Genomic DNA, 115343 nt, shown 5'->3' with positions numbered 1-115343 from the left:
GGACGGTGGTTCTGCCCCTCGTCGTGAGGGTGGTTACAACCGCGACAGCAACTCTGCGCCTCGTCGTGAGGGCGGGTACAACCGCGACAGCAACTCTGCGCCTCGTCGTGAGGGTGGTTACAACCGCGACAGCAACTCTGCGCCTCGTCGTGAGGGTGGCTACAACCGCGATGGTGGGTCGGCCCCTCGTCGCGAGGGCGGCTACAACCGCGACAACAACTCGGCCCCGCGTCGAGAGGGCGGCTACAGCCGCGATGGTGGCTCTGCTCCCCGTCGCGACAGCAACGATCGGGAGCGCGGTCGTTCCGCATACCCGCAGCGCGGGGGAGCCGGACGCGAGCGTCCGGTGCAGGCGGCGGACGAGCGTCCGCGTCACAATGACCCCGTCATTCCGGACGATGTCACGCCGCAGGATCTCCACTCGTCCGCTCGCAATGAGCTCAAGACGCTGAGCAAAGAGAACGCCGAAGTCGTAGCCCTGCACCTGGCCATGGCGTCGCGCTTGATCGATGAGGATCCGGCTCTGGCGCACCAGCATGCGCTGGCCGCGTCTCGCCGTGCCGGCCGCATCGCGATCGTGCGCGAGACGCTCGGCATCACGGCATATGCGACGGAGGATTTCGCGCTCGCGCTTCGCGAGCTGCGCACCTTCCGCCGGATCTCCGGCAAGGATGACCAGATCGCACTGATGGTCGACAGCGAACGCGGTATCGGACGTCCCGATCGCGCGCTCGAGACGGGCCGCGCCGTCGATCGTGCCGCGCTGCCCACCCCTGTTCGCGTGGCTCTCGCCATCGCGATGTCCGGTGCTCGTCTGGATCAGGGCGATCTGGAGCTGGCTCTCGGCGAGCTCGAGATCCCCGAGCTCGATCCTGACCGTGCCTTCGAGTGGAGCCCCGCTCTCTTCGCCGCGCGTGCAGCGGTTCTCGAAGACCTCGGACGCACGGAAGAGGCTGAGTTCTGGGCCCATCGCGCCGATGTCGCCGCCGAAGCCCTCGGTGTGGACGCGGCCGGTGACGAAGAGATCATCATCGAGGACGGCCTGATCGAGGGCGAGTTCATCGACGACGACGAGTCCGTCTCCGTGTCGGACGAGGATGCCGAGTCTGTCGACGATGCCGAGGACGACGAGGCTGTCGCCGATGTCGAGCCGGAGCCCGCCCCGGAACCGACGGTCGAGGACGAGGTGCGCGAGCTTCTCGGCGAGACCGAGGACGAGGCCGAGGAGTCGGAGCGGGACGCGTAGTGGCCCTGTTCTCGCGGAAGCGCGATGTGTCGACGCCGCTGGACGGCGTCGACACGGTGCTCGCTGACCTGGACGGTGTCGTGTACGCCGGTCCGGGCGCCCTGCCGTTCGCGGTGGAGAGCCTGAACGAGGCAGCCAAGGCGGCGCGGATCGGCTACATCACCAACAACGCCTCGCGCACGGATGCTTCGGTCGCCGAGCATCTGCGAAGCCTCGGGCTTGACGTCGCTGCCAGCGATGTGGTCACCAGTCCGCAGGCGGCGATGCGTCTGCTGGCGGACATCGTGCCGGCGCCGGCTGTGATCATGGTCGTCGGCGGCGACGGGCTGGTCGACGAGGTGCAGAAGGCCGGTTACACGGTCACGCGGAGCGCCGAAGACGCGCCCCGCGCCGTGGTGCAGGGATTCGCGCCCGAGGTGGCATGGACCGACCTGGCTGAGGCGGCGTTCGCCCTCAAGGTGCCCGAAGATGAAGGCGGCATCCCGTGGATCGCCACCAACACCGACTGGACCATCCCGCGGGAACGCGGCGTCGCTCCCGGCAACGGCACCCTCGTCTCGGCGGTGCACACGGCGATCGGCCGACTCGCGACCGTGGCGGGCAAGCCGGAAGCCCCCATCTTCGCAGAGGCCGTGGACCGCTTCGCCGCACGCAAGGCCCTCTTCATCGGGGATCGGCTGGACACCGACATCCTCGGCGCCAGCCGCGTCGGAATCGACTCCGCTCTCGTGCTCACCGGCATCGACCGCCCCAAGCACGTGCTGGCCGCTCCGGAGGGCTCACGCCCGACCTACATCCTCGCCGACCTCCGCGATCTCCACGCGCCGTACCCCCGTGCCGTCGAGAAGGACGGTGTCTTCTCCGTCAACGGTGCGGCCGTGCGCGTCCGAGGCGCCGATGTCGAGATCGTGGCGGAATCCGGAGATCAGATCGATCTGCTCCGTGCCGGAGCTGCCGCGATCTGGGCATCGGGGACGCCCGTCTTCGTGCTGCGCGTGCCGGAGCGGCTCTACGACGATCCGTTCCACCGTCCCTGACGCGGGGCCCGAGCGATCCGACCATCACGGTGGCCCGGTCTGCGCGGGGCGTCGTCGTGCCTCCGGCGCGTGTCCGGCGCGCCGCGTACAGTGGAAGCGTGAGCGATGTGACGACGAATGAGCCGACCGATGGCCTGTGGAGTCGCCTGCGCCTGATCGAGGGGCAGCCTCTTCCTGCGCGTGCCGATGCCTACTCGGCGCTGCACGACGAGCTGTCCCGTCGCCTCGACAGCGGAGCGAAGCTCGATCAGCGGGAGACCTCCGGTACCCGATGACGCGACTCGACGCCGCCCTCGCCTCTCGCGGTCTCGCCCGCTCCCGCACGCACGCCGCCACGCTGATCGCCGACGGTCTCGTCAGTGTGAACGGTCGTCCGGTCGTGAAGGCCTCGGCCCCGGTGAGCGACGAGGCCGAGATCACCATCGCGTCGTCCGACCACTACGTCGGGCGGGCCGCGCACAAGCTGATCGCCGCCCTCGACGGATTCGGAGTCCCCGTGACCGGGCGGCTGGCGCTCGACATGGGCGCGTCGACCGGGGGCTTCACCCAGGTGCTGCGTGAGCGCGGAGCGCGGCGCGTGCTGGCCGTCGATGTCGGACACGGACAGCTCGCCCCCGTGATCGCGGCCGATCCCGGCGTGATCGTGGTCGAAGGGTACAACGTCCGCTACATGACACCCGAGAACCTGGCCGAGTCGACCGGGGAAGACGACGCTCCCACACTGATCGTCGGCGATCTGGCCTTCATCTCGCTCGAGCACGTGCTGCCGGCGGTGGCCGCGGTGGCCGCGCCCGACGCCGACATCGTGCTCCTCGTGAAGCCGCAGTTCGAGGTCGGCCGGACCGCAGTGCGGGGTGGGATCGTGACCGATCCCGCGACGCGTGCGGATGCGGTCGCGCGCATCGTGTGGAACGCCTGGGACGCGGGCCTGGGCATGCTCGGCATCTTGCCGTCCCCGATCCTCGGCACCCACGGCAACGCGGAGTACCTGGTGCATCTCGCATCGGGCCGAGGCAGCAATCCGACAGAATGGTTGGACCGCATCAACGCTTTGGCAGGAGGACGATGAACGAGCGCAGCATCCTGGTCGTCGCCCACGCCGGGCGTGCCGACACGGTGACGGCCGCCCGTCGGGTGGTGGAGGAGCTGCGGGGAGCGGGAGCGCGCCCGGTGCTCGCCGCCGACGACCGTGTCGAGCTCGCCGCGGTCGACAGCATCTTCGCCGATGTCGATGTGCTCGGCGCCTCCGTCGACCCGAACGACCTCGAGCTCGCGATCGTCCTCGGCGGCGACGGGACGATCCTGCGTGCCGCCGAGCTCGTGCGGAGCAGCAACGCCCCGGTGCTCGGCATCAACATGGGCCATGTGGGCTTCCTCGCCGAGACGGAACGCGACGAGATGGACGATGCGGTGCGCCGTGTCATCGCTCGCGACTACGACGTCGAGGACCGCCTCGCCTTGTCGGTCCGGGTCAAGGACAACGAGGGCGTGGTGATCTACGAGACCTGGGCGCTGAACGAGGCGACGGTCGAGAAGGCCAGTCGCGAGCGCATGATCGAGGTCGTCCTCGAGATCGACGGCCGTCCGCTGTCCAGCTTCGGATGCGACGGCATGGTCGTGTCGACACCGACGGGCTCGACCGCCTACAACTTCTCGGCCGGCGGACCGGTCATCTGGCCGACCGTCGAGGCCATCGCCGTGGTTCCGCTGTCGGCGCACGCGCTGTTCGCCAAACCACTCGTCGTCAGTCCCGATGCCTCCGTCGCGATCGAGATGCTCGAGCGCACCAGCGGCTCCGGCATCCTGTGGTGCGACGGTCGACGCTCACACGAGCTGCCCCCGGGCGCTCGCGTGGTGGTGCGGCGTTCGTCGCGCCCCGTCCGCCTGGCGCGCCTGCATCCGACCGCCTTCACCGATCGTCTGGTGCGCAAGTTCCAGCTGCCGGTCGAGGGATGGCGCGGGCAGGAACCGGGGAAGCCGTCATGATCGAAGAGATGCGCCTCCAGGGGCTCGGCGTCATCGCCGACGCGGTGCTGCCGCTCGGGCCGGGCTTCACAGCCATCACGGGCGAGACCGGCGCCGGCAAGACCATGGTGGTCACCGGCCTCGGTCTGCTGCTCGGCCAACGGGCCGATTCCGGCGCCGTCCGTGCGGGCTCGGGGCAGGCATCGGTCGCCGGCGTCTGGATCGTTCCGGAACAGGGCGACGTGGCCGACATCGTCTCGGATGCCGGCGGCGAACTCGAACCGGTAGGATCCGGGACCGCCGAGCTGTACGTCTCGCGCACCCTCAGCGCGGAAGGTCGCAGCCGGGCGAGTGTCGGCGGGCGCGCAGCACCGGCCGGCGTGCTGTCCTCCCTCGCCGAGGAACTCGTCGTCGTCCACGGACAGTCGGAGCAGCTCCGACTGCGGTCGGCCGCCGCGCAGCGGGATGCCCTCGACCGTTTCGGAGGAGAGCCGATCGCCTCAGCCCTCACCGCCTATGCGACGACCTTCGCACGCTGGCGCGATCTCGACGTCGAGATCGCCGACATCACCCAGAATCAGGATCGCCGGTCCGAAGAGGCCACGCGGCTGCGAGACGCTCTCGCACTGATCGAGGCCACCGCGCCTCAGGCGGGGGAGGACGAGGAGCTCACCGCACGGGCGGAACGTCTCGCCAACGCCGAAGAGCTCCGGGCCGCCGCCGCCCTGGCGCACGGTGCGCTGTCGAACGAGGACGGCGAGCCCGATGCGACGATGCTGGTCGCCGAGGCACGTCGCGCCCTGGAACGCGCTGCGGATGCGCAGCTCACGGAGATCGCCGAGACGGTGGCCGACATCGGCTACCGCATCGCGGATGTCGCCGGTCAGATCTCCGCCTACCTCGCCGACCTCGACGAGACCGGACCGCACGAGCTCGCGACCGTGGAGGAGCGCCGCGCCGCGCTCGGTGTGCTGATCCGCGCCCACGGTTCTCTTGACGAGGCGCTCGAGGTGTGGCAGACCGGATCCGCCCGCCTGGCCGAACTCGACGACGACGGCGATCGCGTCGAGCGGCTGACCGCTGAGCGCGATGCGGTGCGGGCGGAGCTCGACGCGCGAGCCGAGACGCTCACGGCAGCCCGCACCGCCGCCGCAGAGCGCCTCGGGACCGCCGTCAGCGAGGAGCTCAGCGCCCTCGCGATGCCGGATGCGCGGCTCGTCGTGGCCGTCGCCGCCGGTGCCGAGACCACGCACGGGCGCGACGACGTGTCGATCCTGCTCGCCCCGCATCCGGGCGCCGAACCCCGCTCGGTCGCCAAGGGTGCCTCGGGTGGCGAGCTCTCCCGGGTGATGCTCGCGATCGAGGTCGTGATCGCCGCCACGGACCCGGTGCCGACGTTCGTGTTCGACGAGGTCGACGCCGGTATCGGCGGGGCTGCCGCGATCGAAGTCGGGCGACGACTCGCCCGGCTCGCGGAGAAGTCGCAGGTCATCGCCGTCACGCACCTCGCGCAGGTCGCCGCCTTCGCGACCAACCATCTCTCCGTCGTGAAAGCCAATGACGGAGCGGTCACCGCGTCGAGCGTCCGCCGCCTGGACGGCGCCGAACGCGAGGCCGAGATGGCCCGGCTGCTGTCCGGATTGACCGATTCGGATGCCGCACTCACCCATGCCCGAGAGCTTCTCAGCCTCGGGGCCCCGACGGCCTGATAGGATCGAAGCCCGTGATGAACTCTTCTCAAGCGGGACCCAAGAACGACACCACGCAGCGCTCTTTCACCACGAAGCACATCTTCGTGACGGGCGGTGTCGTCTCGTCTCTGGGCAAGGGGCTCACCGCCGCCAGCCTCGGAAACCTTCTCACCGCTCGCGGTCTCCGCGTCGTGATGCAGAAGCTCGATCCGTATCTGAACGTCGACCCGGGCACGATGAATCCGTTCCAGCACGGCGAGGTCTTCGTCACGGATGACGGAGCCGAGACCGACCTCGACATCGGCCACTACGAGCGCTTCCTCGACATCAACCTGTCCGAGGCGGCGAACGTCACGACCGGCCAGATCTACTCCCAGGTCATCGCGCGCGAGCGCCGCGGCGAGTACCTCGGCGACACGGTGCAGGTGATCCCGCACATCACGGACGAGATCAAGCGGCGCATGCGTCTGCAGGCGAGCGAAGAGCCGCGCCCGGACGTCATCATCACCGAGGTCGGCGGAACGGTCGGCGACATCGAGTCGCAGCCCTTCCTCGAATCCGCGCGCCAGCTCCGTCACGAGCTCGGCCGCGACAGCGTGTTCTTCGTACACGTCTCCCTCGTCCCGTTCATGGGCGCTTCCGGTGAGCAGAAGACCAAGCCGACGCAGCACTCCGTGGCGGCTCTGCGTCAGGTGGGTATCCAGCCCGACGCCCTGGTGCTGCGCAGCGACCGGCCGGTCAGCGCGAGCAACCGCAACAAGATCGCCCTGATGTGTGACGTCGATGCCGAAGGCGTCATCAACACGGTCGATCTGCCGAGCATCTACGACATCCCGTCGACGCTGAACGATCAGGGTCTCGACTCCTACATCGTCCGCCGTCTCGGCCTGGACGAGAAGGCCGCCGACGAGGTCGACTGGACCCGCTGGAGCAAGGTGCTGCACGCGGTCCACAACCCGAAGCACGAGGTCACGATCGGTCTCGTGGGCAAGTACATCGATCTTCCCGACGCCTACCTCTCGGTCACCGAGGCGCTCAAGGCCGGCGGCTTCGCTCAGGAGACCAAGGTCAACATCCGCTGGATCCCCTCGGATCGGTGCGAGACGCCTGAGGGCGCCCAGGAGCAGCTGTCCGAGCTCGACGGCATCTGCGTGCCGGGTGGCTTCGGCATCCGCGGGATCGAGGGCAAGCTCGGCGCGTTGAAGTTCGCGCGCGAGCAGGGCATCCCCACGCTCGGACTCTGCCTCGGGCTGCAGTGCATGGTGATCGAGTACGCACGCGACGTGGCGGGCATCGCCGGCGCGTCGTCGAGCGAGTTCGATCCCGACACCGCAGAACCCGTGATCGCGACGATGGCCGAGCAGGTCTCGATCCTCGACGGCGGGGACCTGGGCGGCACGATGCGTCTGGGGCTCTACCAGGCGGCTCTCGCGGAGGGTTCCCTCGCGCGTGAGCTCTACGGGTCCGCTGAGGCGTCCGAGCGTCATCGTCACCGCTACGAGGTCAACAACGCCTATCGGGACCGCCTCTCGGAGGCCGGGCTGGTGTTCTCCGGTCTGAACCCCGAACTCGATCTCGTCGAGTACGTGGAACTCCCGCGCGACGTGCACCCGTACTACATCGCGACCCAGGCGCATCCCGAGCTGCGCTCGCGTCCGACCGCACCGCACCCGCTGTTCCGCGGTCTCATCGGTGCCGCGATCGACCGGCACCGCTCGAGCGAGCTGTTCGATGTCAGCGCCGATGCCTGAGACGAATCCGGGAAGCCGGGTCGACCTGCGGGACGAGCCCTTCGACCCCGAGGTGCTCCACAGCGATCTGGCGTACCGGGGCGCGGTGTGGGACGTCCGTGATGACCGTGTGCGCTACGGCGACGGGGAGATCCGTCGCCAGTACGTGGTGCACACCGGGGCCGTGGCGATCGTGGCCCTCGACGACGACGGCCGGGTGTTGCTGATCCAGCAGTACCGGCATCCGATCCGCCACCGCGACTGGGAGCTCCCGGCCGGACTCCTCGATGTCGCGGGGGAGGAGCCCCTGGAGGCCGCCCGTCGTGAGCTCGCGGAGGAGGCGGACCTCGTGGCCGCGCACTGGGAGCCGCTGGTCTCCTCGTGGACGACCCCCGGCGGCAACGACGAGATCATCCACTTGTTCCTGGCGACCGGGATCTCGCCCGCCGCGGCGGCACACGCCCGGGAGGACGAGGAAGCCGACATCCGCGTGGAGTGGGTGCCGCTGGATGACGCGGTGGAGGCGGTGCTCGACGGACGCATGCGCAACGGCATCCTCAGCATCGGAGTGCTGGCGACGGCCCAGAGGCGTCGCGACCGGGGCTGAGCATGGAGCTCGAACGCGCGCTCGACGCCTACCTGCGACATGTCACGATCGAGCGCGGTCTGAGCGTGCACACCGTCTCGGCATATCGACGCGATCTCGAGGTCTATCTGCGCTGGCTGGAGAACGACGGGATCGTCGACACGGCGGACGTGACCCCGGCCGTGATCGGCCGCTTCGTCGCCGAGCGAGCGGAAACCGTGCCGCCGCCGGCCGCGTCGAGTCTGGCGCGCCTGCAGTCCTCCGTCCGCAGCTGGCACCGGTTCCTCGTGCGGGAGGGGATCGAGGTCGATGACCCGAGCGGCCGACTGCGCCCGCCGAAGGCCGGTCGTCGGCTGCCCAAAGCACTCACGATCGATCAGGTCGAGCGCCTGCTTGCCGCCCCGTCAGCGGAGGAGCCGCTCGGCATCCGCGATCGTGCACTGCTGGAGCTGCTGTACGCGACCGGTGCCCGGGTGTCGGAGGCGGTGGGCCTCGACGTCGACGATCTCGCCCACGGCGACGTGCTCCGGCTGCGCGGCAAGGGGTCGAAGGAGCGCATCGTGCCGATCGGGTCGTACGCCCGCACCGCGGTGGACGCATACCTGACCCGCGTTCGTCCGCAGCTGGCCGCCCACGGCCGCGCCTCCGCCCGTCTGTTCTTGGGGCTGCGCGGCGCCCCGCTCTCGCGTCAGAGCGCCTGGCTGGTGATCCGTTCGGCCGCGGAACGGGCGCAGATCACCGCGGATGTCTCGCCGCACACCCTGCGTCATTCGTTCGCCACCCACCTGCTGCAGGGCGGCGCCGATGTCCGCGTCGTGCAGGAGCTGCTGGGGCATGCGTCGGTGGCCACGACGCAGATCTACACGCACGTGTCCGTCGACGCGCTGCGTGACATCTACGCCACATCGCACCCGCGCGCGCGCTGAGCCGGCCGCGGACTCCGCCACCCGGTCCGATCCGATCGACGCGGTGGAGGTCATCCTTTAGGGGGACGCGGAAAATCCAGACGATTGTCTAATCTGGGGACTTCCGACTTCCGTCGGCCGCACAAAGGAGTCCTCACATGCGTTCCACCGGTCCTCTTGCCGCGCTCGCGGCGACCGCCATGGTGTTCGTCCTCGCCGGATGCTCCGGCGCTCCCGGAGACGACGGACTCACCTACGAGGACTCCCCGCTGAACCAGTACGTGGCGGCGGCGTGGGGCGGTGACCTCTCCCCGGAGGAGCAGCAGAAGCAGGCCGAGGAGAACCAGCGTCAGGTCGAGGAGCTCGTCGCGGAATGCATGACCGAGGAGGGCTTCGAGTACTCGCCGAACGTCAGCAGCACCGGCATGATGGTGTCGGACTCCGACGGGCAGTGGGAGCCCGAGAAGCGCGAATGGGTGGAGAAGTACGGCTACGGCATGGTGACCAGCCCGTTCAGCGAGGAGCAGGGGGACCCCACCGAGGATGAGTACGTGGATCCGAACCAGGACTACGTCGAGTCGCTGTCGGAGTCGGAGCAGACCGCGTTCTACGAGGTGCTCTACGGCCCGTCTCCCACGGAGGAGGAGATGAGCGAGGACGGCAGCTACGAGTACAACTGGGAGACCGCCGGCTGCCAGGGGTGGGCGCAGCACGAAGTGGATGGCGACGACGTCTGGCAGAGCGATGAGTTCGCGGACCTGCGCACGAAGATGGAGGAGCTGTGGACGTCGTCCCAGGAGTCCCCGGAGCTCGCCGAGCTGAATGCCGAGTGGGCCACGTGCATGGCGGACGCCGGCGAGCCGGGCTTCACGATGCAGACGGAGGCGATGCAGTCGATCGCCGATGAGCAGACCGCTCTGTACGAGAGCGCCTACGGCGACGGCTCGGAAGCGATCGATCCGGAATCGACGGACTTCGTGGACCCGAGCGAGAGCCCGGAGATGAAGGCGCTGGGCGAGCGTGAGATCGAACTCGCGCTGGTTGATCTCGAGTGCCGGGAGAAGACCTCATACCTCGAGGAGTCGCTGAAGATCCAATTCGCGAACGAGGAGAAGTTCATCGCCGACAACAAGGCGGAGCTCGACGCGTTCAAGGCTGCTGCCGAGCAGAGCAAGTGATGCGTGAGGAAGACGCACCGACCACGGAGTTGCCCGCCGAGCTGACCGATGGCCCCGCCGTCGACGACGAGATCGTCGAGACCGAGGCCGTCGAGGATGCTGACATGTCCCGGGTGAGTGGCTGGAGGCGCGTCGTCAGCGGCAATCGCACGCTGTGGATCGTCGCTCTCGCCGCCGTCGTGTGCCTGGTGGCGGGGCTGCTGGTGGGACGCTTCCTGTTCACCCCGGACGCCTCCAGCGCCGACGCGCCCGACGCCGGGTTGGTGACCGTGCCCGTCGAGTTCGGCCCCCTCAGCAACGACGTCACGCTGCGTGCCGATGTCGGCTACGCGGATGCGGTGGAGGTCACGCTCGACAGCTCCGCGATCTCCGGCGCCGCCGTGGTCACCGGACAGGTCCCCGAGGTCGGGGCGACCTTGAATCCGCTCTCCGTCGCACTCGAGGTGGTCGGGCGCCCGGTCATCGTGCTGCCCGGCGAGCTTCCGGCATACCGGACGCTGCGTTACGGAGTCTCGGGGCCGGACGTGATCCAGTTGAAGCAGGCGCTGGTCGGTCTCGGCATCGACGCGGGGGATGTGAACTCGAACGTGTTCGACCGCGCGACGGCGGACGCGGTCGGACAGCTGTACGCGCAGGTCGGCTATCCCGCGCCGGCGCCGGAGGAAGGAGCATCCGACGCGGTCCGGAGCGCGGAGGAGGGCGTGCGCTCTGCGGAAAGCGGCGTGACGCAGGCGCAGCAGGCCGTGAACGCTGCCGGGGCCGGGCCGAGCGCGGTGGACGCCTGGCAGGCGGACGTGAAGGTCGCTCAGGCCGAGCAGGCGCTCGCGGCGGCGAAGGCCGCCGGGGAGGGCGTGCAACAGGCGGAGTGGGATCTCAAGACCGCACGCCTGGAGCGCGATCAGCTCCATGCCGCGAAGGACACCGGAGCCGAGAGGTCGGCTCTCGATGCGGCTCGGGCGCAGGTGACCTCCGCCCAGGAAGCGCTCGAGGACGCCCGACGGAGTGTGCTGCCCTACCTGCCCTCCAGCGAGGTGCTCTACCTGACCGAACTGCCTCGGCGCGTGGACGCGGTGACCGTGGAGCGCGGATCGATCCTGTCGGGGGCCGCCATGACGGTCTCCGGTGCCACTGTGCGTCTCACGGGTGCGGCCGCGGATGCCGACGCGCGTCTGCTCGCGGTCGGCGCCGAGGCCGTGTTCGACCTGCCGGACGGCGCGGAGCACCGGGCGGTGATCTCCGAGCTGAAGCCCGGCAAGGACGACGCGGCGCGGTGGGAGGTGCTGCTGGAACCGGATGCCCTCACCGCCGAGCAGATCACTCAGCTGCAGGGCAGCAATGTACGCGTGCGGATCGCGGTCGGGGCGACGGAGGGCGATGTGCTCTCGGTGCCGCTGGCGGCCCTCACCGCCGGCCCCGGAGGCGAATCGCGGATCGAGGTCGTCGACTCCGATCCCCGCGACGGGAAGGATGCCGAGACCCGCATCGTGGTCGTCGAGACGGGTCTCGCCGCGAAGGGCGCCGTGGAAGTGACGCCCGTGGATGAGGATCTCGACGAGGGCGATCTGGTGGTGGTGGGCCGGTGACGCCGGCACCGCCGCTCGTCGAGCTCCGCGACGTCACGAGGTCGTTCCCCGGCCCTCCCGAAGTGCAGGCGTTGAAGGCGGCGTCGCTCTCGGTCGCACCCGGGGACTACATCTCGATCGTGGGCCCGAGCGGGTCGGGGAAATCGACGATGCTCAATCTGCTGGGTCTGCTGGATCGCCCGAGTGTGGGGGAGTACCGGCTGGCCGGCTCGCTGACCGGCGACCTGAGCGACGATGAGCGTGCCGCGGTGCGCGCCCGCTTCATCGGCTTCGTCTTCCAGTCGTTCCATCTGCTCCCGCGGCGCACCGTGCTCGACAACGTGCTGATGCCGATGCTGTACAGCGGCGTCCCACGACGAGAGCGGGAGGCGAGGGCGAGGGCCGCGCTCACCCGCGTCGGTCTGGGGCATCGGATCGACTTCTTCCCGAGCTCCCTGTCCGGTGGAGAACGGCAGCGCGTCGCGGTGGCGCGCGCCGTCGTCAGCGGCCCGCAGCTGCTGCTCGCCGACGAACCGACCGGCAACCTCGACCAGCGCACATCCGGCGAGGTCATGGAGCTCTTCGAAGAGCTCAACGATGACGGGCTCACCCTCATCGTCATCACGCACGACGACGCGGTCGCCCAGCGCGCCCGCCGCAGCATCCGGATCACCGACGGCAGATTGAGCGAACTGTGACGCGCAGGCCCTGGCGGCGCAGGTCCTCGTCGCCCGCCGACGCCCTGCCGCCCGACGACGAGGTCACGGTATCGGAGGCCGATCCCGCGCCGGCCGGATCGACCACGGTGCTGCTGCCCGCGGTGGCGCATGCCGACCGCTTCACGTTCCAGGATCTCGTGGCCGAGGCGACCGCGGACATCGGCTCGCGCCCTGCTCGACTGGTGATGACCATCCTGGGCACCGTGCTCGGCATCGCCTCACTCGTCGCGACGCTCGGCTTCGCCCAGACCGCGGCCGCGCAGATCGCACGCCAGTTCGACGGCGTCGCGGCGACCCAGGTCGTGGTGACCGCGGCGAAGGCGCAGTCCGGGGCGCAGAACACCACGGTGGCTGCCGGACGGCTGCCCTGGGATGCGCCCGAGCGTGTGCGGCTGCTGGCGGGCGTCGACGGCGCGGCGCTGATCGGCGAGGTCGCCCTGGCGGATGGCGAGACGATCACGGCGGTGCCGGTGAACGACCCGTCCGCCCCCATCGCGGCCTCTCCGCGCCTGTTCGCGACCACCGCCGACCTGCTCGATGCGGCGGAGGGCACGCTCGTGACCGGCCGCTTCTTCGACGAAGGGCACGACTCCCGGGGAGATCGCGTGGCGGTCCTGGGGCAGCGGGCGGCCGAGCGGATGGGCATCAACCGGATCGACTCGCAGCCCTCGGTCTTCATCGCGGGGGTCGCCTACGCCGTCATCGGGATCGTGGACGGCATGGACCGGCGCTCCGATCTCGTGGACTCGGTGATCATCCCGCAGGGCACCGCGCGGGCGGACTTCGCGCTCGCGGCGCCGTCCGAGCTCGCGATCCACATCGTCGTCGGGGCCGGACCGCAGGTCGCCGAGCAGTCGGTGCTCGCCCTGCAGCCCGACGATCCGGAGTCTCTCGAGGCGCGCGCGCCGGCGGCATCCTCGGATCTGAGCCGGAACGTGCAGGCGGACGTGAACGTGGTCTTCCTGATCCTCGGGGTGATCGCCCTGCTCGCGGGTGGGCTGGGGATCGCGAACGTGACCCTGCTCTCGGTCATGGAGCGGATCGGGGAGATCGGCCTGCGCCGCGCCCTCGGGGCGACGCGCCGTCAGATCGGCGCGCAGTTCATGGTGGAGTCCATCGTGATCGGGTTCATCGGCGGCATCATCGGCGCCGCCGTCGGCGTGATCGCGGTGATCATCGTGGCCGCTGTGCAGGGGTGGGCTCCGGTGACCGACCCCCTCGTCGCCATCGCCGGAGCCGTCCTCGGCGCGGGTGTCGGGTGGGCCTCGGGCTGGTATCCGGCGCGACGCGCCGCACGCATCGAGCCGGTCGCTGCGCTGCGCGGCGCGTGACGCTGGCGCGCCGGGACGACGGGGAAGGGGCTGGCCGCTACAATCGATCAAGCACGAAGGAGCAGGAGAATCGGTGGCTGAAAGAGCGAAGTCCAGGGCGAAGGCACAGAAAGCCGACGACACTCCCATGGGACCCACCGGCCGCCCGTATCACGGGTTCGCGACTCCGGAGCCGCTGAAATCCCACGGCCCCGCGCGCATCATCGCCCTGTGCAATCAGAAGGGCGGCGTCGGCAAGACGACGACCACCATCAACCTCGCGGCGTCGCTCGCGGAGTACGGACGCAAGGTGCTGGCGGTCGACTTCGACCCGCAGGGCGCGCTGTCGGCCGGGCTCGGCATCCAGACGCACGACGTGCCGACCGTCTACGACCTCCTTCTCGACACCAAGCGCGACGCGCACGACGCGATCGTCGCCTCGGGTGTCGAGGGTCTCGATGTGATGCCGGCGAACATCGACCTCTCTGCCGCCGAGGTGCACCTCGTCAACGAGGTCGCCCGTGAGACGATCCTCGCCCGTGTCCTGCGCCAGGTCACGGGGGAGTACGACGTCATCCTGATCGACTGCCAGCCCTCGCTCGGGCTGCTCACCGTCAACGCGCTGACGGCGGCGCACGGCGTCATCATCCCGCTGGAGTGCGAGTTCTTCGCGTTGCGCGGCGTCGCGCTGCTCATCGAGACGATCGACAAGGTGCGCGACCGTCTGAACCCGTCGATCACCATGGACGGTCTGCTCGCCACGATGTACGACCCGCGCACCCTGCACTCGCGCGAGGTGCTCGAGCGCGTCGTCGAGGCGTTCGGCGACGATGTGCTGGAGACCGTGATCGGCCGCACCGTGAAGTTCCCGGATGCATCGGTCTCGGGTGTGCCCATCACGGAGTTCGCACCGGAGCACGCTGCCGCGCAGGCGTACCTGCGGCTGGCGCGGGAGCTGGTCGCCCGTGGCGCCGTCGCCTGACGAGAGCATCGTCGAGAGCTCCGTCGAAGCGGCCGCTGAGCCGGTCGAGTCGGTTCAGGAACCGGCCGCCGAGGGATTCCGTGTCGCGCTGTCGAACTTCGACGGCCCGTTCGACCTCTTGCTGACCCTCATCTCGAAGCACGAGATGGACATCACCGAGGTGTCTCTCAGCGCGGTCACGAACGAATTCATCACCTACCTGCGCGGCCTCGGCGACGAGGAGGAGCTCGATCAGGCATCGGAGTTCCTGGTGGTCGCGGCGACGCTGCTCGACATGAAGGTCGCGGGTCTGCTGCCCCAGGGTGAGCTCGTCGATGCCGAATCCGTGGCTCTCCTGGAAGCACGCGACCTGCTGTTCGCCCGTCTGCTGCAGTACCGCGCCTTCAAGGAGGTCTCGGCGTGGTTCGCCCGGTGCCTCCGGCGGGAGGATCGTCGACACGTCCGTGCGGTCCGGCTCGACGAGAAGCATCGACGCAAGACACCCGAGCTGGTGTGGTCTCTCACCGCCGACGACTTCGCCGCTCTCGCGCTGCTGGCCTTCGCGCCCAAGGAGATCCCGCACGTCGGTCTCGACCACCTGCACGCTCCGCTGGTCAGCATCCGCGAGCAGGCCGCGATCGTCGTCACGCTGCTGCGAGGCACCGAATCGCTGAGCTTCCGCGAGCTCGTCTCGGGCGTGCGGGAACCGGGCATCGTGGTGGCCCGCTTCATCTCGGTGCTGGAGCTGTACCGGCACGCGGCACTGTCCTTCGAACAACTGGAACCGCTCGGCGAGCTCACGCTGCGCTGGGCAGCCGACTCCTGGTCGGACGAGACACTGGCGACGCTGGGAGCCGACTATGACCGATGATGCGACGGCCGCGACGGACGAGATCGTGCGCGACACCCCTCTCTCGGAGCGCATCGAGGCGATCCTGATGATCATCGACGAGCCGCTCGGACTCGTCGCCCTCGCCGCGGCAGTGGGAGCGCCGGTCGCGGCGGTGCGTCAGACCATCGAGACCCTGGTCGACGACTACGACGGCCGGGGGCAGGGTCCGCGTCGCGGATTCGAGCTGCGCGAGGTCGGCGGCGGGTGGCGACTGTACGTGCGCGAGGACCACGACGACCTCGTCGCGGAGTTCGTCGGCGGGCAGGCTCCGGCCCGGCTCTCGCAGGCCGCGCTCGAGACCCTCGCGGTGATCGCCTACAAGCAGCCGGTGACGCGCAGCCAGGTCGCGTCCATCCGCGCGGTGAACGTCGACTCGGTCGTGCGCACGCTGCTCGCGCGCGGTCTGATCACGGAGCTCTTCGCCGATGCCGAGACCGGCGCCATCAACTACGGGACGACGGATGCCCTCCTGCAGCACCTCGGCATCAACTCCCTCGACGATCTTCCCCCGATCTCGCCGCTGCTCGACGACGGCGCCGACGGCTTCGATGAGGGCGTGATCCGATGACCTCGGCACCCGCCCGACAACTATCCAGTTTCAACGAAGGGACCATCCGATGAGCGGCTTCGACGCCTCCACCGACTCCACCGACGCCCCCCAGGGCGTCCGCCTGCAGAAGGTGCTCGCCGCTGCCGGCGTCGCCTCCCGCCGCGTGGTCGAGGACTACATCGTGGAGGGGCGCATCCGGGTGAACGGGATCACGGTCACCGAGCTCGGTCGTCGTGTGGACCCCGCGACCGATCTCGTGGACGTGGACGGGATGGCGGTGCAGCTCGACGTCTCGAAGCGCTACATCATGCTCAACAAGCCCGCCGGCATCGTCAGCAGCATGAAGGACGAGAACGGTCGGCCGGATCTTCGACGCTTCACCGACAAGTACGAGGAGCGTCTGTACAACGTCGGCCGCCTCGACGCCGAGACCAGCGGACTGCTGCTGCTGACGAACGACGGCGAACTCGCGCACGTGCTCGCGCACCCCTCCTTCGGCGTGACGAAGGTGTACATCGCCAAGGTCGAGGGCAACGTCACCGCGCAGACGATCGGCACCCTGACGAAGGGCGTCGAGCTCGAGGACGGCGTGATCGCAGCAGACAAGGCGCGCCTGCTGGACAGCTCCCGGGGATCGAGCCTCGTGGAGCTCACGCTGCACTCCGGACGCAACCGGATCGTCCGCCGTATGCTCGCCGCGGTCGGCCACCCGGTGACCGAACTGGTGCGCCGCCAGTTCGGCCCACTCCACCTGGGAACGCTCCCGGCGGGAAAGACGCGCGAACTGGGTAAAATCGAACTCGGCGCGCTTCTCACCTTGTCGCGCCGTGATTCCGGTGCCGCTGAGGCATCAGGCGACCATCAGGAGAATGCGTGACGGATACGAGTGTGCCCACGGGCCGCCAGCCGTCGTCCGCTGCGCCCCGCGGGTCCGTGGAGCCGCGTCTCTCCGGCACGGTGCGCGTGGTCGGGGCCGGTCTTCTGGGCTCCAGCATCGGGCATGCGCTGCGCACGAAGGGCACGGACGTGGTGCTCACGGACGCTTCTCCCGCCCAGCTCCGCCTCGCGATCGACTACGGCGCGGGACGCGCGGCGACCGACGACGATCGTCCCGCACTGATCGTCGTCGCCGTCCCGCCGGACGTCACGGCCGATGTCATCCAGGCCGAGCTCGAGCGCTATCCCGACGCGGTCGTGACCGACGTCGCGAGCGTGAAGCTCGAGCCCTTCCGCGAGCTGCGGGCGCGCGGCGTCGACCTGACGCGCTACATCGGCTCGCACCCGCTCGCCGGCCGTGAGCGCGGGGGCGCGATCTCCGCGCGTGCCGACCTGTTCATGGGACGCCCCTGGGTCGTCTGCCGGGACGAGGAGACCAGGGCGTCGGATCTGGCCCTCGTGGAGGCGCTGGCGCTCGACGTCGGCGCCATGCCGCTGGAGATGACGCCCGAGGAGCACGACCGCTCCGTCGCGCTCACCTCGCACGTGCCGCAGGTCGTCGCCAGCCTCCTCGCCGGGCGTCTCGCCGAGGCCGAGGAGGGAGCGCTGCGTCTCTCCGGTCAGGGTGTCCGCGACACCACCCGCATCGCGGCGTCCGCGCCCGAGCTCTGGGTCCAGATCCTGGGCGCCAACGCCGGACCCGTCGTGGAGATCCTCGACTCCCTCGCCGCAGACCTTCGACAGGTCGCGGATGCCCTGCGCGATCCCGGCGCTCCCGGTGCTCGGCGCGTGGTCGCCGAGACGATCCGCCACGGCAACGACGGCGTCGATCGGCTGCCGGGCAAGCACGGACAGAACCAGCGCTTCGAGTCGCTCGTGGTGATGATCGACGACACCCCGGGGCAGCTCGGACGGCTCTTCGGAGAGCTCGGAGAACTCGGCGTCAACGTCGAAGACCTGCGACTCGAGCACTCGCCCGGGGCGCAGTTCGGCCTCGCGGAGATCAGCGTCGAGCCGGCGGCGCTGCACGGCGCGGTCACGGGGCTGCAGGAGCGCGGCTGGCGGATTGCGGGGAACACGAATGACTGATGCGACGAAGTTCATCGCGATCGACGGGCCGGCGGGTTCCGGGAAGTCGAGCGTCTCGAAGGAGATCGCTCGTCGTCTCGGATTCGGGTATCTCGACACCGGATCGGCCTATCGTGCGCTGGCCTGGCACGTGCTCGAGCAGGGCGCCGACACGGAGGACGCCGCATCCGTGCGCGCCGCGGCCTCCGAGTTCCCCGTGCACCTCGGTCTCGACCCCGATGATCGGGGGGTGCGCGTCGGCGATACCGACGTCACGGACGCGATCCGCGAACCCCGGGTGTCCGGCGCCGTGAGCGGCGTCGCCCGGGTGCCCGAGGTGCGCGCGCAGGTGAACGAGCTGTTCCGCTCGCTCGTCGCCGAGGCGTCATACCCCGCTGTCGTCGTCGAGGGCCGTGACATCACGACCGTCGTCGCCCCTGATGCGCCCGTGCGCATCCTGCTCACCGCGGCGCCCGAAGTGCGCGCCGCTCGACGCGCCGGCGAACTCGCCGGCGAGAACGCGGATGCCGTCGCTGCCGCCCTGCACAAGCGCGACGCCTCCGACAGCGCCGTCGTCGACTTCTTGAACGCCGCGGACGGCGTCGAGATCGTCGACTCGACGGAGCTCGATTTCCCCCAGACCATCGACGCCGTGCTTTCGGTGATCGAACGAATCCGAGGAGTACACCATGGCTGATGACGAATACGAAGGCGGCCCCGACCGTCTCGCGGAGAAGATGGAGTCGCTCGACGAGCAGCTCGCCGAAGCCCGCGCGGAGACCCTGCGCGCCGGTCTCGCGGACTACGACCTCGACGATGAGGATGCCGCCCTCCTGGCCGGCATCACCCTCGGCGAGGACGGCATCCAGTTCTTCCCCGCTCTGCCCGTCGTCGCGATCGTCGGACGACCGAACGTCGGCAAGTCGGCGCTCGTGAACCGCATCCTCGGCCGCCGCGAGGCCGTCGTCGAGGACACCCCAGGGGTGACCCGCGACCGCGTGACGTACAAGGCCGAATGGGCCGACCGCCGGTTCTCGCTCGTCGACACCGGAGGCTGGGAACCCGACGCCCGCGGCATCGACCGTTCCGTCGCGATGCAGGCCGAGGTCGCCATCGATCTCGCCGATGTCGTGCTGTTCGTGGTCGACGCGATGGTCGGCGCCACGTCGACCGACGAGCACGTGGTCAAGCTGCTGCGCAAGAGCGGCAAGCCCGTGTTCCTCGTCGCGAACAAGATCGACGACGCCCGCCAGGAGCCCGAAGCCGCGGCTCTCTGGAACCTGGGGCTCGGCGAGCCGCACCCGGTGTCCGCGATCCACGGTCGTGGTGTCGCCGACCTGCTCGACGCGCTCCTCAAGACGCTCCCCACGGTGTCCGCCGTGGCCAAGGCCGAGATCGGCGGCCCCCGCCGGGTCGCGATCCTGGGCCGCCCGAACGTCGGCAAGTCCTCGCTGCTCAACAAGGCGGCGGGCGAAGAGCGCGTGGTCGTGAACGAACTCGCCGGCACCACGCGTGACCCGGTCGATGAGATCGTCGAGCTCGGCGGCAAGCTGTGGCGCCTGGTCGACACGGCCGGTATCCGCCGCCGCGTGCACATGGCGCAGGGCGCCGACTTCTACGCCTCGCTGCGCACCTCGGCCGCGCTGGAGAAGGCCGAGGTCGCCGTGGTCGTCCTCGATGTGTCGGAGACGATCAGCGAGCAGGACGTGCGCATCATCGATCTCGTCCTCGAATCGGGCCGTGCTCTCGTGCTCGCCTTCAACAAGTGGGACCGTCTGACGGACAACGACCTGGAGAACCAGGACCGCCGTCACTACCTCGAGCGCGAGATCGAGCAGGACCTCGCGCACGTCGCGTGGGCACCCCGCGTGAACATCTCGGCGAAGACCGGACGTCACCTGGACAAGCTCGTCCCGGCGCTCGAGACCGCGCTGGAGAACTGGGACCGCCGCATCCCGACAGGGAAGTTCAACGCGTTCCTCGCGGAACTGGTGGCCGAGCACCCGCACCCGCTGCGTGGTGGCAAGCAGCCGCGCATCCTGTTCGGCACCCAGGCGTCGACGCGTCCGCCGACGTTCGTGCTGTTCACGACCGGGTTCCTCGACCCCGGTTACCGCCGATTCATCCAGCGTCGTCTGCGCGAGCTGTACGAATTCGACGGCACCCCCATCGTCATCAACATGCGAGTCCGGGAGAAGCGCCAGCGCTGATCCCGACGGCCGTTCGGTGTCCGCTTTGCTTCGGATCGGATGCCGAACGGCTGAGCCTGTGAAAGGCTGGGGGCGTGACGATCGTTCCTCCTGCTGCCGGTGAACCGCGTCGCCCTGACGGGCCCCGTAATCCCGGCGATGCGTGGGTGGTGGCCCCGTCGGGTGAGCGGTATTGGGGCCGCTTCGGCGCCGCGGGACTCCTGCTCGTCGACGCGGCTCGTGGTGTGCTGCTGCAGCATCGTGTGGCGTGGAGTCACTTCGGCGGCACCTGGGGGCTCCCGGGCGGCGCGCTGCATGAGGGGGAGAGCGCCCTCGTCGGTGCCCTGCGCGAGGCGCAGGAAGAAGCCGGCGTTCCCGACGACTCCACGCGCGCCCGGTTCACCAGCGTGCTGGATCTCGGCATCTGGTCATACACGACGGTCGTCGCCGACGTCCTCGTGCCCTTCGAGCCCGTGATCAGCGACCCGGAGAGCGTCGCGCTCGAGTGGGTACCGCTCGACGAGGTCGCCGAACGTCCGCTGCATCCGGGATTCGGTGACTCCTGGCCCCTGCTCCGCGAACTGCTCGCTGTCCGGTCGGCCGTGGTCGTGGACGGCGCGAACGTCGTGGGATCCGAGCCGGACGGCTGGTGGAAGGATCGCGCCGGAGCGGCCGACAGACTGCGCACGAAGCTCGTCGATCTGGCGGTGCCGGCGGAGGCCCTCGGCGTGGGCGGTACGCTCTGGTTCCCCGAGGTCGCGCTCGTGGTCGAGGGGCAGGCACGAGCCCTGGCGGATGGCGCGGGTGCTGGTGCGGGTTCTGCTGCGGGCGACGCTGTCGAGATCGTGCGCGCCCCGGGTGAGGGCGACGACGCGATCGTCGAGGAGGCCCGGCGGCGTGTGGCGGACGGGCGGCGAGTCGTCGTGGTCACCAGCGACCGGGAGCTCCGCGATCGGGTTCAGCACGTCGGCGCGCGCGTCGAATCCGTGCGGTGGTTGCGCAGTCTCCTGGATCACTGATTCCGGGTCGCCCCGCGGGTGCATGTCTCGGGATGGTTCAGCCCGTGGAGACGTCGTCGTCGCGACCGCGGAGACGATCGATGTCGCGGCGCTCGCGTTTCGTCGGCCTCCCGGCTCCTCGGTCCCGCAGACCGAGAGCGGCCTGCGGCTCGCGTGCCGGCGTCTGATCCTCATATGCCGCGACGGCGACCGGGGCGCCGACCCGCTTCACGAGCAGCTGCCGGATGATGAGGATCCGGTCGAATCCCGCGATGCGGATGCGCACCTCGTCGCCGATGCGCACCGCCTGTGCGGCCTTCACCTTGTCGCCGTTCACCCGTATATGTCCTGCACGGCATGCGGTGGTCGCTGCGGATCGGGTCTTGTAGATCCGGATCGCCCACAGCCAGCTGTCGACGCGGACGGAATCAGGCATCCTCGCTCCTCCTCTGCAGCGCGAGCAGTGCTCCCGCCACGATCAGTCCCTGCCCGAGCGTATAGGTCGACATGATGGCCGGGTCGCTCCACTCCGGGAGCCCGCCCGGGAGGAAGAGGCGGAGGGCGAGGAGAGTGTCGCTGGCGAGGAAGAAGGCGCCGCCGGTCGCGATCAGACGTGAGCAGCGCGCAGACAGTATCGCCGTGGCGGCCAGGACGAGGCCGTACGCCGCGACTGCGAGGAAGAGGTCTCCCGTGTGCGGCCCCAGCAGGATGATCAGCGTGATCCACCAGACCGCGTAGGTCAGGGCCCACCACGGGAGGCGTCGCCGCGCCAGACGGCGGGCGAACAGCGCGATGTACGCGATGTGTGCGAGGCCGAAGAAACCCAGCATGACGGGCAGTTCGGCACCGGCGGGTAGGAAGACGCCGGCGCTGTCTCCTATCCAGGAGAAGAGCAGCGCAGCGAGCAGGAGAGCGATGGCAGTCGCGGGCCGCAGGCGGCGCGCGGCCCCGATCACCGGCACGGCGAGCAGCGGCATCAGTGCGACCTTCGTCACATCGGCGACGTCGCTCTCGGCGGCGAGGAGGACCACATGCACAGCCGAAACGAGCGCGTAGGGCACGAACGACCAGGTAAGGGCCGTGATCGAGCGGCGTCGTCGCATCGCCCCATCGTACGGTCGCGCCCGAGCAGGCCGGGAAGCGCTCAGGACTCGACCGTCACAGAGACGACGGCGTCGTCCGGGGCGAGGTGCACCGCCGGCCAATAGCCGTCGGGGAAGTGCTCGCCGCAGGTGTCGATCAGATGAAGGACGATCGTGCCGTCCGCCGACGCCTCCATGGTCTCGAGGACGAGATCGGATGCCGCGTCGTCGAGCTCGTGCTGCTCGGGGTCCCCCTGGCTGAACGAGGCGACGACGGCGTCCGAGGCTCGACGGCGGAGAGGATCGATGCCGGCGACGACCTCGCGTGCGCGGGGGAGGAGGCGGGAGACCTCGTCGACCGTGGTGCCCTCGATCATGATCTCCAGGTCGCCGTGTGCTGTGGAGACGGTGCCGACGAACCAGTCGTGCGTCAGGATCTCGCCGTCGGTCAGCTCCGTCGTCGCCCGGACGAGGGGGCCGAGCGTGGGATCGTCGATTCTCGGGTGTTCGTCGGTCATGTGTCCACGCTAGTCGGCTCGGTCTCCGACACGTCCGACACCCCGCGACGGGCCGGTTCGCGGACGCGGCCCTGTGCGGCTAAGATAGTGGAGTTGCCTGCGCGAGAGCGCAGAACAACGGGCTGTGGCGCAGCTTGGTAGCGCACTTGACTGGGGGTCAAGGGGTCGCAGGTTCAAATCCTGTCAGCCCGACCAGATGAGGCCCGGAAACTCGCGAGAGTCTCCGGGCCTTCTGCATGTCCGGAGAACGCCGACCTGTTCCTGTCGAACGGACTCTCGGCACGATCGCAGGGCTGGGGAACGGGGCCGAGATGCTCGTCGGACTGATTCTGGTGTTCTGCATCCGTGGCCGTGTATCTCAGAAGGCGGACCACCCCTTCGCCTGCTACTGGCCGGCGGTGCCTGAGCCGTCCCCTATGCTGACGTGGGCACAGAAGCGATGGGGGATGTCCTGCACACGACGGGAAAGCGCGGCAGTGTGATCGGGGATCTCGGTGACTCTCGTATCCACTGGATCGATGTCGCGAAGGTTCTCGCCGTCACCCTCGTGGTGCTGTACCACGCGGCGGCGTGCATGGGCTTCCTGTTCCCGAATCCCTCCGGGCCGGCATCGACCTTCTGGGACGGGGTCAGCGAGGTCGCTCTGCCCCTGCGCATGCCGCTGTTCTTCGTCACCGCCGGCCTCCTCGCCCACCCCTCCCTCACCCGACGGTGGAGAGAGGTGCTGCGGCCCCGCGTTCTCGCACTGCTCTGGCCGTACGTGCTCTGGTCGATCGCCTTCGCATTCATCGCGGGATTCGCCTATCGGCCCCTGAACCCGCTCGGTTACACGATCGGACGGCTTCAAGGGCTGCCGTTCGCCACATCGGCGTACTGGTTCCTGCTGATGCTGCCCGTGTTCTTCGTGCTGGCGAAGCTGCTGCGACGCGGCGCCTGGGTCGTGCTCGCCGTGGCTCTGGCTCTCGCTGTCGCCGCTCCGTGGCTCGAAGTCCATGTGTTCGCCGACCTGCATTGGAGCTTCATCTACGGAGCCACTCGTGTCGCGCGGTATGCGTTCTGGTACCTGCTCGGCTGCTATGCGTCAGACCTCGTCTCCCGCGCGGCGTCGCTGAAGCCCCTGTACCTGGTTCTCGGTGGTGGTGCGGCGTTCGTGTTCGTGAGCTGGCTGGGGTCGGCTGCCGACAGCTCGGCCGACCTGAGCTTCGTGCTCTCCCTCGCGGGGGTGACCGCCATGATCGGTGTGGCCGTCTGGGCTTCCGGTTTCCGCGGCATCCGCCCCGTCGCCCGGTACTTCGCCGCCCGGACTCTGCCGATCTACCTCATCCACCCGATGCTGATCGTGCTGATCGTCCTCGCGGCGCAGCGTCTCGGATGGGTGACCGGCCCGCATGATGCCCTCACGACGGTGCTGACACCGATCGTCGCCGCGTTCAGCATCGCCGTCGCGGTCCTCGCCTATGACCGGATGCAGGGCCCCCGCACGTCCTGGCTCTTCTCGCCGCCGACCCGGAAGCGAGTGGATCGCCTCGAGCGGGCGTCGACTCCCGTGCGGTGACCGGGAGCGGTCGCCGAGAGAGGTCCGGTGCACCCGCATCCCTCCGCCGGCCGCGCGCGTCGCTTATCCTGGCGTGTGCATCTCATCCCGCCCGCACCGGCACCCCCGCCGTCGATCCACCGCAGAGGAGCCCGTTCCGTGCCCGACAGCAGCCCTCGCCTCCGTGCGCGCACGTCGGCCCTGCGCCGGTCGCTGCGAGAGGCGACGACACCCGCCCGACTGCTGCTGGTCGCCAAGACCGCGCTGGCCGTCGGGCTCGCGTGGTGGATCGCCCCGCATATGCCGGGAGTCGTCGACGAGTATCCGTACTACGCGCCGCTGGGTGCTCTCGTCAGCATGTACCCGACCCTCATGGGGTCATTGCGCTCGGGACTCCAGACGGTCTTGGGTCTCGCGGCCGGTGTCGGCCTCGCGACGCTCGTGATCCTGACGGTCGGACCGACATGGTGGACGATCCCGATCGTGGTCGGTCTGGGAGTGCTGCTGTCCGGGACGGGCTGGTTCGGGTCGGGCAAGGAGTACGTACCCATCGCTGCGCTGTTCGTGCTGATCGTCGGCGGGCAGGATGCCGACGACTATTCGCTCGGCTACCTGGTCCAGACCGCGGTGGGCGTCACGATCGGTCTCCTCGTCAACGTGCTGATCGCACCCGCCCCGCTCACCGCCGCCGCCGCGCTGCGCGTCGATGCGTTCCGCGAACAGCTCGCGGCACATCTGCATGAGATCGCAGACGCGGTGTCCTCGTCCTGGCCACCGGAGCGCGACGAGTGGGCGCGTGATGCGGACTCCCTCGCCGACACCACCCGCGAACTCCGCGCCGCGCTCGCCGACGCCGACGACAGCCGCCGGGGCAATCCCCGCGCGCTGCTGGCCCGCGGCGCGCAGCCGCGGGACGTCCGGGGGGAGCTCGACGCGCTCGACGCGATCGCCCACCACCTCCGCGACATGTCGGATGCGATCGCCGACGCCATCTGGGACCGACCCGCGGCCCTCACGCTCGACCCCGCCCTCCCGGAGCCGCTGACGGCAGCCTGTCACGCGGTGGCGGATGCCGTCGCCCTCGGGGCGGTCGAGAGTGCTGAAGCGCATCGTGCCCGCGCCGAGGCGGCCGGTGCTGTGCGACGCCTGCTCGAGACCGTCGATGACCGCACCATGGAGGTGCGACAGACGATGGGTCCGGGAGTTCTCGCCGTGATGCACCTGCGCCGCATCCTGATCCTCACCACGCCCCACCCGGAAGACGATCCGGACCACGCCGACTGAGTCCTCGGCCTCGCTCCCGAGCCGACCTCGCCCGCCGACGACCGGTCGCGGTGGCCTGCGGGTCGGGTGTCAGCCCCGCTCCAGCAGCCCCCGGGCCAGCTCCCGCGCCACGGTGAACGGCTGGGCGAACGTCTCCATGCCGACCGTGACGATCGCGCCTTCGTAGAGCAGCATCATCGCCTGGGCCATCGCCTGCGGCTCGCGAATGCCCGCCTCGGTGCAGAGGCGCTCGAAGACCGCCAGCAGCCAGGCCTTCTGACGCGCGACCTCCGGGAACACGGGGTGACCGTCGTGACCGTCACCGATCTCGGCACGCGCATTGATCGCGCTGCAGCCCTTGGGACTGTTCGCGTCGGACCAGGTGATCGCCGCATCGAAGACGCCCAGCACGCGGTCGACACCCGACGGCGGCGCGGGGGTCAGCTGCTCCTCCAGATGAGCACGCCACCGCGCGTCGCGGTGCTGGAGGTATGCCACGACCAGCGCTTCCTTCGAGCCGAATCGGTCGTAGAGGGTCTTCTTGGTGACGCCCGCTGCTTCCGCGATCGTGTCGACGCCCACGGCGTGGATGCCGCGCTCGTAGAACAGCCGCGATGCCGCCTCGAGCACCCGGGAGGCGCCCGGGGTGAGGGGGGCGAGCTCAGGAGGGGGAAGGGACATGCGTCGACTATACCAACCTGTATAGTCAGCGTCATGAGTAAACAGATCGGTATACTTCGTATGGGGGTGACGGCGGCGGGGGCGGCGGCCTTCGTGGTGTCGTGGAGCTCGGGCTTCCTCGTGCCTGCGCTCGCGGCGACCGACGTCTCGCCGGTGACGCTGCTCGTCTGGCGCTTCCTGCCGCTCGCCGGAGTGCTGATCGTGATCGTGATCGCCACCGGTGCCGCCGAGGGCGTCGCGCCGCCTGCGTTTCGTCGTCAGGCGTTGATCGGAGCGTTCGCGCAGCTGGGCTACTGCACCTTCGTCTACGCGGCGGTCGCTTCGGGCGTCGCGACCGGCACCACTGCGCTCATCGACGCTGTTCAGCCGCTCGTCGTCGCGATGCTCGTCGGACCTCTGCTGGGGCTGCGCGTGCGCGGCGCGCAGTGGGCGGGGCTCCTGGCGGGGGCCGTCGGGGTCTTCCTGGTCGTCATCTCGCAACTCGACGGCTCCGGTGCCCAGCCGACCGCGTACGCCTGGCCCCTGCTCGCCATGGCGTGTCTGATCACGGCGACGTTCCTCCAGCGCCGCGCGGATCCGGGGACCGGTGTGCTGCTCACCCTGACGGTCCACGTGTGCATCACGGCGGTGGGTCTCGTCGTCCTCGCTGCCATCGCCGGAGCGCTTCTGCCGCCGTCGACCGCCTCCTTCTGGTTCGCTGCGTTGTTCTCCGCCGCGTTGCCGACACTGGCGGCCTACGGGCTGTACTGGTGGTTGCTGCGGCGCGTGGGCATCACGGCATTGAACGCGCTGCTCTTCCTGATCGCCCCGACGACCGCCGCCGCGGGGGCGGTGCTGTTGGGCGAGCCGCTCACGGTCGTGACGCTCGTCGGATTCGCGCTGTGCGGAGCGGGCGTGGCCGTCGTGCTGGCGAGCGAGGCGCGCGCGTCGTGACTCGCGGGAGAGCGGGGTTTGCCCTCTCGAGAATTCCGCCCCAAACGGATCTCGAGAGGGCCACCGTCCATCCCGGACGGCAGGGGAGGCGGCGAAGAAGTCGCTGCTCTCGATGGCTGTCTACCCCAGTATTCAGCCGGTAGCCCCCGCTACCTTCAGCAGAGTATCGTCATTCTGTCTTGTCCGCCATTTGGGGGACAAAGTTTCTCGAAATATTTCTTCACGATGAAGGCTCTTGCTTCAGGGGTGACTGTTCGTAGGGTGGACGCATGGACAGAACGCTCGTCGTGACAGCCCAGATCGCCGTCCCTCCCGGACACCGCATCGAGGTGACCGAACATGTGGATGCGCTCACGGGGGAGCCTGTCGTGTCCGCCCTCCTCGATCTCGACACCGGCGTGCGCTACCGCCAGGCTGATGACCCGCACGCGGAGGTCACGCGCTGGCTGGGGCGGGTGCTCGACTGCACGGTGACCATCGGCGGGCACCGTCCGCGCACGACCCTCACGGTCGACCCTCTCGGCTCCGGCGGCACGGGAGCCTCGGTCGCCCTGCGGGATGCGGATGCCGCCGCGGATGCCGCGAAGGCGGAAGCCGACCGCTGGGGCGGCAGCGATCGCCCACCGGCCGAGGAGACCGAGCGCTTCTGGTGACGGGGGTCACCGGAAGTCCCGAGAGCGGTGTGAGACTCCGGTCCGCAGATCCTCGAAGGCATCGGCGAGCACATTGATCACGCCCTCGGTCGAGCGTTCCAGGATGCCGCGGATGATGAGCGCGGGAGACTCGCGCGCGATGCGTCGATAACGGTTCCATACCCCGGCTGAGCAGACGATGTTCACCAGTCCGCTCTCGTCTTCGAGGTTCAGGAAGGTGATTCCCGATGCGGTCGCCGGACGCTGCCGGTGGGTGACGAGGCCGGCGACCTCGATGCGTCGACCGGATTCGTGATTCTGCAGATCGACGGAAGTCAGCACTCCGCGCTCGCGCAGGGCACTGCGGAAGTGCGACAGGGGGTGGTCGTCGGTGGACACCCCGGTCGACCACAGATCTGCGGACAGGCGCTCATAGCTGGTCTGATCCGCGAAAAGCGGTGGCTGCACGGACACAGTGGTGCCCGGGAGGAAGCGCGCGCGGTCATCGGCGGCTGCCCCGGCGAGCCAGATCGCCTCTCGTCGCTCGAGTCCGAGGCAGGTGAGCGCTCCTGCCGTGGCGAGCGCCTCGAGCTGGGCCGCGGTGGCATCCGTCCGCCGGACCAGGTCGTGCATGTCGCGGTAGAGCCCGTGCGCCTCCCGTTCGGCGACGATCCGCTCCGCCAGGGAGGTGCCGATTCCCCGGATGCCGGCCAGCCCGAGCCGCACGGCGAACGCCCCGTCCCGGCGATGCGCCGCCGATTCATCCGGAGCATCCCGATCGAAGCGGAGCACAGGCGGCTGGGGATCGCTGAGGCAGGAGTCCCTGCCGGTCGCGGCCTGCCGGGACGACGTGGTATCGACAGGCGTCTCCGAGAAGGAGACGGTGTTCGGTGAGGCTGCAGGGGGCTGCGGGGAGGCGAGGTTCTGCGGGGAAGCAGGGTTCTGCGGCTCCAGGATCTCGGTCGCGGCCGAGGCGTGCAGGTCGGGCCGGCGCACCTCCACCCCGTGCCGCCGCGCATCCGCGGTGAGGGTCGCAGCCGAGTAGAAGCCCATCGGCTGCGACCGCAGGAGCCCGGCGAGGAACGCCGCGGGATAGTGCAGCTTCACCCAGGAGCTCGCATAGACGAGCAGCGCGAAGGACAGGGAGTGTGACTCCGCGAAACCGAAGTTCGCGAATGCCTGGATCTGCGCGTAGATGCGGTCGGCGACGTCGCCCACGAGCCCGCGTCTCGCCATGCCGGCATACAGCTTCGCCTTGACCTTGTCGATCTTCTCGAGGCCGCGTTTGGAGCCCATGGCCCGCCGTAGCAGGTCCCCTTCATCCGCTGTGCAGTCGCCGACGGCCATCGCCATCTGGATGAGCTGCTCCTGGAAGATCGGAACACCCAGCGTGCGTTTCAGGATGTCTTCCAGATCGGGGTGCGGATAGGGGATGGTGAACGACACCGGCGCCTCGCCCCGCGCCACGCGATCGCGGTTCTCCTCATCGACCCTGTCCTTCGCGATCTTGCGACGGACGAACGGGTGCACGGCCCCGCCCTGGATCGGACCGGGCCGGATCAGGGCGATCTGGATGGTGAGGTCGTAGAAACTGCGCGGCTGCAGCCGGGGGAGCAGGCCGATCTGCGCGCGGGACTCCACCTGGAACACCCCGATCGAGTCGGCGCGGCAGAGCATGTCGTACACCGCGGGTTCTTCCTTCGGGAGGCTCTCCAGCGTCCACTCCTCCCCGGTCGATGCGCGGATGATGTCGAAGCAGTGCTGCAGTGCGGCGAGCATCCCGAGGCCCAGCAGGTCGAACTTCACCAGCCCCATGAAGGCGGCGTCGTCTTTGTCCCACTGGATGACGGTGCGGTCCTCCATACGGGCGTGCTCCACCGGAACGACCTCGCCGACCGGGCGCGCGGTCAGCACCATGCCCCCCGAGTGGATGCCGAGATGCCGAGGAGCCTTCAACAGCTCACCCGCATACTCGAGCACGTTCTCGGGGATGTCATGCTCGTCGGCGACCTCGAGGCCCGTGCTCCACCCGTCGACCTGCCGTGACCAGGCGTCCTGTTGACCCGGGGAGTAGCCGAGCGCTCTGGCCATGTCGCGCACGGCGTTCTTCGGGCGGTACTGGATGACGTTCGCCACCTGTGCCGCCCGCTGCCGTCCGTACGTCTCGTAGACCCACTGGATGATCTCCTCGCGGCGGCGTGAATCGAAGTCGACGTCGATGTCGGGCTCCTCCTGGCGTGTGGTGGCGAGGAACCTCTCGAAGGGGAGCCGATAGAGGATCGGATCGACCGCCGTGATGCTCAGGAGATAGCAGACCGCGCTCGCCGCGGCCGATCCGCGGCCCTGGCAGAGGATGCCGCGTCGGCGCGCCTCGGCGACGATGCCGTGCACGATCAGGAAGTACCCGGGGAAGTCCTTCTCCTCGATCACGTCGAGCTCCCGGGCGATGCGGCGCCGTCCATCGTCGTCCAGTCGCGGATACTTCGTCGGGACGGCCTCCCAGACGAGCGCGCGCAACCAGCTCATGGGGGTGTGTCCCTCGGGGACCTCCTGTCGGGGGAGATCCGGTCGAGCCATCCGCAGTGGGAAGGCCGAGGCGGAGGCCAGCTCGAGCCCGTAGGAGATGGCGCCGGGGTACCGGTGGAAGCGTGCGGTCATCTCGGCGCCGCTGCGCAGATGCGCCCCGCCGTGCGCCGGCAGCCACCCGTCGAGGTCGTCCATGCTGCGCACCGCGCGCACGGCCGCCACGGCTTCGGCCAGGGGAGCGCGCGCCGGTGTCGCGTAGTGCACGTTGTTGGTGGCCACGACGGGGAGTCGCAGGTGCGCGGCGAGCTCGGCGAGGGAGTCGTTGCGACGGGTGTCCTGCGGATCGCCGTGGTCGAAGAGCTCGACCGCGACGTGCTCGGAGCCGAACAGGTCGACGAGCCGCCGCAACGGCGTCTCGGCATCGCCGCGTTCCAGTCCGCGCCGGACACTGCCCTTCCGGCATCCGGTGAGGATCGTCCACTGGTCACCGGCGCTCGCCGCCAGCTCATCGAGATCGTAGAGCGGCCGGCCCTTCTCCGCACCGCGCAACTGGGCGGTCGTGATGGCGCCGGAGAGGCGGTGGTACCCCTCCATGCCCCCGGCGAGCACGAGCAGATGATCTCCCTGCGGATCGGGGTTCCCCCGCTGCGGGCCGGGGAGGTCCAGCGACAGCTCCGCGCCGTAGACGGTCTGCAGCTTCACCTCCATGATCTCGGCGAGTTCGGCGAAACGCGCGGCACCGTAGAAGCCGTCGTGATCCGTGAGGGCGAGAGCGGAGAGTCCGAGTCGCTCCGCCTCGGACAGCAGCTCTTCCGGCGAGGAGGCGCCGTCGAGGAAGGAGTACGACGAATGCGCGTGCAGCTCGGCGTACGGGACCGGGTCCTCCGGACGCTCGGTCGGGACCGGCGGGGTGCGCGGGCGCCGCCTGCTCACCGGCCCTTCATCGATCCGGGGCACTCGGGGTTCCTGGACGGTCGGTCGAGGCCGCTCATCGCCGCTCAGCGTGCGCTCGAGCTCTTTCCAGGTCTGCGGAGGATTGTGCCATCCCATCAGCGGTATCTCCCCTCGGCCCACCAGCGCTCGCCGGCGCAGAAGACCAGCCAGGCCCGATCACGGTCGTCGACGATCTGGAGCCGATGGCCCTTCTTGCCCCCGCCCGACGTCCACCGCTGCTCGTGGACCGGCCAGGGCCCCGCCCACCCCCGCACCACGCTGCCCTCGATGCGGGCGGGGTCCGCGGAGAGCGCTCCGCGGTCGTCCACTCGGATCTCCGAGCCGTCCCCGGCCTGGACCGCGATGCGTCGCGGCGGGCGGAACACCTCGGCGGGCAGCGGATCGGGCAGGCTTCCCGGCCAGGGACGGGCGGGATCGCGCGGCGGAACGATGCGCTCACCCCAGGGTGTGAGCACCTGCCGATCGGCGAGCCAGCGCCCTCCGGAGACGGCAGCGGTGACCACTCCCTGATGGCCGAGCATGGTCTGCACCCGCGAGACGGCATGATGCAGTCGCTCATCGGTGCCGGAGCCGAACAGACCCGGCTGATGGTGTGCGGCGTCGTCGACCGCCACCGGGACGATGTGCACCGCGTCGATGCCTCCGAAGGTACGGGCCTCGTCGACCGGATCCTTCGCGTTCTGCGCGGCCAGGGCCTCCAACTGCCAGCGCACCCGGTCGACGAGCTCGGCGGCGTCGAAACAGGTCGGATGCAACCAGGTGCGGGAGAAGACCTGACCGTTGTCGTCGATCAGATCGATCCGCGCCTCCGTGCAGACGAGCGAAGCGTCGCCCAATGCCAGCAGAACGTCATCAGCGGTCTGTCGCACGGCGAAGGCCACCTGATCGGCGCCCCCCAGAGATGTCTCGAACTCCACCCGCCTCATCAGTTCGGGGTCGGGCGGGCGGGGGATCAACGGGCGAGAGTCCGCGCCTGCGGCCAGGGCATGCAATCGTGCCCCGCGCTCGCCGAAGCGGTCGCGCACCTCCAGTGCGGGGAGCGCTGCGAACTCGCCCAGGGTGTGCACGCCGAGCCGGACCAGCAGGTCGGGGAGCTGGTCGTCGCGCAGCACCTGCACCGGATAGGGCGCCAGGAACTCTCGAGCTCCGCCCGGGGCGACCACGGTGCGGGGGCGAGGAGCACGCGCGGCGATCTCTGCCGTGAACGGACCGTCGGCGACGCCGATCCGGACCTCGGGGTATCCGCTCTCCGCCAGGATCGCGGCGAGAGCGTCGGCGGCCTCGGCCTCCCCGCCGTGATACCGGGAGATCCCCCGAGCCCGCAGCACGGCCAGTCCCGGGCGCAGCAGCGTGACGCCGGGGGCGTGTTTCTCGATGAGCTGCAGGACCGGCAGGAAGGAGCGTTCGTCGCGGGCGGCATCATGGGCGCGCACCTCGAGTGACGAGAGATGCCCCTGGGCGACGCGGCGCCGTTGTCCGACGCGTACACCGTGCGCTCGTGCTGACGCCGTGCATGCGACGACCGTGTTCGCCTGCACCAGTGCGGTCGGCGGGTGGGGAGGGGGGCCGCCGAGCGCGGCACGCAGCGGCCAGTCGGGGAACCAGAGGACGAGCACGCGAAGAGGGGTGTTCATCCGGCCTCCGCCCAGAACGTGAGGGCGGCGTCGGGTGCGGCGACGTGCCGTGGTGAGCCGGTGCGGGCGGGCAGCGCCGTGATCCTGCGGGGTTCCACGGTGGGGGACACGGCTTCGATGAACCCTCGGGGCCCGGGGAGTCGCACGCGCACGCTGGAGGGCAGGGGGCGATGACGCGTGCGGGAGGTCACGGTGACGGTGCAGTCGGACAGCAGTCCCCAGCCGGCCCCCACGCCGTGCCACTGCGGATCGTGGATGCGGATCGATCCCTCGCTCTGCGGCCAGGCGTCGCCGGGCTTCTCGGCGATGAGCAGGGTGCAGCCGCGGTCGCGCAGTCGCGCACTGAGCCGAGAGACATCGGCGTCTCGAGCGCGCTCCCCGGGGTGCACGACGATCAGGGGCACGACCTCGGCCAGGGCGGAGGTCGCTGCGAGCCAGCGCTCCGCAGGATCCGGTACGAGGATCAGTCGGCTGAGATCGATCCCGAACGCGGCGGCGGCCTCCACGCCCAGCGTCGGCATGCCGATCACCGCGCACCAGTGCCCCTTGCGGGAGGCGGCGCTGAGCAGGGCGAGCACGAGGCCGGGAGAGGGGGAGACCGTGTAGGCGGTACCGGTCTGCAGCCCCTCCTCGGGCAGCAGGGCGGACAGTGCGGGGTCGAGGGGAAGCAGCGTGTGCTCGCTGCGTCGACGCTGCATCCTGCTGATCTCACGGCGCAGCCGCAGCACCTCTCCGGCGCGGGTGTCGCCCGCCGGAGAGAGCGTGGCAGCCGCCTCGAGTCCGATCCCCATACTTCCATCCTCGAAGATATGTTCTACTAAAGCAAGTGGAGATGCTCACGATAATTCGTACATCCGACATCGGGTGCCAGGTGGTCTCCGGGAAAGTTATCCACAGGCTGATCCGCCCCTGGCAGCCGATCTCCTAGCCTGCGGGGATGGATCTCCGGGGCTGGCTCGTCGTCGCCGCACATGCCGCCCTGCTGGGCATCGGCGGCTGGCTCACGGTCATCGACGCCCGAACGCACCGGCTGCCGAATCGGATCGTGTTGCCGACACTCGGGGCCGTGCTCGCCCTCGCGGGCATCGATGCCGCCGCGACCGGGCAGGCGTCCGCCATCATTCGGTCGCTGCTGGGCATGGTCGTCCTCGGTGGTTTCTACGCCGCACTGCGCCTGCTCGGACGCGAGGGCATGGGAGGAGGGGACGTGAAGCTCGCCGCCGCGATCGGGGCCGTCCTCGGATGGCACGGCTGGCAGCAACTGGCGGTCGGTGCGGCGTCGGCCTTCGTCCTCGGCGCGCTCTACGCGACGGTGCTGATGATGCTGCGCCGGGCGAGCGGATCCACTCGGATCGCGTTCGGCCCCTGGATGATCATCGGCGCGGTCCTCGGCATCGTCGTCGGCTGAACACCGCTCGCCCTCCGCCGATGTCGGAGGCGCGGCGCTATTGTGGGGTCATGGCACTCGCACGACTTCACGGCGGCCCGCTCGACGGGCAGATCATTCCTCTGGACGACGCAGACGACAAGCTGATCGTCCCCTACAGCGAGACGCAGGTGGTGTATCACCGCCGCGGCGAGCCCCAGAACACCGGCGAGTCCGACGGACCCACCGAGATCGACTACTGGTTCGAGGAGTCGCTCGACGACATCTCTCCGACGGATGCTCAGGAAAACAACTCCGACAGATGACCGAACCTTCGCGAACGGTCGAGGTCGAGCGCAAGTACGACGTCGAAGACGCGACCTCGCTGCCGGATTGGCAGGGGATCCCCGGGGTCGATGCCGTCTCCGCCGGTGAGGCTCGCGTCCTCGACGCCCGTTACTTCGACACCGACCAGCGGACCCTCTCCCGATCCGGCGTCGCGCTGCGACGACGGACCGGCGGCCCCGATGAGGGCTGGCATGTGAAGGGCCCGCGCGAAGGCGACGGCCGGGTCGAGCTCGGCTGGCCCCTCGGGGAGGGCGATGCTCTGCCGGATGCCGTCGCCGCCGCTATCGCCCGCTGGACGAGCGAGCCGCTGTCCCCGCTCGCCCGCATCGAGAACGACCGGACGGCGTATCTGCTGACCGGGCCCGCCGGAGTCGTGGCGGAGTTCGTCGACGATCGGGTCCGCGCGACGGACCTCCGTGCCGACGTGCGACGGCAGTGGCGGGAATGGGAGATGGAGCTGGGACCGGCCGCCCCCACGGATCCCGCAGGGCGTCAGGCATTCTTCGAGGCGGTGGAGCGCGCGGTGCGCGCGGTCGGCGGTCGTGACTCGGCGTCCGGTTCGAAGCTCGCCCGCGCCCTCGGGTTCTGAGATCTCGCAGAGAGCGATCATCGATGCAACCCCCTTCCCGCGGTCGACACCGGATGCTTGAGTGACAGCATGAGTCGCCCTGCCGTCCTGAGATCACTTCAGACGATCGTTCCCGAGACCGTATTGCCGCAGGATGAGATCCGCGATGTGTTCGCCTCGCAACCCGATCTCGGTCGGCTGGCGCAGCGTCTGGTCTCCGCCTCCTTCAACGGCTCCGGCATCGACACGCGCCACACCGTGATCGCCGAACTCTCGTCGACCTCCGAGATCTCGGATCCGGTGTTCTTCGACCGTTCCACGGGTGCACTCCTGTCGCCCGGCACGAAGACGCGCAACGACGTCTACATCCGAGAGGCCTCCGCGCTCTTCGCCGCTGCCGCCCGTCGCGTGATCGATGCCGACCCCGAGGTCGGGGTCTCCGACATCACCCACGTGATCACGGTGTCGTGCACAGGCTCCTTCGCGCCCGGCCCCGACTACGCGGTCGCGCGCGCCCTCGGACTCCCCGGCAGCGTGCAGCGCTACCACTTCGGTTTCATGGGGTGCTACGCCTCGATGCCCGCGTTGCGAGCGGCGAGCCAGTTCTGCGCCGCCGACCAGGATGCGGTCGTGCTGATCGTCAGCGTCGAGCTGTGCACGCTGCATCTGCAGTCCTCCGAGGACCCCGACACGATCGTCTCCTCCTCGCTGTTCGCCGACGGCGCGGCCGCGGCTCTCGTGACCGCCCGCGATCTGCCCGCGGCCGGCCCCGTCCTCCGGCTCGACGGCTTCCACACGGCGATCGCGCCGGAGGGCGAGAAGGACATGGCCTGGACGATCGGAGACCACGGATTCGAGATGATCCTCTCCACCGCCGTCCCGCACATCATCGGCGAGACGATCCTCGGCGCCCTGCGACCGCTGTACGAGCGAGACGGTCTCGCAGCGGCCTTCGATGACGGAACGATCGGCGAGCAGGTCGCGCACTGGGCGATCCACCCCGGAGGTCGCAGCATCCTGGACCGTGTCCAGGAGCGACTGCAGCTCAGCGACTCGCAGCTGCAGCCGGCGCGCGAGGTGCTCCGTGAGAACGGCAACATGTCGAGCGCCACGGTCTTCTTCGTCCTGCAGCAGATCCTCGAGCACTCCGACCCCCGGTCGGGGGATCGCGTCGGAGCCATGGCGTTCGGGCCGGGGCTGACCGCCGAGAGCGCACTGTTCACGATCGAGGTCTGACGCGACATGCGGCCTGATCTCTCGTCCCGTGCCGTGGATGCCCGCGAGCTGATGGATGCCCCGGATGCCGATCCGCAGATGCTGGCGCACACGTATCGGCGGTTCGAGGTCGTCAACGCCCTCGTCTCCCGCCCGGGCGCGGTGTACCGGGAGGACGTCCGCCCGCGTGCCCGCGCGGGGCGGATCCGCATCCTCGATGTGGGTGCCGGCGGCGGGGACCTGTGCCGCGCCCTGGCCGCTTTCCTCCGCCGAGACGGCCTGTCCGCCGAGATCACCGCCCTCGATCCCGACGAGCGGGCGATGACCTGGGCGCAGGCTCACGACGCCGGGGCGGGCGTGCGCTACCGGGTCGCCGCGACCGACGAGCTCGTGACGACGGGGGAGAGGTTCGACGTGGTGCTGTCGAACCACCTGCTGCACCACCTGACAGATGACGAGCTGTCCCGGGTGCTCGTCGACACGCAGCGTCTCGTGTCGGACACCGGGGTCGTCGCGCATCACGACATCGCGCGGAGCCGTGCGGCGTACGCCCTGTATTCGGCGGCTACTCTGCCGTTCGCCCGCAACTATCTGGCCGGCTCGTTCATCCGCGAGGACGGTCTCCTGAGCATCCGCCGATCGCACACCGCCGCGGAGCTCCGCGCGCGTGCACCCGAGGGGTGGACCGTGCGGCCGGGCGTGCCCGCGCGCCTGCAACTGCGGTGGGACGGCGGAAGAGCCCGAGGCTGAGTCATCAGGGATGACGAAGGCCCGGTCCGCGATGTGCGGACCGGGCCTTCGTCGTTCGGGTCGAAGATCAGAAGTTGATCATGTGCCCCGCGAGGCCGTGGAAGCCCTCCTGGAGCGCCTCCGACAGCGTCGGGTGCGTGTGCACGTTGCGTGCGAGCTCGAGGGCGGTGAGGTCCCACTTCTGCGCCAGCGTCAGCTCGGGCAGGAGCTCCGACACGTCGGGGCCGATCATGTGGGCGCCGATGAGCTCGAGGTGCTCGGCATCCGCGATGAGCTTGACGAAGCCGACCGGCTCACCCAGACCGTGCGCCTTGCCGTTCGCCATGAACGGGAACGACACGACCTTGATGTCGCGCCCCTCGTCCTTGGCCTGCTGCTCGGTGAGGCCGAACGACGCGACCTGCGGCGAGCAGAAGGTGGCGCGCGGCATCATGCGGTAGTCGCCCAGGGTCTGGGTCTCCGCCTTTCCGATGGTCTCGGCGGCGACGACACCCTGCGCCTCGGCGACGTGCGCGAGCTGCAGCTTCGCGGTGACGTCACCGATCGCGTAGATGCCCTCGACGTTGGTGCGCATGTGGTCGTCGATGTCGATCGCGCCGCGCTCGGTGAGCTTCACGCCGGTGGCCTCGAGGCCGAAGCCTTCGATGTTCGGGGCGAAGCCGACCGACATGAGCACCTTGTCGGCTTCGATCGAGCTCTGCTGGCCGTCCTTACCGGTGTACGTGACCGTGACCGAGGAGCCGTTGTCCACGACCGTCTCCACCTTGGTGGAGGTGAGGATGTCGACGCCGTAGTTCTTGTACTGCTTCGTGATCTCCTTCGACACGTCGGCATCCTCATTGGGGAGTGCGCGGTCGAGGAACTCGATGATGGTGACCTTGACGCCGTAGTTCGTCATCACGTAGGCGAACTCCATGCCGATGGCGCCGGCGCCGACGATGACGATCGACTTCGGCAGCTCGCGGCTGAGGATCTGCTCCTCGTACGTCACGACGTTGTCACTGAGGGTCACGCCGGGCAGAAGGCGCACCTTGGAGCCGGTGGCGATGATCGCGTTGTCGAACGTGACCTCCTCCGTCGAGCCGTCGGCCTTGGCGACCGAGATCGCCTTCGGGCCCGTGAAGGTGCCGCGACCGTCGTACTCGGTCACCTTGTTCTTCTTCATCAGGAAGTGGATGCCCTTGACGCGACCGTCTGCGACGACGCGGCTGCGGTCGAACGCTTTGCCGTAGTCGATCGTGAACTCACCGGAGATGCCGAAGAAATCGGCCTTGTGGTTGAGCGTGTGCGCGAGCTCCGCGTTCTTCAGAAGGGCCTTGGACGGGATGCAGCCGACGTTCAGGCAGACACCGCCCCAGTACTTCTCTTCGATGATGGCGGTGGACAGTCCGAGCTGAGCGCTGCGAACCGCAGCGACGTATCCACCAGGACCTGCACCGAGGATGACGACATCGTAATGTGGCATGGCTCCAGCCTATCGCTCTCAGGAACGGTCGGAATCGGTGGGACGAGCGTTCCGCCGCGACCGCAGCGTCAGCCAGACGATGAGCGCGACGACCGCCAGGGCGCCGAGGATCGACACGATCCAGATCGTCGGTGCTGCGCTCTCGGCCTCGCCGTCGGCGGGCGTCGCCGGGTCGCTGGTGACGGGGGCCGGGGAAGCTTCTGCGGTCGGAGCGGCGGTCTCCGGGGCAGGACTGGAGGTCGACTCCGCGGCCGGAGTGCCCTCGGTCACGGTGAAGTAGTACTCGCCGGAGATGGGGTGCCCGTCGCTCGACACGACCTTCCAGATGACGTGGTACTCCCCGGCGGCGGCTGCCGCCACGAGGGGCTGGGTGACCACGGGGCCGGACACGGTGGCGTCGCCGTCGGTCACGGAGTTCTCGTCCGCGTCCATCACCACGACCTCGGTCGATCCCTCGCCGCCGAGCAGGTCGGCGCTGAAGGTGAGGGTGAGTTCGGACGGCAGCGTCGCCATCGAGCTGTCGGCCTCCGGAGAGGAAGCGGTCAGAGCGTCGTGCGCCGAGGCGGAGAGCGGTGAGACGAGGATCAGGAACGCGGCGAGCACGCTCGCGGCGAGGGCGATCGGACGGAAGGGGGAGCGGCGGGCTGCGGTATGCACCCGTCCAGCCTAGGTAATGCCGTGGGGGGATGCCTGAGTCTGGACGCAGCCTCCCGCCAGCCCCTCGGAATCCGTTAGTCTGGACAGTGAGGAGGGCAAAGTGACAGACAGTGACAGCCGATCGGCCGGGGACGCAGCGATCCACCGTTCCGGCGAGCAGAGACACGACGTGACGCAGACGTTCGGCCACGATTCGGACTTGTCCTTCGTGCCGTTCGGTGTGGAGTTGACCGATGTCGAGCAGACCGCGATCGCGGCGCTGCCGTCGGGATCCGCGTTGCTGCTGGTTCGGTCCGGCGCGCTCGCGGGCGCCCGCTACCTGCTCGACACCGACGTGACGACCGTCGGACGCCATCCCGAGGCCGACATCTTCTTCGACGACGTGACCGTGTCGCGTCGTCACGCCGAGATCACTCGCACCGGGACCACGTTCGAGATCATCGATCAGCGCTCCCTCAACGGCACCTACGCGAACGGCGAGCGCGTCGATCGCAGCCCGCTCGTCGACGGCTCCGAGCTGCGCGTGGGCAAGTTCCGCCTGAACTTCTTCGCCTCTCCTCTCGATCGCCCTGCGACGAACGCCTGATGGCGGCTTCCGCCGCCCGCGAACGCTCCGCGTCCGCGGGGCTTCTGAGCATCGGTCAGGTGCTGGCGAGGCTGACGCCGGACTTCCCGGAGCTCACGTCCAGCAAACTGCGCTTCCTCGAAGTGCAGGGGATCGTCACGCCGTCACGCACGGAATCCGGCTACCGGAAGTTCTCGGCATCCGACATCGAACGTCTGCGCATCGGGCTCACGCTCCAGCGCGACCACTATCTCCCGCTGAGCGTCATCCGCGAACAGCTCGACCAGGCAGCGGAGCGCGGCGAGTCCGCGTCGCTGCTGCCGCCGCCGTCGATCACGCCCGCTCCGCGCCGTTACCGGCGCAGTGAGCTCCTCGCCGCGGCCGGCGCCGGCCCGCAGCTGCTCAACGACGCGATCAGCACGGGTGTCATCGTCGCGCAGGAGAGCTATCCCGAGTCCGTCCTCGCCCTGCTGCGCGGCCTGGTGGCGCTGGACCGGCACGGCATCGAGCCCCGGCACCTCCGCTCCCTCCGCCAGGGGGCCGAGCGCGAGGTGGCGCTGATCGAGTCCGCGATGTCGTCACTGCTGCGTCGCACCGACACCGCCTCACGCGCGAAGGCCAGTGAGCTGGCACCGGAACTGGTCGGGAAGATCGATGATGTGCGCGCGCTCTTCATCAAGGACGCACTCGCGCGGATCCTTACGTAACGAACTGATTGCGACACACCTTCGGGGTCGCACGGATGTGATTGATGCGGTGGGGGCACTGCTCTAGCGTGGAGATAGCCGTTCCAGGGAGGAAGTCAGATGAACACGGATGAGCTTGCGGGAGACCCGCAGTTCGTGCCCGAACTCCTCTTCACCGACGGCTTGCCCGCCATGGACGACGAGGTCGGCTACCGCGGTGCGGTCGCCGCTCGAGCGGCCGGGATCACGTACCGTCAGCTGGACTACTGGGCCCGGACCGAACTGGTCGAACCCACCGTGCGCGGGGCGAACGGCTCCGGATCGCAGCGTCTCTACGGCTTCCGCGACATCCTGGTCCTCAAGCTCGTGAAGAGCCTTCTCGACACCGGCATCTCCCTCCAGCAGATCCGCACCGCCGTCGACGAGCTGCGCCGCGCGGGCATCCGCGATCTCGCCGGGACCACGCTCATGAGCGATGGGGCATCCGTCTACCTGTGCACCTCGAACGATGAGGTCATCGACCTGGTCAGCCGGGGGCAGGGCGTCTTCGGCATCGCCGTCGGAAAGGTCCTCCGCGAGGTGGAATCCACTCTCGTGGCCTTCGAGGCCACGGCTCCGGATCCGGTCGACGAACTCTCCGCGCGTCGCACCAAGCGCTCCGCCTGACTCACACGAGAACGGCCACCCTCGCAGTCGAGGGTGGCCGTTTCGCTGTGCACGGGGAAGGGGTCAGCTCTGTGCGGCGCCCAGCTCGGGAACGGCGATGCGACCCGTGCGGATGATGCGGTCGAGAAGCTGATCGAAATCGGCGGCGAGCTCCTGCGCGGAGTCGCCGGGCCAGATGTGCAGCGGCTTCGCTGCGCCCTGGGCCTGCTGCAGAGACGTGCGCTCCGGAAGCTGAGGGGCGAGGACGAGCGGGCCGAACATGTCGCGCAGTTCCTTGATGCGGAACTGGTGCTCGATCGACTGCGGACGCACGCGGTTGACGACGATGCCGAGCGGCTGGAGCCGGGGGGAGAGGCCGCGTCGGATCTCCTCGATCGCGCGCAGCGCGCGGTCGGCAGCGGCGACCGAGAACAGGCCCGGCTCGGTGACGACCATGACGCGGTCGCTCGCCGCCCACGCCGTGCGGGTCAGGGCGTTGAGCGAGGGGGCACAGTCGACGAGCACGAGATCGTAGTCGGCCTCCACAGCGGCGAGTGCCTCCTCGAGCTTCCAGACGTCACGGACGCTCGGGTGCGGACCGTCGAAGTTGATCGCCGACGGGCTCCCGATGAGGACATCGATGGTGCCGGGGTGCACCTTGGCCCACCCGCTGGAGGTGATCGCCTGACGGACGACCTTCTCCTTCGGGTTCGCCAGCACATCGGCGATGTTGAGGCGGCCGGCGACCTGGATGTCCATACCGGTCGACACGTCGGACTGCGGGTCGAGATCGACGACGAGCGTACGGACGCCCCGCGCGAAGGCCGCAGAGGCCAAGCCGAGGGTCACCGTTGTCTTGCCGACGCCACCCTTGAGGGAACTGACGCTGAGTACGTGCACGGACTCCACGTTACCTTCCTCTAGGCTGAGGGAACACTCAGCCCCGCCCCATGTGCGTCGATTGCGCCGCGCATCGAGCCTCCAGAGGTGTGCATGTTCCAGAAGATCCTTGTGGCCAACCGCGGAGAGATCGCGATCCGCGCCTTCCGAGCGGCGTACGAGGTGGGAGCCAAGACGGTCGCCGTCTTCCCGCACGAGGACAGGGGCTCCGTGCATCGTCTCAAGGCGGACGAAGCCTACGAGATCGGCGAGCGGGGTCATCCCGTCCGCGCGTACCTCGACGTGGACGAGATCATCCGCGTCGCCCTCGAGTCGGGTGCGGATGCCATCTACCCCGGCTACGGGTTCCTCTCCGAGAACCCGGAGCTGGCCGAGAAGGCCGCCGCGAACGGCATCGTCTTCGTCGGGCCCCCGGCGGCGGTGCTCGAGATGGCGGGGAACAAGGTCGAGGCCAAGCGGCATGCCGTGGAAGCCGGGGTTCCCGTGCTGCGCTCGACGGAAGCCTCCGACGATGTGGACGCGCTCGTCGCTCAGGCACAGGACATCGGCTTCCCGCTGTTCGCGAAGGCCGTCGCCGGTGGTGGCGGTCGCGGCATGCGGCGGGTCGAGTCGCCGGGCGACCTCGCTCCCGCACTGGCCGAGGCCATGCGCGAGGCGGCCAGCGCCTTCGGCGATGCCCGCATGTTCCTCGAACAGGCGGTCGTGCGCCCGCGCCACATCGAGGTGCAGATCCTCGCCGACAAGACGGGCGAGACGGTGCACCTCTTCGAGCGCGACTGCTCGGTGCAGCGCCGGCACCAGAAGGTGGTCGAGATCGCCCCGGCGCCGAATCTGGATGACGACGTCCGGACGGCGCTGCACGGCTACGCCGTCGCGTTCGCCCGCTCGATCGGCTACGAGAACGCCGGCACCGTCGAGTTCCTCCTGGAGACGGCGGGCGATCGCACCGGCGAGGTCGTGTTCATCGAGATGAACCCGCGCATCCAGGTCGAGCACACGGTGACCGAGGAGGTCACCGACGTCGACCTGGTGCAGAGCCAGATGCGCATCGCCGCTGGTCAGAGTCTCGCCGCGCTCGGGCTGCAGCAGCAGGATCTGCATCTGCGCGGAGCGGCGCTGCAGTGCCGCATCACGACGGAGGACCCGACCCAGGGCTTCCGGCCGGACACCGGCAAGATCACGACGTACCGCTCTCCCGGCGGCGCCGGCATCCGCCTCGACGGCGGAACCGTGCATCAGGGCGCGCAGATCAGCCCGCACTTCGACTCGATGCTGGCGAAGCTCACGTGCCGCGGTCGCGACTTCCCTGCCGCGGTCGCTCGCGCACGGCGGGCCCTGGCGGAGTTCCGCATCCGCGGAGTCTCGACCAATATCCCGTTCCTGCAGGCGCTTCTCGAGGATGAGGCGTTCGTGTCGGGTGACGTGAGCACGTCTTTCATCGACGAGCGTCCCGACCTGCTGCGGGGTCACGTGTCGAAGGACCGCGGGACGAAGATGCTGAACTGGCTGGTCGACGTCACGGTCAACAAGCCGCACGGAGCGCACCCCGGATCCGTCGATCCCCGCTCCAAACTGCCCGTCGTCGATCTCACGGCGGAGCCCGCGCCGGGTTCGCGCCAGCGCCTCCTCGAGCTCGGACCGGACGGCTTCGCGCGGAGTCTGCGGGAGCAGACCGCGCTCGCGATCACCGACACGACCTTCCGCGACGCGCACCAGTCCCTGCTCGCCACCCGCGTCCGCACCAAGGACCTCGTCGCCGCTGCGCCGTACATCGCACAGCTGACCCCCGGTCTGCTCTCGGTCGAGGCCTGGGGCGGCGCGACGTACGACGTGGCGCTTCGTTTCCTCGGCGAAGACCCCTGGGAGCGCCTCGACAAGCTGCGCGCCGCGCTGCCGAACGTGGCGATCCAGATGCTGTTGCGGGGGCGGAACACGGTCGGATACACCCCGTACCCCACGGCGGTGACCGATGCGTTCGTCGCCGAGGCGGCGGCCAGCGGGGTCGACATCTTCCGCATCTTCGACGCGTTGAACGACGTCGCGCAGATGCGACCGGCGATCGAAGCGGTCAGACGCACCGGCACCGCGGTCGCGGAGGTCGCGCTGTGCTACACCGGAGACCTCCTCGACCCCGCGGAAGACCTCTACACGCTCGACTACTACCTGAACCTCGCGGATCAGATCGTCGCAGCCGGGGCGCACATCATCGCGATCAAGGACATGGCGGGCCTGCTGCGCCCCGCCGCCGCGGCAACGCTGGTCTCGGCTCTGCGCGCCCGCTTCGACCTTCCGGTGCATCTGCACACCCACGACACCGCCGGCGGACAGCTGGCCACGCTGCTCGCCGCGAGCGACGTCGGCGTGGACGCGGTGGACGCGGCATCCGCTCCTCTGTCGGGTACGACCAGTCAGCCATCGCTGTCGGCCCTGGTCGCCGCCCTGGCGCACACCGAGCGCGACAGCGGCATCGAGCTCGCTGCCGTGTCCGACCTCGAGCCCTACTGGGAGGCGGTTCGCCGCCAGTACGCGCCCTTCGAGTCGGGGCTCCCCGGACCCACCGGGCGCGTCTACCACCACGAGATTCCCGGTGGTCAGCTGTCGAATCTGCGTCAGCAGGCGAAGGCACTCGGTCTGGCCGATGACTTCGAGCTGATCGAGGACATGTACGCCGCCGCGGACCGCATTCTCGGACGGGTGCCGAAGGTGACGCCGTCATCGAAGGTGGTCGGCGACCTCGCCCTGCATCTCGCGGCTGTCAAGGCGGATCCCGCGGACTTCGAAGCGAATCCGGAGAAGTACGACGTTCCGGACTCCGTCGTCGGCTTCATGGCGGGAGAACTCGGTGACCTGCCCGGGGGATGGCCGGAGCCGTTCCGCACCAAGGTGCTGGCCGGACGCTCCGTGCGGATCGGCATCACGGACATCACGGCGGAGGACGAGGCGGCGCTGGCCGGCGAGAGCGCGGAGCGTCGCGCGCGTCTGAACACGCTCCTGTTCCCGGCGCCGACGCAGATCTTCACCGAGACGCGAGAGCTGTACGGCGACCTCTCGGTCCTCGACACCGGCGACTACCTCTACGGGCTGGTGCAGGGTCAGGAGCATCTGATCGAGATCGACCGCGGCGTGCAGCTGTACGTCGGGCTCGAAGCCATCGGCGATGCGGATGATCGGGGGATGCGCACGGTCATGACGACACTGAACGGTCAGCTCCGGCCGGTCTTCGTTCGGGACACCTCGGTCGCGGTCGACGCGCACGAGGTGGAACGCGCGGACACGTCGATCTCCGGTCATGTGGCCGCTCCGTTCTCCGGTGTCGTGACGCTGAAATCCGAGGTCGGTGACGCCGTCCGGGCGGGGGAACCGGTCGCGTCGATCGAGGCGATGAAGATGGAGGCGGCCATCACCGCACCCGTCGACGGGGTCATCGAACGTCTCGCGATCTCCTCCACGCAGCAGGTGGACGCCGGGGATCTTTTGCTCGTCATCCGTCCCGCGCACTAATCTTGTCCGGGCGAGGGCCGCGCACGATGTGCGCACCCGAGGCTCGCGCAGGCTTGGAGCGATACCGTGACCCCGAAGAACAACGCCGGCCCCCTCGATGAGGACTCGTTGGGGGTGCTCGACGACGCCGCTTCCCTCGATACGACGGGGATCGGCATCCTTCCCGGCACCGCTCAGGTGCGTGTCGCCCTGCCCCAGGAAGAGGACGACGATCTCGCAGATGACGGCGTTCTCGACGGAGAGGTCGTGGTCGACCTCATCGTGGACGCACACGAACTCGAGGCCCTGACGCCGGTGGAGGCAGCACGAGCGGCGGAGACCGGCAGGCTCGCCCTGGGCGGTGCTGCCGCGAGCGTCGATGCCGAGGAGGCGGAGCCTGCCGTGGAGGCGGAGCTCGAGGACGAGCCTGCCGCGCAGGAGCCGTCTTCGGAGCCGCTCGTCGCGGAGGAGAGCGACGACGCTGATCCCGCAGAACAGGCCGAGGCTGAGGCTGAGGCCGAGCGTGAGGCTGCGCGTGCCGCGGAGGCCGAGGTTGCCGCAGAGGCGGAGCGTGAGGCCGAGGAGGCGGCGCGCGCGGCTGAGGCCGAGCGTGAGGCTGGGGCAGCCGCGGAGGCTGAGCGTGAAGCTGAAGCTGCCGCTGAGGCCGAGGGTGAGGCTGAGGCAGCCGCGGAGGCTGAGCGTGAAGCTGCCGCTGAGGTCGAGCGTGAGGCTGAGGCAGCCGCAGAGGCCGAGCGTGAGGCTGAGGCAGCCGCGGAGGCTGGACGTCAGGCTGAGCGTGCCGCGGAGGCTGAGCGTGCCGCCGAGGCGGAGCGTGCCGCCGAAGCGGAGCGTGCTGCCGAGGCGGAGCGCGAGGACGCAGCACGCGAGGCGGAACGTCGTGCGGCCGAGGAGGCACGCTCCGCCGCGGAGTTCGTCGCCCGGGCGAAGGCCGATGGCGACGGACGGGCGACGGTACTCGCCGCATCCGCTCCGGCATCGCCGAACGAGAAGGAGATCACCGTCGTGAGCACACCCGCGGACAAGGCACCGATCACCCAGCCGACGCGTGCCTCGGCGCGCACCGACGTCGCGCTGACCTCGAAGCGGCTCGATCAGCTCGGGGAGTCCGGTCGCGAGAGCGCCGATCTCCTGACGGCTGATCGACTGCTCGATCCCAGCCGCCGGTCCAAGCCGGAGCCGGAAGGCGCCTGGAGCCACTTCCTCTACTCGATCTCCGGACACCGCATCAACATCGGTGACGGACGACGTGCCAGGGAGCGCAAGGCGTTGTCGGCGCGCATCGCTGCCCCACTGACCGGCGGAGCGCGGTTCGTGCCGGTGCTCTCACGCAAGGGAGGCGTAGGCAAGACGACGATCACGGCACTCCTCGGGATGGCTCTCGCCGACGCCCGAGACGACCGGGTGATCGCCGTCGATGCCAATCCCGATCGGGGAACGCTGGCGGATCGCGTGGAGCGGCCCCAGCACTCGAAGTCGGTGCGCGACCTCGTCCGCATCCATGATGAGGTGCGCGGATATCACGACATCTCGGCGATCGTCGCGCGCGACGCCACGCGGCTGGACGTGCTGGCGTCCGATTCTGACCCGCATGTCGCCGACGCCTTCAGCGACAGCGACTACCGGGACGTCGCGGGCGTCGCCGCGCACTACTACTCGCTCGTGCTCACCGACACGGGGACGGGAATCGTGCATTCCGTGATGTCGGCGACGCTGGACCTCTCGGATCAGCTCGTGATCGTCTCCGGCCTGAGCGTCGATGAGGCACGGCTGGCTTCCGAGACGCTCACCTGGCTCGAGAGCAACGGACACGCGGAGCGGGTGAGAGACGCCATCGTCGTCCTGAACCAGTCCACGTCCGGGGCTCCGCTGGTGCGGTTGAACGAGCTCGAGAAGCACTTCGCGTCGAGGGTGAAGCGTGTGGTCCGCATGCCGTACGACCCCCAGATCGCGGGAGGCGGGACCATCGTCTTCGCACATCTGAAGCCGGAGACCCGCTCCGCCGCACGGGAACTCGCCGCGGTGCTGGTCGAGGGCCTGCGAGCGAAGGGCGCCTGATGGCGGTCCGCGAGATCCGCATCTTCGGTGACCCCGTGCTGCGCACGGTGTGCGCGCCCATCGAGGACATCGACGACGGCGTGCGGGCGCTCGTCGCCGACCTGATCGACACGGTCGAGATCCCGGGGCGGGCCGGAGTCGCAGCTCCCCAGATCGGGGTCGCGTCCCGGGCGTTCAGCTACAACATCGACGGGGACATCGGATACGTCCTCAACCCGGTGCTGACCGAGGTCCGCGGTGAGGCGGTGCCGACCGGGGAGGGCTGCCTGTCCGTACCCGGGCTGTGGCACGATGCCTTGCGCCACCCGTGGGCCCGGGTGGAGGGGATCGACCTCGACGGCCGACCGGTCGTGCTCGAAGGCGAGGGATTGTTCGCCCAGGCGCTCCAGCACGAGACCGATCACCTCGACGGCACGCTCTACCTCTCCCGACTCGCCCCGGAGACCCGGCGCACCGCGATGCGAGAGGTGCGCGAGAGCGACTGGTTCTAGCACTAGAGCGCGTTCGCGAGCTCGTCGCTGCTTCCCGAACGCCGACCGGCCCCTTTGTGATCGAACGGCCCCCTTATGCGCGTGCATAAGGGGGCCGTTCGATCACAAAGGGCCGGGTCGGCGCGCGAGCCGACGGGTCGACGCGCGAGGGGCCGGGTCGACGCGCGAGCCGACGGGGAGTCAGCCGCCGATCGCGACGTTGGTCGTGGTGACCGGCTCGTCGTAGATCGCGGAGATCTCGTCAGCGAAGTCGCTCATGATCACGTTGCGCTTGATCGAGAGCTTGGGAGTGAGGTGCCCGGATGCCTCGGTCCATTCGGAGTCGAGGATCGTGAACTTGCGGATCGACTCCGCGCGGGAGACCCGAGCGTTGGCGGTATCGACCGCGCGCTGGACTTCGGCGTGCACCGTCTCGTTCTTCGCCGCGTCGGCCAGGGACATGTCGGACGGGAGGCCGTTGTTCGACAACCAGTTCGGAAGCATCTCGGGGTCGAGCGTGACCAGCGCGGAGATGAAGGGGCGCTGATCGCCGACGACCACGACCTGCCCGATGATCGGGTTCGCGCGGATGGGGTCCTCGAGTGCGGCGGGCGCGACGTTCTTGCCGCCCGCGGTCACGATGATCTCCTTCTTGCGGCCGGTGATCGTGAGGAAGCCCTCGGAGTCGAAGCTGCCGATGTCGCCCGTGCGGAACCAGCCGCCTTCGCTGAAGGCCTCGGCCGTGGCCTCCGGGTTGTTCCAGTACTCGCGGAACACGTTGACGCCGCGGACCTCGATCTCCCCGTCATCCGCGAGACGCACGCCCACCCCCGGCAGAGCGGGTCCGACGGTCCCGATCTTCGACTTGTCGGCCAGGTTCACGGTCGCGGGAGCAGTCGTCTCGGTCAGGCCGTATCCCTCGAGGATCACGACGCCGAGGCTGTGGAAGAAGTGCCCGAGGCGCGAGCCCAGCGGTGCGGAACCCGAGACCGCATAGACGACCTTGCCGCCCATGGCCTCGCGCAGCTTGCTGTAGACGAGCTTGTTGAACAGCGCGAACTTCAGCTTCATCCCGAACGGGACCTTGCCGCCCTCCTCGAGGATCTTCGAGTGCTCGATCGCGACATCGGCGGCCGCGCGGAAGATCTTGCCCTTCCCGCCGGCCTCGGCCTTCTGCTCAGCGGAGTTGTAGACCTTCTCGAACACGCGGGGGACCGCGAGGAGGAAGGTCGGCTTGAAGGACCCGAGAGCGGGGAGCAGCTGGCGGGTGTCCGGCTGGTGGCCCGTGCGCACACCGGCATGGACGTCGAGGATGGAGATGAAGCGGGCGAACACATGCGCCGTGGTGATGAACAGCAGCGTCGAGGCGCCGGGCGTCTGCACGACGGCGTCGAGAGCCTTGGCGGAGTTCCGCGTGAGCTCGACGAAGTTGCTGTGCGTGAGCACGCAACCCTTCGGTCGTCCGGTCGAACCGGAGGTGTAGATGAGGGTCGCGATGTCGGACCCCTTCGCGAGGTTGCGACGTCGCTCGATCTCGGCGTCCTCGACAGACGCGCCCTTCGCGGTGAGGGCGTCGATCGCGCCGAGGTGCAACTGCCAGGTCTCCCGGATGAGCGGGAGCTCGCTGCGGACCTCGTCGACGCGTGCGAAGTGTTCGGGCGACTCGACGATGAGGGCACTCGCCCCGGAGTCCTCCATGATCCACTGGATCTGAGAGGGGGAGCTGGTCTCGTAGATCGGGACCATCACGGCGCCGGCATAGAAGAGGGCGAAGTCGATCAGGGTCCACTCGTACGTGGTGCGCGCCAGGAAGCCGACCTTGTCGCCCGGCTGGATTCCCGAGGCGACGAAGCCCTTCGCCAGGGCGATGACCGCGGTCTGGAAGTCGGCGGCGGAGATGTCGCGCCACCCGTCTCCCTCGGGGACCGAGAACAGGGCGCGATCAGGAGTCGCCTCGACGCGCTTCGCGAGAAGGTCGGCGATGTTCGCATCGGGGTCGGCGGGGACGATCGCGGGGACTTCGAACTGAACCACGGCAGCTCCTTCGGTACCGGTCGGGACGGGGTGAGGTCAGTCTAGAGCATGGCACCGGGTCGCACACCTGGTGAAACTCAGTCGCGGTGCAGGGCGGCGGGAGAATGCATTCCCGGCGGATGCCGAGGGCGGCGCTAGACTTCACCTCGATGTTCTACTGGCTCATGAAGTACGTCGTGATCGGCCCGCTGGTCAAAGGGATCTTCCGTCCCTGGATCGTCGGGCGGAACAACGTGCCCGCGGCCGGTGCGGCGATCCTGGCCAGCAACCACCTCTCCTTCGCGGACTCGATCTTCCTGCCCCTCGTGATCGATCGCCGGATGTCCTTCCTCGCCAAGAGCGACTACTTCACGGGGCGGGGCCCCAAGGGCTGGGCGACGAAGTTCTTCATGAAGGCGACGGGACAGCTGCCGATCGACCGCTCCGGAGGCAAGGCGTCGGAGGCGTCGCTCAACACCGGCTTGCAGGTGCTCGGCGGGGGAGATCTGCTCGGCATCTATCCCGAGGGCACCCGCAGCCCCGACGGGAAGCTGTATCGGGGTCGTACGGGCATCGCTCGCATGGCCCTCGAGGCGCGGGTCCCCGTCGTCCCCGTGGTGATGGTGGACACCGACACCGCGATGCCGATCGGGCAGCGTCTTCCTCGCGTCGTGCGCGTCGGGATCGTCATCGGCGAGCCCCTCGACTTCTCGCGCTACGCCGGCATGGAGAACGACCGCTACATCCTGCGATCGGTCACGGACGAGATCATGGTCGCGCTGCAACGGCTGGGCGAACAGCACTACGAGGACGTCTACGCCTCGACCGTGAAGGACCGCTCTCCGGCCCGCGTCACACAGCGCTCCTGAGGCGTCCCGGCTCCGAGGCGACCACTAGGATTGTGGCATGATCTCGCACCACAACGACGCCCTTGACGCGTGGCGCTCGCTTCCCATCAAGCAGCAGCCGCAGTGGAACGACACCGCGCGTGTCGCCGAGGTCTCGCAGCAGATCGCCGGCCTTCCGCCGCTCGTGTTCGCCGGTGAGGTCGACAACCTTCGCGACCGTCTCGCACGGGCTGCGTCCGGACAGGCCTTCCTCCTCCAGGGTGGCGACTGCGCCGAGACCTTCGCCGGAGCGACTGCAGACCAGATCCGCAACCGCATCAAGACCGTCCTGCAGATGGCGGTCGTGCTCACGTACGGCGCCGCCATGCCGGTCGTGAAGATGGGGCGCATGGCCGGGCAGTTCGCCAAGCCGCGCTCGAGCGACACCGAGACCCGCGGCGATGTGACGCTGCCCGCCTACCGCGGCGACATCGTGAACGGTTACGACTTCACCGAGGGCTCGCGTCAGCCCGACCCGGGTCGTCTGCTGCAGGGCTACCACACCGCCGCGTCGACGTTGAACCTCATCCGTGCCTTCACGCAGGGCGGCTTCGCGGACCTCCGCGAGGTGCACTCCTGGAACAAGGGCTTCGCACAGAATCCTGCGAACCAGCGCTACGAGCGGATGGCGGCGGACATCGACCGCGCGATCAAGTTCATGGAGGCCGCCGGCGCGGACTTCGACGAGCTCAAGCGAGTCGAGTTCTTCACCGGGCACGAAGGTCTGCTCATGGACTACGAACGACCGATGACGCGCATCGATTCTCGGACGGACACGCCCTACAACACCTCGGCGCACTTCCTGTGGATCGGAGAGCGCACCCGCGAGCTCGACGGGGCTCACGTCGATTACTTCTCCAAGATCCGCAACCCCATCGGCGTCAAGCTCGGACCCACGACGACGCCCGAGATGGCGCTGCAGCTGATCGACAAGCTCGACCCGGAGCGTGAGCCCGGACGTCTGACGTTCATCACGCGGATGGGAGCCGGCAAGATCCGCGATGCACTCCCGCCCCTGCTCGAGGCCGTCCGCGATTCGGGAGCCCAGCCGCTCTGGGTGACCGATCCGATGCACGGCAACGGCATCACGACGCCCACCGGCTACAAGACGCGCCGCTTCGATGACGTCGTCGACGAGGTGCGCGGCTTCTTCGAGGCGCACCGCACGGTCGGCACGTTCCCCGGTGGCATCCACGTCGAGCTCACGGGTGACGACGTCACGGAGTGCCTGGGAGGTTCCGAGCACATCGACGAGGCCGCACTCGCGACGCGCTACGAGAGCCTGTGCGACCCGCGTCTGAATCACATGCAGTCGCTCGAGCTGGCCTTCCTCGTCGCCGAGGAGCTCGAGAAGCGCTGACAGCGACCACGAAGAGAGCCGCCCTCCCCGAGCGATCGGGCAGGGCGGCTCTCTCTGTCGGGCTATCGGGCTGTCGGACCCGGGTCGGTCAGAACGCGCCACCGATCGTGAGCGTGATGGTCGTCCCTCGGGGGTGGTCGCCCGTGGGGGACTGCGATTCCACCCGGGTCAGGTCGTCGGGCGCCGCATCCCAGAAGCGGTTGTACTCGAACGAGAAGCCGGCGTCCTCGAGCGCGCGCTTGGCCTCGTCACGAGTCAGGTCCACGACGTCGGGCACCGGGAACAGCTCGGGTCCGAGTGAGACGATGAGCTGGATGTTGTCGCCGGGACGCCAGTTCCCCTGTTCCGCGCGATCCGCGTAGCCGATCACACGTCCCGCGGCGATCTCGTTGTTGTACTGCTCGATGCGCTCGTCGAGGACCGTGAGCTGTTTGTCGGACAGGGCCTGCGTGGCCTGCTCCACGCTCATGTCGGTCACGTTCGGCAGGCCTCCGAGGGAGACCACGAGCGTGGCGGTGTCGTCCTCGAGCACGTCGCATCCGTCGCCGCAGGTGTACTCGTCCCCGCCGGAGCGCGGGGAGATGCTGGCGTTGATCACCACGCCGGGCTCGGCATCCGAGTACAGGGTGATGTCGTCGGACACCCGGATCTTCAGCGATTCGAGGAGTGCGCGCGCGTCGGCGGCGGTCTTCCCGTTCAAGGCCTCGACCGAGTGCGATGCCGGGCCGAGCGAGATGAAGACGGTGATCTCCGTGCCCTTGTCCAGCCGGTCGCCGGGGGCGGGATCCGTCCGGATGGCGAGGCCCGTGTCCACATCGATGGAGCTCTCCTCGGCTCTGACCGCGACGAACCCCTCCTCCTGCAGTTGCGCGGCTGCTTCCTCGTAGCTGATGCCGGTGACGTCGGGGACCGCCACCAGCGATCCGGGACCGGAGCCGAACCACCAACCGACGCCGCCGGCGACCATCGCGAGCAACAGCACGAGGGAGAGCAGGAAGGCACCGCGGGCACGACGCTTCGCGGCGCGCCGCCGGAGGATCGTCGCGTTGTCCACGCTCTGTGCGGCCGGAGCGGCCGCAGGCGCGATCACCATGGTGCTGTTCGGCATGACCTTCGTCAGATCGCCGGAGTCGGCGGGGGAGCGGTGCGCCTGCGTCGTCGCGGCGGCGCGTGCCGGAGTGACGCCGAGGTCGCGCTCGATCTCCCGCAGCCGCTCGAGCATCTGCTGGGCGTCGTCCGGCCGCTCGTCGGGCGACTTCTCGGTCGCCCAGAGCACGAGCTCATCCAGTTGCTCGGGGACGCCGGGGTTGCGCACGCTCGGTCGGGGCACCGACTCCGTGGCGTGCTGGAAGGCGATCTGCATGGGCTGCTCGCCCTTGTAGGGCTGCTCGCCGACGAGCATCTCGTAGAGCATGATGCCGAGCGCGTAGATGTCGCTGCGGGCGTCGGCGGTGCCGCGGGTGACCAGCTCGGGTGCGAGGTAGGCGATGGTGCCCAGCAGCTGCTGGCCGGTCGCGGTGTTCGCGGTGGTCGCGCGGGCGAGACCGAAGTCGCCGATCTTGATCCGGCCGTCCTCCGCGAGGAGGACGTTCTCCGGCTTGACGTCGCGGTGCACGATCCCGGCGCGGTGCGCCGCGGACAGGCCGGCGAGCACGGCGTCCATGATGGTGATCGTCTGAGGGATCGTGAGGCGCTTCTGCTCCCGGAGCAGCTCTCGCAGCGTGATCCCGGGCAGGTATTCCATCACCAGGTAGGCGAGCTCGCCGTCCTGGCCCTGATCGAACACGTTGACCACGTGCGGGTCTGCCAGGCGTGCGGCCGAGCGGGCCTCCTGGATGAAACGGCTCTGGAACGCGGAGTCGTCGCTCAGGTGCGCGTGCATGACCTTCAGGGCGATGCGTCGCTCGAGACGGAGGTCGGTCGCGACGTACACGGTCGCCATGCCCCCTCGGGCGATCCGGGCGCGTACCCGGTAGCGACCGTCGACAAGCCGCCCGATGAGGGGATCGGCGTGCTGGTTCGACGTCACGTCAGAAGTCTATTGAGAACTGCCTGGGAGGCCCGGGAACGGCTCACCCCTGAGGGCTGCGGGTTTTCCGGCCGTGGCTCACCCATGCTGGGCGAGCCACGCGGTGGCCTGCGCCTCCCACTGGCCGTAGCGCAGCGGGAACGCGGAGATCTGCACAGCCTGAGCGGCATCCGTGAAGGCCATGTCCTCCCAGCCGGCGATGTCGAGGAGACCGCGGGTCCGCTGACCGTTCGGATCCCCCTGACCGCCGTAGAAGACACGGGTGCTCCGCTCGGGGTCACGGATCTGTTCCGCGGTGCCCCACCCGGTGCTGGGGCGTTGCTGGAAGATGCCCAGGGAGTCGCGGTCGCCCCAGTCCAGGTTGCGCATGCCGGACTCGACCATCGCGGTGGCGAGGGCGATCGCGATGCCGCGGTCCGACACCCCGAGCTCGCGACCGATGCGGATGATCACGGCGGCGTTGGCCGCCTGCTCGGCGTCCAGCGCCGCCGTCCTCTGTCCGGTCGGGGAAGCGGGAGCGGAAGCGGTCGGCGCCGCGGGAGCCGGAGCGGCCGCGGCCTGCCCGACGATCAGCGCCTGCCCCGGATAGATGATCGATGAGGCGTCGAGCCCGTTCGCGGTGAACAGCGCCTGCGTCGTGGTCCCGTACTTCTGCGCGATCGCGTACACCGTGTCCCCGGCGACGACCGTGTGCGTGGTCCCCGCCGACGGTGTCGGCGCGGGCGCGCCCGGTGCGGCCGGTGCGGTCGCGGGGGCGGCGCTGCCGGCAGAGACGGCGAGCTGCTGACCGGGATGGATCACGGCGGCTCGGGTGAGCCCGTTCGCGGTGAGCACCGCGTCGACCGTGGTGCCGTACTTCTGCGCGATCGCGTACACGGTGTCTCCCGCGACCACGGTGTGACTCCGAGCCGACGCCGACGCCGGCGTCGGGGCAGGAGCGGGGGAGGCTCCCTCGAGAGCGAGCGTCTGACCGGGGTAGATGACAGACCGCCAGGACAGCCCGTTCCACGACAGCACGTCGACCGTCGCGAGCCCGAAGCGACCGGCGATCGAGGAGACGGTGTCTCCGGCCTGCACCACGTAGGTCGTCGGCGTGGCCTGCGTGGGGACGACCCGCGGCGCGATGCCCGGGAGGCGGTCGACCGGTTGTGTCCGCATCGTCGTCTCCGCGGCGGCGGCGGGTGCCGCGGCGATGGTCCCTGCGAGGGCGCCCAGCATCGCTGCCGGAACGCCGAAATGGAGGTGGCGCGTACGACGCGCGGCGTTGTCGAGTCTCAAGGAGGCCCCTTTCCGAGATCATGACACGCTGACACGGATGTATACAGAAGTCAACGCAAGTGACGGAAGTGACAGTTGTGAAAGAAGTGCCGATATGCGGTCCCCGCGCGGAGATGAGATAGTGGGCAACGTGTCTGAGAACGTTGCTGGTACCCCCGCTCCCGAGTGGTTGACGATGCCCGACCTGGTGGAGGTTCTCGATGAGTCCCTCGGCCGAGTACGCCGACTGATCGACGATCACCATCTGATCGGCTCCCGCCGGACGGGCGTGTTCGCGGTGCCTTCGGTGTTCATCGTCGATGGCCGTCCCCTGAGCTCGCTGCGCGGCACGATCATGGTGCTGCAGGACGCCGGATTCCCGGATGACGAGATCATCGACTGGCTGCTGGCGGACGACGAGACGCTCGGCCGCTCTCCGATCGACGCGCTGCTCGCCGGTCACAAGAGCGCGGTCCGTCGGCTCGCCCTCACCCTCGCCTGAGGGGCGAGCCCGTCAGGCGGAGCGCTCGGTCGCCGCGCGGGCGAGGTCGCGCAGGTCTCCCACCGCGGCGTTGTCGAGTCGAGTGCCGCTGAGGGCTCGGTCAGCCTGCTTCGCGTAGTCGGCGATCATCACCTCGACGCGGTCGAGAGCACCGGATTCGACGATCGTCGCCTGCAGGAACGACACCTGCTCGGCCGTGAGCTCCGGGTCTCCGAGCATCTCGTCGAGGACAGCACGCGCCGACGGCTCCAGGTGCTCGCGGGTGAGAGCGACCAACACGGTTCGCTTCCCCTCTCGGAGGTCGTCGCCGGCGGGCTTGCCGGTCACCGAGGAATCGCCGAAGACACCGAGCACGTCGTCCCGCAGCTGGAACGCCATGCCCACGGGGCGTCCGAAGCTGCTCAGCGCCGTCAACTGCTCGGCATCGGCACCCGCGATCGCCGCGCCGAGCCGCAGCGGCTGCTCGATGCTGTAGCGCGCGGACTTGAGGGAGACCACCCGCAGCGCACGTTCGGCATGGGTCGCATCCGGGTTCACGCGCCAGGCGGATTCCTCGGCGATGTCCAGGAACTGTCCGGTCGTGACATCGCGGCGCATCCGGGCGTACTCCGACCGAACGGCGTGCGCCCGGGGGTGGTCCTCGAGCGCCGATTCCAGGAGGTCGTCGCTCCATGCGACGAGCAGGTCGCCGAGGAGGATGGCGGAGGCGCGACCGAAGCTCTCTGCGTCGCCCGTCCATGATGCGGCGCGGTGAGATGCCTCGAGCGCGCGGTGCGCGGCGGGGCGACCTCGCCGCGTGTCGGAGTTGTCGATCAGGTCATCGTGCACGAGGGCGGCCGACTGGAAGATCTCCAGGGCCGCGCAGACGTCCCAGAGCGCGGAACTCTCCTCCGCACGCCGATCGTCCAGTCGCGCGATGCTGCGCCACCCGGCGTGGCAGAAACGAGCGCGCAGCCTCTTGCCGCCGACGAGCGTCTCGGCTGCAGCCTCGAGGAAGGACGCCGCATCGGACCCGTACTCGGCGGATTCCGCTCGCATGCGGGCGAGGAACGCCTCCAACCGGGAGGCGACGGTCTCTGCGATGGGGGAGGATGACGGCACGACTCCCAGCATACGTAAAGCAAGGAGGCGTCGAACGGCTAGCCCCGGGTGCCGCGCGCGCGTAGAATGGGTGGACATTACCCGAGGGGGACGAAATGCCACTCTCCGAACAGGAGCAGCGTCTGCTCGACGAGATGGAACGCCATCTCCTCCACAACGACGCCGATGTCGTGAGCGCGCCTTCGGGCGACCGAGCACTGAGCTACCGCAATCTCGTCTACGGAGCGCTCCTCCTCCTCGTCGGAGTCGGCGGACTCGTGGCCGGCGTGATCCTCGGCGACGTCCTCGGAATCGTCATCGGCGTGATCGGCTTCGCGGCCATGCTCGGCGGCGTGATGCTCGCGGTCACCCCGGTGCGTCGCACGACACCCGTCGCCCCCAAGGCGAGCCCTTCCGCCAAGCGGCAGGAGTCCGGGTCGTTCATGGATCGCATGAACGACCGATGGGATCGCCGCCAAGACGGTCACTGACCCACCACCCTTACCTCCAGAAGGCCCGGATGCTTCGAGCATCCGGGCCTTTTCTGCGTCTGCGCACGCGACGGGCCGAGGGCACTTATTCCCCTCCACTTTCCCTCCACTCTCCACCACCCCGGATTTCCGCGGATCCGTGGGCATCATGCGCCGGTTCGGTGAGGATCTGGCAGGATTGATCGTAGGTAAGTGGAGCAAAGTGGAGTAATGTGGGGCGCACCTCGAGTTGGCCGGACGGAGAGGGGGTGATGGCCGATGTTGCTGGGAACGCACTCACCGAAACTGGACGACAAAGGACGGGTCATCCTTCCTGCGAAGTTCCGCGAGGACCTGGGCGGCGGGATCGTCGTCACACGCGGTCAGGAGCGCTGTCTCTACGTCTTCAGCACCGCCGAATTCGAGGCCATGCACGAACGGATCCGTCAGGCCCCGCTCGCCAACAAGCAGGCGCGTGACTTCATGCGTCTGTTCCTCTCCGGAGCAAGTGCGGAGATGCCCGACAGTCAGAACCGCATCACCATCCCCGCCCCGCTGCGTCAGTACGCGGGACTGCAGAAGGAACTCATCGTCACCGGAGTCGGCGCACACGCCGAGATCTGGGACGCGGACAGCTGGAACGCCTACCTCGCCGCAGGTGAGGAGACCTACGCCGATCTGGAGCAGGAGGTGATTCCGGGACTCTTCTGACCACGGCTGTGATGCCCCGCCGCTCCCGCCCCGACACACTTCCCCGGTGCCGGGTCGCGAAGCGGAGGGGGATCAGAGCCGAAGGTCGCCCCGAGAAAGATCATGAACCTCCGAGACATTCACACCCCCGTGCTGCTCGACCGCTGCGTCGAACTGCTGGCCCCTGCCCTCCAGGCAGACGGAGCCGTCCTCGTCGACGCCACCCTCGGCATGGGCGGGCACTCCGAAGCACTCCTGGAGCGCTTTCCGCACATCCGCCTGATCGGACTCGACCGGGACACGGACGCTCTCCGCATCGCGGGTGAGCGCCTCGCTCGCTTCGGCGACCGCGTGACCCTCGTGCACACGGTGTACGACGAGATCGGTCTGCACGCTCAGGGCGCGTCCGGCATCCTGTTCGATCTGGGCGTCTCCTCGCTGCAGCTCGACGAGGCGGAGCGCGGATTCGCCTACTCGAAGGACGCGCCTCTCGACATGCGCATGGACCAGACGAAGGGCGTCACGGCGGCCGAGGTCATCGCGACGTACAACGAGGGCAACCTGCGACGGATCTTCGAACGCTACGGCGAGGAGAAGCTCGCCGGTCGTTATGCCCGCTTCATCATCGACGCGCGTCAGAAGAAGCCGATCGAGCGCTCCGGCGAGCTGGTCGACATCCTCATCGCGGCGACTCCCGCGGCCGCGCAGCGCGCCGGACACCCTGCCAAGCGGGTGTTCCAGGCGCTGCGCATCGAAGTGAACGCCGAACTCAACGTCCTCGCCGATGCGATCCCCGCCGCCATGGACGCGCTCCAGGTCGGGGGACGCATCGCCGTGATGTCCTACCAGTCTCTGGAAGACCGACTGGTCAAGCAGGCGTTCGCCGCCGCGGCCGCCTCGACGACGCCGCCCGGGCTTCCGGTGGAGCTTCCCGAGCACGCGCCGCGCTTCAAGATCTTGACCAAGGGGGCCGAGCTCGCCGGAGACGACGAGCGCGCACGCAACCCCCGAGCAATCCCGGTGCGTCTCCGCGCGGCCGAGAAGGTGCGGGAGAGCGCATGAGCATGAACGCCACGGTCCGCAAGCCGGCACAGCCGCTCGCACCGAGCCGCACCCCGGAACGACGTCTTCGGCCGGTCGCCGCTCCGGCACCACGGCGCAAGCCGAAGCTCGCCTACGCTCTGGCCGCCCTCGGCGGCGCCCTCGCGATCGGCGCCGCCCAGATCGCCCTGTCCCTCGCCATCACGCAGGACTCGTTCGCACTGTCCGATCTCTCGTCGCAGCAGCGCGAGCTCGACCTGCGCACGCACGCGCTGCAGGAGGAGCTGACCGGTCTGAGCTCGCCGCAGGTGCTCGCGGGCGAGGCCGCGGAACTCGGCATGGTCGTCGCCGGTTCGCCCTCCTATCTGCGCCTGAGCGACGGAGCCGTCTTCGGCGCCGGAATGGGAGCGGACGGGACGTCGACGGTGGATCCGAACGGTGCCGGCGCGGTGGGCAACGCGCTGGTCACGGCTCCGCCGCCGGAGGCGACCGCGACCGAGGACGGCGCGGTGCCCCCGGCCGCGCCCGATCTCCCGCCCGCCATCACCGACGGCCTCCCCAGCCCCACGACGCGCTAGCCGGCGCCCCACGACGAACCACCCACGATCCGACGGAGAGATCTCATGACGACACGAGCCACCCGCGGGCCGCGGCGACGGACCGTCGTCGCCCTGGCCGTCATCCTCGCGGTGCTGGCGGCGTTCGTGGTGCGTCTGGTCGACATCCAGGTCGTGCGCGCGGACGAACACGTCTCCGAATCGCTCGGCCACATCGGCAAGGGCAACACGATCTCCGGGCAGCGCGGATCCGTCGTGGACGCGAAGGGCGTCGTGATGGCGTCGAGCGTGATGGTGTACGACGCCCAGCTCAGCCCGCAGGTGATCATGCTGGTGGAGGAGAAGGACCCGAAGCTCCCGTGGGCCGAGGCCTCCGAGAAGATCGCCGCGATCACCGGCCAGACCGGCGACGAGGTGCGCACCATCGTCTCGGACGCCCTGGCGGTGAATCCGGAGAGCCAGTACGCCGAGCTGAAGAAGTCGCTGAGCACGGAGCAGTACATCGCGCTCCGAGACCTCGGCATCGGTTCCTACCTCTCCATGCCGGCCCGCGAGATCCGGGTCTATCCGAATGGCGCGGTCGCCGGGAACATCCTCGGATTCCTCGACAATTCCGGTGCAGCGAAGGCCGGTGTCGAGGAGCTGGAGGACGCGTGCCTGGCACCCGTGGACGGTGAGCAGACCTACCGCACCGGCAAGGACGGGGTGGTGATCCCCGGCAGCGAGCGGATCGTCGACGCCGTGGACGGCGGGACCGTGCAGCTGACCATCAACAGCGACCTGCAGTGGTACCTGCAGCAGATGATCGCGGAAGAAGCGCAGAAGCAGGGAGCCAAGGGCGGCACCGTCACCGTCGTCGAGACGAGCACGGGAAAGATCCGCGCCGCCGCGGAGTGGCCGGCCCTGGATCCCAACGACCTGGACTCCTCCACCCCGGAGACGCGATACAGCCAGATCTTCCACAAGGACTTCGAGCCCGGATCCACCTTCAAGGCCATCACCGCCGCCGCCGTGATGGAGGGAGCGGGACTCACGCCGTTGAGCACCGTGAGCGCGTCATCCCGCGAGACGTTCCCGAACGGTGCCGTGATCAACGACGCCTTCTCGCACCCCGCCTACAACTACACCCTCGCCGGTGGACTGATCGACTCCTCGAACGTCGCGCTGTCGAAGTTCGGCACGATGGTGAGCCCCGAGGTGCGCTACGACTATCTCCAGCGCTTCGGCGTCGGGGAGAAGACGATCGGATTCCCCTCGGAGGTCGGCGGCATCCTGCACCCGGTGAGCGAATGGGACAACCAGTCGCTGTACACGACGACGTTCGGTCAGTACTTCTCGGTCACGGCGGCCCAGCTCGCCGGCGCGTACCAGGCGATCGCGAACGGCGGCGAGAAGATCGACCTCTCCCTGGTCGAATCGTGCACCCAGCCCGATGGCACGGTCGTCGATGCGGTCGAACCGGAGCACGAGCAGATCATCGAGGAGAAGACGGCGGCCGACATCACCCGCATGCTGGAGAACGTGGCCGTGCAGGGCGGCAACGCCGAGCGCATCCAGGTCCCCGGCTACCGGGTGACGAGCAAGACCGGCACCGCGCAGGTCTCGGACGGCAACGGCGGATACAAGGCCGGTGTGTACTACACCAGCATGGTGGGCTTCGCGCCGGTCGACGATCCGCAGTACGTCGTCGTGGTCACTCTGGACGAGCCGACTAAGGTTGTATCGTCCGCCGCGACCGCATCCGCCTTCCAGAAGGCCGTGACGCAGGTGATGAAGACCTATCGTGTGATGCCGTCCTCCGTGCCGATGGACGAATTGCTTCCGAAGTTCGAATAGCCGGCGAAAGCCGCGCCTGGAGATGTCATGATCGCCCTGTCGCTTGCTGAGATCGCCGCAGTCATCGGCGGTGAACTGCGCCTCGCCGGACCCGATTCGGCCGAGACCGTGGTCGACGGCGTCGTCGACACCGACTCCCGTTCCATGAACCCCGGAGCGATCTTCGTCGCGAAGCCGGGCGCGGAGACCGACGGCCATCGCTTCGTCGGGGCCGCCGTGCAGGCGGGCGCCGTCCTCGCGATCGTGGAGCACCCGGTCGACGTCGAGGTCACCCAGGTCGTCGTGCCCGACGTGGTCGTCGCTCTCGCCGACCTGGCACGCGAGGTCGTCGCCCGCGTCCGCGCCCGCGGCGATCTCCGCATCGTCGGCATCACCGGGTCGAACGGCAAGACCACGACCAAGAACTTCCTCGCTCGCATCCTCCGGGACGCCGGTGACACGGTCGCACCGATCAAGTCCTACAACAACGAGGTCGGGGCGCCCGTCACGATGCTGCGGGTGACCGAGGACACACGATTCCTGGTCAGCGAGTTCGGCGCCGCAGGCCCGGGCAGCATCGCGCGCCTGGCCGGGCTCGTCGAACCCGATGTGGCTGTCGTGCTGATGGTCGGGATGGCCCACGCCGGTGGCTTCGGGGGCATCGAGGCCACGGCTCGGGCCAAGTCGGAGCTGGTGGCCGCGGCGCGGGCATCCGGCACCGCCGTGCTCAACGTCGATGATTCGCGTGTCGCGGCGATGCGCGAGCTCGCTGAGGACCGCGGGATGAGGGTCGTCGGATTCGGCCACGGGGATTCGGCAGAAGTACGGGCATCAGACATCCAGGTCACGGCTTCCGGCACCCACTGCGTGATCGAGGCGGACGGCGAGCGGATCCCGCTCCGACTCCGGGTCCTCGGCGCACACCACGTCACCAATGCCCTCGCGGCGATCGCAGCGGCCCGGGTGCTCGGCGTCTCCACGTCCGATGCGGTCGCGCGCCTCGAGACCGTCGAGATCGCCGAGCGGTGGCGCATGCAGCCCCTGGGCAACGACCGCGTGCGCATCATCAACGACGCGTACAACGCCAGCCCGGACTCCATGGCCGCTGCCCTGCGCACACTCGCGCAGATCACCGGTCCGGAGGAGCGCACGGTCGCCGTGCTCGGCGCGATGAGCGAACTGGGCGAGAGCGCGGGGGAGGAGCACGACCGCATCGGTCTGCTCGCGGTGCGGCTCAACATCCGACGGATCGTGGTCGTCGGGCCGGAAGCTCGTCGCCTCTACCTGTCGGTCGTCGGCGAGGGATCCTGGGACAGCGAGGCCGTGCATCTGCCCGACCAGGACGCCGCGTTCGAGTACCTCCGCACGGAGCTGCGCGACGGAGATCGCGTGCTCGTCAAGTCATCCAATTCCGTGGGCCTTCGGCATCTCGGCGATCGTCTGGGAGAATTGTTCACGTGAGGTCACTCATCATGGCGGCGGCGATCTCGCTCGCCTTCACCCTGTTCCTGACCCCCGTCTTCCTCCGGCTCTTCCGGAAATGGGGCTGGGGACAGGTCATCCGCACGCCCGAAGCGGTCGAGAACCCCAACCACGAAGCGAAGCGCGGCACGCCGACCATGGGCGGCGTGATCTTCATCGTCGGCTCCATCGTGGGGTACTTCACCGGGGTGTTCGTCGGCGGGGGAGTCCCGGCGCTGTCCGCGATCCTGGTGATCTGGCTGATGGTGGGCTTCGGAGCCGTCGGCTTCATCGACGACTACATGAAGGTGCGCAGCCAGCGCAGCCTCGGGCTGTCGGGCTGGCGCAAGATCATCGGACAGCTGATCGTGATCGTGCCCTTCGGCATCGTCGCGCTCAACTTCCCCAACAAGTTCGGGCAGACCCCCGCGAGCGAGTCCATCTCCCTCTTCCGTGACATCAGCTGGCTCAATCTCTTCGCGTTCGGTGTGATCCTCGGCTGGGTGCTGTACCTGGCCTGGATCGCGGTGATCGGTGTCGCGACGTCCAACAGCGTGAACCTCACCGACGGTCTCGACGGTCTCGCGGCCGGTGCCGGCGTCATCGTGGTCGGCGCCTACAGCGTGATCGCCTTCTGGCAGTTCAAGCAGCCCTGCATCGGGGAGGGCGTCGACACCGGAGCCCTCGGCGGCTGCTACGAGGTGCGCGATCCGTTCAACCTCGCGATCATCGGCGCCTCGTTCGCCGCGGGTCTCATCGGCTTCCTCTGGTGGAACGCCCCCAAGGCGAAGGTCTTCATGGGCGACGTCGGGTCGATGGCCATCGGCGGTGTGATCACCGCCATGGCGATCCTCACCCGGACCGAGCTGCTTCTGCTCGTGATCGCCGGCGTCTTCGTGCTCTCCTCGGGCTCGGTCATCCTGCAGCGTGCCTACTTCAAGATCACCCGCGGCAAGCGCCTCTTCCTCATGAGCCCCTTCCACCATCATCTCGAGATGAGGGGATGGGCCGAGGTGACGATCGTGGTCCGCCTCTGGATCATCGCCGGTCTTCTCGCGGTGTCCGCGATCGGACTGTTCTACGTCGAGTGGCTGACCCGTGTCAGCTGATCGCCTCGCCACCCTCACGAGCTGGCACGCCGACTGGAAGGGGCTCCGGGTGGCCGTGCTCGGCCTTTCGGTGACCGGCTTCTCGGTCGCCGACACCCTCACGGAACTCGGCGCCGACGTCCTCGTCCTCAGCGCGTCCGCCGGCGAGGAGTACGCGCGTCTGCTCCCGGTGATCGGTGCCCGCCTCGAACTCGGTGCGCTCGACACCGTTCCGCAGGCGGTGATCGACTTCGACCCCGAGGTCGTGATCGCCTCTCCCGGGTTCGCGCCGTCGCATCCGATCATCCGGTGGACGCAGGACTCGGGGATCGCTCTCTGGGGCGACGTCGAGCTCGCCTGGCGCGTCCGCGACAAGGTCACCCGCTCCGACGGCTCTCCGGCCGACTGGGTGCTCATCACCGGCACCAACGGCAAGACCACCACGACCCAGCTCACCGCCGCCCTGCTGGTCGAAGGCGGAGTGCGCGCGGCGCCCTGCGGGAACATCGGCATCCCGGTGCTCGACGCCGTGCGGGACCCCGAGGGATTCGACGTGCTCGTCGTCGAGCTCTCCAGCCACCAGCTCTGGTACCTCGGCCTCTCCAGCGCCGAGGGGCAGCCGTATCCCCACGCCGCGGTGTGCCTCAACCTCGCCGACGATCACCTCGTCTGGCATGGCGGCGCTCAGGCCTATCGGGACGCGAAGGCTCTGGTGTACCGCAACACACGCGTGGCGTGCGTGTACAACAAGGCGGATGAGGCCACCCGCCACATGGTCGAGGAAGCCGAGGTGGTCGAGGGTGCCCGCGCCATCGGGTTCGATCTCGGGGTCCCCGGACCCAGCGACCTCGGTCTCGTGGAGGGGCTCCTCGTCGACCGCGCCTTCCTGGAGGACCGGTCGCGGAGCGCCCTCGAGCTGACGACGCTGACGGATCTCGACGAGGCAGGTCTCTCCGCGCCCCACATCGTGCAGAACATCCTCGCCGCGAGCGCCCTGGCGCGCTCCTTCGATGTCTCCCCGGAGGCGATCCATCGCGCTCTGCAGACGTTCCGGCTCGACGCGCATCGGATCCAGGTGATCGCTCGCCACGCAGGGATCACGTGGATCGACGACTCCAAGGCCACGAATCCGCATGCGGCCGCCTCGTCGCTGCGCGCCCACCCCGGCGCCGTCTGGGTGGTCGGCGGCGATCTCAAGGGCGTCGATCTGTCCGAACTCGTCGCGGATGCCGGTCGGACGGCCCGCGCGGCCGTCGTGATCGGCGTCGACCGCAGCGAGGTCACGCGGGCATTCCGACGACACGCGCCCGCGGTGCCGGTGTTCGAGGTGGATGCTGGCGAGACTGGACACGTCATGAATCGCGTCGTGGAGATCGCGGTCGAGATCGTCGATGGTGAGGGAACAGTGCTGCTGGCTCCCGCCGCGGCCTCCTTCGACCAGTTCGACGACTATGCGGATCGGGGCCACCGTTTCGCCGAAGCGGTGCGAGAGTGGATCGACCGGGGGAGCACCCATGACGCAGGTGGCCCGCCCTCCGCGGTCTGAATCCGGCGGCCTCGCCGCCCGCGTCTCACTCGGGCGCCGCTTCACTCCGGTGTCCTCCGAGTTCCTGATGATCGCGTCGACGGCGCTGCTGCTCACGCTCTTCGGCCTCGTCATGGTGCTCTCGGCGACCAGCGCGACAGCGGTCGAGAGCGGTCAGAATCCGATGAGCGGCGCACTGCGCCAGGGCATCTTCGCCCTCCTCGGCGTGCCGCTGATGTTCCTGATCAGCCGTCTGCCGATCAAGTTCCTCAAGCGCATGTCGTGGCCGGCCCTGTTCGGCGCGGTCGCGCTGCAGCTGCTCGTGTTCACGCCGCTCGGGATCGAGGACGGCGGAAACCGCAACTGGATCCAGATCGCGGGCTTCAGCCTGCAGCCCTCCGAGTTCCTCAAGCTCGCCCTCGCGCTGTGGATCGCCTACGTGTTGCTGCGCAAGCACGCGATGCTCGGCACCTGGCATCACGTGTTCATCCCGGTGATCCCGGTCGGCGCGCTCGCGATCGGCACGGTGCTGGCGGGCAAGGACCTCGGCACCGCGATGGTCATGGTCCTCATCCTGCTGGGGTGCCTGTTCTTCTCCGGCGTCAAGCTGCGTCTGTTCATCATCCCGGTGGTGCTCGGAATCGTCGCGGTGCTGGCCTACGCGCTCTCCAGCGATGACCGCATGCGGCGCATCACGGCCACCTGCGACGACATGAGCCTCTACTACACCGACTGCTACCAGTCGATCCACGGCATCTGGGGGATGGCGAGCGGCGGGATCTTCGGGCTCGGGCTCGGCAACTCCCAGGAGAAGTACGGCTGGCTCCCGGCCGCGGGGAACGACTTCATCTTCGCGATCGTCGGCGAGGAGCTCGGCCTGATCGGCTGCATCGTCGTGCTGGCACTGTTCACGTTCTTCACGGTGGGCGCGTTCCACATCATCCGCAAGACCGACGACCCCTTCATCCGTGTGGCCGCCGGTGGCATCACGGTCTGGGTCGTCGGACAGGCGGTGCTGAACGTCGGTGTCGTGATCGGGCTCTTCCCGGTGATGGGCGTTCCGCTGCCGTTCATGTCGCAGGGCGGTACCGCGCTGCTGGCCGTGCTGATGGCGTGCGGCGTCCTCCTCGCCTTCGCCCGCACGCTCCCGGTGAACGAGCCCGACCGACGCGAGCTCCGCTCGCCTGCGCGGAGGGGTTCTGCGGCAGGGCGGGGTAGGGTCGCTCAGTGACCTCGTACCTTCTTGCCGGCGGAGGAACCGCCGGCCACGTGAACCCCCTGCTCGCCGTCGCCGACGCTCTGCGCGACCGGGACCCGGCGGCGGCCGTGCTCGTGCTCGGCACCGCCGAGGGGCTGGAGTCCCGGCTCGTGCCCGAGCGCGGCTACGAGCTCCTCATCGTGGACAAGGTGCCGTTCCCGCGGAGCCCGAACCGACAGGCGGCCGCATTCCCCGGCCGTTTCCGGCGGGCGATCGCCCAGGTGCGCGAGCACATCCGCACCCACGGCGTCGATGTCGTCGTGGGTTTCGGCGGCTATGCCTCAGCGCCGGCGTACGTCGCCGCCCGTCGTGAGAAGGTCCCGTTCGTCGTGCACGAGGCGAACGCGAAGCCGGGCCTCGCGAACGTGCTCGGAGCACGAGGAGCGGCCGCTGTCGGCGTGGCCTTCGCGGGAACCCCCCTGCGCGGGAGCGAGGTGGTCGGCATGCCGCTGCGTCGCGAGGTCATCGCGCTCGACCGCGCGGCGTCTCGCGCCGAGGCCGCCGCCGCGTTCGGTCTGGATGCCGATCGTCCGGTGCTGCTCGCGTTCGGCGGCTCGCTCGGGGCCCAGCGCCTCAACGACGCCCTCGCCGACTCCTGGCGCGACATCCTCGATGCCGGCTGGCAACTGCTGCACGTCACGGGAGAGCGCAGTGAACTGGCGGACCCTGGTGTCCCGGGCTACGTCCTGCGTCGCTACGTCGACCGCATGGACCTCGCCTTCGCGCTGGCCGATCTGATCGTCTCGCGATCCGGTTCCGCGACGGTCAGCGAGGTCAGTGCTCTCGGCATCCCCGCCCTCTACGTGCCCTACTCGGTCGGCAACGGCGAGCAGCGCCTGAACGCCGCCTCGGCGGTCGCCGCGGGCGCCGCGCAGCTCCTCGACGATGCAACCTTCTCCGGCGACGTCGTCCGGACGACCGTCGTGCCGCTGCTCCGCGACCGCCCGCGCATCGACCGCATGGCGGCAGCAGCGGCGCAGGTGGGCACCCGCACCGGTACCGACAACGTGATCGCGCTCATCGATCGCGCCCTCGGCACCCCGAACTAGACTGGCCTGGACATGATCAGACCCGACCTCACCCTCCCGATCCCCGAGACGATCACCTCTGCCCACTTCATCGGTATCGGTGGCTCGGGTATGAGCGGTCTCGCCCGTATGTTCCTCGATGCCGGTATCCGCGTCTCCGGCTCGGACCGTGCCGACAGCGACAATCTCCGTGCGTTGGCCGCGGCCGGCGCCACGGTGCACGTGGGGCATGACGCCGCGCACCTCGGAGACGCCGACACCGTCGTGCACACCGGCGCGATCTGGCCCGAGAACCCCGAGTTCGTCACAGCCAAGGAGCGCGGCCTGCACGTGATCCACCGCTCCCAGGCCCTGTTCTGGTTGATCGGATCGCGGCGACTGGTCTCCGTCGCCGGGGCGCACGGCAAGACCACTTCGACCGGGATGATCGTCACGGCGCTGCGCGCGCTCGGGGCTGACCCCCACTTCGTGAACGGGGGCGTCATCGAGCAGCTGGGCACCTCGAGCGCCACAGGCTCCGACGATCTCTTCGTGATCGAGGCGGACGAGTCGGACGGCACATTCCTGCTCTACGACACCGCGGTCGCGCTGATCACCAACGTCGACCCCGACCACCTCGACCACTTCGGATCGGAAGAGGCCTTCCACGACGCGTTCGTCCGCTTCGCCGATGCGGCCCGCGAAGCCGTCGTGATCTCGAGCGACGATGCCGGCGCGGTGCGGGTCGGTTCCGGGCTCTCCCACCCGAACGTGATCTCGTTCGGACAGGCGGCCCACGCCGACGTGCGCATCACGGACATCGCCACCGACGGTCCGGTCTCGGCCACCCTCACCCACGGAGAGGACAGCGCACGGATGCAGCTCGCTGTGCCCGGTGTGCACAACGCGATCAACGCGGCGGGAACGGTCACGGTCCTCCGCGCACTCGGATTCCCCCTGGTCGATGCCGTGCGGGCGGTCGAGGGATTCGCGGGCACGGTGCGCCGCCTCGAGCAGCACGGCACCGAACGCGGCGTCACGGTCTACGACGACTACTCGCACCACCCGACGGAGGTCCGCGCGGCCCTCGAAGCGCTGCGCACGCTCTCCGGCTCCGGTCGGATCATCGCTATTCAGCAGCCCCACACCTACTCGCGCACCCAGCACATGTACCAGGAGTTCGCCGACGTGCTCGAGGAGCTGGCCGACCACACGGTGATGCTCGATGTGTACGGTGCGCGCGAAGACCCCGTGCCCGGTGTCACGGGTGAGCTCGTGAGCGATGCCTTCCGTGATCCCACCCGTGTGCACTATGTGGCGGACTGGCAGCAGGCCGCGGACTACACGGCCGACGTCGCCCGCGACGGCGACTTCGTGATCACGCTCGGCTGCGGCAACGTCTACCAGATGATCCCGCAGGTGCTGGAGTCGCTGCGCCGTCCCGTCGAGGCGTAGCCCATGCGCCGACCCCCGCCGCTTCCCACCCGGGAGACACCCGGTGAGGATGAATCCGCGCAGCAGCCCATCGTGAGATCGCGGGGGCGATCGAGCACGTCGCACGACGACGTCACTGTGGCACCGATCGCGATGCGTCCGGTCGACGGCGACGCGGACGGCCTCGACGGCGTCGCGCCGACGTCGTCACGTGACGTCTGGCGTGCGGCGCGCGCACGGAGGAAGGCGCTGCGGGGCGAGATACGGCGGTTCACGCAGCGTTCGCGCCGCCGGCGGATCGTCTGGTGGAGCAGCGTCGGCGCGATCGTGCTGCTCATCGGCGGGAGCGTGGCCGCCGCGTACAGCCCGCTCTTCGCGGTGGAGAAGATCACGGTGGCCGGGGCCTCGACGCTCGACCCCGCCGCGATCGAGGCGGCCCTCGCGGAGCAGATCGGCACCCCGCTCGCGCTCGTGGACTCGAGTGAGGTGAAGGCCGCCCTGCTGGCGTTCCCGCTGATCGAGACCTACTCGCTGGAGGCGCGGCCTCCGCACGATCTGACGGTGCGGATCGTCGAACGCACCCCGGTCGGGGTCATCCGCTCGGATGCGGGGTACACCCTCGTCGATGCCGCGGGGGTCGCACTGTCGACGACCACGGATCAGCCGGCCGGTCAGCCGCTGCTCGAGATCACCGGCGGAATCGAGTCGGTCGGATTCGAGAGCGCCGGTCTCGTCGTGCGCTCGCTTCCGGCCGACATCCGGTCTCAGCTCACCGGTGTCCGGGCCAGTACCGCGGATGACGTGACCCTCACGCTGAGCACCGGCCTGACGGTCGTGTGGGGGAGTGCGGAGGAATCTCCGACCAAAGCGCTCGTGCTCGCGCGTGCGCTGGCCGCCAACCCTGAGGCCTCCACGATCGATGTGTCGTCGGCGGAGACGGCCGTCGTCGGCTGATCGGCGCGGCTTCGGGCGCATTCCGAGAGGAATGAAGCGACACGCCCGTGTCGCTGCGGGCGCACGGAGATGCGGCGCATACCTTCGATCAAGAGAACGCAATACCGGGAAACACTTTACACCTCTAGTTGAGGTTTAAGGTTCAATCCCGCTTTCTCGACACTACGTAGGGTTCGACTAATCGGAGGCCGGCCATGAGCCAGAACCAGAACTACCTCGCCGTGATCAAGGTCGTCGGCGTCGGCGGTGGCGGCGTCAACGCCGTGAACCGCATGATCGATCTCGGGCTCCGCGGAGTCGAGTTCATCGCCGTCAACACGGACGCCCAGGCGCTTCTCATGAGCGACGCCGACGTCAAGCTCGACGTGGGTCGCGAGCTCACCCGCGGCCTCGGCGCCGGAGCCGACCCCGAGGTCGGGCGGCGCGCCGCCGAAGACCACGCGGAAGAGATCGAGCAGGCGCTGACCGGCGCGGACATGGTCTTCGTCACGGCCGGCGAGGGCGGCGGAACCGGTACCGGTGGCGCTCCCGTCGTCGCCCGCATCGCGCGCTCGATCGGCGCCCTCACCATCGGTGTGGTCACCAAGCCGTTCTCCTTCGAGGGCCGTCGTCGACAGAGCCAGGCGGAAGAGGGCGTCGCGAAGCTCAAGGAAGAGGTCGACACCCTCATCGTCGTTCCGAACGACCGACTCCTCGAGATCAGCGACCGCGGCATCTCGATGATCGAGGCCTTCGCGACCGCCGACCAGGTCCTCCTCGCCGGTGTCCAGGGCATCACCGACCTGATCACGACCCCCGGACTCATCAACCTCGACTTCGCCGACGTCAAGTCGGTCATGCAGGGTGCGGGGTCCGCGCTCATGGGCATCGGTTCCGCGCGGGGCGCTGACCGCGCGATCAAGGCTGCTGAGCTGGCCGTGGAGTCTCCGCTGCTCGAGGCGAGCATCGAGGGTGCGCACGGCGTGCTGCTCTCCATCCAGGGCGGATCCAACCTGGGCATCTTCGAGATCCACGATGCGGCCGATCTGGTCAAGGAAGCCGCTCACCCGGAGGCCAACATCATCTTCGGAACGGTCATCGACGACACGCTCGGCGACGAGGTGCGCGTCACCGTCATCGCCGCCGGATTCGACGGGGGAGAGCCCTCGTTGCGGCTCGACCCGATGGTCGTGTCCCGTCCGGCCGCAGCGGCGACGCTCCCCGAGGTCCCGCTGTCGACCGAGTCCGCGCCGACGCCCGCCGCAGAGTCGAAGCCGGTGCAGCAGCCCGTCCCCGCGACGAGCATGGAGCCGGCCTTCGCCGATGACGACATCGACATCCCCGAATTCCTGAAGTGACCTCTCCTCAGGCTCAGCAGGAATCGAGCCTGGCAGCGCGGCTGTCGGCGGTCGACGAACGGATCGCCGACGCCGCGCGACTCGCCGGTCGCTCGGCCGATGAGATCACTCGCATCGTGGTGACGAAGTTCCACCCGGCATCTCTCATCCGCGAGCTGCACGCGTTGGGTGTGAGCGAGGTCGGCGAGAACCGTCAGCAGGAGCTGACGGCCAAGCAGGGCGAACTCCAGGAGCTCGACCTGCGCTGGCACTTCATCGGTCAGGCCCAGACGAACAAAGCAGGAGCGATCCGTCGGAGTGCGGACGTCGTGCATTCCGTCGATCGTGATCGGCTCGCCGACGCCCTGCACCGTGCGGCGCACGACGACACTCGTCTCGACGTGCTCGTGCAGATCAATCTGACGGACGATCATGACCGCGGGGGAGTCGTGCCCGCCGAGGCGGTGGCTCTCGCGGAACACGTGCTCGCGTTGCCGAGCCTGCGTCTGCGCGGGGTGATGGCCGTCGCTCCTCTCGATGAGGAACCGGCATCCGCCTTCGCACGCCTCAGAGATGTCGCGGACTCCGTCCGCGCCGTCGATGCCGGAGCCGCCTGGATCTCGGCAGGGATGACGGGCGACTTCGCCGAAGCCATCGCCGCAGGCGCGACACACCTGCGGATCGGCTCCGCAATCACCGGACCCCGGCCCGACCGGGGTTAACCTCTAAACAAGACCACCCGACACGTTCGACCGGAGGACACGATGGGTAACCCGCTGAAGAAGACCATGGTGTACCTCGGCCTGGCCGACGAGGAAGAGACCTATGAAGAGGAGCAGCAGGCACCAGCCCGCGCTCACCGCGACCGTGACCGCGACGAGCCCGCACCGGCGCCCGTCACCCCTCTTCGGCGCCCCGTCGCCGTTCGTCAGCCTGCGGCCGGCGCTGTGAACGAGATCCTCACGGTCCACCCCAAGCAGTACCGTGACGCCCAGCTCATCGCTGAGAGCTTCCGCGAGGGTGTTCCGGTCATCATCAACCTCTCGCAGATGAGCGACGCGGATGCCCGGCGTCTGATCGACTTCGCCAGCGGCCTGTCGCTCGGCCTCTACGGTCGCATCGAGCGCGTGACCTCCAAGGTGTTCCTGCTCTCGCCGGAGAACATCGCGGTCTCGGGTCATGGCGGCATCGCGCACGCAGACGCTGAGTCTGCGGGCTTCGACCAGTCGTAGCCCCGTGGGCTTCATCTCCGTCGTCGCAAGCATCGTCCATCTGGTCCTGCTGCTCTACATCTTCGTGCTCTTCGCGCGCCTGATCCTCGACTACATCCCCCTGTTCAACAGGGAGTGGCGTCCCAAGGGATTCGGGCTCGTGGCTGCGGAAGCCGCGTACACGCTCACCGATCCGCCGATCCGGTTCTTCCGGCGCATCATCCCACCGTTGCGCATCGGCACGCTGTCGCTCGACTTCGGCTTCGCCATCACGATGCTGATCGTGCTCATCCTCATGAACATCGTGCGGCTCTTCATCTGACCTCCGCCGAGCCGGTTTCCCGGGTGTCGTGACATCGCGGCGCCAAGCTGCGGGGACTATGCTGGCACCCAGGCGCGCCCCCCGGGTTCGCGCCACATCACGACCACGCCATACACAACTGGCAACCGAACTCATCGAAAGAGGAGCCACTCATGGCACTTACCCCGGATGACGTCGTCACCAAGCAGTTCCAGCACGTCCGCTTCAAGGACGGCTTCGACCCGGACGAGGTCGATGACTTCCTCGACGAGATCGTCATCGAGTGGCGCAAGGCCCTCGAGGAGAACGCCGAGCTGAAGGCGAAGCTGGCCGCGTACGAGTCGGGTGAGACCCCGGCCGCTGAGACCGCCGCCGCGGAGCCGGCCGCCGAGGCTCCCGCCGCTCCCGCTCCTGCCCCGGTCGTCGAGACTCCGGCGGAGCCCGCTCCGTCCGGTTCCGCCACCGCGACCGCCGGCATCATCGAGCTCGCCCAGCGTCTGCACGACGAGCACGTGGCCGAGGGTGAGGCGAAGCGCAACCAGCTCATCGCCGACGCCGAGAACGAGGTCACCCGCATCCGCACCGAGGCCGAGGCCAAGCAGCGCGAAGAGACGGCACGCCTGGAGCGCGAGCGCAACACGCTCGAGGCCCGCATCACCGAACTCCGCAACTTCGAGCGCGACTACCGCTCGCAGCTGCGCGGCTACATCGAGGGTCAGCTCCGCGACCTCGACGAGAAGTCGGCGTCCACGGACTCCACGCCTGTCTCCGCGATCGGACTGTAGGTCGTAGGTCTTGACACGTCGTCCCCTTCGTCGATCGGCGGCCGGCGCGATCGTTGCGGTTCTCGCAGCGGTCGTGCTGGCCGCCGATCAGTTTGTGAAGTACCTCACCGTCACCTACCTCCCGCTCCAGGAGCCGGTGCATGTTCTCGGTGAGTTCCTGCAGCTGTATTCCGTGCGCAACCCGGGCGCCGCGTTCTCGCTCGGCTCCGAGGTGACCTGGATCTTCACGATCGCCCTCGCGGTGGTCGCCGGGATCATCATCTGGAAGGCGACGGGCCTGCACTCCCGGCTGTGGGCCGTGGTGCTCGGATGCCTGCTCGGCGGTGTGCTGGGAAACCTGGGTGATCGTCTCTTCCGCGAACCGGGATTCCCGGTCGGCCATGTCGTGGACATGATCTCGATGCCCTGGATGATGCCTGCGATCTTCAACGTCGCCGACATCTTCATCGTCACCGGCATGATCTCGGTCGCCCTCCTCATCGTCTTCGGCCTTCGGTTCGACGGCACGCGGGAGCGGGACCACGCTCTGGTCGAGACCGAGGAGGAAGCCGAGGCTGCCGCCATCGCGGAAGCGGAAGTCGGCGGTCAGGCCTCAGCGGACGAAGGACGGTGACGGTGGAGTCACGCTCCCTCTTCGTGCCCGACGGGCTGGAGGGCACCCGGGTCGACGCCGCGCTGGCGAGGATGCTCGGCTTCTCCCGCACCTTCGCCGCGGATGTCGCGGCGGCCGGAGGCGTGCGGCTCGACGGCGTCACGCTCGACAAGTCCGACCGCCTGCGGGGCGGCGGCTGGCTCGAGGTGGAGTGGGCGCCCAAGGAGGCACCGAAGATCGTTCCGATCGCGGTACCCGAACTCGGTGTCGTGTACGACGATGACGACATCATCGTGGTCGACAAGCCCTCCGGCGTCGCAGCGCACCCCTCTGTCGGGTGGGAGGGGCCGACCGTGGTGGGCGCCCTGGTGGCTGCCGGTTTCTCCGTCGCCACGAGCGGCGCCCCGGAACGTCAGGGCGTGGTGCATCGTCTGGACGTCGGCACCAGCGGGCTCATGGTCGTCGCGAAGTCCGAACGGGCGTACACGGCGCTGAAGCATGCCTTCAAGGCGCGCACCGTCGAGAAGATCTACCATGCCGTCGTGCAGGGGCACCCGGACCCGCTCGCCGGCACGATCGACGCCCCGATCGGCCGCCATCCGAATCACTCCTGGAAGTTCGCGGTCGTCCCCGACGGCAAGGAGTCGGTGACACACTACGAGACCCTTGAGGCGTTCCCCGGCGCGTCGCTGCTCGAGATCCACCTCGAGACCGGCCGCACGCACCAGATCCGCGTGCACATGGCCGCCCACCGGCATCCCTGCGTCGGCGATCCGCTGTATGGCGCCGACCCGACGCTGTCCGCACGGCTCGGGCTGACCCGGCAGTGGCTGCACGCGCACAGGCTGGCTTTCACACACCCGGCGACGGGTGAGTGGGTCGAGTTCGAGTCGCCGTATCCGGCGGACTTCCAGCATGCCCTCGGCGTGCTCCGGGGGGAGTAGTCGGAACTCTCCCCGCTGAATGTCGGTGCGCGGGGGGAGACTGGGCGCATGAGCATCCAGGTGCGCCCCGCCACCGAGTTCGACGACGTCGCGACGCTGGTCGGTCCGAAGAAGCCGACGTCGAACGTCTGCTTCTGCCTGAGCTATCGGATCGGCAGCGCGGAGAACGTCGCGTTGAAGGGCGAAGCACGGGCCGACCGGGTCCGCGAACTGTGCCATCAGGATCCGCCTCCCGGTGTGATCGCGTACCTCGACGGCGACCCGGTGGGCTGGGCCGCGGTGCATCCGCGACGCGACACGAGCTTCGCGCGCCATCGACTGATCCCGCACGTCGACGAGCTCGATGTGTGGTCGCTGTGGTGCATCCGTGTTCGGCCCGGGTATCGCAAGCAGGGGATCTCGCATGCCCTCGTCGCGGGTGCCGTGGAGTACGCACGCGAGCGCGGAGCGCCCGCGATCGAGGCGTACCCGGTCGACAACGGGGCGGAGCGGGTGAATCCGACGATGGCCTACGTCGGCACGAGAGCCTTGTTCGAGGGCGCAGGCTTCGAGAAGGCGGCAGACACGGGGTCTGTGCTCGACGGGTTCCCGCGCGTGGTGATGCGTCTCGGGCTCACATGACCGGAAAGTCGTGGGAGATTTCGTGAACCATCCGGCGTCGCATGAACAATACATAGCGTGAGCACAGACAGCGAGATCATCCGGCGGTCGCTAGAGCACCCACCTGCCTTCGCCCAACTGTTCGATCGGCACTCACGTGCGGTCAACGCGTTCGCGAGCTATCGGATCGGTCAACCTGCCGCGGAGGACGTCTTGAGTGAGACGTTCCTTGTGGCGTTCCGCCGTCGAGCCGACTTCGACTCGAGTGTCGAGTCGGCCGCGCCCTGGCTGCTCGGTATCGCTGCACGGCTGATCCGCCGGCATCGAGCGGTCGAAGCGAAACACTGGCGGTCTCTTGCCGCGGCGGTGACGGGCGAGGAGCTCTCGACGGAGGGAGGCGTCGACGAGGCGATGGCCAGGCTCGACGCCGAGCGGGCCGTGCACGCGATGCGATCTCGGATCGCCGGACTCGCGCCGCGGGATCGGGAGACCCTGCTTCTGTATGCCTGGCAGGGATTGACCTACGAGGAGATCGGAGAAGCGCTCGGTGTGCCGGTGGGCACGGTGCGGTCGCGATTGAACCGTGTCCGGCGTCGTCTGGACCCGGGCCGCAGACCACAGGGAATCGCGCAGGTCGTCGAGGGCATGGAGCAGGGAGAGTCCCATGAACGTGTTTGAGGAAGTGCAGAAGGCTCGTCCGGAGATCGACGGCGCCGAGGGAAGCATCTCGGTGGCGCGCACCCGGCTCCTGGCCGAGATCCACACCGAGCGGCGCCCTGCGCGATCGCGTGCGGCCAGACACCCGTGGATCATCACGTTCGGCCTGGTCGGTGCGGCGGCGGCGGTGACGGCGGGAGTGCTCGTGGTGGGCCACCTCACTGCACCGACGCCGACGGTCGTGGCCGAGCCGACGCGCACGCCGGGTCCGGTGCTCGTGCCGACCCCGGCGCCATCGCCGACACCCACCCCGATGACGGGGTCGGAGGTGCTCGTGGGAGCGGCGAACGCGGCGGCGGGGTTCGCCCCGCCGGCCCTCGCTCCAGGGCAGTATCTCCGGCGTGCGTGGACGACAGATTCCCTGAGCGTCTTCGATGCCGCACTCGGCTACGAAGGGCAGCCCGGGTATGACGTATCGCGCGCGACGGCATCAAGCGGATGGGTGATCAGTCGCAGTGGCGCGGACTACGCGCCGGCTGATCTTCGCTCGCAGTGGTACCAGGAGTGGGGGGCGCCGGTCGCAGGCAGCGTCTACGGGGACGAAGCGCAGGCTCTCGGGGGGCAGAACGAGACGATGCAGCGCTATGGGCCGGCGGTCACAGCGTTCCCGTCGGAGGCACCGCGGCTCCCCGGGAGCGGCGCCGAAGACGTCCTGTGGTTCTTCGAGAACCTGCCACGCGACCCGGACGCGATGATCGCGAGCATTCACGACTACGTGGGCGCGGATGCGCAGGGATGGGTCGACGGCAAGGTCGGGTGGTTGCTCATCGGCTTGCTGTCGCACAACGTCGGTGAGCCGGAGATGCGAGCGTCGATGTTCCGGGCGCTCAGTCTTCTCCCCGGTTCGACGGTAGGCGCGGAGGAGAGCGGGCGACGCACCGTCACATTCGACTCCCACCTCGGCTCCTCCGAGGATGCGCAGACATCACTGCGCCGGTTCACGGTGACGATCGACATGGCGACGGGACTCGTCACGGAGACCACGGACACCAGTTCTGTCGGACAAGGTCTGATTCCAGAAGACGTTCCCGACGTCAGGATGACCTTCGAGATGAGCGTCGTCGACACACTTCCGTGACGGATCGCGCCGACCTCTGGCGGAGCACGGCTCGTCAGTGAAGCCCCGACACCGACCTCCGGTGTCGGGGCTCAGCCGTAAACTCGAACCCATGGCATCCGACTCCTTCGCGCACCTGCACGTCCACAGCGAATACTCGATGCTCGACGGGGCCGCGAAGATCTCGGCGATGACCCAGGCCGCCGCCGACTACGGCATGCCGGCCATCGCGGTGACCGATCACGGCAACACCTTCGCGGCCTTCGAGTTCTACAAAGCGGCCAACGCCGCGGGCGTGAAGCCCATCATCGGCCTGGAGGCGTACGTCACCCCGGGTACCCATCGCAGCGACAAGACCCGCGTGCAGTGGGGCTCCCCGGACCAGAAGAGCGACGACGTCTCCGGTTCCGGCGCGTACACACACATGACGCTGTGGAGCGAGAGCACGCAGGGCATGCACAACCTGTTCCGGCTCAGCTCCCGGGCGAGCATGGAGGGCTACTACTTCAAGCCGCGCATGGACCGCGAGCTGCTGCAGACCCACTCCAAGGGGCTGATCGCGACGACGGGGTGCCCCTCGGGCGAGATCCAGACCCGTCTGCGTCTGGGGCAGTATGAGGCCGCGCGCGCCGCCGCCGCCGAGTTCCAGGACCTCTTCGGCAAGGAGAACTACTTCGCCGAGATCATGGACCACGGGCTCTCCATCGAGCGCCGGGTCATGACCGATCTGCTCCGTCTGGCGAAGGATCTGAGCATCCCGCTGGTCGGCACGAACGACTCGCACTACACGCATCAGCACGAGGCCGATGCGCATGCCGCGCTGCTCTGCGTGCAGTCGGGCTCGACGATGGACGACCCGAACCGCTTCAAGTTCGACGGCGACGGCTACTACATCAAGACCGCCGCGGAGATGCGGCAGCTGTTCCGCGATCACCCCGAGGCGTGCGACAACACGCTGCTGATCGCCGAGCGCTGCGAGGTCGAGTTCAACACGGCGGCGAACTATATGCCGCGCTTCCCCGTGCCCGACGGCGAGACCGAGGACAGCTGGCTGATCAAGGAGGTCGAGACCGGCCTCCAGTACCGGTACCCGGGCGGCATCCCCGACGCCGTGCGCACGCAGGCCGAGTACGAGACCGGCATCATCCTGCAGATGGGGTTCCCCGGCTACTTCCTCGTCGTCGCCGACTTCATCAACTGGGCCAAGGACAACGGCATCCGCGTGGGGCCGGGGCGTGGATCCGGTGCAGGGTCCATGGTCGCGTACGCCATGAGGATCACCGACCTCGACCCGCTCGAGCACGGCCTCATCTTCGAGCGCTTCCTCAACCCGGACCGCGTCTCGATGCCCGACTTCGACGTCGACTTCGATGACCGTCGCCGCGGCGAGGTCATCGAGTACGTCACGAAGAAGTACGGCTCGGAGCGCGTCGCGCAGATCGTCACCTACGGCACGATCAAGTCGAAGCAGGCGCTGAAGGATGCCGGGCGCGTGCTCGGCTTCCCGTTCAGCATGGGGGAGCGGCTGACCAAGGCCATGCCCCCGCCCGTCATGGGCAAGGACATGCCGCTCGACGGCATGTTCGACTCGGCGCACCCGCGCTTCAAGGAAGCCAGCGAGTTCCGGGTGCTCATCGAGACCGACCCCGAGGCGAAGACGGTCTTCGACCGCGCACTCGGGCTCGAGGGGCTGAAACGCCAGTGGGGCGTGCATGCCGCCGGTGTCATCATGTCGTCGGAGCCGCTGCTCGACATCATCCCGATCATGAAGCGGGAGCAGGACGGCCAGATCGTCACGCAGTTCGACTACCCGTCGTGTGAGTCGCTCGGCCTGATCAAGATGGACTTCCTGGGGCTGCGAAACCTCACGATCATCTCGGATGCGCTCGACAACATCCGCTCGAACCGGGGCGAGGAGCTCGACCTCGAGAAGCTCGAACTCGATGATCGCGGCGCGTACGATCTGCTCGGACGCGGCGAGTCGCTCGGCGTGTTCCAGCTCGACGGCGGGCCGATGCGCGCGCTCATGCGCCTGATGAAGCCGGACAACTTCGGTGACATCTCGGCCCTCATCGCCCTGTATCGACCGGGACCCATGGGCGCGAACTCCCACACGAACTACGCCCTTCGCAAGAACGGGGCGCAGCCGATCACGCCGATCCATCCGGAGTTCGAGGAGTCGCTCGCCGACATCCTCGAAGAGTCCTACGGTCTGATCATCTACCAGGAGCAGGTCATGGCGATCGCCCAGCGCGTAGCCGGGTTCTCCCTCGGACAGGCCGACATCCTCCGCCGCGCGATGGGCAAGAAGAAGAAGTCCGAGCTCGACAAGCAGTTCGCCGGGTTCCAGGCGGGCATGCATGCCAACGGCTACTCCGACGGTGCCGTCAACGCACTGTGGGAGATCCTGCTGCCGTTCTCGGACTACGCCTTCAACAAAGCGCACTCGGCGGCGTACGGAGTGGTGTCGTATTGGACGGCCTACCTCAAGGCCCACTATCCCGCCGAGTACATGGCAGCGCTGCTCACCAGCGTCGGCGACTCCAAGGACAAGATGGCGCTGTACCTGAACGAATGCCGCCGGATGGGCATCAAGGTACTGCCGCCCGACGTGTCCGAGTCGATCAACTACTTCGCCGCCGTCGGTGACGACATCCGCTTCGGCCTCGGGGCCGTCCGCAACGTCGGCAGCAACGTGGTCGAGGGTATCGTCGCGGCCCGCAAGGACGAGCGCTTCTCGTCGTTTCACCACTTCCTCGACAAGGTCCCCCTGCACGTCTCGAACAAGCGCACGGTCGAGTCGCTGATCAAGGCCGGCGCCTTCGACTCGATGGGCGATACCCGCCGTGCCCTCTACGAGGTGCACGAGGATGCCGTCGAGGCCGCGGTCGACCGGAAGCGCAACGAGGCACAGGGGGCGATCGGCTTCGACTTCGACAGCCTCTACGACGGCACGGAGGAGGTCGCGCCCGCCAAGGTGCCGGCGAAGCCCGAGTGGATCAAGAAGGACAAGCTCGCGTTCGAGCGCGAGATGCTCGGACTCTACGTCTCCGACCATCCGCTCGCGGGGCTCGAGGTGCCGCTCGCCAAGCACGCGTCGCTGTCGATTCACGACCTGAACAACTCGGACGACATCCAGGACGGCGATCAGGTCACGGTGGCGGGGTTGGTCACCAGCGTGCAGCATCGTGTGGCCAAGGCGAGCGGCAACCCCTACGGCATGATTACCGTCGAGGACTTCAACGGCGAGGTCACGGTGATGTTCATGGGCAAGACGTACATCGAGTTCCAGCACACGCTGCAGCAGGACGCGATCCTCGCGGTGCGCGGTCGGGTGTCGCGTCGAGATGACGGCCTCAACCTCCACGCGCAGTCGGCGTTCTCGCCCGACGTCGGATCGTTCGACGCGGCCGGCCCTCTCGCGTTGGTGTTCGCCGAGCAGCGCGCGACCGAGCGGGTGATGACCGAGCTGGCCGAGGTGCTGCGCCGCCATACGGGCGACACCGAAGTGCTGCTGCGCGTGCACCGAGGCGGCACTGCGAAGGTGTTCGAGGTCCCGATGCCGGTCAAGGTCTCTGCCGACCTGTTCGGTGACCTCAAGTCGCTTCTCGGACCGACCTGCCTGGGGTGAGCGGGTAGGATCGTGAGCCGTCGGGCAGCACGACGCCCTCCCCGTCGTGCACCGTGACGAAAGGAAGACTGATGAGCACGGAACTCCCCGAGATCCCCGATGCCGAGAGCGAGCTGTTCCATGACGACGACGACGGTGTCCTGTACGACGACGACGTGACGCCGGAGTACGGCATCCTGGGCTTCACTCTGCGTGAGCTGTTGATCGTCGGCGTCTGGCTCGTCGCGTTCATCGTCTCCTTCTTCCCGTTGGCCGGCGGGGCATCGATCTGGGGCACGGGGATCCAGTGGATCCTGCCCATCGGCATCCCGACGGTCGCCGTCTTCCTGTTGGTGCTCCGGCGGTTCTCGCCCGACGGCATCCGGCGCGTCGGCTCCCTGGGCATCGACCAGTTCGCCTCCGTGGCCTTCTCCGTGTCTGCGGTCATCTGGCTGGGAACGCTGTGGAACGCCGTGGCCGGAGTGATCGAATTCGGCGTCTTCGTGCTCTCGTGGAGCGGCATCGTCCAGCTCGTGGCGGCGCTCGCGCTGGTGGCGCTGACGGTCTTCGCACCGATCATCCCCGGGCTCCGGGAGGACTTCCACGGGCGCCTCGTGACCCTCGCCCACCGCAACGCCAACCCGGTCCGTCCCGTGATCGCGCGCCCCCGTCCTGAACCGGCCGCCGTCGGTCAGGAAGGACCCGCGGGCGAGGACCAGAACCCGCACGCGCCGGCGAACGCGACGCCGGAGGCCGCAGCGTCGGAGGCGGATGAGCCGCTCGGCGACAGCGGACCGGCGCCTGACCGCGGGGCCGATCTCGACGTCGAGCTCTCCGGACAGCAGACGACCGACGAGGTCGCGCGGTTCGACATCGCCGGACAGGTGCCGTTGGCCGCCCACGCCTCCGGAGGAGGAACCGGGACCGAACAGACGATCGCCGACGAGGAGTACGTGCCCACGTACTCGCGCCGCTCACGGAATCAGGACATCGTGTCCGACACCGGGAGCATCGAAGCCCTCCTCGGAACGGCACGCAGCGTCGAGCACGGCGGCACGCACGATGCGGATGCCGACATCGATGACGAGGCGAACGCGTCGGCGGACTCCTCCGAAGATGTCGAGACGACGAATCTGCGCACGGTGCCCGGCGTGGCCCAGCCGTTCTGGATCCTCGCCCCCACCGAGCGCGACGTGCATGACGAGCGAGGCGAACCGCTGTTCCGCATCGGACCGATGGCGTGGGCTCTCGTGATCGAGGATCGGGGCGGCGCGTACGTGGTCCGTCACGACGACGGCCGGATCGGCTACCTCCACGACATCTCCGACATCTCGAAAGGCTGACAGTGCGCACGATCGATCTGCGGGGGCGCGAGCTCTCGCCCGCCGCCATGCTCGCCGCGGTTCCTCGGGCCTCGCAGGCCCGCGCTGAAGCGCTCGACACGGCGGTGCGCATCGTCGACGACGTCCGGGAGCGGGGCGAGATCGCCTTGCGCGAGCAGGCTGAGCGCTTCGACCGCGTCGCCGGACACGCGATCCGCGTTCCGTCTGCGCACATCGAGGAAGCCCTGACGAACCTGAGTCCCGATGTGCGGGCGGCGTTGGAAGAGGCCATCCGTCGCGTGCGGATCGCGTCCGCCGCGCAGGTCCCCGCGACGCAGGTCACCGAGATCGGCGAGGGCGCGCGCATCACGCAGCGGTGGCAGCCCGTCCACCGTGTCGGGGTGTACATCCCCGGCGGTAAAGCCGTGTATCCCTCGAGCGTCATCATGAACGTCGTCCCGGCGCAGGTCGCCGGGGTCTCGCAGATCGCCCTCGCCTCCCCGCCGCAAGCGGATCAGGACGGGCGCGTCCACCCGACGATCCTCGCCGCTGCGGGGCTCCTCGGCGTGACCGAGGTGTACGCGATGGGCGGTGCGGGCGCGATCGGCGCCTTCGCGTGGGGTGTTCCGGCGGTCGATCTCGATCCGGTCGACGTGCTCTCCGGGCCCGGCAACAACTACGTCGCCTCGGCCAAGCGCGCGGTCGCCGGCGTCGTCGGAACCGACTCCGAGGCCGGTGCCACCGAGATCCTGGTCGTCGCGGATGCCGCGGCCGACCCCCGCCTGATCGCGGCGGACCTGGTCAGCCAGGCGGAGCACGATGAGCAGGCATCCGCCGTGCTGGTCACCGACTCCGAGGAACTCGCCGCCCGGGTGGCCGCCGAGGTCGCGGAGCTGGCCGGTGCCACACGCCACGCGGAACGCGTCGCCGCCGCTCTCGCGGGCCCGCAGTCCGCGATCGTGCTGGTCGATGACCGCGCCATGGCGACGGCGTTCAGCAACGCGTATGCGCCCGAGCACCTCGAACTGCACCTCGAGGATGCCGAGGACGCGGCGGCGTCGTTCACGAGCGCGGGAGCGGTGTTCGTCGGCGACCAGACTCCGGTGAGCCTGGGCGACTACCTGGCGGGCAGCAACCACGTCCTTCCCACCGGTGGACAGGCGCGCTACGCCCCGGGTCTCGGCGCCTACACGTTCCTGCGTCCGCAACAGGTGATCTCGTACGATCGTGCCGCGCTGGCCGCCGTCCGCGAGGGGGTGGTCGCCCTCGCCAACACCGAGGTGCTCCCCGCTCACGGTGAGGCGATCGAAGCACGATTCACGGCGTAGGTTAGACAGATGCATTGCCCGTTCTGTCGCCATTCCGACTCCCGTGTGATCGACTCGCGGACCAGCGATGACGGTCTGTCGATCCGTCGGCGTCGGCAGTGCCCGGAGTGCGGGGGACGCTTCACCACCACGGAGACGGCGAGCCTCAACGTGATCAAGCGCTCCGGCGTGATGGAGCCGTTCAGTCGGGAGAAGGTCATCTCCGGCGTGCGGAAGGCGTGCCAGGGGCGACCGGTGACCGAGGCGGACCTCGCGATCCTCGCCCAGCGCGTGGAGGAGGCCGTCCGGCAGACCGGGGTGTCGCAGCTCGACACGAACGAGATCGGCCTGGCCATCCTCGGCCCGCTCCGTGATCTCGACGAGGTCGCGTTCCTGCGCTTCGCGAGCGTCTACCAGGCTTTCGATTCGCTCGAGGACTTCGAGGCGGCCATCACGGAGCTGCGGGCCGACCACTCCGAGAAGGCGCCCGTCGACCGCTAATCTGGCAGTGATGTATCCGCTGCTCTTTCGCGCTGTCCTGTCGCGCTTCGATCCCGAGTTCGCCCATCACGCCGGCATGGCGGTGATCCGCGTGCTCGGCGTGCCTCCGTTCTCGTCCGCGACACGGGCGTTCACCGCTCCGGATCCGTCGTTGCAGGTCGAGGCGCTCGGACTGCGCTTCCCGTCGCCGTTCGGAATCGCGGCGGGTTTCGACAAGAACGCGATCGGGGTGCGGGGTCTCGCCGCCCTCGGCTTCGGACACGTCGAGGTCGGCACCGTCACGGCGATCCCGCAGGAAGGCAACCCCAAACCTCGGTTGTTCCGTCTGATCGCCGACCGTGCGGTGATCAACCGCATGGGCTTCAACAATCAGGGTGCGGATGCCGTGGCGCGACGGCTGGCCCGTCTTCGGCGCGGCGCACCGGACACCGTCGTCGGTGTCAACATCGGCAAGAGCCGCGTCGTCGATGTGGACGAGGCGACTGCGGACTACGTCGCCTCCGCGGTGCGTCTCGCGCCGCTCGCCGACTATCTCGCGATCAACGTCTCGTCTCCGAACACGCCGGGTCTGCGCGGGTTGCAGGCGGTCGAGACACTGGCTCCGCTGCTTCGTGCCGTCCGCGCGGCCGCCGGAACCACGCCGCTCCTGGTCAAGATCGCGCCCGACCTCAGTGACGAGGAGATCAGCGCGATCGCTCAGCTCGCTGTCGCGGAGGGGCTCGACGGCATCATCGCGCACAACACCACGATCAGCCGAGCGGGCCTGCTCACCGACGAGGCCACCGTCGCAGCCGCCGGTGCCGGCGGGCTCTCCGGCGCTCCGCTCAAGGAGCGATCGCTGCAGGTGCTTCGTGTCGTCCGTGCCGCGGTGCCCGAAGACTTCTGCGTGATCGCCGTCGGGGGAGTGGAGACGCCCGCCGACGTGCAGGAGCGCCTGGATGCCGGGGCGACGCTCGTGCAGGGATACACGGCGTTCCTCTATCGGGGCCCGTTCTGGGGACGGGAGATCAATCGCGGACTGGTCGCGCGCTGACGCTCCCGTCGACGACGAAAGGCCCCTCGATCCGCGGATCGAGGGGCCTTTCGTCGTCTGTCAGGGGTCAGGCGGGGTACTGGCCGCGCTTGACCTGGGGCTTCGGCAGGCGCATGAAGCGCATCTGCAGGGACCGCATCGCCGCGTACCAGCCGAGACCGCGCTCGAGTCGGTCCTTGCCGAACTTCGCCGCAGCCTTCCGCTTCACCCGGAGGCCCAGGAGGATCATGCCGCCGACGGCGATCACGAGGTACGCCATCATCACGAGGTAGGCGTAGAAGGCGACCGCCAGCTCCGCGGGCACCAGCGATGCCAGGATGACGAGCACCATCACCGCCATCACGAACTCGGCGGGGTGCCAGCCGGCGTCCACGTAGTCGCGCACCCAGCGGCGCTGCGGGCCCTTGTCGCGCGCGGGGAGGTACTTCTCCTCGCCCGCGGCCATACCGGCCTGCGCGCGGTTGCGTCGCTCGTTGAGCTCGGCGCGCGCAGCGGCTTTGGCCTCCTTCGTGTTCGCGACCAGCGGGCGGCGACGGGCTGCCTCCTGCTGCGCGCGGCTCGGCGTCGCACGGCCCTTCCCGACGCCGGGCGTCTCGGGGGCGTCGTCGTTCGTCGGAGGGGAGACAGGAGTAGTGGCCACGAGAATCCTCGGTTCGCTGAAGGTGGATCACCTTAAGATTACTCGCATGACTTCTCCCGCTCTCCCCAGTACGCCGGATTCCGCTGTCCTCGAAGCCGTGGCGACCGGCATCCCGGCCGCTCTCTCCGATCTCGGACACCTCGTGCGCATCCCCGGAATGGCCTGGCCGGCATTCGACCAGACCCAGTTGCAGCGCAGCGCGGAGGCCGTCGCGGCCCTCGCGACCGGCACCGGCGTCTTCGACGAGGTCCGGGTGCTCCGCGCGGCGATCCCCGGCACCGACGAGCACGGGCAGCCGGCGGTGCTCGCCACGCGCGCGGCGCGCAACGGCAAGCCGACCATCCTGCTCTACGCCCACCACGATGTGCAGCCTCCGGGAGATGACGCACTGTGGGAGACGCCGCCGTTCGAGCCCACGGTGCGCGACGGACGCCTCTACGGGCGCGGAGCCGCTGACGACAAGGCGGGGATCATGGCGCACATCGCCTCCGTGCGTGCGGTCTCCGAGGTGCTCGGCGACGACCTCGAACTCGGGATCGCCCTGTTCATCGAAGGCGAGGAGGAGTACGGATCTCGGTCTTTCGCCCAGTTCCTCTCCGACAACAAGGACGCGCTCCGCGCCGATGCGATCGTCGTCGCGGATTCCGGGAACCTCGACTCGGTGACCCCGGGTCTCACCGTCTCCCTGCGTGGCAACGCCCGCTTCACCCTGCGCGTGCGCACGCTCGACCATGCGTCCCACTCCGGGATGTTCGGCGGCGCGGTGCCCGACGCGATGATGGCCACCGTCCGGCTGCTGTCGACCCTGTGGAACGAGGATGGGTCGGTCGCCGTCGAGGGGATGAGCGCACGGGAGTCCGACACGCCGGAGTACACCGAGGACACGCTGCGCGACGAGGCGGGTCTGCTCCCCGGCACGACTCCGATCGGCGACGGGTCCATCCTCGGACGTATCTGGAACAAGCCCTCGGTGACGGTGATCGGGATCGATGCGACGAGCGTGGCCGCGGCATCGAACACCCTGCTCCCGGAGGTCACCGTCGTGATCAGCGCCCGCGTCGCACCGGGGCAGAGCGGGGCCGACGCCTACGAGGCTCTCCAGCGCCACCTCCGCGCGCACGCTCCCTTCGGCGCCGAGCTGACCTTCTCGGATGCTGACCTCGGAGACGGCTTCCTGGTGGACACCAGCGGATGGGCCGTCGGCCTGACCCGCGACGCGATGCGCGACGGCTACGGTGTTCCGCCTGTCGACCTCGGCGTGGGCGGATCGATCCCGTTCATCGCCGATCTCGTGCGGGAGTTCCCTGAGGCGCAGATCCTCGTCACGGGCGTGGAGGACCCGCACTCGCGCGCGCACAGCCCGAACGAGTCGCTGCACCTCGACACGTTCCGCCATGCCGTCGCCACCGAAGCGCTGCTCCTCGCGCGCATGAACGGTCACGAACTCGCACGGTGAACGTCGGCTCGCACGGCTCTCCCCGGATCTCGCCGCGTTGTCGGAAGGCGGCGGTAGAATTGCGGGAAAGCCGTGCGACTGCGGCCCCGTCACGAGGAGCGACATGAGCGACACCACTATGACTTCCGACAGCACCACCGCCACCACCAACGCGCACGGCATCACGCTGACCGATGCCGCAGCGGTCAAGGTCAAGAACCTGCTCGAGCAGGAGGGCCGTGACGACCTGCGTCTGCGCGTGGCCGTGCAGCCGGGCGGATGCTCGGGCCTGATCTACCAGCTCTACTTCGACGAGCGCTATCTCGAAGGCGACGAGACCGTCGACTTCGACGGCGTCGAGGTCATCGTCGACAACATGAGCGTCCCGTACCTCGACGGCGCATCCATCGACTTCAAGGACACGATCTCGGAGCAGGGCTTCACGATCGACAACCCGAATGCCGCCGGCAGCTGCGCCTGCGGAGACAGCTTCCACTGACCCCTCGCAGGGGGCGTCGGACACCGGCGTCTTTTGCCCAGGACAGCGCCGAATCCGGCCCGTGAACCTGCGTGGTTGGCATGAATCCGGTGTGAGGTTGCTCTAGACTGAGATGTGCCCTGTCCGCAATCTGAAAGGTGCATCGTGCCCTCGAAACACCGCCTTCGTTGGGCCGCTCTCCCCCTGGGAGTTGTGGCAGCCGTGGTCCTGGCGGGATGTACCACCACCGAGCTGAACGGGTATCTGCCCGGCTTCGTCGAGGGTGAGCCTGCGACGACGAACCAGACCGAGCGCGTGTCGTCTCTCTGGGTCAACTCCTGGATCGTCCTGCTGGCCGTCGGCATCATCACCTGGGGCCTCATGGCCTGGGCCGCGATCGCCTACCGCCGTCGCAAGGGTCAGACCGGACTGCCTGTGCAGATGCGGTACAACATGCCGATCGAGATCTTCTACACGATCGTGCCGCTGATCCTCGTGCTGGGCATGTTCTTCTTCACGGCCCGCGACCAGGCCGAGATCGAGGCGAAGTGGGACGACCCCGACGTCGAGATCACCGCGATCGCGAAGCAGTGGGCGTGGGACTTCCAGTACGACGCCGAGTCCGACGAGGACACCGTCTGGACGATCGGCATCCAGGGCCAGCCCGACAAGGACGGCAACATCGACCAGTCGCAGCTGCCGACCCTGGTGCTCCCGGTCGATCAGAAGGTCACGATCAACCTGCAGTCGCGCGATGTCATCCACTCGTTCTGGATCATCGACTTCCTGTACAAGAAGGACATGTACATCGGCAAGGACAACTCGTGGTCCTTCATCCCGACCCGCGTCGGCGAGTACAGCGGAAAGTGCGCCGAGCTCTGCGGCGAGTACCACTCGATGATGCTCTTCAACGTGAAGGTCGTCGAGCAGGACGAGTACGACGCGTACCTCCAGTCGCTCGAGGAGAAGGGCAACACGGGCGACATCACGGACGAGTACGACCGTCTGCAGAACCTCCCGGGCACCACGCCCCAGAACGACTCCGAGGAAGGAGAGGAGTAAGCCATGTCGACCACTGAAGCACCCCGCACCGACGAGGCTCCCCGCTCCCGTCCCACGACTCTGCCGTCCCGCCAGGCTGCTCTGATGAGCTCCTCGCGCGTCGAGCAGAAGGGCAACATCGTCGTCAAGTGGATCACGTCCACCGACCACAAGACCATCGGGTACATGTACCTGATCGCCTCTGTGCTGTTCTTCCTGCTCGGTGGTGTGATGGCCCTCGTCATCCGCGCCGAGCTGTTCGCTCCGGGAATGCAGATCGTTCCCACCAAGGAGCAGTACAACCAGCTGTTCACGATGCACGGCACGATCATGCTGCTGATGTTCGCGACGCCGCTGTTCGCGGGCTTCGCCAACGCCATCCTGCCGCTGCAGATCGGTGCCCCGGATGTCGCCTTCCCGCGTCTGAACGCCTTCGCGTTCTGGCTCTTCCTCTTCGGCTCCACCATCGCCGTGGCCGGCTTCCTCACCCCGCAGGGTGCGGCGTCGTTCGGCTGGTTCGCCTACCAGCCGCTGGCGAGTGCCTCGTTCTCGCCGGGTGTCGGTGGAAACCTCTGGATGGTCGGGCTCGGGATCTCCGGATTCGGAACGATTCTCGGTGCGGTGAACTTCATCACCACGATCATCACGATGCGTGCCCCCGGTATGACCATGTGGCGCATGCCGATCTTCTCCTGGAACACGCTCATCACGAGCCTTCTGGTCCTGATGGCCTTCCCGGTCCTCGCAGCCGCGATCTTCGCCGCCGCCGCTGACCGCATTCTCGGCGCCCACATCTACGACCCGGCCAACGGCGGCGTGCTGCTCTGGCAGCACCTGTTCTGGTTCTTCGGCCACCCCGAGGTCTACATCATCGCGCTGCCGTTCTTCGGCATCGTCTCGGAGATCTTCCCGGTGTTCAGCCGCAAGCCGATCTTCGGATACAAGACCCTGGTCTACGCGACGATCGCGATCGCGGCCCTCTCGGTCGCCGTGTGGGCGCACCACATGTACGTGACGGGATCGGTGCTGCTGCCGTTCTTCGCCCTGATGACCATGCTGATCGCCGTACCCACGGGTGTGAAGATCTTCAACTGGATCGGAACACTCTGGCGAGGCTCCGTGACCTTCGAGACGCCGATGGTCTTCGCTCTCGGCTTCCTGGTCTCGTTCGTCTTCGGCGGTCTGACCGGTGTCATCCTCGCGGCTCCGCCGCTGGACTTCGCGCTTTCGGACTCGTACTTCGTCGTCGCCCACTTCCACTACGTCGTCTTCGGCACCGTGGTGTTCGCGATGTTCGCCGGGTTCTACTTCTGGTGGCCGAAGTGGACGGGTCGCATGCTCAACGAGCGTCTCGGCTACGTGCACTTCTGGATGCTGTTCATCGGCTTCCACATGACCTTCCTGATCCAGCACTGGCTGGGCGTCGACGGCATGGTGCGACGCTACGCGGACTACTCGGCGGCCGACGGATGGACCTGGCAGAACCAGGTGTCGACCATCGGAGCGATGATCCTCGGCGCCTCGATGCTGCCGTTCTTCCTGAACGTCTGGATCACGGCCCGCAAGGCGCCCAAGGTCACTGTCAACGACCCGTGGGGCTACGGTGCATCGCTCGAATGGGCGACGTCGTGCCCGCCCCCGCGTCACAACTTCACGTCGATCCCGCGTATCCGCAGCGAGCGGCCCGCCTTCGACCTGAATCACCCGGAGGCCGCGGAGTTCGCAACGACCGCTCCCGGCGAGCGAGAGGTCCACTGAGCCATGCGCGACAACGTCATCCTCTGGTGGATCCTGACCGCGTTCTTCGCCCTCATCGGCGTGATCTACACGGGCTGGAACATCCTGGCGCACCCCGGTCTGCCTCTCGTGAACCAGATCGAGTGGGTCGGCACGGTCGCCCTCTTCTTCTCGGCCTTCATGGGTGCGCTCATCGCGTTCTACCTCGACCGGACGCACGCCGCCCAGAATGGTGAGCTGCCCGAGGACATCCTCACGGCCGACATCGACGACGGCGACCCGGAGCTCGGCGAGTTCAGCCCGTGGTCCTGGTGGCCGATGGTGCTGGCAGGCTCCGCGGCGATCTTCGTGGTCGGTCTCGCCGTCGGACAGTTCCTGCTTCCGATCGGTCTCGCGGTGTTCGTCGTCGCGATCATCGGATGGGTCTACGAGTACTACCGCGGCAACTTCGCACGCTGAGTGCAGACACGCGAAGAGAAGGCCCCCGGATCTCCGGGGGCCTTCTCTTTTCGTCAGGGACCGAGGGGGCGCGGTTCACGCACGGGTACGGATGCGTGCCACGCCCGTGAGCGGGTCCACGGGGCGGCGGTGCACACCGTCGGCATCCTCCACCGGGTAGCCCTCCCGCACCCAGTACTCGAAGCCACCGATCATCTCGCGGACGTCGTAGCCCAGAGTGCTGAATGCGAGCGCCCCTTTGGCGCCGGCGTTGCAGCCCGGGCTCCAGCAGTACACGACCACCGCGGCATCCCGCGGGATCTCCACGGGAGCGCGCTCGGCGATCTCGCTGTAGTGCATGTGGATCGCGCCGGCGACGCGGCCCTGCGCCCAAGCCTCGTCGGAGCGCACATCGATGACGACGATGTCTTCGCCTGCGGAGAGGGCGGCGTGGACATCACTGGCGTCCGTCTCGTAGGCGAGTTTGGCGGCGTAGTAGTCGGCACGTTCGATCATGGCCTCAGCCTAGAACCCGCGCACAGAACTCGCCGTGTCGTTCCGGCCGCCCTTCGCAGGAATCCGGTCACGGACAGACGGGTCATGGCCAGACGGGTCACGCCAGACGGGTCAGAGCTCGACGGTCATCTGTACGCGTCGCCCGTAGCGATCGATCCCGAGCGCGGCTTCCGCATCGATCAGTCCCCGGAGGAAGGGTGTCTCCGGGATGCTCTCCAGGAAACCGCAGGAGGCGTAGAACGGTGCATTCCACGGCACCTCCGCATAGGTGCGCAACGTCACGCGCGAGTGTCCGCGCTCACGTGCCTCGTCGAGTGCGGCGGTGAGGAGCGTGCGGCCGTACCCCTGACGCCCGGCGGACGGGATCACGGAGAGCTGGTCGAGGTGGGCACTGCCGTCGACCTCGAGAACATGCGCGAAGCCGACGGGGGAGCGGTCGTCCTCGGCGATCAGAGCGAAGCCCGGCGCGGAGAGACGTCCGATCGGTTCTTGAGCTGGGGGCCACTTCCAGGCACCCAGGGCATCGATGAGGATCGCGTCAGCCGACGTCTCGATGGCCTGGAGGGACTCGGCGTCCGACCCCTCTGCTGCACGTATCGTGATGCTCATCGCGCATCCTCCACGACGGCGGCGACGGCCTCGATCTCGACCAGCTGATCGTCGTAGCCCAGCACAGTGACGCCCAGGAGAGTGCTGGGCACCTCGTGAGGCCCGAACGCGGCATGGATGACATCCCAGGCCGCCACGAGGTCTTCCTGCCGCGTGGAGGCCACCAGCACACGAGTGCTGATCACGTCGGTGAGTGCCGCGCCGGCCGCTTCGAGGGCGAGGGTCAGGGTGTCGACGCAGCGCCCGGCCTGGGTAGCGTAGTCGCCCGGTGCCGTGGTGGAGCCGTCATCCTCGAGCGGGCAGGACCCTGCAAGGAAGATGAGCCGGGCGCCGGGCGGCGCCGTGGCGGCAGCCGCGTACGGGGCGGGGGCGAGAGCGGATGAACGGATGAGTGTGACTGCTGAGGTCATACTTCGATCCTGCCACGCGCATATGAAAGGGCCCTGTCCGAGTGGACAGGGCCCTTTGCAACGGGGGAGAGGCGAGGGCTACGCCTCGTCGTCTGTCTTCTTCTTGCGCGGCTTCTTGACCGGCTCGGTCGCGATCACCGTGCTCGGGGTGTTCCCCGTCTCATCGACGTGGTCCTCCGAGGCGATCAGCGGTGCGTCCGGGAAGCCGGCACGTTCGTGCGCTCCCTGGATCTCGGCGGTCTCCGCGGCGTCCGCGCTGGCGGTGACGTGGTGCTGGTGCGCGTCAGCCGCCTCGACCTCGGCCTGCGTGAGCGGGGCGAGTCGATCCTCGAAGAACCACCGCGAGATCGAGGACCGGAGGTTCTCGGTCCACGGGATACGGCCCTGGGCGTTCGGGCGGACCACGAGGGGCTCGTAGCCGTCGGTGTCGATGAGCTTCCAGCGGTCGTACTTGTCGACCGGCTGGTGCACCTCGATGAACTCGCCGCCGGGGAGGCGGACGATGCGCCCGGACTCGAATCCGTGAAGGACGATCTCACGATCCTTCTTCTGCAGCGCGATGCAGATGCGCTTCGTGACGAAGTAGCCCAGGACGGGAGCGATGATCAGCATCGCCTGGAGCGTGTGGATGACGCCCTCCATCGTGACCATGAAGTGGGTCGCGATGAGGTCGGACGAAGCCGCAGCCCACAGCACCGCGTAGAACAGCACACCGGCGACGCCGATGGCGGTGCGGGTGGCCGCGTTGCGCGGACGCTGAGCGATGTGGTGCTCGCGCTTGTCGCCCGTGATCCATGCCTCGATGAAGGGGTAGACCGCGACGAGCACGATGAAGAGTCCGAGCACGATCACCGGCACCAGGATGCCGAGGGAGAGCGTGTGGTTGAGGATGACGATGTCCCAGTTCGACGGCGCCAGACGCAGCGCACCGTCGGCGAATCCGATGTACCAGTCAGGCTGGGTTCCGGCGGACACGGGGGACGGGTCGTACGGGCCGTAGTTCCAGATCGGGTTGATCTGGAAGAACGTCGCGATCAGCACGATGGTGCCGAAGACGATGAACAGGTAGCCGCCCATCTTGGACATGTACACCGGCATCATCGGGTAGCCCACGACGTTCTCGTTCGTGCGGCCGGGGCCGGCGAACTGCGTGTGCTTGTTGATGATCATGAGCATCAGGTGCACGACGATGAGCGCGATCACGATCATCGGGAGCAGCAGGATGTGGAGGGTGTACAGGCGTCCGACGATATCCGTGCCGGGGAACTCGCCACCGAACAGCAGGAAGGAGATCCAGGTTCCGACCAGCGGGAAGCCCTTGATCATTCCGTCGATGATGCGCAGACCGTTGCCCGAGAGCAGGTCGTCGGGGAGGGAGTATCCCGTGAAGCCCTCGGCCATCGCGAGGATGAACAGGACGAAGCCGATGACCCAGTTGAGCTCACGCGGCTTGCGGAAGGCGCCGGTGAAGAACACGCGGAGCATGTGGACGCCGATTCCCGCGATGAACACGAGAGCGGCCCAGTGGTGGATCTGGCGGACCAGGAGACCGCCGCGCAGGTCGAAGGAGATGTGCAGCGACGACTCGAGGGCCGCCGACATCTCGATACCGCGCATGGGGGCGTAGGCGCCGGTGTAGTGGGTCGGCACCATCGACGCGTCGAAGAAGAACGTCAGGAAGGCCCCCGAGAGGAACACCACCACGAAGCTCCACAGCGCGATCTCGCCGAGCATGAACGACCAGTGGTCGGGGAAGATCTTGCGACCGAGCTCCTTGACCATGCCGGAGAGGCTGGTGCGCTCATCGATGTAGTTCGACGCGGCACCGACGAAGCGACCGCCGAGCGGTGCCTTCTTGGTGTCTTTGTCCTCGTTGGACAGCGTTGCGGTGCTCAATGGCGCTCCCAGAAGCTCGGGCCGACGGGTTCCGTGAAGTCGCTGCGCGCGATCAGGTAGCCCTCGTCATCGACGGTGATGGGCAGCTGCGGCAGCGGACGAGCCGCCGGGCCGAAGATGACCTTGGCGTGGTCCGTGACGTCGAACTGCGACTGGTGGCACGGGCACAGCAGGTGGTGGGTCTGCTGCTCGTACAGAGCCACGGGGCATCCGACGTGCGTGCAGACCTTCGAGTACGCGACGATTCCGTCGTAGGACCAGTCCTTGCGGTCTTCGGCCTCGATGAGCTGCTCGGGACGGAGACGCATCATCAGCACGATCGCCTTCGCCTTCTCCTCGAGGTAGCCGTCATCGTGACCGAGGTCGGCCAGATCAGCCGGGATCACGTGGAAGGCGGATCCGAGGGTGACGTCGGCAGCGCGGATGGGGGTGCCGTCGGGGTCGCGCACCAGGCGCATCCCCTCGTCCCACATCGTGTGCTTGAGCAGGTGCACCGGGTCGCCCGCGTGGGGGTCCTCGGGCGTGGAGTGCGGGGCGAGGCCGCGGAACAGCGTGACACCGGGGATGATCGAGGCGACGACCGCTGCGAACAGCGAGTTGCGGATCATGCTGCGGCGTCCGAAGCCGGACTCCTCGTTCGCGTCGGAGAACGCCTGGATCGCCGCCGCGCGGGTCTCTTCCGTGCCGCGCGTCGGGTGTCGCATCTCGATGTGCTCGTTGTCGGCCATGAGGGCCTTGGACCAGTGGATCGCGCCGATACCGATGCACAGCAGAGCCAGCGCGATGCCCAACCCGATGAACAGGTTGTTCTGACGGATGTCGATCAGAGCGCCGCTCTCGATCGGGAACAGCATGTAGGCGGCGACCGCCCAGATGCTGCCGGCGAGCGAGAGATAGAACAGCGTGTAGACGGTGCGGTCGGCCGTCTTCTCGATGCGCGGGTCCTTGTCGGTCATCCGCGCGCGGTGCGGCGGCAACCCCGGGTTCTGCACGGGATCGCTGACTGCGACGCCCAGCCCCGGCGAGGGCTGGTAGGCCCTGTCAAGAGCCTGCGAGTCGTCGTCGTGTGCCATGGTGCTCCTCGTACGTTCCTCTTCGATGAATAAGCGTCAGTTGGACTTCGCCGTGATCCACACGGTGATGGCGACCAGGGCGCCGATACCGAAGATCCACACGAACAGTCCCTCGGACACCGGTCCGAGAGAGCCGAGCGAGAACCCGCCGATCTGCACGGCCTGCTGCTGGTAGAGGAGAGCGGAGACGATGTCGCGCTTGTCCTCGTCCGAGAGGTTCATGTCGCTGAAGACCGGCATGTTCTGCGGGCCGGTGACCATGGCCGCGTAGATGTGCAGGGCGCTGGTCTCGGTGATGGCCGGGGCGTACTTGCCCTCGGTGAGTGCTCCACCGGCGGCGGCCACGTTGTGGCACATCGCGCAGTTCACGCGGAACAGCTCCGCACCGTTGGCGACGTCGCCGCCGCCGTCGAGGATGTGCTCCGACGGGAAGCTGGGCCCGGGGGCCTCCTGCTGCACGTAGGAGGAGATCGCGAGGATCTGCTCCTCGGTGAACTGCGGCTCCTTCTGCGGTGCCTGCGGTCCCTGCATCTGCAGCGGCATGCGGCCCGTGGACATCTGGAACTCGGTCGCGAGCTCACCCACCCCGTAGAGGCTGGGGCCGTTGGGGGTCCCCTGCATGTCGAGGCCGTGGCAGGTCGCGCAGTTCGCCTTGAAGAGCGTCTCGCCGTCTTCGACGGTGAGCTGCGACGTCACGGCGGACGCGGTGTCGGTCGCAGCGAATGCGGCCGACGTTCCGGCGTACACCGCGCCGGTGATCATGAGGCCTGCGCCGATGATGGCGGCCGCAGCCAGGGGGCTGCGACGACCATTCGAACGGCGCTTCTTCTCTCGTGCCATCTCGGGGATCAGCTCCGCTCTTATTTCAGGAAGTAGATGACGGCGAACAGGACGATCCAGACGACGTCGACGAAGTGCCAGTAGTACGACACCACGATGGAGGAGGTGGCTTCCTTGTGCCGGAAGTTCTTGACCGCGTAAGCGCGTCCGATCACGAGCAGGAAGGCGATGAGACCGCCGGTCACGTGCAGCGCGTGGAAGCCGGTGGTGAGGTAGAAGGCCGAGGCGTACGAGTCCGCGCCGATCGGCATGCCCTCGGCGACGAGCTGGGCGTACTCCCAGACCTGACCCGAGACGAAGATCGCGCCCAGCGCGAAGGTGAGGAAGAACCACTCGACCATGCCCCAGCCGAACAGGCGGCGACGTCCGGTGCCGTTCTTCTGCCCCTTGGGGAGCTTGTATGCCTGGAGGTCTTCAGCGGCGAAGACTCCCATCTGGCAGGTGAACGACGAGAGCACCAGGATCGCGGTGTTGACGAGCGCGAACGGCACGTTCAGGAGCTCGCTGCGGTCGGCCCAGAGCTCGGGAGAGGTACTCCGGAGGGTGAAGTAGATCGCGAAGAGTCCCGCGAAGAACATCACCTCACTGCCGAGCCACACAATGGTGCCGACAGCTACCGGGTTGGGCCGCTTAATGGTTCTCGCCACCGGGGCATACGTCGCTGAGGTCGTCACTCTTCCATTATGGCCGATGTGCGGGCATGATTCTCGCATCAGGACCCTGGTTTCGGACCGGTTGCGACTTAGGCGACCCTAAGAAAACACTGCGAATCCTCGGTGAATCCGCGGGAAACAGCGGATGCTGGGTCGGCGGTCACGCGTCAGCAACGATCTGCACGTTTTCTCGCGCCGATAGGATCGCTCACATGGCTGATTCGCTGACCTGGACCGACGTGCTCACCTCTCTGCTGGAGCGCCGGGATCTCAGCGTCTGGGAATCGACGTGGGCCATGCGCCAGATCATGCAGGGCAAGGTCACCGAGGCGCAGCTGGGCGGCTTCCTCGTCGCTCTGCGCGCCAAGGGAGAGACGATCGACGAGATCGTCGGCTTCCGCGACGCGATCCTCGAGGCCGCGGTTCCCCTCCCGGTGTCACCCGACGTGCTCGACATCGTCGGAACGGGTGGCGACAGGGTCGGCACGGTCAACGTGTCGACGACGGCAGCGATCATCATCGGGGCCACGGGCATCCCGGTCGTCAAGCACGGCAACCGCGCCGCCAGTTCGGCGTCGGGTTCGTCGGACGTGCTGGGCGCTCTCGGTCTGGAGCTCTCGCTCAATCCAGAACACGTCGCGACCATCCTCGACCGGACCGGCATCACCTTCGCCTGGGCCGGCGCCTTCCACCCCGGTTTCAAGCATGCGGGGCCGGTGCGCGCGGAGCTCGGGGTGCCCACCGTGTTCAACATGCTCGGTCCTCTTTGCAACCCTGCCCGTGCCGAGGCCAATGCGGTCGGGGTCGCTCAACTCGAGCGCGTGCCTCTCATCACCGGTGTGTTCCGGACACGGGGTGCGACCGCGCTCGTGTTCCGTGGGGACGACGGACTGGACGAGCTCACGACCACGGGCCACAGTCGGATCTGGGAGGTCACCCGCGGAGACATCCACGAGCACGACCTGGATCCCCGCGACCTCGGAATCCCGGTCGCCGACCTCGCAGATCTTCTCGGCGGGACGCCGGAGCACAACGCCGAGATCCTCCGTCGGACTCTGCAGGGAGAGCGCGGCGCCGTGCGCGACATCGTGCTCCTGAATGCCGCGGCCGGAATCGTCGCGTACGAGCTCTCGCAGGATGCCGCCCAGGTGCAGCGGCCGATCCTGGAGCGGCTGCGTGAGGGCCTCGCCCGTGCGACGGCTGCGGTCGATGACGGCCGCGCCGCGGCGAAGCTCGAGCAGTGGATCGGCGTCAGTCGCGAGTTGGCCTCCGCCTAGGGCGCAGCATGGACCCGGTCGACGCGCTGCTGGAGATCGCCTCTCTGCTGGAGCGCGAACGCGCGTCACGGTACCGGGCCAAGGCGTTCCGTCAGGCCGCCGCGACCCTTCAGGAGCTGCCGGAGGACGTGCGCACCGACCCCACCCGCCTGCGGGCGAGTCGTGGCATCGGCGAGTCGACGTTCGCGGTGATCCGCGAGGCGCAGCAGGGCGGGGTGCCGAGCTACCTGACGGAGCTTCGCGGCGAGGTGGAACCCGAGAAGGTGTCGGCGCTGCGTGCGAAGCTGCGGGGTGACCTGCATGCCCACACGGACTGGTCCGACGGGACGACGCCGATCGCGGCGATGGCGGCAGCGGCCCGCGCTCTGGGCCATGAATATCAGGCGATCACGGATCACTCGCCTCGGCTGCGGGTCGCCCGAGGGCTGTCGGCGGAGCGGCTGCGTGAGCAGATCCCGCTCGTGCGCGCCGAATCAGCGGACGGGTTCACGCTGCTCGCCGGTATCGAGGTGGACATCCTCGAGGACGGCGCGCTCGACCAGGACGCTGATCTCCTCGGCGAACTCGACATCGTGGTCGCATCGGTGCACTCCAAGCTGCGCATGGACTCGCGGCCGATGACCGCCCGGATGATCGCGGCGGTCTCGCATCCCCGGGTCAACGTGCTGGGCCATTGCACCGGACGGCTCGTCCAGGGGGAGCGCGGCACCCGACCGCAGTCCCTGTTCGACGCCGCGGCAGTGTTCGCCGCGTGCGCCGAGAATGGCGTCGCGGTCGAGATCAACTCGCGTCCGGAACGCCAGGATCCACCGGATGAGCTCATCGGGATCGCTCTCGAAGCCGGGTGCCTGTTCTCCATCGATTCCGACGCGCACGCACCGGGGCAGCTCTCGCTCCTCGACCACGGTGCCGAGCGTGCCGAACGACTGGGCGTGCCCGCCGCCCGCATCGTGACGACGTGGGGGCTGGAGCGGCTTCTCGCCTGGACCGAGTAGCGCTCCTACTTCGCCGCGGCGGAGATCGCAGCGAGTGCACGGGTCATCGACCCGCCCAGGTTCCATTTCTCGGACAGCGCGTCGGCGATGTCCTGTTCGGCGGGGTCGAGCGGCCGGAGCGCGATGCCGGGAGCGGTGATCGGAAGCCCGGTCGCCACCGCCACGACGGTCGGTGCCACATCGAGATAGTCGGACGCGGCCAAGACCTTCGCGCGGACGCCGGCGCTCATGCCTTCGCCGGCCGCGGCAGCAGTGCGGATGCCGTCGAGGTCGGCGTGCGCCTGCAGCAGCGTCGCAGCCGTCTTGTCTCCCACTCCCGCGACGCCCGGAAGTCCGTCGGACGCGTCGCCGCGCAGCGTGGCGAAGTCTGCATACTGCGACGGCAGCACTCCGTACTTCGCCACCACGGTCGCGTCGGTGACGATCTCGAGATTGCTCATGCCGCGCGCCGTATAGATCACCCGCACATCGCGGTCGTCATCGACGAGCTGGAAAAGGTCGCGGTCGCCCGTGACGATGTCGACCGGCATGTCGGCGTTGCTGGCCAGGGTGCCGATCACGTCATCGGCCTCGTGCTCGGCCACGCCGATGATCGGGATGCCGATGGCGCCCAGGGCCTCGCGGATGAGGGGGATCTGCGCTTCGAGCGGGTCAGGGACCTCCTCGACGTCAGGACCGGCAGGGACCACTTCCACGACGCGATGGGACTTGTAGCTGGGGACGAGATCGACGCGCCATTGCGGTCGCCAGTCGTCATCCCAGCAGGCCACCACGTGCGTCGGCTCGTACAGGGTGACGAGCTTGGCGATGATGTCGAGAAGCCCGCGGGCGGCGTTGATGGGGGACCCGTCGGGTGCTTTGACCTTGTCGGGCACACCGTAGAAGGCGCGGAAGTAGAGACTGGCGGTGTCGAGCAGCATCAGACGGTCGGTCACGACGTCAGTCTGGCATGTCGGTCGGACAGGGGGCAGTGCTGTCATCGCCGTGAGACGGTCGCGCCGCTCGCGACACTCAGGGGTATGACTCGCTCTCCACGAAGCCTTGCTCCCGCCGCGCTCGGGGCGCTGCTCCTCGTCTCCGCTCTCGCGGGGTGCGCCGCGTCGATCGGTGGATCGCCCGCGCCAGAGTCGACCGCCGATCCCGACGCCTCGGCCGTGGCGCCGCGTGCGGCCTGGCTCGACGCCAGTTCGTTCGTGCTGCAGACCAAGGGCGGTGCCTGCGCTCCGATCATCGAGGAGCTGGTCGCCGGTGATCAGGAACTCGACGTCATGCTGGCGGACCGCGGCACCTCGGATTGTGCGGCGGATGCCGGACCGCACGGCATGTATCTCGGGTTGCCGGCAGGGTTCGATTCGGCACGGCCGGTCACGGTGAACGTCACCGAGCCCCACGGTGCGAGCACGGCGATCACCCTGCCGGGTCTGGCGAGCGGCGCCCTGATCCCCGCGGACATGCCCGCGGATCAGGTGCCCGCGGCCGCATGGATCGATGAGGGAGAGTTGGCGGTGCTGACGTGGGGTTCCTCGACCTGCGTGCCGGGCTCGGGAGACGTCGTGGACGATGGGGACGCGAAAGCGCTGGTCCGCCTGCACGAACCCACGGACACGATCTGCACCATGGACTACGTGCCGCGGATCACCTTCGTGAACGCGCCGGGGATCGAGCCGGACGCCGTGATCATCCTGGAGGGTGCCGTGGACGACGAGGGGAACCCGTTCGTCATCACTCCCGTGCGATGACGGTGCGCTCACCGGATCGACCGCGCGCATCTCACGAGTCGGCCGACGCCGTCTCTCAGCACCCGTTCGCGGACGGCCTCTGCGCGCAGGTGTAGGCGACGAGTGCGGTGTGCGCCTCGAAGATGCGGATGTTGCGCGCGGGTCCGTCGGTCGTGAGCTCGCCCGCGACCGGGAACCAGCCGGCGCCGAGATCGACCTCCGCGGTGTAGCGCACGTCGACATCTGTCGGGTAGGTGCCGCGCTCGCGGTAGACGTGGCTCGTGCGGGTCGGAGTGAACTGTGCCTGTCCCAGCGCCGCCCAGGTCTGGCCTCCGCTGGTCGTGCTCGCGCTCGATCCGTCCCCGTAGTGGAAGTCGTAGCCGGACGGGGTGAAGCGCACCGAGATCGGGACTCCGAAGAGCGTCCCGGCCTGCGTGTGGACGGATGCCGCCGCGATGAAGTTCGTCGGCATACCGGCGATACCGACTCCGCCTGGCTCGCCCACCACGGTCACCGGATCGGGCGCGAACGCGACGAGTTCGTTCATCGTGATGGGTGGCAGTGCCGGCTCTTCCGGGGGAACGCCGTCCGCCGAGCTGCTGGGTGAGGTCGGCTGGAAGCATCGGAGCGAGTTGTCCCAGTTCGACAGGCAGTCGGCGAACCGGGTCTCCTCCGGCGGAGCAGAAGGACCGGAGTTCGAGTCGCTCTGCCGCGTTCCGGGGGTGGTGGGGTCTGTCCCGGGTGTGCTGCGCTCGCCTGTGATGGTGACCTGAGTTCCGATGTTCTGTACGTTGCACAGTCCTGCAGACATCAGTTCTTTGGCGCACGACGCGGATGCGCGCGCAGAACTTGACCCAACGCCGTCGAGTGGAAGCAGTGAAAGCGCGAGCACGAGCGCGATACGGGTCAGCATGATGCGTCTGCGTTGGGCGATTCGTTGGCAATCCTTAGGGAGTCGTCGACTTCCACCAACGTCGCCCGCAGTCCGAATCGGTCCGGGCGTTCACTTGGTGTCACATCAGATCCAGTTGGATCGATCACGGATACTGCCGACACATCAAGGCAAACAGCGATAGTCACTTCCGTACCCAACTTGTCCAGAGATACCCGGTCGAGCGAGATCGAAGTGAGAGCTATTTCGCCCTCAGTTTTCATTCCCTCTGACTCCAAGTACTGAATACCGTCGATGTCGTCCTCAAGTGCCGTCCCTACGAGGAAGTCACGGGGGTCGGGGGAATTCGCGCCAGACCGCCGCGCATTCCCGGCGTCGTTGTAAGCCCGATAAGTGGCCTCGGCGGCGGCGAATGCTTCTTCCTCGGACGCGAACAGCGGAGTCGGGGTGGGTGTCGGCGAGGGAGCAGAGCTGCAACCGACCAGCGCTGCCCCGAGGAGGGCGAGGGTGCACAGAGAGATGAGGGGGAGAGGTCTGCGGGAGGTCATCCGGACACGGTAGACAATTCCGCCCGACGGACGTCCGAGTTATCCACAGGCCCTCGGCGGGATGGATACCCAACGACGTGTGATCTTCTGATATTCTGAACTGTCACTCGTGGCGTGCTCTCGCATGCGCTGGTGACGAGCAATCCAACCCATTTGCTGTGGAGCATGTTGTCGGTCGTGCGCGACCGTTGCTCGCAGCCTGAGATCCCATCCAACAAGGACAACCCACTACATGACTACCGCAACGACCGCCCCGGCCACCAAGCAGGTCGCCATCAACGACATCGGATCTGCTGAGGACTTCCTGGCCGCGGTCGAGAAGACCCTGAAGTTCTTCAACGACGGCGACATCATCGAAGGCACGATCGTCAAGATCGACCGCGATGAGGTCCTCCTCGATGTCGGCTACAAGACCGAGGGTGTCATCCCCTCGCGCGAGCTTTCGATCAAGCACGACGTCGACCCCAACGAGGTCGTCGCCGTCGGTGACCTGGTCGAGGCCCTCGTTCTCCAGAAGGAGGACAAGGAAGGCCGTCTGATCCTCTCCAAGAAGCGTGCTCAGTACGAGCGTGCCTGGGGAGATGTCGAGAAGATCAAGGAGAACGACGGGGTCGTCACCGGCACCGTCATCGAGGTCGTCAAGGGTGGCCTCATCGTCGACATCGGCCTCCGTGGCTTCCTCCCGGCCTCGCTCATCGAGCTGCGCCGTGTTCGCGACCTCACCCCTTACCTGGGTCAGGAGATCGAGGCCAAGATCCTCGAGCTCGACAAGAACCGCAACAACGTCGTCCTGAGCCGCCGTGCGCTGCTCGAGCAGACGCAGTCGGAGTCGCGCACCACGTTCCTGAACAACCTGCACAAGGGTCAGGTCCGCAAGGGTGTCGTGTCCTCGATCGTCAACTTCGGCGCGTTCGTCGACCTGGGTGGCGTGGACGGCCTCGTGCACGTCTCCGAGCTGTCCTGGAAGCACATCGAGCACGCCTCCGAGGTCGTCGAGGTCGGCCAGGAGGTCACCGTCGAGATCCTCGAGGTCGATCTCGACCGCGAGCGCGTCTCCCTGTCGCTGAAGGCGACGCAGGAAGACCCGTGGCAGGTGTTCGCCCGTACCCACGCGATCGGTCAGGTCACGCCGGGTAAGGTCACCAAGCTCGTTCCGTTCGGTGCGTTCGTTCGCGTCGCAGACGGCATCGAGGGCCTCGTCCACATCTCCGAGCTCTCCAGCAAGCACGTCGAGCTGGCCGAGCAGGTCGTCTCCGTCGGCGAAGAGGTCTTCGTCAAGGTCATCGACATCGACCTGGAGCGTCGCCGCATCTCGCTGTCGCTCAAGCAGGCCAACGAGTCGGTCGACCCCAACGGCACCGAGTTCGACCCGGCCCTGTACGGCATGGTCGCGGAGTACGACGAGAACGGCGAGTACAAGTACCCCGAGGGCTTCGACGCCGAGACCGGTGCGTGGAAGGAAGGCTTCGACACGCAGCGCGAGGCATGGGAGCAGGAGTACGCTGCCGCCCAGTCGCGCTGGGAAGCCCACAAGGCTCAGGTCACCAAGGCAGCCGAGGCAGAAGCCGCAGCTGGCGAGGACTTCGGCGGAGCTGTCGGACAGGCGTTCTCCAGCGAGACCGCCGGTGCGGGCACGCTGGCTGACGACGAGGCACTCGCGGCTCTCCGCGAGAAGCTCTCCGGCGGCAACGCGTAAGCATCTCTCTGGAACGGGCCGTCACCTTCGGGTGGCGGCCCGTTTCGCGTTCCCTCCTAGACTGGCGGGATGCCTCTCATCGCACTCACCGGCGGCATCGCCTCGGGGAAGTCGACCATTGCGCGGCGGCTCGCCGAGCACGGCGCCGTCATCGTCGACGCAGATCAGATCGTCCGGGACGTGCAGGCGCCCGGATCGCCCGTGCTCGCCCGCATCGCCGAGGCCTTCGGTGCGGACATGCTCGCTGCGGACGGCTCCCTCGACCGCGCGGCCCTCGGGGCGACGGTGTTCGGCGATCCGGAGCGTCTGGCGCAGCTGAACGCCATCGTGCATCCCGCCGTGCGTGCGGAATCGCAGCGACGCTTCGAAGCCGCACTCGCGGCCGATGAGAACGCCGTCGTGGTCTACGACGTCCCCCTGCTCGTGGAAGCCCGGGTGGACGACCCGTGGGACACGATCGTCGTCGCGCACGCGCCCGAAGCCGAACGTCGTCGTCGCTTGGTGGAGATCCGCGGCATGGATGAGGCGGCGGCTCGTGCACGCATCGCGTCGCAGGTGTCGGACGAGCAGCGACTCGCGATCGCGGACGTGGTCATCGACACCGCCGGGACGATCGCCGACACGCATGCCCAGACCGATGCGTTCTGGGAGCGGATCCGAGGACGGTGAACCAGGGGCCCTTCACCGGACATGCCCCGGGCTCGCGTGACTATCGACGGCTGATCGCCGGGCTGTTCTTCGCGGGCGTCGCGACCTTCGCTCAGCTCTACGCGACGCAGGCCCTGCTTCCGCACATCGCCCAGGACATGTCGGTCTCACCGGCCACGGCGGCCCTCTCCGTCTCAGCGGCGACGCTCGGGCTCGCGGCGGCGGTGATCCCCTGGTCGATCGTGGCCGATCGGATCGGCCGAGTGCCGGCCATGGCGATCGGCGTGATCGCCGCGACCGTGCTCGGGATCTGCGCTTCCTTCAGCTTCGGCATCCCCCTGCTGCTGGTCCTGCGGGCTGCCGAGGGCGTCGCACTCGGTGCCGTTCCGGCGGTCGCCCTGGCGTATCTGAGCGAGGAGGTTCGCGCGCGGCATGCCGCGGCCGCTGCCGGCAGCTACATCGCGGGCACGACCGTGGGAGGGCTCCTCGGACGCATCGTCTCCGGTGTCGTCGGCGAGATCGCAGGGTGGCGGGTCGGCGTTCTGACGGTCGCGATCGTGTGTGCCGCTGCCGCCGCGGTGTTCCTGTGTCTGGCTCCGAAGGCGCGGGGCTTCGTGCCGCGACGTCACGGCGAGCCGGGAACCCCGGGGATTCTGACGCGACTGCTGATCCCGCTGCGTTCCCCACAGCTGATCGCCCTCTATCTGCAGGGCTTCCTGCTGATGGGGGCGTTCGTCGCTGTCTACAACTACCTCGGGTTCCATCTGACCGAGAAACCGTTCCTGTTGCCGGCATGGCTCGTGACACTGCTGTTCCTCGCGTACCTCGCGGGCACCGTCTCCTCGCCCGTGGCGGGTGCCGCGGCCTCGCGTCATGGACGGTACCCGGTGCTGCTCGTGTCCACCGCGGTGATGGCGTCCGGAGCGCTGTTGCTCCTGACACCGATCACCGCCCTCGTCCTGCTCGGCCTCGTGGTCTTCACCGCCGGGTTCTTCGCCGCGCACGCCACCGCTTCCGGATGGACCCCCGCGGCATCGGGCGCGGACACTCGGGCGCAGGCGTCGTCGCTCTACTACTTCGGGTACTACGCGGGTTCCAGCCTGTTCGGGTGGGCGCTCGGGCTCGTGTTCGGCGGAGCGACATGGTCGTGGTTCGTCGTCCTGATCGTGGCGATGTGCGCGGTGGCCGCCGCGATCGCCGCCGCGGCGCTGCGCGGGGAGCCGTCCGGTCGCGCGTGAGCCCTCTCGGCCGATGGCCGTGGAAGCGGGCGAGGTCGCGATGGCGCGACCTCGCGACCTGCGGGCTCAGGCCAGCGCGTCGTCCGTCCGCTGGTCCGTCCGACGCCGCGCCCGTCGGCGGAGCAGGACGACGGCGGCGACCACGAGAGCGATCAGCAGGAGTGCCGCGACCGCGGGAACGATGATCGCCGCCGCGGCCAGGAGGAACGAGAAGCCGTCCTCGGCGGTGCTCAGAACGGGAGCAGCGAGACCGCCGGTCGCGGTGTTGGCCGCGAGACGGGCGGTGGCCTTGACCACATGCACCACGAGAGCGATCACGACGCCGGCGACGACCGGACCCCACGCGCCGTCGGCGAAGAGCGAGGCCGGGTCCTCGACGGCGATGGTCTGCGCGCCGGCGCCGGCTCCGAACGCGATGCCGCCGGCCGCCGGGCGGACGATGCTCTGCAGGACGTCGTTGACGGAGTCGAGGGCGGGAACCTTGTCGGCGACGATCTCGAACACGAGGAGAACACCGACGACCCAGAGGGCGAGATCGCTGGAGAGCCAGGACCAGCCTCCGGGCAGTGCGACGGCCGGAAGGAGCCGATCGGCGAGCCCCAGCAGGAACAGCGGCATCCACGCGTTGAGACCGGCCGCGGCGGCGAGGCTGGAACCGACGATGAACTCGATCACGCCCTCACTCTAGGCCGTCACGCTGCAGGCGTACTCGACCTCGATGTCGGAGGCTCCGCCTACGCTGGAGGTATGCAACCCACGCGCAGCGTCCGTCCTTTCGAGGTCATCAGCGAGTTCGTCCCGGCCGGCGACCAGCCGACGGCCATCGCCGACCTCGCGTCGCGTATCAATGCCGGCGAGACAGACGTGGTCCTGCTCGGCGCGACCGGTACCGGAAAGTCGGCGACCACCGCCTGGCTGATCGAGCAGGTGCAGCGGCCGACCCTGGTCCTGGCGCACAACAAGACCCTCGCGGCGCAGCTGGCGAACGAGTTCCGCGAACTCATGCCGAACAACGCGGTCGAGTACTTCGTGTCGTACTACGACTACTACCAGCCCGAGGCCTACGTGCCGCAGACGGACACCTTCATCGAGAAGGACTCGTCGATCAACGCGGAGGTCGAGCGGCTCCGGCACTCCACGACGAACTCCCTGCTCAGCCGTCGCGACGTGATCGTCGTGTCGACCGTGTCGTGCATCTACGGCCTCGGCGCCCCGGAGGAGTACCTGCGCGCGATGGTGGCACTGCAGGTGGGGGAGCGGTACGACCGCGACGCGTTGATCCGGCAGTTCATCGCGATGCAGTACAACCGCAACGACGTCGATTTCTCCCGCGGCAACTTCCGTGTGCGCGGTGACACCATCGAGATCATCCCGGTCTACGAGGAGAACGCGATCCGCATCGAGCTGTTCGGAGACGAGATCGAGGGGCTGTACTACCTGCACCCTCTCACCGGCGAGATCATCGAGAAGCTCGACTCCGTCCCCATCTTCCCGGCGTCGCACTATGTCGCGGGTACCGACGTCATCCAGCGTTCGATCGGCACGATCGAGCACGAGCTGGAAGAGCGGCTGGCCGAGTTCGAACGCCAGGGCAAGCTGCTCGAAGCGCAGCGACTGCGCATGCGTACGACCTTCGATCTCGAGATGATGCAGCAGCTCGGCTTCTGCTCCGGCATCGAGAACTACTCGCGCCACATGGACGGGCGCATGCCCGGTGAGCCGCCCCACACGCTGCTCGACTTCTTCCCCGACGATTTCCTCCTGGTCATCGATGAGTCGCACGTGGCCGTCCCCCAGATCGGCGCGATGTACGAGGGCGATGCCTCACGTAAGCGCACGCTCGTCGACCATGGATTCCGGCTGCCCAGCGCCATGGACAACCGACCGCTGCGGTGGGACGAGTTCAAGAACCGGGTGGGTCAGACGGTCTATCTCTCCGCGACACCGGGCAAGTACGAGATGGGGATCGCCGACGGTGTCGTCGAGCAGATCATCCGCCCGACCGGCCTCGTCGACCCGCAGATCATCGTGAAGCCCTCCAAGGGGCAGATCGACGACCTTCTCGAGGAGATCCGTCTGCGCGTCGCTCGCGAGGAGCGCGTGCTCGTGACGACGCTCACGAAGAAGATGTCGGAGGAGCTCACCGACTTCCTCGGCGAGCACGGTGTGCGCGTGCGCTACCTGCACTCCGACGTCGACACGCTCCGACGCGTCGAACTGCTGAGCGAACTGCGTTCCGGCGTCTACGACGTGCTCGTGGGCATCAACCTGCTGCGCGAGGGACTCGATCTTCCGGAGGTCTCGCTGGTCGCGATCCTGGATGCCGACAAGGAGGGCTTCCTGCGGTCGGGGACGTCGCTGATCCAGACGATCGGTCGAGCGGCTCGAAACGTGTCCGGTGAGGTGCACATGTACGCGGACAAGATGACCGATTCGATGGCGAAGGCGATCGACGAGACCGATCGCCGTCGCGAGAAGCAGATCGCCTACAACACCGAGCACGGTATCGATCCGCAACCGTTGCGCAAGCGCATCGCCGACATCACGGAGGTGCTGGCCCGCGAAGGCGCAGACACCGCCGAGATGATGTCCGGTCGGGGAAGACAGACCGGGAAGGGCAAGTCTCCGACGCCGAACCTCCGCCGCACGGGTATCGCAGCCGAGGGCGCCCAGCAGCTGGAAGCGACGATCCAGGATCTCTCCGACCAGATGCTCGCTGCCGCCGCGGAGCTCAAGTTCGAGTTGGCAGGCCGTCTCCGTGACGAGGTGCAGGACATGAAGAAGGAACTGCGCGCCATGGAGCGCGCGGGACACGCCTGAGGCAGCGGAGACACCGATCATGGACGCGTCAGGGGAAGAACTCGCCGATCGCGTGCGAGCGCTGCTGACCGTGCGCGGCAGTGGAGGCGCCCGCGATGTCGATCAGGGCGGGAACGATGGTCGGATCGAAGAGAAGCGCATGTTCGGAACCCGAGCGTTCCTTCTCAGCGGTCACATCCTGGTCGGCGCGCGGAAAGGCGGTGTTCTGCTGGTCCGTGTCCGCGAGGAGACCGGCGCGGCTCTCGTCACCCGACCGGGCGTCGCTATCGCCGTGATGGGACCGCGGACGATGGGCGCCGGGTGGCTCGATGTCTCGCCCGACGTGCTCGGCGACGATGACGCGTTGATGTTCTGGCTGGATGTCGCGCGAGAAGAGGCTGCCGGCCGCGCGGATTGACGAGGCGCGCCTCAGGGGCAGTGCATCAGAGGCTTCGGCCCGGAACGGTCGATCTCGTGCGCGGTCATCGGGGCGCCGCACAGAGGGCATGCACGCTCGGCGCGTTCCGCCGCGCTCGGGGGCGGGGTCTTCTCGTACGGTCCGACGGATGCCGGGCCGGCGACGCGGATCAGATTCGTGTTCACCCAGGCATACAGACCACCGGCTTCGCGGATTCGAGCGCGAAGAGGAGGACGGGAGGGATCTTTCGCCATGTTGCTTAGTGTACTAATGATTAGGGTCAATGTATAGTTGCCGCTGTGTCCGCATCCGATGACCTGCTCCGGCTGGAGAATCAGCTCTGTTTCGCGCTCGTCACGGCCGCACGCAACGTCGTCGCGATCTACCGCCCGATACTCGAACCGCTGGGGCTCACGCATCCGCAGTACCTCGTGATGCTGGCGCTCTGGGAGCGGGGTCCGCGGACCTTGAACGATCTCGCCGCCGAGCTCGCGCTCGAGCCCGCCACCGCCTCACCGCTGGTCAAGCGACTCGAGGCGGAGGGTCTCATCGTGCGTCAGCGCAGCTCCGAGGACGAGCGGCGACTCGACATCTCACTCACGGCCGCCGGACGCGCACTCCGCGAGCGTGCCGTCGATGTGCCGCGACAGGTCATGGCCGCGGTCGGGATGGACGTCGGCCAGATCGCCAAGCTCCGCGACGGATTGGGCCCCTTCGTGGGGCGTCGGGCCGCTGTCGACTGAGTGAGCCGACCGCGCGCGGCCCCAATGTCGGTGGCCCCTCGTAGACTTGTCCGGTGCCTATCGTCCCTGTCGTGACCCCCGGAAAACTCAGTGTTCGCGGTGCCCGCGTGCACAACCTCAAGAACGTCGACATCGACATCCCCCGCGACTCGCTCGTCGTGTTCACCGGTCTGTCCGGTTCGGGTAAGTCCAGCCTCGCGTTCGACACGATCTTCGCGGAGGGTCAGCGTCGCTACGTCGAGTCTCTGAGCGCGTACGCGCGTCAGTTCCTCGGCCAGGTCGATCGGCCTGACGTCGATTTCATCGAGGGCCTCAGCCCGGCCGTCTCGATCGACCAGAAGTCGACGAACCGCAATCCGCGGTCGACCGTCGGCACGATCACCGAGATCTACGACTACATGCGACTCCTCTGGGCGCGCATCGGCATTCCCCACTGCCCCGAATGCGGCGAGAAGATCCAGCGTCAGACCGTGCAGCAGATCGCCGACCAGCTCATGGAGCTTCCCGAGCGCACGCGCTACCAGGTCGTCGCGCCGATCGTCTCGCAGAAGAAGGGCGAATTCGTCGATCTGTTCCGCGAGCTCGGCGCCAAGGGCTACTCGCGCGCCATCGTCGACGGAGATCTCATCCAGCTGGCCGAGCCGCCCACGCTGAAGAAGAGCTACAAGCACGACATCGCCGTCGTGGTCGACCGTCTCGTGGCATCCGACGACATCCTCGGTCGCGTCACCGACTCGGTCGAGACAGCGCTCGGGCTCGCCGGCGGCGTCGTCCAGGTGAACTTCGTCGACGGCGAGGGCGACGACGCCTGGCAGACGTTCTCCGAGAAGCTGGCGTGCCCCAACGGCCACGAGCTGACGCTCACCGAGATCGAGCCGCGCACGTTCTCGTTCAATGCGCCGTTCGGTGCATGCCCGGCCTGCTCGGGCCTCGGCACGCGCATGTCCGTCGATGTCGACCTGATGCTCGGCGATGAGGACCTCTCGATCCGCGAGGGCGTCATCCTTCCGTGGACCACCCAGGGCAAGGGTCTCTTCCAGTATTACGAGCGCTTGCTCGAGGGCCTGTCCCGCGACCTCGACTTCTCTCTCGACACCCCGTGGCGCGAACTCCACTCCGACGTGCAGGACGCCGTGCTGCGCGGCGAGAACTATAAGGTCACGGTCAAGTGGAAGAACCGCTACGGGCGCGAGATGCGATACGCGTCCGGTTTCGAGGGCGTGGTGCCGTACATCGAGCGCCAGTACCTGCAGGCGGAATCCGACACGCAGCGCAGCCGGTGGGGCGAGTACCTCCGCGAGGTCCCGTGCCCGGTGTGCAACGGCGACCGTCTCAAGCCGGAGGTCCTGTCGGTCCACGTGCACGGGCATTCGATCGCGGAGGTCTCGCACCTCAGCCTGTCCGACGCCCGCGAATTCATGGAGAAGCTCCGTCTCACCGATCGCGAAGCGCAGATCGCCGCTCAGGTGCTCCGAGAGATCCGACTGCGCCTCGACTTCCTCCTGCAGGTGGGACTCTCATACCTGAACCTCAGCCGCTCGGCAGGTTCGCTCTCGGGTGGCGAGGCTCAGCGCATCCGACTCGCCACGCAGATCGGATCCGGTCTGACCGGAGTGCTCTACGTTCTCGACGAGCCGTCGATCGGTCTGCACCAGCGCGACAATCGCCGCCTGATCGACACCCTCATCAAGCTCCGCGACCTCGGGAACACCCTGATCGTCGTGGAGCATGACGAAGAGACGATCGAGGCCGCCGACTGGGTCGTCGACATCGGCCCCGGTGCCGGCGTCAACGGCGGCGAGGTCGTGCACTCGGGCCCGTACTCGGCGCTCCTCGACGACCCCGCGTCGATGACAGGGGAGTACCTGTCCGGTCGACGCGAGATCCCGATGCCGAAGAAGCGGCGCAAGATCGACAAGAAGCGTCTGCTCAGTGTCGTCGGCGCCCGCGCGAACAACCTGCGCAACGTCACCGCCGACTTCCCGCTCGGCGTTCTCACGGCGGTCACCGGCGTCAGCGGGTCGGGCAAGTCCTCGCTCGTGAACGACATCCTGTATCAGGTGCTCGCCTCGCGCCTCAACGGGGCGCGGACGGTCCCCGGCAAGCACACCCGCGTGACCGGGCTCGACAACCTCGACAAGGTCGTGCACGTCGACCAGGCCCCGATCGGGCGGACCCCCCGATCGAACCCGGCGACCTACACCGGTGTGTTCGACCGGATCCGATCCCTCTTCAGCGAGACCCCGGAGGCGAAGGTCCGCGGCTACCAGCCCGGTCGTTTCAGCTTCAACGTCAAGGGCGGTCGGTGCGAGGCGTGTTCCGGCGACGGCACGATCAAGATCGAGATGAACTTCCTGCCCGACGTCTACGTCGACTGCGAGGTCTGCCACGGAAAGCGGTACAACCGAGACACGCTCGCCGTGCACTACAAGGGCAAGAACATCGCCGAGGTGCTCGAGATGCCGATCGAAGAGGCCGCGGAGTTCTTCGAACCGATCCAGGCGATCCACCGTTACATGAAGACCCTGGTCGATGTCGGGCTCGGCTACGTCCGCCTCGGGCAGTCGGCGACGACGCTCTCCGGTGGCGAGGCGCAGCGCGTCAAGCTGGCCACGGAGCTTCAGCGCCGCAGCAACGGTCGCAGCATCTACGTGCTGGACGAGCCGACCACCGGTCTGCACTTCGAAGACGTTCGCAAGCTCCTCGAGGTGCTGAACGGGCTCGTCGACAAGGGCAACACGGTGATCGTGATCGAGCACAACCTCGACGTGATCAAGTCGGCAGACTGGGTGATCGACCTCGGTCCGGAAGGCGGATCAGGCGGCGGGCAGATCCTCGCGACCGGAACCCCGGAGCAGATCGCTCGTGTCGAGGAGAGCCACACCGGCCAGTTCCTCGCGGAGATCCTCGGTGAGGGGCGCTCCGCGCGGAAGGCCAGCTGATGGCTGACGCTCTGGCGTACAAGCCGCGGGCGGGGGAGATCCCGACCAACCCGGGCGTGTATCGGTTCCGCGACGCCTCGGGGCGAGTCCTGTACGTCGGCAAGGCGAAGAACCTCCGTCAACGCCTGTCGAACTACTTCGCGCCGCTGCGTACGCTCCATGAGCGCACCCGTCGCATGGTCACGACGGCGGCGTCCGTGGAGTGGACCGTCGTGCCCACGGATGTCGACTCCCTGCAGCTGGAGTACATGTGGATCAAGGAGTTCGATCCTCCTTTCAACGTGCGCTACCGCGACGACAAGTCGTATCCGTTCATGGCGGTGACTCTCGGCGACGAGGCCCCACGCGTGATCGTCACGCGCAACCACAAGATCCCTGGTGCGCGGTACTTCGGGCCCTACCCGAAGGTGTGGGCCGTCCACGAGACCATCGACCTGATGGTCAAGGCGTTCCCGATCCGCACGTGCAGCGACTCCAGCTACAAGCGGGCCATGCAGACCGGACGACCGTGTTTCCCCGGTCAGATCGGCAAGTGCGGCGGTCCCTGTTCGATGACCGTGACGATCGACGAGCACCGTGCGATGGTGAACGACTTCGTCGCCTTCATGGCGGGCGGAGACGAGAGATTCACCCGCGAGCTCACCAAGAAGATGCTCTCCGCGTCTGCAGCGATGGACTACGAGGCGGCAGCGAAGTATCGGGACAAGCTGTCGGCGATCGAGGCCGTGCTCGGCAAGAGTGCCCTCGTGCTCGATCCGCAGGAGGATGCCGACCTGTTCGGCATCGCCGAGGATGAGCTCGCCGCCGCGGTTCAGCACTTCGTCATCCGCGGTGGTCGCATCCGCGGCGTGCGGGCCATGACGATCGAGAAGGAACTCGACATCAGCGCGGGTGAACTCGTCGATCAGGTGCTGCAGCGCGCCTACGGCGAAGCGCAGGACGTTCCGCGTCGCGTCCTCGTTCCGACGTTGCCGGACGACGCGGCGGAACTCGAGCAGTGGCTGCGCGAACGTCGTGGCAAGAAGGTCGAGATCGCTGTGGCACAGCGTGGACAGCGCGCCGACCTGATGCGCACGGCTACCCTCAACGCCCAGCAGGCGCTGATCCGCTACAAGACCCGGCGCACGAGCGACTACGTCGCCCGCACTCAGGCGCTCACGGACCTTCAGGAAGCGCTCGGCATGGACGAAGCTCCGCTCCGCATCGAGTGCTTCGACATCTCCCACCTGGGGGGTACCAACGTCGTCGCGTCGATGGTGGTGTTCGAGGACGGGCTGCCGCGCAAGGATCAGTATCGGTCGTTCAACATCCCCGAGACCACGGATGACACCGACTCGATGTACCAGGTGCTGCGTCGACGTCTCGCGTATCTCGACCGTCCGGACCCGGCGGTGCTCAGCGCGACGCTGGTCGCGGAGTCCGCCACGGCAGCCGGTCCGGTCGATCCGGCTCGTCCGCTCGATCTGGC

General features: G+C 68.4%; 109 protein-coding genes and 1 tRNA gene (2 of these 110 only partly in view). 83 read left to right on the top strand and 27 right to left on the bottom strand.

All coding sequences use genetic code 11. The features are described 5' to 3' along the window. The 21 genes from ACWA14_RS09945 to ACWA14_RS09845 form a co-directional block, all read left to right on the top strand. Nucleotides 1–1246: the 3' portion of a primosomal protein gene (locus ACWA14_RS09945; RefSeq protein ID WP_463792955.1), read on the top strand. It extends 587 nt beyond the left edge of the window; only the last 1246 of its 1833 coding nucleotides appear in the window; its start codon lies beyond the left edge, outside the window; it ends in the stop codon at nt 1244–1246. Next, complete coding sequence (locus ACWA14_RS09940; protein ID WP_463792954.1) at nt 1246–2283, top strand: HAD-IIA family hydrolase; 1038 nt, start codon at nt 1246–1248, stop codon at nt 2281–2283. The genes ACWA14_RS09945 and ACWA14_RS09940 overlap by 1 nt, the downstream gene beginning before the upstream one ends. A 98-nt stretch (nt 2284–2381) precedes the next feature. Then, nucleotides 2382–2558: a hypothetical protein gene (locus ACWA14_RS09935; protein ID WP_463792951.1), complete on the top strand. Its 177-nt coding sequence runs from the start codon at nt 2382–2384 to the stop codon at nt 2556–2558. After that, nucleotides 2555–3352 (top strand): TlyA family RNA methyltransferase, encoded by a 798-nt coding sequence (locus tag ACWA14_RS09930; protein WP_463792948.1) that lies wholly within the window; start codon nt 2555–2557, stop codon nt 3350–3352. Before ACWA14_RS09935 ends, ACWA14_RS09930 begins: the two co-directional genes overlap by 4 nt. After that, the gene (locus tag ACWA14_RS09925; RefSeq protein WP_463792947.1) at nt 3349–4269 is read left to right on the top strand and encodes an NAD kinase; all 921 of its coding nucleotides are present in this window, start codon (nt 3349–3351) and stop codon (nt 4267–4269) included. The genes ACWA14_RS09930 and ACWA14_RS09925 overlap by 4 nt, the downstream gene beginning before the upstream one ends. Then, nucleotides 4266–5957 carry a DNA repair protein RecN gene (recN, locus tag ACWA14_RS09920; protein WP_463792946.1) on the top strand — a complete coding sequence of 564 codons (1692 nt, stop codon included), beginning with the start codon at nt 4266–4268 and terminating at the stop codon, nt 5955–5957. The genes ACWA14_RS09925 and recN overlap by 4 nt, the downstream gene beginning before the upstream one ends. Before the next feature lie 17 nt (nt 5958–5974). Next, the gene (locus ACWA14_RS09915; RefSeq protein WP_463792943.1) at nt 5975–7690 is read left to right on the top strand and encodes a CTP synthase; all 1716 of its coding nucleotides are present in this window, start codon (nt 5975–5977) and stop codon (nt 7688–7690) included. Next, nucleotides 7683–8276, top strand: a complete 594-nt coding sequence (locus tag ACWA14_RS09910) for an NUDIX domain-containing protein (protein WP_463792941.1) — start codon at nt 7683–7685, stop codon at nt 8274–8276. Before ACWA14_RS09915 ends, ACWA14_RS09910 begins: the two co-directional genes overlap by 8 nt. A gap of 2 nt (nt 8277–8278) precedes the next feature. Next, the gene (gene xerD / locus ACWA14_RS09905; protein ID WP_463792938.1) at nt 8279–9181 is read left to right on the top strand and encodes a site-specific tyrosine recombinase XerD; all 903 of its coding nucleotides are present in this window, start codon (nt 8279–8281) and stop codon (nt 9179–9181) included. Nucleotides 9182–9318: 137 nt separating this feature from the next. Next, on the top strand, nt 9319–10338 hold the full coding sequence (locus ACWA14_RS09900; RefSeq protein ID WP_463792936.1) for a hypothetical protein: 1020 nt from the start codon (nt 9319–9321) through the stop codon (nt 10336–10338). Continuing rightward, nucleotides 10338–11921: an efflux RND transporter periplasmic adaptor subunit gene (locus ACWA14_RS09895; RefSeq protein ID WP_463792933.1), complete on the top strand. Its 1584-nt coding sequence runs from the start codon at nt 10338–10340 to the stop codon at nt 11919–11921. Before ACWA14_RS09900 ends, ACWA14_RS09895 begins: the two co-directional genes overlap by 1 nt. Next, entirely contained in the window at nt 11918–12598 is a 681-nt protein-coding gene (locus ACWA14_RS09890; protein ID WP_463792931.1) for an ABC transporter ATP-binding protein, read from the top strand. Before ACWA14_RS09895 ends, ACWA14_RS09890 begins: the two co-directional genes overlap by 4 nt. Continuing rightward, complete coding sequence (locus tag ACWA14_RS09885; RefSeq protein WP_463792930.1) at nt 12595–13950, top strand: ABC transporter permease; 1356 nt, start codon at nt 12595–12597, stop codon at nt 13948–13950. Before ACWA14_RS09890 ends, ACWA14_RS09885 begins: the two co-directional genes overlap by 4 nt. Before the next feature lie 127 nt (nt 13951–14077). Continuing rightward, nucleotides 14078–14911 carry a ParA family protein gene (locus tag ACWA14_RS09880; protein WP_463792929.1) on the top strand — a complete coding sequence of 278 codons (834 nt, stop codon included), beginning with the start codon at nt 14078–14080 and terminating at the stop codon, nt 14909–14911. Next, a complete protein-coding gene (locus tag ACWA14_RS09875; protein ID WP_463792926.1) occupies nt 14895–15761 on the top strand; it encodes a segregation and condensation protein A in 867 nt (288 codons plus the stop codon). Before ACWA14_RS09880 ends, ACWA14_RS09875 begins: the two co-directional genes overlap by 17 nt. Next, complete coding sequence (gene scpB, locus ACWA14_RS09870; RefSeq protein ID WP_463792924.1) at nt 15751–16350, top strand: SMC-Scp complex subunit ScpB; 600 nt, start codon at nt 15751–15753, stop codon at nt 16348–16350. The genes ACWA14_RS09875 and scpB overlap by 11 nt, the downstream gene beginning before the upstream one ends. 49 nt (nt 16351–16399) lie before the next feature. Beyond that, on the top strand, nt 16400–17209 hold the full coding sequence (locus ACWA14_RS09865; RefSeq protein WP_463792921.1) for a pseudouridine synthase: 810 nt from the start codon (nt 16400–16402) through the stop codon (nt 17207–17209). Nucleotides 17210–17265: 56 nt separating this feature from the next. Continuing rightward, on the top strand, nt 17266–18357 hold the full coding sequence (locus tag ACWA14_RS09860; protein ID WP_463797419.1) for a prephenate dehydrogenase: 1092 nt from the start codon (nt 17266–17268) through the stop codon (nt 18355–18357). Further along, nucleotides 18350–19033 carry a (d)CMP kinase gene (gene cmk / locus ACWA14_RS09855; RefSeq protein ID WP_463792919.1) on the top strand — a complete coding sequence of 228 codons (684 nt, stop codon included), beginning with the start codon at nt 18350–18352 and terminating at the stop codon, nt 19031–19033. The genes ACWA14_RS09860 and cmk overlap by 8 nt, the downstream gene beginning before the upstream one ends. Further along, complete coding sequence (gene der, locus ACWA14_RS09850) at nt 19026–20546, top strand: ribosome biogenesis GTPase Der (protein WP_463792918.1); 1521 nt, start codon at nt 19026–19028, stop codon at nt 20544–20546. Before cmk ends, der begins: the two co-directional genes overlap by 8 nt. Before the next feature lie 74 nt (nt 20547–20620). Next, complete coding sequence (locus ACWA14_RS09845) at nt 20621–21544, top strand: NUDIX domain-containing protein (RefSeq protein ID WP_463792916.1); 924 nt, start codon at nt 20621–20623, stop codon at nt 21542–21544. A 37-nt stretch (nt 21545–21581) separates the two neighbouring features. Here the strand turns inward: ACWA14_RS09845 and ACWA14_RS09840 are convergent, their stop codons facing one another. Genes ACWA14_RS09840 through ACWA14_RS09830 form a run of 3 tightly spaced genes read right to left on the bottom strand, consistent with a single transcriptional unit; the run spans nt 21582 to nt 23123 of the window. After that, nucleotides 21582–21959 (bottom strand): RNA-binding S4 domain-containing protein, encoded by a 378-nt coding sequence (locus ACWA14_RS09840; RefSeq protein ID WP_463792914.1) that lies wholly within the window; start codon nt 21957–21959, stop codon nt 21582–21584. Continuing rightward, nucleotides 21952–22626, bottom strand: a complete 675-nt coding sequence (locus ACWA14_RS09835; RefSeq protein WP_463792912.1) for a lysoplasmalogenase family protein — start codon at nt 22624–22626, stop codon at nt 21952–21954. Before ACWA14_RS09835 ends, ACWA14_RS09840 begins: the two co-directional genes overlap by 8 nt. A gap of 41 nt (nt 22627–22667) precedes the next feature. Next, entirely contained in the window at nt 22668–23123 is a 456-nt protein-coding gene (locus ACWA14_RS09830) for a hypothetical protein (protein WP_463792910.1), read from the bottom strand. A 118-nt stretch (nt 23124–23241) separates the two neighbouring features. Here ACWA14_RS09830 and ACWA14_RS09825 point away from each other — a divergent pair. The 3 genes from ACWA14_RS09825 (at nt 23242) to ACWA14_RS09815 (ending at nt 25941) form a co-directional block, all read left to right on the top strand. Then, nucleotides 23242–23318: transfer RNA gene (locus tag ACWA14_RS09825), tRNA-Pro, on the top strand. 229 nt (nt 23319–23547) lie between these two features. Beyond that, complete coding sequence (locus ACWA14_RS09820) at nt 23548–24678, top strand: acyltransferase family protein (RefSeq protein WP_463792908.1); 1131 nt, start codon at nt 23548–23550, stop codon at nt 24676–24678. Between the two features lie 138 nt (nt 24679–24816). Then, nucleotides 24817–25941, top strand: coding sequence for an FUSC family protein (locus ACWA14_RS09815; RefSeq protein ID WP_463792905.1), 1125 nt, complete (start codon nt 24817–24819; stop codon nt 25939–25941). Nucleotides 25942–26010: 69 nt separating this feature from the next. On the opposite strand, the gene ACWA14_RS09810 is transcribed toward ACWA14_RS09815, so the two are convergent. After that, a complete protein-coding gene (locus ACWA14_RS09810) occupies nt 26011–26601 on the bottom strand; it encodes a TetR/AcrR family transcriptional regulator (protein ID WP_463792903.1) in 591 nt (196 codons plus the stop codon). Between the two features lie 33 nt (nt 26602–26634). On the opposite strand from ACWA14_RS09810, the gene ACWA14_RS09805 reads away from it, so the two are divergent. Further along, on the top strand, nt 26635–27534 hold the full coding sequence (locus ACWA14_RS09805; protein ID WP_463792902.1) for a DMT family transporter: 900 nt from the start codon (nt 26635–26637) through the stop codon (nt 27532–27534). Between the two features lie 269 nt (nt 27535–27803). Continuing rightward, the gene (locus ACWA14_RS09800; protein WP_463792900.1) at nt 27804–28187 is read left to right on the top strand and encodes a hypothetical protein; all 384 of its coding nucleotides are present in this window, start codon (nt 27804–27806) and stop codon (nt 28185–28187) included. Nucleotides 28188–28193: 6 nt separating this feature from the next. Here ACWA14_RS09800 and ACWA14_RS09795 read toward each other — a convergent pair whose 3' ends face one another. The 3 genes from ACWA14_RS09795 to ACWA14_RS09785 are packed head-to-tail and all read right to left on the bottom strand — an operon-like array spanning nt 28194 to nt 34071. Then, the gene (locus ACWA14_RS09795; protein ID WP_463792898.1) at nt 28194–31742 is read right to left on the bottom strand and encodes an error-prone DNA polymerase; all 3549 of its coding nucleotides are present in this window, start codon (nt 31740–31742) and stop codon (nt 28194–28196) included. Further along, nucleotides 31742–33280, bottom strand: a complete 1539-nt coding sequence (locus ACWA14_RS09790) for a DNA polymerase Y family protein (protein WP_463792897.1) — start codon at nt 33278–33280, stop codon at nt 31742–31744. The genes ACWA14_RS09795 and ACWA14_RS09790 overlap by 1 nt, the downstream gene beginning before the upstream one ends. After that, entirely contained in the window at nt 33277–34071 is a 795-nt protein-coding gene (locus tag ACWA14_RS09785) for a hypothetical protein (protein ID WP_463792895.1), read from the bottom strand. Before ACWA14_RS09785 ends, ACWA14_RS09790 begins: the two co-directional genes overlap by 4 nt. Nucleotides 34072–34217: 146 nt before the next feature. Here ACWA14_RS09785 and ACWA14_RS09780 point away from each other — a divergent pair, with 146 nt between their 5' ends. From ACWA14_RS09780 to ACWA14_RS09760, 5 genes are all read left to right on the top strand, one after another. Continuing rightward, nucleotides 34218–34688: a prepilin peptidase gene (locus ACWA14_RS09780; RefSeq protein WP_463792890.1), complete on the top strand. Its 471-nt coding sequence runs from the start codon at nt 34218–34220 to the stop codon at nt 34686–34688. Nucleotides 34689–34738: 50 nt separating this feature from the next. Beyond that, nucleotides 34739–34972: a response regulator gene (locus ACWA14_RS09775; protein WP_463792888.1), complete on the top strand. Its 234-nt coding sequence runs from the start codon at nt 34739–34741 to the stop codon at nt 34970–34972. Beyond that, on the top strand, nt 34969–35583 hold the full coding sequence (locus ACWA14_RS09770) for a CYTH domain-containing protein (RefSeq protein WP_463792885.1): 615 nt from the start codon (nt 34969–34971) through the stop codon (nt 35581–35583). Before ACWA14_RS09775 ends, ACWA14_RS09770 begins: the two co-directional genes overlap by 4 nt. Nucleotides 35584–35652: 69 nt before the next feature. Next, nucleotides 35653–36798 (top strand): type III polyketide synthase, encoded by a 1146-nt coding sequence (locus ACWA14_RS09765; RefSeq protein WP_463792883.1) that lies wholly within the window; start codon nt 35653–35655, stop codon nt 36796–36798. A gap of 6 nt (nt 36799–36804) precedes the next feature. Beyond that, nucleotides 36805–37527, top strand: a complete 723-nt coding sequence (locus ACWA14_RS09760; protein WP_463792882.1) for a methyltransferase domain-containing protein — start codon at nt 36805–36807, stop codon at nt 37525–37527. Nucleotides 37528–37594: 67 nt separating this feature from the next. Here the strand turns inward: ACWA14_RS09760 and lpdA are convergent, their stop codons facing one another. Then, on the bottom strand, nt 37595–38992 hold the full coding sequence (gene lpdA / locus ACWA14_RS09755; RefSeq protein ID WP_463792881.1) for a dihydrolipoyl dehydrogenase: 1398 nt from the start codon (nt 38990–38992) through the stop codon (nt 37595–37597). A gap of 18 nt (nt 38993–39010) precedes the next feature. Next, the gene (locus tag ACWA14_RS09750; RefSeq protein ID WP_463792878.1) at nt 39011–39649 is read right to left on the bottom strand and encodes a copper resistance CopC family protein; all 639 of its coding nucleotides are present in this window, start codon (nt 39647–39649) and stop codon (nt 39011–39013) included. Nucleotides 39650–39749: 100 nt separating this feature from the next. Between ACWA14_RS09750 and ACWA14_RS09745 the strand changes: the two genes are divergently transcribed. The 3 genes from ACWA14_RS09745 (at nt 39750) to ACWA14_RS09735 (ending at nt 41566) form a co-directional block, all read left to right on the top strand. Next, the gene (locus ACWA14_RS09745; RefSeq protein ID WP_463792875.1) at nt 39750–40235 is read left to right on the top strand and encodes an FHA domain-containing protein; all 486 of its coding nucleotides are present in this window, start codon (nt 39750–39752) and stop codon (nt 40233–40235) included. Beyond that, a complete protein-coding gene (ftsR, locus tag ACWA14_RS09740) occupies nt 40235–40921 on the top strand; it encodes a transcriptional regulator FtsR (protein WP_463792873.1) in 687 nt (228 codons plus the stop codon). Before ACWA14_RS09745 ends, ftsR begins: the two co-directional genes overlap by 1 nt. A 99-nt stretch (nt 40922–41020) precedes the next feature. Next, complete coding sequence (locus tag ACWA14_RS09735) at nt 41021–41566, top strand: MerR family transcriptional regulator (RefSeq protein ID WP_463792870.1); 546 nt, start codon at nt 41021–41023, stop codon at nt 41564–41566. Between the two features lie 63 nt (nt 41567–41629). On the opposite strand, the gene ACWA14_RS09730 is transcribed toward ACWA14_RS09735, so the two are convergent. Continuing rightward, nucleotides 41630–42445, bottom strand: a complete 816-nt coding sequence (locus tag ACWA14_RS09730) for a ParA family protein (RefSeq protein WP_463792866.1) — start codon at nt 42443–42445, stop codon at nt 41630–41632. A gap of 93 nt (nt 42446–42538) precedes the next feature. Here ACWA14_RS09730 and ACWA14_RS09725 point away from each other — a divergent pair, with 93 nt between their 5' ends. From ACWA14_RS09725 to def, 3 genes are all read left to right on the top strand, one after another. After that, a complete protein-coding gene (locus ACWA14_RS09725; RefSeq protein WP_463792864.1) occupies nt 42539–45946 on the top strand; it encodes a pyruvate carboxylase in 3408 nt (1135 codons plus the stop codon). A 66-nt stretch (nt 45947–46012) separates the two neighbouring features. Continuing rightward, nucleotides 46013–48001, top strand: a complete 1989-nt coding sequence (locus ACWA14_RS09720) for a MinD/ParA family ATP-binding protein (protein WP_463792861.1) — start codon at nt 46013–46015, stop codon at nt 47999–48001. Continuing rightward, a complete protein-coding gene (gene def / locus ACWA14_RS09715; RefSeq protein ID WP_463792860.1) occupies nt 48001–48492 on the top strand; it encodes a peptide deformylase in 492 nt (163 codons plus the stop codon). Before ACWA14_RS09720 ends, def begins: the two co-directional genes overlap by 1 nt. A 180-nt stretch (nt 48493–48672) precedes the next feature. Here def and ACWA14_RS09710 read toward each other — a convergent pair whose 3' ends face one another. Then, nucleotides 48673–50505 carry an AMP-dependent synthetase/ligase gene (locus ACWA14_RS09710; protein WP_463792857.1) on the bottom strand — a complete coding sequence of 611 codons (1833 nt, stop codon included), beginning with the start codon at nt 50503–50505 and terminating at the stop codon, nt 48673–48675. 149 nt (nt 50506–50654) lie between these two features. Here ACWA14_RS09710 and ACWA14_RS09705 point away from each other — a divergent pair, with 149 nt between their 5' ends. Beyond that, nucleotides 50655–51353 carry a lysophospholipid acyltransferase family protein gene (locus ACWA14_RS09705; protein ID WP_463792856.1) on the top strand — a complete coding sequence of 233 codons (699 nt, stop codon included), beginning with the start codon at nt 50655–50657 and terminating at the stop codon, nt 51351–51353. 37 nt (nt 51354–51390) lie between these two features. Beyond that, complete coding sequence (locus ACWA14_RS09700; protein WP_463792855.1) at nt 51391–52731, top strand: class II 3-deoxy-7-phosphoheptulonate synthase; 1341 nt, start codon at nt 51391–51393, stop codon at nt 52729–52731. An 88-nt stretch (nt 52732–52819) separates the two neighbouring features. On the opposite strand, the gene pknB is transcribed toward ACWA14_RS09700, so the two are convergent. Further along, nucleotides 52820–54760, bottom strand: a complete 1941-nt coding sequence (gene pknB, locus ACWA14_RS09695) for a Stk1 family PASTA domain-containing Ser/Thr kinase (RefSeq protein ID WP_463792854.1) — start codon at nt 54758–54760, stop codon at nt 52820–52822. A 78-nt stretch (nt 54761–54838) separates the two neighbouring features. Next, the gene (locus ACWA14_RS09690) at nt 54839–56038 is read right to left on the bottom strand and encodes a LysM peptidoglycan-binding domain-containing protein (protein ID WP_463792852.1); all 1200 of its coding nucleotides are present in this window, start codon (nt 56036–56038) and stop codon (nt 54839–54841) included. A gap of 121 nt (nt 56039–56159) precedes the next feature. Between ACWA14_RS09690 and ACWA14_RS09685 the strand changes: the two genes are divergently transcribed. Then, nucleotides 56160–56519: an Rv2175c family DNA-binding protein gene (locus ACWA14_RS09685; RefSeq protein WP_463792850.1), complete on the top strand. Its 360-nt coding sequence runs from the start codon at nt 56160–56162 to the stop codon at nt 56517–56519. A gap of 12 nt (nt 56520–56531) precedes the next feature. Here ACWA14_RS09685 and ACWA14_RS09680 read toward each other — a convergent pair whose 3' ends face one another. Next, nucleotides 56532–57620 carry a polyprenyl synthetase family protein gene (locus ACWA14_RS09680; protein ID WP_463792849.1) on the bottom strand — a complete coding sequence of 363 codons (1089 nt, stop codon included), beginning with the start codon at nt 57618–57620 and terminating at the stop codon, nt 56532–56534. A 95-nt stretch (nt 57621–57715) separates the two neighbouring features. Here ACWA14_RS09680 and ACWA14_RS09675 point away from each other — a divergent pair, with 95 nt between their 5' ends. The 27 genes from ACWA14_RS09675 (at nt 57716) to ACWA14_RS09545 (ending at nt 86195) form a co-directional block, all read left to right on the top strand. Then, the gene (locus ACWA14_RS09675; protein WP_463792847.1) at nt 57716–58090 is read left to right on the top strand and encodes a DUF3040 domain-containing protein; all 375 of its coding nucleotides are present in this window, start codon (nt 57716–57718) and stop codon (nt 58088–58090) included. 258 nt (nt 58091–58348) lie between these two features. Next, on the top strand, nt 58349–58780 hold the full coding sequence (gene mraZ / locus ACWA14_RS09670) for a division/cell wall cluster transcriptional repressor MraZ (protein WP_463792845.1): 432 nt from the start codon (nt 58349–58351) through the stop codon (nt 58778–58780). A 102-nt stretch (nt 58781–58882) separates the two neighbouring features. After that, nucleotides 58883–59821, top strand: a complete 939-nt coding sequence (gene rsmH / locus ACWA14_RS09665; RefSeq protein ID WP_463792843.1) for a 16S rRNA (cytosine(1402)-N(4))-methyltransferase RsmH — start codon at nt 58883–58885, stop codon at nt 59819–59821. Continuing rightward, nucleotides 59818–60378 (top strand): cell division protein FtsL, encoded by a 561-nt coding sequence (gene ftsL, locus ACWA14_RS09660; protein ID WP_463792842.1) that lies wholly within the window; start codon nt 59818–59820, stop codon nt 60376–60378. The genes rsmH and ftsL overlap by 4 nt, the downstream gene beginning before the upstream one ends. A gap of 45 nt (nt 60379–60423) precedes the next feature. Next, a complete protein-coding gene (locus ACWA14_RS09655; RefSeq protein ID WP_463792840.1) occupies nt 60424–62193 on the top strand; it encodes a peptidoglycan D,D-transpeptidase FtsI family protein in 1770 nt (589 codons plus the stop codon). A gap of 27 nt (nt 62194–62220) precedes the next feature. After that, nucleotides 62221–63633, top strand: coding sequence for a UDP-N-acetylmuramoyl-tripeptide--D-alanyl-D-alanine ligase (locus ACWA14_RS09650; protein WP_463792838.1), 1413 nt, complete (start codon nt 62221–62223; stop codon nt 63631–63633). Continuing rightward, a complete protein-coding gene (mraY, locus tag ACWA14_RS09645) occupies nt 63630–64742 on the top strand; it encodes a phospho-N-acetylmuramoyl-pentapeptide-transferase (protein WP_463792836.1) in 1113 nt (370 codons plus the stop codon). The genes ACWA14_RS09650 and mraY overlap by 4 nt, the downstream gene beginning before the upstream one ends. Next, nucleotides 64732–66267 (top strand): UDP-N-acetylmuramoyl-L-alanine--D-glutamate ligase, encoded by a 1536-nt coding sequence (gene murD / locus ACWA14_RS09640; RefSeq protein ID WP_463792834.1) that lies wholly within the window; start codon nt 64732–64734, stop codon nt 66265–66267. Before mraY ends, murD begins: the two co-directional genes overlap by 11 nt. Beyond that, nucleotides 66236–67477, top strand: coding sequence for a putative lipid II flippase FtsW (gene ftsW, locus ACWA14_RS09635; RefSeq protein WP_463792833.1), 1242 nt, complete (start codon nt 66236–66238; stop codon nt 67475–67477). Before murD ends, ftsW begins: the two co-directional genes overlap by 32 nt. After that, nucleotides 67474–68553, top strand: coding sequence for a UDP-N-acetylglucosamine--N-acetylmuramyl-(pentapeptide) pyrophosphoryl-undecaprenol N-acetylglucosamine transferase (locus tag ACWA14_RS09630; protein WP_463792830.1), 1080 nt, complete (start codon nt 67474–67476; stop codon nt 68551–68553). The genes ftsW and ACWA14_RS09630 overlap by 4 nt, the downstream gene beginning before the upstream one ends. A 12-nt stretch (nt 68554–68565) precedes the next feature. Continuing rightward, nucleotides 68566–69966: a UDP-N-acetylmuramate--L-alanine ligase gene (murC, locus tag ACWA14_RS09625; RefSeq protein ID WP_463792828.1), complete on the top strand. Its 1401-nt coding sequence runs from the start codon at nt 68566–68568 to the stop codon at nt 69964–69966. Nucleotides 69967–69969: 3 nt separating this feature from the next. Beyond that, entirely contained in the window at nt 69970–70899 is a 930-nt protein-coding gene (locus tag ACWA14_RS09620) for a cell division protein FtsQ/DivIB (RefSeq protein ID WP_463792826.1), read from the top strand. A 194-nt stretch (nt 70900–71093) separates the two neighbouring features. Continuing rightward, the gene (gene ftsZ, locus ACWA14_RS09615; protein ID WP_463792825.1) at nt 71094–72236 is read left to right on the top strand and encodes a cell division protein FtsZ; all 1143 of its coding nucleotides are present in this window, start codon (nt 71094–71096) and stop codon (nt 72234–72236) included. Then, complete coding sequence (locus ACWA14_RS09610) at nt 72233–72937, top strand: YggS family pyridoxal phosphate-dependent enzyme (protein WP_463792822.1); 705 nt, start codon at nt 72233–72235, stop codon at nt 72935–72937. The genes ftsZ and ACWA14_RS09610 overlap by 4 nt, the downstream gene beginning before the upstream one ends. 42 nt (nt 72938–72979) lie before the next feature. Next, entirely contained in the window at nt 72980–73447 is a 468-nt protein-coding gene (locus tag ACWA14_RS09605; RefSeq protein WP_463792820.1) for a cell division protein SepF, read from the top strand. 4 nt (nt 73448–73451) lie between these two features. Next, nucleotides 73452–73748, top strand: coding sequence for a YggT family protein (locus ACWA14_RS09600; protein ID WP_463792819.1), 297 nt, complete (start codon nt 73452–73454; stop codon nt 73746–73748). A gap of 152 nt (nt 73749–73900) precedes the next feature. Next, the gene (locus ACWA14_RS09595) at nt 73901–74512 is read left to right on the top strand and encodes a DivIVA domain-containing protein (protein ID WP_463792817.1); all 612 of its coding nucleotides are present in this window, start codon (nt 73901–73903) and stop codon (nt 74510–74512) included. Between the two features lie 49 nt (nt 74513–74561). Next, a complete protein-coding gene (gene lspA, locus ACWA14_RS09590; RefSeq protein ID WP_463797418.1) occupies nt 74562–75125 on the top strand; it encodes a signal peptidase II in 564 nt (187 codons plus the stop codon). Nucleotides 75126–75127: 2 nt separating this feature from the next. Then, complete coding sequence (locus ACWA14_RS09585; RefSeq protein WP_463792815.1) at nt 75128–76048, top strand: RluA family pseudouridine synthase; 921 nt, start codon at nt 75128–75130, stop codon at nt 76046–76048. Nucleotides 76049–76096: 48 nt separating this feature from the next. Next, the gene (locus ACWA14_RS09580) at nt 76097–76669 is read left to right on the top strand and encodes a GNAT family N-acetyltransferase (RefSeq protein WP_463792812.1); all 573 of its coding nucleotides are present in this window, start codon (nt 76097–76099) and stop codon (nt 76667–76669) included. 57 nt (nt 76670–76726) lie between these two features. Continuing rightward, on the top strand, nt 76727–77326 hold the full coding sequence (locus ACWA14_RS09575) for an RNA polymerase sigma factor (protein WP_463792809.1): 600 nt from the start codon (nt 76727–76729) through the stop codon (nt 77324–77326). Next, entirely contained in the window at nt 77313–78443 is a 1131-nt protein-coding gene (locus tag ACWA14_RS09570; protein WP_463792806.1) for a hypothetical protein, read from the top strand. The genes ACWA14_RS09575 and ACWA14_RS09570 overlap by 14 nt, the downstream gene beginning before the upstream one ends. A 91-nt stretch (nt 78444–78534) precedes the next feature. Beyond that, a complete protein-coding gene (gene dnaE / locus ACWA14_RS09565; RefSeq protein WP_463792804.1) occupies nt 78535–82053 on the top strand; it encodes a DNA polymerase III subunit alpha in 3519 nt (1172 codons plus the stop codon). A gap of 71 nt (nt 82054–82124) precedes the next feature. Further along, nucleotides 82125–83375: a hypothetical protein gene (locus ACWA14_RS09560; RefSeq protein ID WP_463792801.1), complete on the top strand. Its 1251-nt coding sequence runs from the start codon at nt 82125–82127 to the stop codon at nt 83373–83375. 2 nt (nt 83376–83377) lie between these two features. Further along, on the top strand, nt 83378–84682 hold the full coding sequence (gene hisD, locus ACWA14_RS09555; protein WP_463792799.1) for a histidinol dehydrogenase: 1305 nt from the start codon (nt 83378–83380) through the stop codon (nt 84680–84682). A gap of 9 nt (nt 84683–84691) precedes the next feature. After that, nucleotides 84692–85162: a transcriptional regulator NrdR gene (nrdR, locus tag ACWA14_RS09550; protein ID WP_463792797.1), complete on the top strand. Its 471-nt coding sequence runs from the start codon at nt 84692–84694 to the stop codon at nt 85160–85162. A gap of 10 nt (nt 85163–85172) precedes the next feature. Further along, nucleotides 85173–86195 (top strand): quinone-dependent dihydroorotate dehydrogenase, encoded by a 1023-nt coding sequence (locus tag ACWA14_RS09545; RefSeq protein WP_463792793.1) that lies wholly within the window; start codon nt 85173–85175, stop codon nt 86193–86195. Between the two features lie 67 nt (nt 86196–86262). On the opposite strand, the gene ACWA14_RS09540 is transcribed toward ACWA14_RS09545, so the two are convergent. Next, on the bottom strand, nt 86263–86835 hold the full coding sequence (locus ACWA14_RS09540) for a DUF3043 domain-containing protein (protein ID WP_463792791.1): 573 nt from the start codon (nt 86833–86835) through the stop codon (nt 86263–86265). 46 nt (nt 86836–86881) lie between these two features. Here ACWA14_RS09540 and ACWA14_RS09535 point away from each other — a divergent pair, with 46 nt between their 5' ends. The 5 genes from ACWA14_RS09535 to ACWA14_RS09515 all read left to right on the top strand — a co-directional run bounded on the left by ACWA14_RS09535 (nt 86882) and on the right by ACWA14_RS09515 (nt 91985). Continuing rightward, nucleotides 86882–88291, top strand: coding sequence for a M20/M25/M40 family metallo-hydrolase (locus tag ACWA14_RS09535; protein ID WP_463792789.1), 1410 nt, complete (start codon nt 86882–86884; stop codon nt 88289–88291). A 103-nt stretch (nt 88292–88394) separates the two neighbouring features. Further along, the gene (gene erpA / locus ACWA14_RS09530; RefSeq protein ID WP_463792788.1) at nt 88395–88769 is read left to right on the top strand and encodes an iron-sulfur cluster insertion protein ErpA; all 375 of its coding nucleotides are present in this window, start codon (nt 88395–88397) and stop codon (nt 88767–88769) included. Nucleotides 88770–88913: 144 nt separating this feature from the next. Further along, entirely contained in the window at nt 88914–89810 is an 897-nt protein-coding gene (gene ctaC, locus ACWA14_RS09525; RefSeq protein ID WP_463792785.1) for an aa3-type cytochrome oxidase subunit II, read from the top strand. A 3-nt stretch (nt 89811–89813) separates the two neighbouring features. After that, complete coding sequence (gene ctaD, locus ACWA14_RS09520; protein WP_463792783.1) at nt 89814–91547, top strand: aa3-type cytochrome oxidase subunit I; 1734 nt, start codon at nt 89814–89816, stop codon at nt 91545–91547. A gap of 3 nt (nt 91548–91550) precedes the next feature. Beyond that, nucleotides 91551–91985: a cytochrome c oxidase subunit 4 gene (locus tag ACWA14_RS09515; RefSeq protein WP_463792780.1), complete on the top strand. Its 435-nt coding sequence runs from the start codon at nt 91551–91553 to the stop codon at nt 91983–91985. 75 nt (nt 91986–92060) lie between these two features. On the opposite strand, the gene ACWA14_RS09510 is transcribed toward ACWA14_RS09515, so the two are convergent. From ACWA14_RS09510 to ctaE, 7 genes are all read right to left on the bottom strand, one after another. Next, complete coding sequence (locus ACWA14_RS09510) at nt 92061–92480, bottom strand: rhodanese-like domain-containing protein (protein WP_463792779.1); 420 nt, start codon at nt 92478–92480, stop codon at nt 92061–92063. A gap of 111 nt (nt 92481–92591) precedes the next feature. Continuing rightward, on the bottom strand, nt 92592–93089 hold the full coding sequence (locus ACWA14_RS09505; RefSeq protein WP_463792777.1) for a GNAT family N-acetyltransferase: 498 nt from the start codon (nt 93087–93089) through the stop codon (nt 92592–92594). Beyond that, nucleotides 93086–93499, bottom strand: coding sequence for a RidA family protein (locus ACWA14_RS09500; protein WP_463792776.1), 414 nt, complete (start codon nt 93497–93499; stop codon nt 93086–93088). The genes ACWA14_RS09505 and ACWA14_RS09500 overlap by 4 nt, the downstream gene beginning before the upstream one ends. Nucleotides 93500–93577: 78 nt before the next feature. Next, on the bottom strand, nt 93578–95395 hold the full coding sequence (qcrB, locus tag ACWA14_RS09495) for a cytochrome bc1 complex cytochrome b subunit (protein WP_463792774.1): 1818 nt from the start codon (nt 95393–95395) through the stop codon (nt 93578–93580). Then, on the bottom strand, nt 95392–96468 hold the full coding sequence (gene qcrA / locus ACWA14_RS09490; protein ID WP_463792773.1) for a cytochrome bc1 complex Rieske iron-sulfur subunit: 1077 nt from the start codon (nt 96466–96468) through the stop codon (nt 95392–95394). The genes qcrB and qcrA overlap by 4 nt, the downstream gene beginning before the upstream one ends. 36 nt (nt 96469–96504) lie before the next feature. Then, entirely contained in the window at nt 96505–97308 is an 804-nt protein-coding gene (qcrC, locus tag ACWA14_RS09485; protein WP_463792771.1) for a cytochrome bc1 complex diheme cytochrome c subunit, read from the bottom strand. A 20-nt stretch (nt 97309–97328) separates the two neighbouring features. Next, a complete protein-coding gene (gene ctaE / locus ACWA14_RS09480) occupies nt 97329–98021 on the bottom strand; it encodes an aa3-type cytochrome oxidase subunit III (protein WP_463792770.1) in 693 nt (230 codons plus the stop codon). A gap of 152 nt (nt 98022–98173) precedes the next feature. On the opposite strand from ctaE, the gene trpD reads away from it, so the two are divergent. Together trpD and ACWA14_RS09470 are read left to right on the top strand one after the other, a co-directional pair. Next, nucleotides 98174–99238: an anthranilate phosphoribosyltransferase gene (trpD, locus tag ACWA14_RS09475; RefSeq protein ID WP_463792769.1), complete on the top strand. Its 1065-nt coding sequence runs from the start codon at nt 98174–98176 to the stop codon at nt 99236–99238. Between the two features lie 8 nt (nt 99239–99246). Then, complete coding sequence (locus ACWA14_RS09470) at nt 99247–100233, top strand: PHP domain-containing protein (protein WP_463792766.1); 987 nt, start codon at nt 99247–99249, stop codon at nt 100231–100233. A gap of 5 nt (nt 100234–100238) precedes the next feature. Here ACWA14_RS09470 and ACWA14_RS09465 read toward each other — a convergent pair whose 3' ends face one another. Further along, complete coding sequence (locus tag ACWA14_RS09465) at nt 100239–101168, bottom strand: 5'-3' exonuclease (RefSeq protein WP_463792764.1); 930 nt, start codon at nt 101166–101168, stop codon at nt 100239–100241. Nucleotides 101169–101252: 84 nt separating this feature from the next. Between ACWA14_RS09465 and ACWA14_RS09460 the strand changes: the two genes are divergently transcribed. After that, nucleotides 101253–101972, top strand: a complete 720-nt coding sequence (locus ACWA14_RS09460; protein ID WP_463792761.1) for a hypothetical protein — start codon at nt 101253–101255, stop codon at nt 101970–101972. 55 nt (nt 101973–102027) lie between these two features. Here ACWA14_RS09460 and ACWA14_RS09455 read toward each other — a convergent pair whose 3' ends face one another. After that, entirely contained in the window at nt 102028–102762 is a 735-nt protein-coding gene (locus tag ACWA14_RS09455; RefSeq protein WP_463792757.1) for a hypothetical protein, read from the bottom strand. A 95-nt stretch (nt 102763–102857) separates the two neighbouring features. Next, nucleotides 102858–103391: a hypothetical protein gene (locus ACWA14_RS09450; protein WP_463792755.1), complete on the bottom strand. Its 534-nt coding sequence runs from the start codon at nt 103389–103391 to the stop codon at nt 102858–102860. A gap of 232 nt (nt 103392–103623) precedes the next feature. Here ACWA14_RS09450 and rpsA point away from each other — a divergent pair, with 232 nt between their 5' ends. From rpsA to ACWA14_RS09435, 3 genes are all read left to right on the top strand, one after another. Beyond that, the gene (rpsA, locus tag ACWA14_RS09445) at nt 103624–105087 is read left to right on the top strand and encodes a 30S ribosomal protein S1 (RefSeq protein WP_463792753.1); all 1464 of its coding nucleotides are present in this window, start codon (nt 103624–103626) and stop codon (nt 105085–105087) included. 69 nt (nt 105088–105156) lie between these two features. Next, nucleotides 105157–105756, top strand: a complete 600-nt coding sequence (coaE, locus tag ACWA14_RS09440; protein WP_463792751.1) for a dephospho-CoA kinase — start codon at nt 105157–105159, stop codon at nt 105754–105756. Then, entirely contained in the window at nt 105753–106973 is a 1221-nt protein-coding gene (locus ACWA14_RS09435) for an MFS transporter (RefSeq protein WP_463792750.1), read from the top strand. The genes coaE and ACWA14_RS09435 overlap by 4 nt, the downstream gene beginning before the upstream one ends. A gap of 66 nt (nt 106974–107039) precedes the next feature. Here the strand turns inward: ACWA14_RS09435 and ACWA14_RS09430 are convergent, their stop codons facing one another. Further along, nucleotides 107040–107648 (bottom strand): DUF4126 domain-containing protein, encoded by a 609-nt coding sequence (locus tag ACWA14_RS09430; protein WP_463792748.1) that lies wholly within the window; start codon nt 107646–107648, stop codon nt 107040–107042. Between the two features lie 72 nt (nt 107649–107720). On the opposite strand from ACWA14_RS09430, the gene uvrB reads away from it, so the two are divergent. Together uvrB and ACWA14_RS09420 are read left to right on the top strand one after the other, a co-directional pair. Then, nucleotides 107721–109793: an excinuclease ABC subunit UvrB gene (uvrB, locus tag ACWA14_RS09425; RefSeq protein ID WP_463792745.1), complete on the top strand. Its 2073-nt coding sequence runs from the start codon at nt 107721–107723 to the stop codon at nt 109791–109793. A gap of 19 nt (nt 109794–109812) precedes the next feature. Then, the gene (locus ACWA14_RS09420; protein ID WP_463792743.1) at nt 109813–110190 is read left to right on the top strand and encodes a TfoX/Sxy family protein; all 378 of its coding nucleotides are present in this window, start codon (nt 109813–109815) and stop codon (nt 110188–110190) included. 11 nt (nt 110191–110201) lie between these two features. Here the strand turns inward: ACWA14_RS09420 and ACWA14_RS09415 are convergent, their stop codons facing one another. Next, nucleotides 110202–110444, bottom strand: coding sequence for a hypothetical protein (locus tag ACWA14_RS09415; protein ID WP_463792741.1), 243 nt, complete (start codon nt 110442–110444; stop codon nt 110202–110204). Between the two features lie 45 nt (nt 110445–110489). Between ACWA14_RS09415 and ACWA14_RS09410 the strand changes: the two genes are divergently transcribed. The 3 genes in view from ACWA14_RS09410 to uvrC are tightly spaced (at most 53 nt apart) and all read left to right on the top strand, a layout consistent with a single transcriptional unit that may run on beyond the window. Further along, entirely contained in the window at nt 110490–110933 is a 444-nt protein-coding gene (locus ACWA14_RS09410; RefSeq protein WP_463792738.1) for a MarR family winged helix-turn-helix transcriptional regulator, read from the top strand. A gap of 53 nt (nt 110934–110986) precedes the next feature. Further along, the gene (gene uvrA, locus ACWA14_RS09405) at nt 110987–113875 is read left to right on the top strand and encodes an excinuclease ABC subunit UvrA (protein ID WP_463792736.1); all 2889 of its coding nucleotides are present in this window, start codon (nt 110987–110989) and stop codon (nt 113873–113875) included. Then, nucleotides 113875–115343: the 5' portion of an excinuclease ABC subunit UvrC gene (gene uvrC, locus ACWA14_RS09400; RefSeq protein ID WP_463792734.1), read on the top strand. The gene runs 517 nt beyond the window's last position; the window shows 1469 of its 1986 coding nt (coding positions 1–1469); its start codon is at nt 113875–113877; its stop codon lies off the right edge, out of view. The genes uvrA and uvrC overlap by 1 nt, the downstream gene beginning before the upstream one ends.

The organism is Microbacterium sp. TW_SC_2 (assembly GCF_055361165.1).
Note: the sequence above shows the minus strand (reverse complement) of the source record. Positions and strands in the feature narration are given on the sequence as shown.

Bases quoted from the DNA above. Each gene is read 5' to 3' on its own strand.
- rpsA (WP_463792753.1), top strand. From the start codon at position 103,624: ATGACTACCGCAACGACCGCCCCGGCCACCAAGCAGGTCGCCATCAAC.
- lpdA (WP_463792881.1), bottom strand. From the start codon at position 38,992: ATGCCACATTACGATGTCGTCATCCTCGGTGCAGGTCCTGGTGGATAC.
- ACWA14_RS09675 (WP_463792847.1), top strand. From the start codon at position 57,716: ATGCCACTCTCCGAACAGGAGCAGCGTCTGCTCGACGAGATGGAACGC.
- ACWA14_RS09775 (WP_463792888.1), top strand. From the start codon at position 34,739: ATGGCACTCGCACGACTTCACGGCGGCCCGCTCGACGGGCAGATCATT.
- der (WP_463792918.1), top strand. From the start codon at position 19,026: ATGGCTGATGACGAATACGAAGGCGGCCCCGACCGTCTCGCGGAGAAG.
- rsmH (WP_463792843.1), top strand. From the start codon at position 58,883: ATGAACCTCCGAGACATTCACACCCCCGTGCTGCTCGACCGCTGCGTC.
- ACWA14_RS09840 (WP_463792914.1), bottom strand. From the start codon at position 21,959: ATGCCTGATTCCGTCCGCGTCGACAGCTGGCTGTGGGCGATCCGGATC.
- ACWA14_RS09455 (WP_463792757.1), bottom strand. From the start codon at position 102,762: ATGTCTGCAGGACTGTGCAACGTACAGAACATCGGAACTCAGGTCACC.
- cmk (WP_463792919.1), top strand. From the start codon at position 18,350: ATGACTGATGCGACGAAGTTCATCGCGATCGACGGGCCGGCGGGTTCC.
- ACWA14_RS09545 (WP_463792793.1), top strand. From the start codon at position 85,173: ATGTATCCGCTGCTCTTTCGCGCTGTCCTGTCGCGCTTCGATCCCGAG.
- ACWA14_RS09735 (WP_463792870.1), top strand. From the start codon at position 41,021: ATGAACACGGATGAGCTTGCGGGAGACCCGCAGTTCGTGCCCGAACTC.
- ftsZ (WP_463792825.1), top strand. From the start codon at position 71,094: ATGAGCCAGAACCAGAACTACCTCGCCGTGATCAAGGTCGTCGGCGTC.
- ftsW (WP_463792833.1), top strand. From the start codon at position 66,236: ATGACGCAGGTGGCCCGCCCTCCGCGGTCTGAATCCGGCGGCCTCGCC.
- ftsR (WP_463792873.1), top strand. From the start codon at position 40,235: ATGGCGGCTTCCGCCGCCCGCGAACGCTCCGCGTCCGCGGGGCTTCTG.
- ACWA14_RS09795 (WP_463792898.1), bottom strand. From the start codon at position 31,742: ATGGGATGGCACAATCCTCCGCAGACCTGGAAAGAGCTCGAGCGCACG.
- ctaE (WP_463792770.1), bottom strand. From the start codon at position 98,021: ATGCGAGAATCATGCCCGCACATCGGCCATAATGGAAGAGTGACGACC.
- ACWA14_RS09560 (WP_463792801.1), top strand. From the start codon at position 82,125: ATGAGCACGGAACTCCCCGAGATCCCCGATGCCGAGAGCGAGCTGTTC.
- ACWA14_RS09505 (WP_463792777.1), bottom strand. From the start codon at position 93,089: ATGAGCATCACGATACGTGCAGCAGAGGGGTCGGACGCCGAGTCCCTC.
- nrdR (WP_463792797.1), top strand. From the start codon at position 84,692: ATGCATTGCCCGTTCTGTCGCCATTCCGACTCCCGTGTGATCGACTCG.
- ACWA14_RS09650 (WP_463792838.1), top strand. From the start codon at position 62,221: ATGATCGCCCTGTCGCTTGCTGAGATCGCCGCAGTCATCGGCGGTGAA.
- ACWA14_RS09770 (WP_463792885.1), top strand. From the start codon at position 34,969: ATGACCGAACCTTCGCGAACGGTCGAGGTCGAGCGCAAGTACGACGTC.
- coaE (WP_463792751.1), top strand. From the start codon at position 105,157: ATGCCTCTCATCGCACTCACCGGCGGCATCGCCTCGGGGAAGTCGACC.
- scpB (WP_463792924.1), top strand. From the start codon at position 15,751: ATGACCGATGATGCGACGGCCGCGACGGACGAGATCGTGCGCGACACC.
- ACWA14_RS09725 (WP_463792864.1), top strand. From the start codon at position 42,539: ATGTTCCAGAAGATCCTTGTGGCCAACCGCGGAGAGATCGCGATCCGC.
- ACWA14_RS09705 (WP_463792856.1), top strand. From the start codon at position 50,655: ATGTTCTACTGGCTCATGAAGTACGTCGTGATCGGCCCGCTGGTCAAA.
- ACWA14_RS09800 (WP_463792900.1), top strand. From the start codon at position 27,804: ATGGACAGAACGCTCGTCGTGACAGCCCAGATCGCCGTCCCTCCCGGA.
- ACWA14_RS09420 (WP_463792743.1), top strand. From the start codon at position 109,813: ATGGACGCGTCAGGGGAAGAACTCGCCGATCGCGTGCGAGCGCTGCTG.
- ACWA14_RS09900 (WP_463792936.1), top strand. From the start codon at position 9,319: ATGCGTTCCACCGGTCCTCTTGCCGCGCTCGCGGCGACCGCCATGGTG.
- ACWA14_RS09895 (WP_463792933.1), top strand. From the start codon at position 10,338: ATGCGTGAGGAAGACGCACCGACCACGGAGTTGCCCGCCGAGCTGACC.
- ACWA14_RS09785 (WP_463792895.1), bottom strand. From the start codon at position 34,071: ATGGGGATCGGACTCGAGGCGGCTGCCACGCTCTCTCCGGCGGGCGAC.
- ACWA14_RS09620 (WP_463792826.1), top strand. From the start codon at position 69,970: ATGCGCCGACCCCCGCCGCTTCCCACCCGGGAGACACCCGGTGAGGAT.
- def (WP_463792860.1), top strand. From the start codon at position 48,001: ATGGCGGTCCGCGAGATCCGCATCTTCGGTGACCCCGTGCTGCGCACG.
- ACWA14_RS09605 (WP_463792820.1), top strand. From the start codon at position 72,980: ATGGGTAACCCGCTGAAGAAGACCATGGTGTACCTCGGCCTGGCCGAC.
- ACWA14_RS09460 (WP_463792761.1), top strand. From the start codon at position 101,253: ATGACTCGCTCTCCACGAAGCCTTGCTCCCGCCGCGCTCGGGGCGCTG.
- ACWA14_RS09655 (WP_463792840.1), top strand. From the start codon at position 60,424: ATGACGACACGAGCCACCCGCGGGCCGCGGCGACGGACCGTCGTCGCC.
- ACWA14_RS09910 (WP_463792941.1), top strand. From the start codon at position 7,683: ATGCCTGAGACGAATCCGGGAAGCCGGGTCGACCTGCGGGACGAGCCC.
- mraZ (WP_463792845.1), top strand. From the start codon at position 58,349: ATGTTGCTGGGAACGCACTCACCGAAACTGGACGACAAAGGACGGGTC.
- uvrB (WP_463792745.1), top strand. From the start codon at position 107,721: ATGCAACCCACGCGCAGCGTCCGTCCTTTCGAGGTCATCAGCGAGTTC.
- ACWA14_RS09595 (WP_463792817.1), top strand. From the start codon at position 73,901: ATGGCACTTACCCCGGATGACGTCGTCACCAAGCAGTTCCAGCACGTC.
- ACWA14_RS09765 (WP_463792883.1), top strand. From the start codon at position 35,653: ATGAGTCGCCCTGCCGTCCTGAGATCACTTCAGACGATCGTTCCCGAG.
- erpA (WP_463792788.1), top strand. From the start codon at position 88,395: ATGAGCGACACCACTATGACTTCCGACAGCACCACCGCCACCACCAAC.
- ACWA14_RS09835 (WP_463792912.1), bottom strand. From the start codon at position 22,626: ATGCGACGACGCCGCTCGATCACGGCCCTTACCTGGTCGTTCGTGCCC.
- ACWA14_RS09865 (WP_463792921.1), top strand. From the start codon at position 16,400: ATGAGCGGCTTCGACGCCTCCACCGACTCCACCGACGCCCCCCAGGGC.
- ACWA14_RS09510 (WP_463792779.1), bottom strand. From the start codon at position 92,480: ATGATCGAACGTGCCGACTACTACGCCGCCAAACTCGCCTACGAGACG.
- dnaE (WP_463792804.1), top strand. From the start codon at position 78,535: ATGGCATCCGACTCCTTCGCGCACCTGCACGTCCACAGCGAATACTCG.
- ctaD (WP_463792783.1), top strand. From the start codon at position 89,814: ATGTCGACCACTGAAGCACCCCGCACCGACGAGGCTCCCCGCTCCCGT.
- ACWA14_RS09450 (WP_463792755.1), bottom strand. From the start codon at position 103,391: ATGACCTCCCGCAGACCTCTCCCCCTCATCTCTCTGTGCACCCTCGCC.
- ACWA14_RS09760 (WP_463792882.1), top strand. From the start codon at position 36,805: ATGCGGCCTGATCTCTCGTCCCGTGCCGTGGATGCCCGCGAGCTGATG.
- murC (WP_463792828.1), top strand. From the start codon at position 68,566: ATGATCAGACCCGACCTCACCCTCCCGATCCCCGAGACGATCACCTCT.
- ACWA14_RS09930 (WP_463792948.1), top strand. From the start codon at position 2,555: ATGACGCGACTCGACGCCGCCCTCGCCTCTCGCGGTCTCGCCCGCTCC.
- ACWA14_RS09810 (WP_463792903.1), bottom strand. From the start codon at position 26,601: ATGTCCCTTCCCCCTCCTGAGCTCGCCCCCCTCACCCCGGGCGCCTCC.
- ACWA14_RS09790 (WP_463792897.1), bottom strand. From the start codon at position 33,280: ATGAACACCCCTCTTCGCGTGCTCGTCCTCTGGTTCCCCGACTGGCCG.
- xerD (WP_463792938.1), top strand. From the start codon at position 8,279: ATGGAGCTCGAACGCGCGCTCGACGCCTACCTGCGACATGTCACGATC.
- ACWA14_RS09470 (WP_463792766.1), top strand. From the start codon at position 99,247: ATGGACCCGGTCGACGCGCTGCTGGAGATCGCCTCTCTGCTGGAGCGC.
- ACWA14_RS09415 (WP_463792741.1), bottom strand. From the start codon at position 110,444: ATGGCGAAAGATCCCTCCCGTCCTCCTCTTCGCGCTCGAATCCGCGAA.
- ACWA14_RS09580 (WP_463792812.1), top strand. From the start codon at position 76,097: ATGAGCATCCAGGTGCGCCCCGCCACCGAGTTCGACGACGTCGCGACG.
- recN (WP_463792946.1), top strand. From the start codon at position 4,266: ATGATCGAAGAGATGCGCCTCCAGGGGCTCGGCGTCATCGCCGACGCG.
- ACWA14_RS09515 (WP_463792780.1), top strand. From the start codon at position 91,551: ATGCGCGACAACGTCATCCTCTGGTGGATCCTGACCGCGTTCTTCGCC.
- trpD (WP_463792769.1), top strand. From the start codon at position 98,174: ATGGCTGATTCGCTGACCTGGACCGACGTGCTCACCTCTCTGCTGGAG.
- ACWA14_RS09535 (WP_463792789.1), top strand. From the start codon at position 86,882: ATGACTTCTCCCGCTCTCCCCAGTACGCCGGATTCCGCTGTCCTCGAA.
- ACWA14_RS09780 (WP_463792890.1), top strand. From the start codon at position 34,218: ATGGATCTCCGGGGCTGGCTCGTCGTCGCCGCACATGCCGCCCTGCTG.
- ACWA14_RS09805 (WP_463792902.1), top strand. From the start codon at position 26,635: ATGAGTAAACAGATCGGTATACTTCGTATGGGGGTGACGGCGGCGGGG.
- ACWA14_RS09915 (WP_463792943.1), top strand. From the start codon at position 5,975: ATGAACTCTTCTCAAGCGGGACCCAAGAACGACACCACGCAGCGCTCT.
- ACWA14_RS09500 (WP_463792776.1), bottom strand. From the start codon at position 93,499: ATGACCTCAGCAGTCACACTCATCCGTTCATCCGCTCTCGCCCCCGCC.
- ACWA14_RS09700 (WP_463792855.1), top strand. From the start codon at position 51,391: ATGATCTCGCACCACAACGACGCCCTTGACGCGTGGCGCTCGCTTCCC.
- ACWA14_RS09880 (WP_463792929.1), top strand. From the start codon at position 14,078: ATGGGACCCACCGGCCGCCCGTATCACGGGTTCGCGACTCCGGAGCCG.
- ftsL (WP_463792842.1), top strand. From the start codon at position 59,818: ATGAGCATGAACGCCACGGTCCGCAAGCCGGCACAGCCGCTCGCACCG.
- ACWA14_RS09830 (WP_463792910.1), bottom strand. From the start codon at position 23,123: ATGACCGACGAACACCCGAGAATCGACGATCCCACGCTCGGCCCCCTC.
- ACWA14_RS09570 (WP_463792806.1), top strand. From the start codon at position 77,313: ATGAACGTGTTTGAGGAAGTGCAGAAGGCTCGTCCGGAGATCGACGGC.
- ACWA14_RS09925 (WP_463792947.1), top strand. From the start codon at position 3,349: ATGAACGAGCGCAGCATCCTGGTCGTCGCCCACGCCGGGCGTGCCGAC.
- qcrC (WP_463792771.1), bottom strand. From the start codon at position 97,308: ATGGCACGAGAGAAGAAGCGCCGTTCGAATGGTCGTCGCAGCCCCCTG.
- qcrA (WP_463792773.1), bottom strand. From the start codon at position 96,468: ATGGCACACGACGACGACTCGCAGGCTCTTGACAGGGCCTACCAGCCC.